Consider the following 82,716-nt stretch of genomic DNA (forward strand, 5'->3'; position numbering starts at 1 on the left):
GCTCGCGACGAGCGACGACCTCCCGGAGAGCGACAGGGCGAACCTGCGCCGCGGGGGGGGGGGGGGGGGCCCCCCCCCCCCCCCCCCCCCCCCCGCGGGGGGCGGGGGGGGGGGGACGCAGGTGCGAGAGAGCCAGAACGGGCACTCATCGCGGATCAGCGCATTCCGCGCTGCATGTCGTGCATGAGCAGCGCATGCGACTCGGCTGCGCTCCGGTGGCGCTGCTCCCCGACGAGGAACAGGTCACCAGGATCGAAGATCAGGCTGCGACGGGGCTTGCGCGGTCGCTGCGCCCGCTGGAACAGCCAGAGGCCGATCCGGAGGGAGAGGCGATCCGCGAGGGCCAGTCGACGCAGTTCGTCGTCGCGGGGGATCTGGAGGACCTCGCGGTCCTCGGTATCGGGCGGATGGGTGGTGCTGCGAGACAGCGTGGAGTTCACGATGATTCCTTCGAATGGTGTGTGAGGGGTGGTGCGGACGCACCGCACACGAGCCGGAGGACCGGTCGGGGACGGTGCGGACGGCGGCGATGCACCGGAGATGCGAGGCATCGGATCCGATACAGGCGGGAATCCGTGATCCGAAGAGGGATCAGAGGGTGGAGCGCGGAGGTGGTGACGGGGAGGGGGCCCACGGGGGGCCCGACATCCCTGGCTGCGTACCTAGCAGGCGCTGTAGTGGACGCCGGCGGCTACCGAGAACGCGTGGCGCGGCGCGGAGTGCGCGGGCGCGACGAGGCCATTGGCCTTCGCGGTGTGCTGAGTGATCATCATCGGTAACCTCCTTTCGTGTGGCGATCCGGAGGCCAACCGTAGCGAAACTCTCAGCCGATCGTCAAGCAATTCGTGATACGCCCGGCGTGTCGCGGTCGGCTGCGGCTCGCCGGCGACCCGCGCGGGATGCCCGCGATTCCGCAGGATTCCGGTAGCGTAGCGGCGTGATTCTCCCCCGACGAGCGGTGCCCGCATGCATCTGAAGAGCCTGACGCTCAAGGGGTTCAAATCCTTCGCGCAGCCCACGAGCTTCGTGTTCGAGCCCGGCGTCACGTGCATCGTCGGTCCCAACGGGTCCGGCAAGTCGAACGTGGTGGACGCGCTCGCCTGGGTCATGGGGGAGCAGGGCGCCAAGACGCTCCGCGGCGGGAAGATGGAGGACGTCATCTTCGCCGGCACCTCCACCCGCGGCCCGCTCGGGCGCGCCGAGGTGCAGCTGACGATCGACAACGCCGACGGTGCGCTGCCGATCGAGTACGCCGAGGTGACGATCAGTCGGACCCTGTTCCGCAACGGTTCCAGCGAGTACGCCATCAACGGCGAGGGATGCCGGCTGCTCGACGTGCAGGAGCTGCTGAGCGACTCCGGGCTCGGCCGCGAGATGCACGTCATCGTCGGGCAGGGGCGGCTGGACACGGTGCTGCAGGCGTCGCCGGAGGACCGTCGCGGGTTCATCGAGGAGGCGGCGGGGATCCTCAAGCACCGTCGCCGCAAGGAGAAGACCCTCCGCAAGCTCGACGCCATGGAGGCGAACCTGACGCGACTGAGCGACCTCGCGGGCGAGATCAGGCGGCAGCTGAAGCCGTTGGGTCGCCAGGCCGAGATCGCGAGGGAGGCGCAGACCATCGCCGCCGTGGTGCGCGATGCCAAGGCTCGTCTGTTCGCCGACGACGTGGTGGCGCTGCGCACCGCACTGGCGGATCACACGCGCACGGAGCAGGAGCGGCACACCGAGCGACTCGTGCTGTCGGACCAGGCCGAGGCGGTCAGAGCGAGCATCGCCCGACTGGAGAAGGACCAGAACTCGGTCGCGGTCGACGCAGCACGGGGTGTGGCCTTCGGGCTGGAGCAGGTGCAGGAGCGGATGCGCGGCCTGTACACCCTGGCGAACCAGCGGCTCGCGCTGCTCGGGTCGGAGGAGGACGACGCCGCGGTGACGGCGGTGACCGTGACGCAGGCGACGATCGACGAGGCCAGGGAGGAGATCGAGACGATCTCGTCCGGGCTCGGCGACGCGCAGGACGCCGCGGTGGCGGCGAGCCGCGAGGTGGTCCACGCCCGCGCGGAACTCGACACCCTCGACGTCGACATCGCGGAGCAGAGCGCCCTGGTGTCCGAATACGACATGCGCCTGACGGCCCTGCGGGGGACGGCCGATGCGGCCGCCTCCGCGCTGGCCGCCGTACGGGGCGCCGTGCTGCGCCAGGAGAATGCGCTGGAAGCCGCCCACACGCGCCGGCGTGAGGCCGAGGAGGCACTGGAGTCCATCGAGGTCGCCGAGGCGCCGGAGGGCACCGCCGTCGAGTTCGCCGCCGCGTATGAGAGCGCGCAGCGGGCAGCGACGGCCGCAGAGGCGGAGCGGGAGACGCTGCGCGAACGCCTGCACGCCGCGGAGCGCGAGGTCGACGCCCTCACGGCGAAGGCCGCAGCGCTGAGCAGTGCGCTGTCGATCTCGGGTGGCGCCGCGGAGATCGTCCGCGCGGGTGGCCGGGGGATCCGCGGGCTCGTGGGCGACGCCGTCCAGGTGAAGGCCGGGTACGAGGCGGCCATCGCGGCCGTGCTCGGTCCGCTTGCCGAAGGTGTCCTGGTGGAGACCACCGACGACGCCTTCGCCCTCGCCGCTGACGCCGCCGCGCAGCGCCGAGGCGTCGTGGACTTCGTGGTCGCCGAGGCGACGCAACCGGAGACGGGGCACCCGGCCGTCGCGGGCGTGACCCCCGCGGTGGAGATCGTGACCGCGCCGGACGGCGTGCTGAGTGTGTTGGCGCACGTGCTCGTCGCTGAGCATCTCGATGCCGCGCGGGTGGCCAGGGCGGCGCTCGATGCGACCGGGGACACGGCGACGACGATTGTCACGACCGAGGGCGATGTCGTGACGGCACAGACGCTCCGCACGGGGTCCGGCGGCGAGCGATCGCGCCTGGAGCTGGCGGCCGAGCGCGATGCGGCGACCGAGCGGCTGACCGAGATCCAGATCGTCGTCGACTCGCTGCGTGAGGCGCGCATCGAGGCGGATGAGACTGTCGAGAGCACCCGACGTCAGGCGAAGGATGCCTTGCGCGCGCTGCGAGAGCACGATGCCGCGCTCGCGACGCACGCGGAGCAGGTCAACCGGGTCACGGTGCGACACGAGTCCGCCGTCGCCGAGTGCGAGCGCCTCGAGGCGGGTCTCGCGCAGGCTCAGGCGGCGGTCGCGGATGCCGAGGCGAAGGCCGCGGCGGCGAAGACCGAGCTCGACGACGCGGTCGCCGCCCCTCGGCCCGTGCTCGACGCCTCGGCGCGCGACGGTCTGCTGGAGGCGCTGGAGCTCGCGAGGGAGGGCGAGGTGCGGGCGCGCCTGGAGGTCGAGACGCTGCGCGAGCGCGTGCGAGCGGCGCAGTCGCGGGTGACAGCGCTCGAACGCCAGCGCGAGCAGGAACGCGATGCGGCGGCCGAAGCTGCACGGCGGGCGGTGATCCGGCGCGCGCAACGAGAGGCGGCAGCGGGGGTCGCCGACGAGCTGCCCCGGATCCTGGACTCTCTCGACCGGTCCGTCACGGAGGCCAGGGTCGCGCTGGCGGAGGCGGAATCGGCACGCGCAGCGCAGAACCAGGAGCTGGTGGAGCTGCGGGCTCAGGAGACCTCGCTGCGCGAGCGGCTGGCCGGCCTCACGGAGAGCGTGCACGGACTGGAACTGCAGATCCACGAGAAGAAGCTGCACCTGCACAGTCTGCTCGAGCGCGTGTCGTCCGAGCTGTCCCTCGACGAAGATATTCTCATCGCGGAATATGGTCCCGATCAGCTGGTTCCCCGCGATCCGGGCGCTGAGCCCGCTGCGGACGAGCTTCTCGACGACACCGCCATCCCGTTCGATCGGCGCATCCAGCAGCGGCGTCTGGCGGAGGCCGAGCGCAAGCTCGCGCAGCTGGGGCGGGTGAACCCGCTGGCGCTGGAGGAGTTCGCGGCGCTGGAGCAGCGGCACGCGTTCCTCACCGAGCAGCTCGCCGACCTCACGCAGACGCGTCAGGATCTCCTGACGATCATCGCCGACCTGGACGAGCGCATGCAGACGATCTTCGCGAGCGCGTTCGAGGATACGAAGGAGGCGTTCGGGCAGGTCTTCCCGCTGCTGTTCCCCGGCGGCACGGGCAGCATCTCCCTCACCGATCCCGACAACATGCTCACCACGGGCATCGAGGTCTCGGTCCGGCCCGTCGGGAAGAAGATCGAGCGGCTGTCGCTGCTCTCGGGCGGGGAGCGGTCGCTGGCCGCTGTCGCCCTGCTGGTCGCGATCTTCAAGGCGCGGCCGAGCCCGTTCTACATCCTCGACGAGGTGGAGGCGGCGCTGGACGACGCGAATCTCGGCCGCCTGCTGACGGTGTTCGAGCAGCTGCGGGAGAGCTCGCAGCTGCTGGTCATCACGCACCAGAAGCGCACGATGGAGATCGCCGACGCCCTGTATGGCGTCTCCATGCGCCAGGACGGCGTCTCTGCCGTCGTGGGCCAGCGGGTGGGCGACCGCGCCGCTGCCGCCGCGAGCTGAGGCGTCTGCCCGGCCGCACCCCGTAGGCTGGGGGGATGGCAGAGAAGTCCTGGTCTCTCGGTCGCGCGCTGCGCGGCATGTTCGTCAAGCCCACGATCGACGAGACGACGTGGGACGACCTGGAGACCGCGCTGATCACCGCCGACTTCGGTCCGGACATCAGCGAGCGCATCGTCGACGAGCTGCGCGAGAAGGTCGACCGGTACCGCACGACGGACCCGAAGGATCTGCAGCGGATGCTCCGCGAGACGCTGGAGGAGCACTTCGCCAAGTTCGACACCACGCTGAAGCTGACCGAGCGTCCCGCCGTGGTCCTCGTCGTGGGTGTGAACGGGGTGGGCAAGACCACCACGATCGGGAAGTTCACGAAGTTCCTGCGCGGCTACCAGCGCAGCGTCGTCGTCGGCGCTGCCGACACGTTCCGCGCAGCGGCGGTCGACCAGCTCGCGACGTGGGCGCAGCGCGGCGGTGCCGCCATCGTCCGTCCGCAGCAGGAGGGGCAGGACCCGGCGTCCGTCGCCTTCCAGACGGTCGAGTATGCCAAGCGCGAGGGCATGGAGATCGCGATCATCGACACCGCCGGGCGTCTGCACACCAAGGGCGGGCTGATGGACGAGCTCGGCAAGATCCGCCGAGTCGTGGAGAAGCAGGCTCCGATCAGCGAGGTGCTGCTCGTGCTCGACGCCACGACGGGCCAGAACGGGGTGATGCAGGCGGAGACCTTCCTGCAGCACGCCGGGGTCACCGGGCTCGTGCTCACGAAGCTCGACGGCTCCGCCAAGGGGGGCTTCGTGCTGGCGGTCCAGGAGCGCACCGGCATCCCCGTGAAGCTGCTCGGTCAGGGTGAGGGCATCGACGACCTGACCGGTTTCACGCCGCACGTGTTCGTGCAGGCGCTGGTCGGCTGACACAGGACTACCGCACCGGGCAGCAGGCTGGTTTCATAGCGTTATGGCGATCGAACACGACTACTTCGGACTCCTGTCGTCGGGCCCCGACGGCTCGATCTTCTGGTCCGAGACCGTCGAGCTCGGCGACCAGAGCGTCACCGTCGATCTCACGGCTCCGGACCAGGACGACGTCTCCGCGGACGCCCTCGACATCGCTGCCGCGCTCATCGCCGGCCTGGAGAACGTGGATGCCACGGCGCGCCGCGGCATGCTCTCGGAGGTCGACGATCGCACCAGCGAGGTCACCGAGTACATCCTCCAGCAGCAGGAGGCGTTCGGTGACGACCTCCCCGACGTGCTTGTCGACGTCTCCGGTGATGCCGCCGTCGACATCATCCGTTCCCTGCGCCTCATGAGCATGACGATCCTCGCGGACGAGCACGGCGGCACCGAGCCGTTCGCGGTGCTGGAGTACGCGCTCGACGACAGCGCGACCGACGATGTGCTGCTGGTGAACCTGGGCTCCGACGGCAGCGTGCAGTCGGTCATGAGCACCGACTGACGCCACCCGTCGGGCAGCTCAGACGGCCTGCGCGAATCCGAGGTCGGCGCTGTCCGCGATGTGGGCGAGGTGCGCGGGGATCTCACGGCCCTTCGACACCATGGACTGCGCCCACAGGCGGCCCGCGCGGTACGAGGAGCGCACGAGGGGACCGGCGAGCACGCCGAGGAAGCCGATGCGCTCCGCCTCCTCCTTGAACTCGACGAACTCCTCGGGCTTGACCCAGCGGGCGACGGGGAGATGCCGAGGGGAGGGTCGCAGGTACTGGGTGATCGTGATGATGTCGCACCCGGCGTCGTGCAGGTCCTGGAGCGCCTGGACGACCTCCTCCGGCTCCTCGCCCATGCCGAGGATGAGGTTGGACTTCGTGATGAGCCCGGCGTCGCGGGCCTGCGTCAGCACGTTCAGCGAGCGCTCATAGCGGAACGCGGGGCGGATGCGCTTGAAGATCCGGGGCACGGTCTCCACGTTGTGGGCGAACACCTCAGGGCGGGCGTCGAAGATCTGCCCGAGGAAGGCCGGGTCGGCGTTGTGCTCGTTCGCGAGCAGCTCGACGCCGGTGTTCGGGTTGAGCTCGTGGATCTTCCGCACCGTCTCCGCGTTGAGCCAGGCCCCGGTGTCGGGGAGGTCGTCCCTGGCCACGCTCGTCACGGTGGCATAGCGCAGGTTCATCCGCGCGACGCTCTCGGCGACGCGGCGCGGCTCGTCCGTGTCGTAGTCCGCCGGCTTGCCGGTGTCGATCTGACAGAAGTCGCACCGTCGCGTGCACTGGGAGCCACCGATGAGGAACGTGGCCTCGCGGTCCTCCCAGCACTCGAAGATGTTGGGGCACCCGGCCTCCTGGCACACGGTGTGCAGGTCTTCGCTCTTCACCAGGGAGTGCAGGGCGGTGTACTCGGGACCCATCTTGGCCTTGGTCTTGATCCACTCCGGCTTGCGCTCGATCGGGGTCTCGGCGTTGCGGATCTCGAGGCGGAGGAGCTTGCGGCCCTCGGGTGCGGCGGTCATGCCGGGACTCCTGTCCGTGCGGTGTCGGTGGTGGGGGTGTCGGTGATGGTGCGGGTGCCGAGGGAGGCGGGGTCGGAGTGGGCGCTGAGGAAGGCGTCCCGGACGGCGTCGACGAGGTCGAGCGGGCCGACGATGCGACCGGAGGCCTCGCTCACGGTGGTCACGCCGGCGTCGGTGATGCCGCAGGGGATGATGTCGCGGAACGGGGCGAGCGAGTTGTCGCAGTTGATGGCGAAGCCGTGCATCGTGACGCCCTGCTGCACGCGCACGCCGATCGCGGCGACCTTGTCCTCGGAGAGGGGGCGACGGACCCAGACGCCGCTGCGCCCGTCGACCTGGTACCCGTCCACGCCGAAGGGGCGGAGCACGTCGATGAGTAGTCGCTCCAGGCGGCGGACGTGTGCCACGACATCCATGGGCTCAGGGAGCCGCACGATGGGGTAGCCGACGAGCTGACCGGGACCGTGCCAGGTGATCTTGCCCCCGCGGTCGACGTCGACCACGGGGGTGCCGTCCTGCGGGCGCTCGTGGTCCTCCGTGCGCTTGCCCGCGGTGTACACGGGCGCATGCTCGAGCAGGACGAGGGTGTCGGGCCTGGCGCCGGCGACGACGTCGGCGTGCACGCGCCGTTGCAGCTCCCAGCCGTCGAGGTAGGGCACCGGGGTCGGTGCGAATCCGGGGGTGAGGATGTCGAGCATGGATCACTCGCCTTCCGAGTAGTTGGATTGCGTCTAACAATACGCCTTCGCGTCAACGACGGCCGCTCCCGGTACCGTGAGGGGATGAACTCGTCCGGTCGTGCGGGGCGCCCGAAGGCGTCGTCGCGGGAGACGCTCGCGGAAGCGGCGTGCGAACTCTTCCTCGAGCGCGGGTACGACGCGACCTCCGTGGCCGACATCACGCAGCGCGCCGGGGTGAGCCGGTCCAGCTTCTTCAACTACTTCGCCTCGAAGAGCGACGTGCTGTGGTCGGGAGTCGACGAGCGCATCGGCGAGGCCGTCGAAGCCCTCGGCCGGCTCGGCCGATCCGCCACGGGCGGCGAGGTGCGCGGCGTCCTCCTGCACATCGTCCGCGACTTCGCGCCCGATCCGCTGGCACTCGCGCTCCGCAACGCGGACGCGATGGGGCTGCAGGACGAGCTCGTGCGGGACACCGGCCTGCGCATGGTCCGTCTGGCATCCGCCGTGGCCGGGGCCGCCCGTGTCGCCGGCATCGACGAGATCCGCGCCGACGTGGTCGGCGCGGCCTTCGCTGCGGCCGTGCTGTCCTCGCTCCGCGTCTGGGCAGAGGCCGGGGCGGGGCGCGGCACCCCGGAGGCCGTGCTGCATGACGCGCTCGGTGTGGTCGGCGACCTGCCCTGGACAGCCTGAGGTCCACGTCGGCTCTGCCGCGCTCGGGGACATGCGCCGCCCGCGCCGAGCGGCGGGCCTCCGCTCGCGTAGAATCGGGAGCACCATGGCTACCTTTGGAACCCTCTCCGACCGGCTCACCGAGACCTTCCGCAACCTGCGCACGAAGGGAAAGCTGACAGCCGCCGACGTCGACGGCACCGTTCGCGAGATCCGGCGCGCCCTGCTCGACGCCGACGTCGCCCTCGCGGTCGTCAAGGACTTCACCGCGAAGGTCCGTGAGCGCGCGCTCGGCGACGAGGTCAACAAGGCGCTGAACCCCGCGCAGCAGGTCGTGCAGATCGTCAACGAGGAGCTCGTGCAGATCCTCGGCGGCGAGCAGCGGCGCCTGCAGTTCGCCAAGACCGCGCCCACCGTCATCATGCTCGCGGGCCTCCAGGGCTCCGGAAAGACCACGTTCGCCGGCAAGCTCGCCAAGCAGCTCGAGGGGGAGGGGCACACGCCGCTCCTCGTCGCGGCCGACCTCCAGCGCCCGAACGCCGTGAACCAGCTGCAGGTGGTCGCCGAGCAGGCCGGGGCCACGGTGTACGCGCCGGAGCCGGGCAACGGTGTCGGCGACCCCGTCAAGGTCTCCCGCGACGGGGTCGAGCATGCCCGCCGCCAGCAGCACGACGTCGTCATCATCGACACCGCCGGCCGACTCGGCGTGGACGCGGAGCTCATGAAGCAGGCGGCGGACATCCGCAAGGCCGTGGACCCGGACGAGGTCCTGTTCGTGATCGACGCCATGATCGGTCAGGACGCGGTCAACACGGCGAAGGCGTTCCAGGAGGGCGTGGACTTCACCGGCGTCGTGCTGTCCAAGCTCGACGGCGACGCTCGCGGTGGTGCGGCCCTGTCGGTCGCATCGGTGACGGGCCGCCCGATCATCTTCGCCTCGACAGGCGAGCGGCTGGAGGACCTCGAGCCCTTCCACCCGGACCGCATGGCGAGCCGGATCCTCGACCTCGGTGACATCCTCACCCTCATCGAACAGGCGCAGCAGGCGTTCGACGAGGAAGAGGCGCGCAAGGTCGCCGAGAAGCTGGCGAACGAGGCCTTCACGCTGGAGGACTTCCTCGAGCAGCTCCAGCAGATGAAGAAGATGGGCTCGATGAAGAAGATGCTCGGCATGCTGCCGGGCATGGGCCAGATGAAGCAGCAGCTGGAGGACTTCGACGAACGCGAGATCGATCGCACGGAGGCCATCATCCGCTCCATGACGCCGGGGGAGCGTCGCAACCCCAAGGTGCTGAACGGCTCGCGTCGCCTGCGCATCGCACGCGGTTCCGGCATGACCGTCACCGACGTCAACCAGCTCGTGCAGCGCTTCGAGCAGGCGGCGAAGATGATGAAGACCGTCGCACGCGGCGGCACCCCGAACATCCCCGGCATGGGTCCCGTGCCCGGAATGGGCAAGCCGGGCGCCTCCTCGAAGCGGGGCAAGAAGGGAAAGGGCTCCGGCGGCGGCGGGCGTTCGCGCTCGGGCAATCCCGCCAAGCGCGCCGCGGAGAACGCGGGCCTCGCGGCCTCGACCGCACCGTCCGGATCGGGCTTCGGCCTGAGCGGCGGGACGGCAGCGCCGACCGAGGCGGACCTGGCGGAGATCCAGAAGCTCTTCGGCAAGAGCTGAGCCCGTTCACCGCCGTGCGGTGGGCATCGGCGGCGCTTCGGCGATGACGGGGGAGGGCGCTGCCGCGCGCGGACGGGCGGTGAGCTGCCCGAGCACCAGGGCGCCGAGGGCGAGCGCGAGACCGAGAGCCTGGATCGGCGTGAAGCTCTCTCCGAGCACGAGCACGCCCAGGACCGTGGCGACGAGGGGCGACAGCAGGGCGAGCAGTCCCGGCGCGATCACGGGCAGCTGCTGGATCCCGCGGAACCAGAGCGTGTAGGCGATGATCCCGCCGACCGTGCCCAGCCAGAGGTAGCCGAGCGCAGCGCCACCGTCGATCGTGGCGGGCACGCCCTCCACGGCGAGTGTCACCGGCAGCAGCAGGAGCCCGCCGGCGCTGAGCTGCCATCCCGCGTACACGACGGGTCCCACGCCCTGGGGTCGGCCCCAGCGCTTGGTGAGGATCATCCCGAGCCCGGTGGCGCTCACACCGCCGAGGGCTGCCAGGACGCCCCAGAGGTCGAGCTGCGCCGCGGGGCCGAGCACGACGAGCGCCACCCCGCCCGCGCCGACCACCGCGGCGGCGGCGCTCACCGCTCTGATCCGCTCATGGAGGACCAGGGCGCCGAGGGCGAGCACGATCAGCGGCTGAGCGCCGGCGACGGCGGCTGCGACGCCCCCGGGCAGACGCTCGGCGGCGAGGAAGAGCAGCGGGAAGAACGCGCCGATGTTGAGCGCGCCCAGGACGAACATCTTCGGCCACCACGTGCCGTGCGGAAGACGCCGCGTGAGGAGGACGGCCAGCAGCCCCGCGGGCAGAGAGCGAAGCAGTCCGGCGAACAGCGGGTGCCCCGGGGGCAGCAGCTCCGTGGTGACGAGATAGGTCGTCCCCCAGGACAGGGGAGCGAGGGCTGTCACGAGCACGATCGTCAGTCTGTTCATGGTTCCAGGGTGCGCCCGGCGAGACCATGAGTCCAACGCACGGTTGTCATGCCACCGATGAGCAACGATCATGGAGAGGTGGAACTCCAGCAGCTGAGGTATGTCGTCGAGGTCGCTGAGACGGCGAGCTTCACTCGCGCGGCCGAGCGCTGCTTCGTGACCCAGTCCGCGCTCAGCCATCAGATCGCGGCGCTCGAGCGCGAGATCGGTCAGCGGTTGTTCGCGCGGACGAGCCGTCGTGTCCGTCTGACCGAGGCCGGCGAGGCGTTCCTCACCCACGCGAGAGTCGCGGTGCGTGCCGCAGAACTCGCGAAGGAGGAGGCCGCGGCCACGGTCGGCGAGGTCACGGGCACCCTGCGCCTCGGGGTCATCCCCACCGTCACGGCCGTCGCCGTGCCCGCGCTGCTGCAGTCCTTCCGGCGCGCCCACCCGTCCACGCGCGTCGAGCTCCGGGGCGGCAACAGCGACGAGCTCATGGCGGCTCTCCGCGGCGACGAGCTCGACGTGGCGCTGCTCGGACTGCGCGACGGGGTCGAGCCGGGCGGCGTCTCCTCCCGGGTGCTACTGCATCAGCGCCTGGTGGCGGTCCTGCCGCGGGACCATGAGCTCGCCGGGCGGCGGCGGCTCAGGCTGAGAGATCTCGCCGATCGGACATTCGCCGACTTCCCCGCGGGGACCTCGGGGCGTGCGCAGAGCGATGCGGCCTTCGCGGCCGCCGGCGTGGACAGGGATGTGGCGTTCGAGGCCGATTCCGCGGCGCTGCTGCTCGAGCTCGTGGCCGCGGGGCTCGCGGTGACGCTGCTGGCGCCTGGCGTGGTCCGCGGCTGGCGCGGGGACGGGCTGGTGACGATCGCGGTGGCCGACGGACCGGCGCGGACCGAGTACGTCGCGTGGGATCCGGTGGCACCGCGGAGCGTGGCGCGCGCGTTCCTGGCCGTGCTCGACGCCGGCTCTCGCGCAGACGACGAAGCGGGCCCGGAGGAGACCTCCGGACCCGCTCGCCGATGATTCGGACTACTTCACATCCTCGTCGACCCAGTCCATCGACTTGGTGACGGCCTTGCGCCACAGGCGCAGCTGACGCTCGCGCTCCGCATCGTCCATCGACGGCTCCCAGCGACGGTCCTCCTGCCAGTTGGCGGACAGATCGTCGAGACCGCTCCAGAAGCCGACGGCGAGGCCGGCGGCATACGCGGCACCGAGAGCGGTGGTCTCCGCGACGACCGGCCGCACGACAGGAACACCGAGCACATCGGCCTGGAACTGCATGAGCGCATCGTTCGCGACCATGCCGCCGTCCACCTTGAGCTCGCTCAGGTCGACACCGGCATCGGCGTTCACCGCGTCGAGCACGTCACGCGTCTGGAAGGCCACGGCCTCCAGGGCAGCGCGCGCGATGTGGTTCTTGTTCGCGTAGCGGGTGAGGCCGACGATCGCACCGCGGGCGTCCGGACGCCAGTACGGGGCGAACAGACCGGAGAACGCGGGGACGATGTACACGCCGCCGTTGTCCTCGACCTGCTCGGCGAGCTTCTCCACCTCGGGGGCCGAGGAGATGATGCCGAGCTGGTCGCGCAGCCACTGGATGAGCGAACCGGTCACGGCGATCGAGCCCTCGAGCGCGTAGTGGGTCGGCTGGTCGCCCAGCTTGTAGCCCACCGTGGTCAGCAGCCCGTTCTTCGAGTGGACGACCTCTTCGCCCGTGTTGAAGATCAGGAAGCAGCCCGTGCCGTAGGTGTTCTTGCTCTCGCCCTTCTGGAAGGCCGCCTGCCCGAAGGTCGCCGCCTGCTGGTCGCCGAGGATGCCGGCGATCGGCGTCTCCCGCAGCAGCGAGGAGCTCTCGGCCGTGCCGTACACCTCGGAGGAGGAGCGGATCTCGGGCATCATCGAGCGCGGCACGCCGAACACCTCGAGGATGTCGTCGCGCCACTCGAGCGTCTCCAGATCCATGAAGAGCGTCCGCGACGCATTGGTGACGTCGGTGGCGTGCACACCGCCGTCGACACCGCCGGTCAGGTTCCACAGCACCCAGCAGTCGGTGGTGCCGAAGAGCAGGTCTCCGGCCTCCGCCTTCTCCTTCGCGCCCTCGACGTTCTCCAGGATCCACGCGATCTTGGTGCCGGAGAAGTAGGTCGCGAGCGGGAGGCCGACGATCGGCTTGAACCGCTCGACGCCGCCGTCGGCCGCGAGGCGGTCGACGATCTCCTGCGTGCGCGTGTCCTGCCAGACGATCGCGTTGTAGACCGGCTTGCCGGTGGTCTTGTCCCAGACGACGGCGGTCTCGCGCTGGTTGGTGATGCCGACGGCCGCGATGTCGTGACGCGTCAGGTCGGCGCGGCCGAGGGCCAGACCGATGACCTCCTGCACGTTGCGCCAGATCTCTGCCGCGTCGTGCTCGACCCAGCCGGCCTTCGGAAGGATCTGCTCGTGCTCCTTCTGACCGGTGGCGACGATGCTGCCCTTCTTGTCGAAGATGATCGCGCGGCTCGACGTCGTTCCCTGGTCGATCGCGATGATGTAGTCAGCCATGTGTTCTCCTTTGAATTGCCCTGCGGATGAGAGGTCAGCCGGCGAGACCCAGCAGGGCCGGGGCGGCGAGGGCGGCGATCACACCACCGATGAGCGGGCCGACGACGGGGACCCACGAGTAGGACCAGTCGCTGGAACCCTTGCCCTTGATGGGCAGGATGGCGTGGGCGATGCGCGGGCCGAGGTCACGCGCCGGGTTGATCGCGTAGCCGGTCGGACCACCGAGCGACGCACCGATCGCGACCACGAGCAGTGCCACGGGCAGCGCGGTGAGCGGGCCGAGGCCGCCGGGCGTGCCGATCTCGATGTCACCGTAGTCCGCGAACGCGAAGATCACGAACACGAGGACGAAGGTGCCGATGACCTCGGTGACCAGGTTCCAGCCGTACGAGCGGATCGCGGGACCGGTCGAGAAGACGCCGAGCTTGTTGGCGGCCTCCGGCTCCTCGTCGAAGTGCTGCTTGTACGCGAGCCATACGACGATCGCACCGAGGATGGCGCCGACGAGCTCGGCGGCGGTGGCGGTGAGGAACATCGCGATCGAGATCTTGCCGGCGACGAAGAGGCCGATGCCGACGGCGGGGTTCAGGATGGCGCCCGAGTAGGCGGAGACGAGGACACCGGCGAACACCGCGAGACCCCATCCCCAGTTGACCATCAGGAAGCCGCCGCCGAAGCCCTTGTTCTTCGCCAGGGCGACGTTCGCGACGACACCGCAGCCGAGCAGCACCAGCATGGCCGTGCCGACGAGCTCGGACAGGAAGTAAAGACCGAGATTGACGTCAGTCATGTCTTCATTGACCTTTCTTGCGGGTCGGAGCCCCTCTGCCCCGACCCCTTATGGGGGTTGCACCGCGAGGAGGGCGGTGGTCGGAGTCCCGTCAGCCGCGGGCGCGGGACGGGAGGTGGAGTCCGTGTCGTTCGTTGAGGAGGAGGCGCGTCTGCTCGACCTCGGCATCGTGCCGCTCGCGGTCCCAGCCCAGCATCGGGGCCAGCGCGTCTGCGATCTCGTCGAGGACGGCGGCGTCAGCGCCACCGGTGAACGCGATGCTGGTGCGTCGCAGGATCACGTCCTCCAGGCGCGCGACCATCTCGTTCTGCACCATCCACTCCAGCTCGCGCGTAGAGAGGTCGCCGCCGGCGAGCGGCTCGTCCGTGCCCTGCTCGACGTGCGCCCAGACCTCGGCCGCTCGCGTGCCGTAGCGCGCCAGGAGCTGCTCGGAGCGTCCTCCGGCGCCCGGGAGGTTCTCCTGGATCCAGATGCGCTTGGCCTTCTCGGTGCGCGGGAAGCCGCGGCCGCCGCCGATCGCGCGACCCGCCGTGGAGACGGTGCGGGTGCGACCGAGGAGGCCCAGCACGGTGTCGGAGAGGGACTCGCCGAGCGCGCGGAACGTGGTCCACTTGCCGCCGACCAGGCTCACCAGCGGTACGGCACCCTGACGGTCGACCTCGACGCGGTAGTCGCGCGACACGAAGCCGGGGGCCGTGTCCTCGTGACGGGGGAGCGGGCGGATGCCGGAGAAGTTGTACACGATCTGCTCGCGCGTGACGGCGATGGTCGGGAACACGTGGTGGATGAGATCGAAGAAGTAGTCGATCTCCTCCTCGGTGCACACGGGGATCTCCCGCGGGTCGGCGTCGATGTCGGTCGTGCCGACCAGGACGCGGCCCTTGAGCGGGTAGATGAGCACGATGCGCCCGTCGGAGTGCTCGAAGAAGATCTCGCGGCCGCGCGTGGCCTCGAGCAGCTCCGGGTGGTCGAGCACGATGTGCGAGCCCTTGGTGCCGCCCATGAAGCGGCTGTCGAGGCCCAGCGAGTCGTTGGTGAGGTCGGTCCACGGACCGGACGCGTTGACGACCACATCGGCGGTGACGGCGAATTCGGTGCCGCTCTCGCGGTCACGCAGCAGCACCTTCTCGCCGTCGCGGCCGACCGCTTCGACGTAGTTCAGCGCCACCGCGCCGGGGTGGGCGGCACGGCCGTCCTGCAGCACGTCGAGCGCGAGCCGCTCGGGATCGTGCATCGAGGCGTCGTAGTAGGTCGCGGTGTACTTGATGTCGGGGTCGAGCGAGGGAAGCTCGGCGAGCGACTTCTTGCGGCCCAGGAAGCGGTGACGCGGCACCGAGCCGCCGTCTCGGGAGAACGTGTCGTAGATCGTCAGGCCGACCTTGATGAGGAACGCGCCGCGCTCCTTCGGCTTGCCGCTCTTGTGCGTGAGGAAGCGCAGGGGAGCGGAGAGGATGCCCGAGAACGTGGAGTAGATCGGGATCGTCGTCTGCAGGGGCTTGACGTAGTGGGGCGCGATCTTGAGCAAGCCGTTGCGCTCCTCGACGGACTCGCGGACGAGTCGGAACTCGCCGTTCTCCAAGTAGCGGATGCCGCCGTGGATCATGTGGCTCGAGGCGGCGGAGGCGCCAGAGGCGAAGTCCCCGCGCTCCACGAGGACGACGTCGACGCCCTGCAGCGCGAGGTCGCGGAACGTCGAGATGCCGTTGATCCCGCCGCCGATCACGAGGACGCTGGTGCGTCCGGATTCCCGGACTGCACGGACCTCGGCGCGCTCCGGTGACGTGTGTGTGGAATCGATCATCGTCGACCCTGCCTTCCTTGCTTGCCCCCAGCATCGACCCCGCTGACGCCCGCGCGCAAGTCCACTGCACATATGTGCAAGGATCGATGGCGAGGAGGAAGAGATGGCAGGTCCCAGCGCGCAATCCCGCGACAGCAAGCTGATCGCGGCGCTCACCGCCGCACAGCTCTACTACATGCAGGACAAGACCATGGAGGTCATCGCGAAGGAGCTCGGCACCTCGCGTTCCTCGGTCTCCCGCCTGCTCAGCTTCGCCAGGGAGAGCGGACTCGTCGACATCCGGATCAACTCGCCGCTGGAGCGCCTGGGGATGCTCGAGCAGCGCATCCGCGACCAGTACCGGGTCGTCGCCCACGTCGTGCCCATGGCGGAGATCGTCAGCGAGGTCGAGCGGCTCGAGCGCGTGGCTCTCACGGCCGGGCGGCTCCTGTCGCAGTTCGTCGACTCGAACATGATCGTCGGGGTCGCGTGGGGGTCGACGATCAGCGCGGTGAGCCGGGGACTCACGCAGAAGGAGACGCACAACACGACCTTCGTGCAGCTCAACGGCGCCGGCAACACCCAGACCAGCGGTGTGGAGTACTCCAGTGACATCCTGCAGCGGTTCGGCAGCGCCTTCGGTGCACAGGTGCAGCAGTTCCCTGTCCCGGCCTTCTTCGACGACCCCGCCACGCGGGAGGCGATGTGGCGCGAGCGCAGCACCCGGCGCGTGCTGGACCTGCAGGCCAAGATGGACATCGCCGTGTTCAGCCTCGGCTCACCTGCCGCGGAGGTGCCGAGTCGCGTCTACGTCGGCGGGTATCTGGGCAGAGAGGACTACCGCAGCCTTCGCGAGGACCACGCGATCGGCGACGTGGCGACCGTGTTCTTCCGGGCGGACGGCTCCTGGCGTGACATCCGGGTCAACGCGCGGGCCACCGGCCCCGGGCTCGACCGCCTGCGCCGGGTCCCGCGACGGGTGTGCGTCGTCTCGGGCGTGCCCAAGCTCGCGAGCCTGCGCGCAGCGATCGCGGCTGAGCTCATCACCGACGTCGTCCTGGATGAGGGACTCGCCAGGCGGCTCGTCGAGGAGTAGGAGCGGCCGGCGCGCTCACTCGCCTTCGATGGAGGACTCGGGCCCGGTGCGGAACTCTCGGATCAGGTGCTGCACGACCGCCCGGAGATCCCCGTCGGTCGCGTCCGCCACCGCGAGCTGTCGCGCGTAGCTGGCGCCGCCGTCCAGGATCGACCCGATGCTGGCGAACTCGCGGCCGCAACCGAGCTCGACCGCCACCGGCGCCAGCTCCTCCAGCTTCTCGGTCAGATGCTCGCGCACGGGACGCTGCGTGCCGATCGTGTCGACGATCACGCGCGCGTCCAGGCCGTAGCGGGCGGCGCGCCACTTGTTCTCGCGGTGGTACCACGCGGGGAGATCCGGCAGCGCCGCTCCCTCGTCCAACAGCCGCGAGAAGTGCTCCACCAGTACCTGCACGAGGGCGGCGACCGCGGCCATCTCCGACAGCGTGGAGAGGCCGTCGCACGCGCGCACCTCGATCGTGCCCCATCGCGGCGCCGGGCGGATGTCCCACCGCACCTCGGTCGCGTCCGCCATGACCCCCGTGCGCACCATGTCGTCGAGGTACCGCTCGAACTCGGACCAGTCGCGCAGCGGCCAGGGGAGGCCGGCGGTCGGAAGCTGCTGGAACACCAGGGCGCGGTTGGACGCGTACCCCGTGCGCTCTCCCGCCCAGAACGGGCTCGACGCCGACAGGGCCTGCAGGTGCGGGAGGTACGCCGACAGCGCGTTGATGATGGGGAACACCTTGCGCTGCTCGTCCACGCCCACGTGCACGTGGATGCCCCAGATCATCATGTTGCGGCCCCACCACTGCGTGCGCTCGATGAGCGTGTGGTAGCGCGTCTTGTCCGTCACGCTCTGGTCGTACCACTGCGCGAAGGGGTGGCTCCCCGCGGACAGCAGCTCGATGCCTGCGGGATCGGTCGCGGTGCGGACGGCGGCGATCGCATTGGCGATGTCATCGACGGCATGGGCGACCGAGTCGCCGATGCCGCTCGTCACCTCGATCGTGTTGGTGAGCAGCTCGCCGGTGACCGTGTGCCGCTCGTCCTCGCTCTCCGCCTCCAGGGCCGCCAGCAGCTCGGGGGCGCGGCCGACGAGATCACCGGTGTCGGGATCGGCGAGCATGATCTCCCATTCGAGACCGACGGTGGAGCGGGCCGAAGCGGCGAAGTCGAGCTGCACGTCGACAGTCTGACACGGTGCCGGGGTCCGACCGCAACGCCGTGTCGCCGGGTTTCGCGCCGAGCGCGCGATCTGGCAGAATGGAGGGTCGGACGACGTGCTCGACCCTCTATCCAGCACCCGTCCTCCTCATTTGAGCTTCCGCCGGGTGTGCACCCCACGCTCCAGGCGACCGGTTCGTTTCCTTCCACACCATTCAGGAGAATCGTGGCTGTCAAGATTCGTCTCAAGCGCCTGGGCAAGATCCGCGCGCCTTACTACCGCATCGTCGTCGCCGACTCGCGCACCAAGCGCGACGGTCGCGTGATCGAGGAGATCGGCAAGTACCACCCGACCGAGGAGCCCTCGTTCATCGAGGTCGACTCCGAGCGCGCCCAGTACTGGCTGTCCGTCGGCGCCCAGCCGACCGAGCAGGTCACCGCCATCCTCAAGATCACGGGCGACTGGGGCATCTTCAAGGGCGACAAGGACGCGAAGTCCACCCTCAAGGTCGCCGGCGAGAAGACCGCCTTCGAGGCGGACTCCTCGAAGAAGTCGGTCATCAAGCCCAAGGCGGAGAAGAAGGAGGAGGCTCCCGCAGAGGAGGCTCCCGCCGCCGAGGCCGACGCGGAGGCCTCTGAGGCTCCCGCCGCCGACGCCGAGTAATCCGTCGTGCTCGCCGCCGCGCTCGAACACATCGTCAAGGGGATCGTCGATCACCCGGAGGATGTGCGCATCCACGAAACCACGTCGCCGCGAGGCGACCTGCTCGAGGTGCGCGTGCACCCCGACGACCGTGGACGCGTGATCGGGCGCGGCGGCCGCACCGCGAAGGCCCTTCGCACTCTCGTCAGCGCTCTCGCTGACGGGCGTCGGGTCCGCGTCGACGTCGCGGACGACTGACGTGGTGCCGAACGACCGCATCCAGGGCAAGAACCAGCTGCGCGTGGGGCGCCTCGTGAAGGCGCACGGCCTGAAGGGCGCGCTGAAGCTGGAGCTCTACACAGACAACCCCGAGGGCCGATTCACCCCCGGTGCCGTGTTCACGTTGCAGGTGCCCGAGGCATCTCCGTGGCACGGCAAGGAGATCACCGTTCGCGAGTACCGCGTCATGAACGGCAACTCCGTGGTGTTCTTCGAAGACGTGGACGACCGCACCGCTGCCGAGAGCCTGGTCCGGGCGATCCTCTGGATGGATCAGGACGAGGACGAGGTCGAGGAGAACGCCTGGTTCGACCACCAGCTGGTCGGGCTCGACGTGGTGCGCGACGACGCGGTCGTCGGTCGCGTCGTCCGTGTCGATCACTTCCCGGCGCAGGACCTGCTCATCGTCAAGGCGGGGGAGCAGGAGGTCATGGTCCCCTTCGTGGAGGCGATCGTGCCGACGGTCGACGTTCCCGGCGGGCGCGTGATCGTGACGCCGCCGCCCGGGCTGTTCGAGGAACTGCCGGACGGGACGGATGACACCGAAGGCTCCGCTGACACCGAGGGCTCCGCTGACACCGACGACACCGACGCACGCTGAGGCGGCACCGGTGCGCATTGACGTCGTCTCGATCTTCCCGTCGTACTTCGACGGTCTGACGCTGTCCCTTCTCGGCAAGGCACAGAGCGCCGGCATCCTCGACCTCCGTGTGCACGATCTGCGTGAATGGACGCACGACCGTCACCGCACCGTCGACGACACCCCGTACGGCGGTGGCGCCGGCATGGTCATGAAACCGGAACCCTGGGCGCTCGCGCTCGACGAGCTCGTGGGAACAACCACGAGCGAGGAATCCGCGCGACCGACCATCATCTTCCCTTCGCCGGCCGGTGAGGTCTTCAGCCAGGCCACGGCGCGCGAACTGTCCACGCGCGAGCACCTGGTGTTCGGATGCGGGCGCTACGAGGGCATCGACGAGCGCGTCTTCGAGTACGCGAGCACGCTCGGCGAGGTCCGGCTCATCAGCCTCGGAGACTACGTGCTGAACGGGGGAGAGGTCGCCACGATGGCGATGGTCGAGGCGATCGGCCGGCTGATCCCCGGTGTGGTCGGGAATCCGGACAGCCTCGTCGAGGAATCGCACGAGGACGGCCTGCTCGAATACCCCTCGTACACGAAGCCCGCCGTCTGGCGCGAGCGCCCGGTGCCGGACGTCCTTCTCAGCGGCAACCACGGCGCGATCGCCGCCTGGCGCCGGGAGCAGCAGTGGGAGCGCACGAGGCGACGCCGGCCCGACCTCCTGCCGGACGGCTCCGAGGAGCTCTAGCGGCTCAGAGCATCCGCTCCGCGCCGCCGACGATCTCCAGGACCGTCCCGTGCGGATGACGCAGTGCGAGGGCGTGCTCCGCGTTCAGGCCGCGCAACTCCGCGCGCAGCATCCGGCCGATCATCTCGTGGGTCACCAGCACGGGCACGCCGTTCGACTGCCAACCGCACGCGCTGAGCGCCGTGCGCGCACGGCTGCGAGCCTGGGCGTAGCTCTCCCCGCCGGGGAAGGCCCAGCCGTAGCGGTTCTCGGCCCGCTCACGTCGCGCGGACGGGTAACGCTCGTCCACCTCGTCCCAGGTGAGTCCGGCCAGCACCCCGTGGTGCACGTCCGCGAGCTCCGGGATCTCCACGACGGTCGCTCCGAGCCGGTCGGCGATGATTTCCGCGGTCGTCCGGGCGCGACCGCGCGGGCTCGTGCACACCGTCTCGATCGGCTCGGCGGCGAGCCGTCGCGCCACGCTCTCGGCCTGTGCCCGGCCGTCCGCGGTCAGGGGCGAGTCGAGCTGCCCCTGCAGACGGTGCTCCGTGTTCCACAGGGTCTGCCCGTGCCTGACCAGGAAGACGCGCTCCGGCACATGACGGTCCTGCGGGATCATGCCCCCAGGATCGCACAGCACGACGACGCCGTCTCGGGCTGTTAGCGTCGAGGCATGGTCGAGGAAGCACTGGCTCGTTCGTTCGACGGCATCGGGGAGGAGTACGACCGCTTCCGCCCTGGCTTCCCCCGCCAGGCGGCGGACGCCGTCCTTCCCGAATCGGTCGGAGCCGTGCTCGACCTCGGCGCCGGTACGGGGAAGTTCACCGAGCTTCTGATCGACCGCGCGGCGCGCGTGATCGCCGTGGAGCCCTCCGCGATGATGCGCGAGGTCCTTCGACGCAAGCTTCCTGAAGTCGACGGTGCACCCGGGACCGCGGAGGACATTCCGCTGGAGTCGTCATCCGTCGACGCCGTCTGCGTCGCGCAGGCCTTCCACTGGTTCGACCGCGATGCGGCGTCTGCGGAGATCGCTCGCGTGCTGGTCTCCGGCGGCACGCTCGGTCTGATCTGGAACCGTGCTGACCCGGCGTGTGCATGGGATCTCGCGTGCCACCGCATCGCCCATCCCGCCGTGGCGGATGTCGACGACACGGCGGCATCCGCCGACGAGCTCCCCGGTTTCGAGCTCGTGGCACACACGGAGGTGCGCTGGACGGAGCAGATCACGCGGGCGGACTATCTGCGCCGGTGGGGCACGGTCAGCAGCTTCCTCGTCGCGCCTGCGGAGGAGCGCGCTGCCCTGTTCGCAGCCCTGGAAGCTGTGCTGGATGGGGCCGAGGAGACCCGTGATCGCGAGGTGCTCGACCTTCCGCACCTCACCGACGTGTACCGGTACCGCCGCGCATGAGGATCTGGTCCCTGCACCCGCGTCTGCTCGATCGCCAGGGGCTCGTGGCGTGCTGGCGCGAGGCTCTGCTGGCACAGGCCGTGCTCGCCGGGGCCACGAAGGGGTACCTGCGACACCCTCAGTTGGAGCGGTTCCGCGCGGTGCCGGAGCCGGAGGCGACGATCGGCGCCTATCTCGAAGCCGTGGCTCAGGAGGCCGACGACAGGGGGTACCGCTTCGATCGCACGCGGATCCGCCAGCAGGGTCGAACGGTGCCGGGGATGGAGGTGACCACCGGCCAGCTCTCCTACGAGTGGGATCACCTGCGCGCGAAGCTCGCGGTGCGGAGCCCGGAGTTCCTGACCCGAGTCGTGGGCATCCGGATCCCGCCGCCGCATCCCCTCTTCGCCGTCGTCGAGGGCGGCGTGGCGTCGTGGGAGCGCGCGAGCGAGCTCCGCGAGGTCAGCTGACGCCCAGGAACGACCGGTCGGTCAGGATCAGGGGCCCGTCCTCGGTGATGGCGATGGTGTGCTCCGAGTGCGCGCCGCGGGAGCCGTCGACGCTGCGCAGCGTCCAGCCGTCCGGATCGGTCACGAGCTCGTCGGTCGTGGCGAGGAACCACGGCTCGAGCGCGAGGACGAGTCCCGCGCGCAGAGGGAAGCCGCGCCCCGCGCGTCCGTCGTTCGCGACGTGCGGGTCGCCGTGCATGGTGCGGCCGACGCCGTGGCCGCCGAAGTCGGTGTTGATGGAGTAGCCCTCACCGTGAGCGACAGCCGCGATCGCCGCGGAGATGTCGCCGATGCGGTTGCCGACCACCGCAGTTTCGATCGCCGCGGTGAGCGCGCGCTCGGTGGTGTCGATCAGGCGGAGGTCCTCGTCCCGCGGGGTGCCGACCACGAAGGAGACGGCGGAGTCGGCGACCCATCCGTCGACCGACACCGCGAAGTCGAGCGTCACGAGGTCGCCGTCGCGAAGGGTGTAGTCGTGCGGGAGGCCGTGCAGCACCGCGTCGTTGACCGACGTGCAGATGACCTTCCCGAAGGGGCTCGCGCCGAAGGACGGGTGGTAGTCGATGTAGCACGACTCGGCGCCGGCCTTGCGGATCATGTCGTGGGCCCGCCGATCGATCGTCAGCAGGTTGGTGCCCACCTTGGTCTCGTCGCGCAGCGTCGCCAGGGTCTCGGCGACGAACCGTCCTGCCGCGCGCATCTCGTCGATCTCGGCAGGGGTGCGCAGTTCGATCATGGGTGTCCTCTCGTCCCTTCCATTCTCCCTGATGCGCGCGGGGTCGGGAGCCGCGCGCTGTGAGCGAACACCGACCAGCGCGTGGTCGGTGAGACGTACGATTTCAGCATGTGGTTGCGACAGGCCTTCTTCCGCTGGCTTCTGCCGGCCGCGTTCGTCCTGCCGCTGTGGCTGCTCGTCGGCTGGGGTGTGTTCCAGGGCGGGTGGGCAATCCTCTGGGTGCTGCTCATCGCGATGCCGTCCGTCTTCCTCGGCCAGCTGCTTCTCACCCTGCTCACCCGATCGCGACCCTCCGTCCGCGCCGAGCGCGCCGTGTCGTGGTGGGACGTCGCCGGCTTCGGGCTCTGGCACGGCCTCACCATCGCCGTCGGCTTCTTCATCGACGGGGCGTTCGGCTGGCTGCTGGCGGCGGCGATCGTCGTCGGGATCGCACTGGTGTGGCTGCAGCTCTGGCAGCTCTGGAACGAGGCGCGAGGCAGCGGAGCCCGCATCCGCGAGACGATCGCCTGGTCGACCATCCCGGCACCGGGGGAGCAGCCGCCTCGTGCCGAGGTCCATGAGGTCATCGTCGTGAGGGAGACCGACGGCAGGGACTGATCGCTCGTTTTGGCGGCGACCCCCATCCGTGGCAGAATGAATCCTTGTGCCGTGACCGGCTCTGCCTCAGGGGAGCCCGCGGACGCATCAGCGCCGTTCGGCACACACCCGTTCTTGTTCCTTCCGAAATCATGCATCCGACCTGTGGCGAGTGCAGAGAGAGACGATCATGCAGATCCTCGACGCCGTCGACGCGGCTTCGCTCCGTTCCGACATCCCCGAGTTCTTCCCCGGTGACACCGTCAAGGTGCACGTGAACATCACCGAGGGCAACCGCTCCCGTATCCAGGTTTTCCAGGGTGTCGTCATCGGCCGCCAGGGCGACAGCGTGCGCGAGACCTTCACGGTCCGCAAGATCAGCTTCCAGGTGGGCGTCGAGCGCACCTTCCCCGTGCACTCCCCGGTGATCGACCACATCGAGGTCGTCACCCGAGGTGACGTGCGCCGCGCGAAGCTCTACTACCTGCGCGAGCTCCGCGGCAAGAAGGCGAAGATCAAGGAGAAGCGCGACAAGTAAGTCGCAGTCGCTCCACAGCACCCCGGGACACGATGTCCCGGGGTGCTTTCGTTCCCCCCGCGGTGTGCGACCCTTGTAACGGCCGTGCGAACGCGGTGCACCACTCGAGAAGGAACCAGATGACTGACTCCCCGTCCGCACGCCCGACGAGACGGCGCCGCGGGTTCCTGGTCTTCCTTCGAGACGTGCTGGTCATTGTTCTGATCGCCGCACTCGTGTCCTTCGTCATCAAGACGTTCGTGGTGAGGTCGTTCTACATCCCGTCCGCGTCGATGGAGCGGACTCTGCTCATCAATGACCGCATCCTCGTGGACGAGCTGACTCCGCGGTGGACGGGATACGAGCGCGGCGACGTGGTGGTGTTCAAGGATCCGGGCGGTTGGCTCGAAGCCGTGCCGCAGACGCCCGCGCAGCCGCCGCTCATCCAGGCGGTCGACTGGGTGCTGAACTTCGTCGGCATCTCGGCGACCGACTCCCAGGACCACCTGGTGAAGCGCGTGATCGGTGTCGCCGGCGACCATGTGGTGTGCTGCAACGCACTCGGACAGATCACGATCAACGGCTCGCCGGTCGACGAGTCGAGCTACCTGAACCTCCCGGAGGGCGACACCGCGGCGTCGAATGAGCCGTTCGACGTCGTCGTGCCCGAGGACTCGGTGTGGCTCCTCGGCGACAACCGCGATCGCTCGCGGGATTCCCGTGCGCATCAGGAGCTCCCCAGCGGCGGCTTCGTCCCGCTCGGCAACATCGTCGGCAAGGCCTTCCTCACGACCTGGCCGCTGGATCGCCTGGGCACGATCGATGGCCACCACGAGATCTTCAACGGCGTCCCGGACCCCGAATGACCGTCATCACGCCCCGCCTCACCCTGGAGCGCCGCCTCCTGGGGGAGTGCGACCTGATCATCGCGCTGGACGAGGTGGGGAGGGGCGCCCTCGCCGGCCCGGTCGCCGTCGGCGCCGCGGTCATGGATGCCAAGGGCGCCAGACGCCGTGTGCCGGAGGGGCTTCGCGACTCGAAGCTCGTGTCCGAGAAGAGGCGTCCGGAGGTGGCGGCGCGCGCCGCCGCGTGGGTACAGGCCTCCGCCGTGGGCTGGGCCACGTCTCAGGAGATCGACGAGGTGGGCATCATGCGGGCGCTCGGCCTCGCCGCGTCGCGGGCCGTGCAGGCCGTGGTGGACCAGGGCGCCGTCGTGGAGCAGGCTCTCGTGCTGCTCGATGGCAATCACGACTACGTCTCCCGCGTGCACCCGGTGCCGTTGCGCGTCCAGCCGGTCATCAAGGCGGACCGCGACTGCGCCTCGGTCTCCGCGGCGTCGGTGATCGCGAAGGTCGCTCGTGACACGTTGATGACCGACCTCCATGAGCAGCACCGCGACTACCAGTGGGACAGGAACAAGGGCTACGCGAGCCCCGAGCATCGAGAAGCCATCCGTGCACTCGGCCTGTCGCCGTTCCACCGTTCGTCGTGGGCCATCGCCGACGCGCCGACCCTGTTCTGACCCAGGCGGCGGATGCCGCGACCTGGCGCCGCCGACCCTAGGATGGACTCATCATGGATGAGGAAGCCTTCGACGACTACGACCGCGAACTCGAGCTCGCGCTGTTCCGCGAGTACCGCGACGTGGTCTCGCAGTTCCAGTACGTGGTCGAGACCGAGCGTCGGTTCTACCTCGCCAACGAGGTCAACGTCGTCCGTCGGGACACCGAGCACGACTTCTACTTCGAGATCTCGATGAGCGATGTGTGGGTGTGGGACATCTACCGCGCTGACCGCTTCGTGAAGGCGGTGCGCGTGCTCACCTTCAAGGACGTCAACGTCGAGGAGCTCCAGCGCCGCGAGTTCGAGCTGCCGCAGGAGCTGTCGCTCGACGGCGAGTGACCGCGTCCCCGCCGGCGACCGCGGCGCGGATTTCTGCCCGTTCGCTCGTCCTGCACAGGGCGTGGATGCGCTGACCTCCTCCGAAGAGCCGTACATCCGCCGTCTGGACAGCTGGAAACGTCCGGAGGCTGGGCGATCCTCGGCAGATGGCAGCCAAGGATCAGCTCGGGAGAGCAGGAGAGCAGCGTGCGGCGGACTACCTCACGCAGCGCGGGTACATCGTCGTGGACCGGAACTGGAGATGTCCGCAGGGCGAGATCGACATCGTCGCGATTCGACAGGACCGCCTCTCGATCGTCGAGGTGAAGACGCGGCGGTCGGCGGCGTTCGGCCACCCGTTCGAGGCGATCGACGAGAGGAAGCGACGCCGGCTGTGGCAGCTCGCGTACGCCTGGCGAGCCGCGCATCCTGAGGTCGCGAACGGGCGAGCGATACGCCTGGAGGCCGTCGGCGTCGTGGGCGCCGAGGCGCGCACAGCCAGCGTGGAGCACCTCGAGGACATCGCGTGAGCACGGCGCGGACCTGGGCGGTCGCCCTCACCGGTCCCCAGGGGCATCTCGTGGAGGTCGAGGCGGACCTCTCGAATCAGACACCTGAGTTCCGGATCATCGGGCTGCCGGACAAGTCGCTCGGCGAGGCGGTGCAGCGCGTGCACAACGCGTGCCAGAACTCCGGCTTAGAGCTGCCGCGGCGGCGGCTGACCGTGAACCTCTCGCCCGCCAGCCTGCCCAAGCACGGTTCGGCTTTCGACCTCGCGATCGCGGTTGCGAGTCTCGCCGCAGGAGGGACGGTGCCTTCCCGAGCCGTTCGGGGGACGGTTCATCTCGGAGAGCTCGGGTTGGACGGTCGGATCCGCCCGGTGTCCGGTATCCTCCCCGCGGTGTTCGCCGCGGCCCGCGCCGGCTTCGAGCGCGTGATCGTGCCGCGAGCCAACGAGGCGGAGGCGCGACTGGTGCCGGGCGTCGATGTGCGTGGCGCCGGCTCGCTCGCCGAGGTCGCCGTCTGGCACGGCGCCGATGCCGAGGTGCCCGACGTGGAAGCCGTGCGTGAGCCCGAGGCGTTGGCGGCACCATCGGCCGCGCACGACCTGCGCGACGTCGTCGGCCAGGAGGAGGCGGTCGAGGCGCTGATCGTCGCGGCAGCGGGCGGGCATCACATGCTGCTGTGCGGCCCTCCTGGAGCGGGGAAATCGATGCTCGCCGCGCGGCTGCCTGGCATCCTGCCGCCCCTCGACGAACACGAGGCGATCGAGGTGGCTTCGATCCGGTCGCTCAGCGGTGAGGCGGTTCTCGGTCTGGACACCCGACCGCCTCTCGTCTCGCCGCATCACAGCGCCTCGGTCGCCGCGCTGGTCGGCGGTGGCTCGCGGACCGCGCGCCCGGGCGCGATCGCGCGAGCGCATCGCGGCGTGCTCTTCCTCGACGAGGCGGCGGAGTTCTCCCGCGTCGCCCTCGACGCGCTGCGACAGCCGCTGGAAGCCGGCTTCATCGACGTGCATCGGTCCGGGTTCACGGCTCGATTCCCGGCCCGGTTCCAGCTTCTTCTGGCGATGAACCCCTGTCCGTGCGGCAACCACGGCAGTCCGGCAGGGGGCTGCGTATGTCCTCCCAGTGCGGTCCGCCGTTATGCCTCACGGCTGTCCGGCCCGCTCCGCGACCGCGTCGACATCGACCTCCAGGTCGCCCGGGTGTCGGCCCGGCAGGCGATGCGAGACGGCGCTTCGACGACGACGACCGCCGAGGCCCGCGCCCGCGTGTGCGCTGCACGGGAGAGAGCCGTGTCGCGGTGGCGAGGGACTCCTTGGCGGCGCAACGCGGACGTGCCGGGAACGGTGCTGCGGCAGGGCGCGCTGCAGGTGCCCCGCACGGAGCGAGCTGCGTTGGACCGGGCGCTCGAGAGGGGAGTGCTCACGCTGCGGGGTTACGACAGGGCGCTGCGGGTGGCGTGGACCATGGCTGACCTCTCATCGCGTGATCGGCCCGACGAGAGCGACATCGGCTGTGCGCTCCTGCTGCGAAAGGGGTTCTCGTCGTGATCCGCGCGCTGCTCCGCAACACCGACCTCGTCGAGATCACACGGCGGATGCGCGGTGGCCAGGAGGAGAACCTCAGCGATGTCGTGGCACGGGTGGCGTGGACGGTCATCGCGGAGCCGGGAGACGCCGTGGCCGGGGTGCTCCTGCAGGAGTTCGGTGCCGTGGACGCTCTGCGATACGCGCTGGAGGGCGCCGGCGGGGCACCGTCGCCGGAGGTGCGCAGCGCCGGTGCCGTCCGCGCGCTCGCGGAAGCGCGGCGTCGGTGGAAGCCCCGTGCAGACCCCGCGGCCGTTCTGCGTGCGCTCATCGATGCGGAGCGGGTCGGTGCGCAGCTCCTCGTCCCCGGCGACGCCTTCTGGCCGGACAGCCTGGCCGACCTGGGCGCGGGCGCGCCTTCGGCGCTGTGGGTGCGCGGACGGGCGGAACTGCTGGCGGCGCCCGCTCGCGTCTCGGTCGTCGGTGCGCGAGCGGCCAGCGGCTACGGCGAACGCGTCGCCTCGGACCTTGCGGGCGACCTCGCCGCCGCGGGCATCGTGGTCGTCTCAGGGGGCGCGTACGGCATCGACGGCGTTGCGCACCGTGCGGCACTCGGCGTGGGGGGCGACACCGTCGCGTTCCTCGCCGGCGGGGTCGATCGGGCGTACCCGGCGGGGCATCAGGAGCTGTTGCGGCGTATCGCGGTGGAGGGCGCCGTGGTGAGTGAACCGCCGTGCGGTGCCGCGCCGACCCGGTGGCGATTCCTCGCACGCAACAGGCTCATCGCCGCGCTCGGTGCAGCGACGGTCGTCGTGGAGGCGGGGTGGCGGAGCGGTTCGCTGAACACCGCCGGTCACGCCGCCACTCTGGGGCGACCACTCGGTGCGGTGCCCGGACCGGTCACGTCCGCATCCTCGGCGGGCTGCCATCGGCTGCTGCGGGAGTACGGCGCGGTGTGCGTCACGAGCGTCGCCGACGTGAAGGAGCTGCTGGGCTTCGCCGACGCGTCCGAGCATTCGGCCGCGGGTGCGGGCGCGGACGGCGAGCGGGTGCTGGCCGCGATGAGCGGGCGGGTGTCGCGGTCGCCGCGGGAGATCGCGAAGCGCGCCGGGTTGCCCCCGGACCGGGTGCGTTCCCTGCTCGGGCTGCTGGCGCTCGAGGGCTGGGTGATGCAGGACGGCCCGGACTGGCGCCGTGTCCGCGCGCGGGCGCACGAACGGTGACGGCGGCATCGCCGGGGTGACGTTCACCGAGAACGAGGGCGTGTCGTCTGGTGGCGCTGCCGCTCCGGTTCTTGCGACTCGCGGCAGGAGGGCAGTGAGGCTGACAGAGAGTGCAGGGGGTGACGTCGCATCTCGTTCTGATGCGACGGCTGCGGCACCAGGGCGGCGAGGCGGGCAGTCGAGTGCGTGCAGGACGGACGTCGGTGTCGTCCCGCTCCGACGCGGAGGGTTGGCGGCCGTGCGCTGTCGCCGATGAGCGGCGTCCGGCGGGGCGAGGGGCGGGGACGACGCGATCGGGGCAAGCTGTTCTCGTGGACTATGCGATCGCGGTCGAGGCTTTCGCCGACCACCTCGAGAAGGTGCGTCGGCTGTCTCCGGCGACGGTGAGGGCGTATCGCTCGGACCTCCGGGACCTCGGTGAGGCCGTGGGCGGGGGCGCGCTGACAGAGATCGATCTGGAGAGCCTGCGCGATTGGCTCTGGCACGCCACGCAGCGCGGCGACGCGAGATCGACCCTGGCGCGGCGTGCGGCGGCCGCTCGTTCCTTCTTCGGGTGGGCGAGCGAGCACGAGCTGATCGCCGTCGACCCGAGTATCCGGCTGGTCGCGCCGAAACGCGCGCGCACCCTGCCGACGGTGGCGTCCCGGGATGCGATGTTCCAGCTGCTCGACGCTCAGCGCGACGCGGCGGAGAGTGGGGACCCGATCGCACTCCGTGACCACGCCGTGCTCGAGCTCCTCTACGCGGCCGGCATTCGCGTGTCCGAGCTGTGCGGTCTCGACGTCGACGATCTGGATCTCACACGCGGCACGGTGCGGGTGCTCGGCAAGGGATCGAAGGAGCGTGTCGTCCCCTTCGGGGCGCCGGCTCGCGATGCACTCGGCGCCTATCTGACGCGTGCACGACCCGTCCTGGTCGCGCGCGCCGCGACGCCTGGCCCCGCGTTGTTCCTCGGCGTGAGGGGAGGTCGACTCGGGCCGCGAACGGTCTACGCTCTGGTGGCACGCGTGCTCGCACCGGTCGTCGGCGCCGAGACCATCGGACCGCACGCTCTCAGACACACCGCGGCCACGCATCTACTCGACGGCGGAGCGGATCTCCGCGCCGTGCAGGAGATCCTCGGTCACGCCAGCCTCGGCACCACCCAGATCTACACGCACGTCTCCGCCGAGCGGCTGACCGCCACGTATCGTCTCGCGCATCCGCGCGCCTGACGCCGGCGGTCACCCGTCGCAGCAGGGGAGCAGCACCGCGCGAGGTGCACCGCCGTAGAGCAGCAGCGGATTGATATAGGCCCCGTTGAGACGGACCCCCAGATGCAGCGCTCCGGGAGGGGTGTGCCCGCCGGAGGCGAGTGCGCCGACGGGCTGCCCGCGGTGCACCGCGTCGCCGGGGAGAAGCGCGGACATGACGGGCTCGAGCGTGCTGACGAGGCCGTCGTCGTGGCGGATCGTCACCAGCGGACGATCGACCACCGTGCCGCTGAAGGCGACGATGCCGTCCGCCGGGGCGTGCACCTCGCCTCCCGGTGAGGCGGCCACGTCGATCCCACGGTGCCCGGCGCCGTATGCGTGCGCCGGCGCCCGGTATGCCGCGAGCACGCTCCGTCCGCCGTCGACCGGCCACTGCCAGAGCGGCAGACCGGGCTCGCCCGGCTGGTCGATCGCCAGAGTCCCCGACGCCCACGGTCGTGCGAACGGCGATGCCGGGGCGGCCGACGCTCTCGGGCGCCCGAACCGTGACTCCGGTGCCGTCGATGCCCACGGGGCTTCGGAGGACGACGCTCTGGCCGTCGATGCCCGAGCCTGGCCGAGAGGCGACTCCGGGGTCGCCGACGACGGGTGCTCGAGTGATCGTGCGGCGTCCGCGGCGCTGGGCGGCGCCACCACCGTGAGCAGCAGTGCGAAGACCGACAGGAGCGTGGCGCGGCGACGGCGGCGAGCAGGAGGCATCCTCGCAGTGTTGTCGCGAAGGTGGCGGTTCATGTCCCCGGGTGCGAGACCCTCGCGGTGGTAGGGGAGAGCCCGCCGGTGCGCCCTGCTGTGGAGGGGGAGACCGGGCCTCCGATCCTGTATGCTGGGGGAGCACCTCGATCTCGGGGTGACTACGCGTGCCCACGGCGATTCACTCGTGGCATCACTCCCTCAGGTCCTGCTTCCGAGCAGGTGGGCGTGAGCCGGGCACCAGGAAGTCCGGTCATCCGACCGGCTTGACAACCTCAACGGCGCCGCAGAGCGCCAGAATCAGGAGACGACCATGGCTGTGGTCACCATCCGCCAGCTGCTCGACAGCGGCGTGCACTTCGGACACCAGACCCGCCGGTGGAACCCGAAGGTGAAGCGCTTCATCCTCACGGAGCGCAGCGGCATCCACATCATCGACCTGCAGCAGTCGCTGGGCTACATCGACAAGGCCTACGACTTCGTCAAGGAGACCGTCGCCCACGGTGGCACGATCCTCTTCGTCGGCACCAAGAAGCAGGCGCAGGAGATCCTGGCGGAGCAGGCCACGCGCGTCGGCCAGCCGTACGTCAACCAGCGCTGGCTCGGTGGCCTCCTCACCAACTTCTCCACCATCGCGAAGCGTCTCGCCCGCATGAAGGAGCTCGAGGAGCTCGACTACGAGAACCCTGCGGCCTCCGGCTTCACGAAGAAGGAGCTGCTGCTCAAGAAGCGCGAGCTCGACAAGCTGCACAAGTCGCTCGGCGGCATCCGCAACCTCACCAAGACCCCCTCGGCCCTCTGGGTCGTGGACGCGAAGCGCGAGCACCTCGCGATCGACGAGGCCAAGAAGCTCGGCATCCCCGTGATCGGCATCCTCGACACGAACGCCGACCCGGACGACTTCCAGTACCCGATCCCCGGCAACGACGACGCGATCCGTTCGGTCTCGCTGCTGACGCGCATCATCGCCGACGCCGCGGCCGAGGGCCTGCAGCAGAAGCACAACCCGGAGTCGGGCGACGCGGAGCCGCTGGCCGAGTGGGAGAAGGAGCTTCTCGAGGCTCCGGCCCAGGAGTCCGCCGACGCCGCCGAGGTCACGACCGCCGCTGACGAGGCCGCTGTCGTCGAGACGCCTGCCGCCGACGCGACCGCCGCCGACGAGGCCGGCGCCGAGGCACACGACGAGGCGATCGCCGCCGCTTCCGGCGAGGAGGCCTCCGAGGTCGCCGCCGCCGAGGCCGCAGACGCCAAGTAACCCTCGTTCATCACACACATCACGAAGCAAGGAGCCACCACACATGGCCAACTTCACCATCGCGGACCTCAAGGCGCTGCGTGAGCAGCTCGGCACCGGAATGGTCGACACCAAGAAGGCGCTCGAGGAGGCTGACGGCGACGTCGAGAAGGCCACCGAGATCCTGCGGCTGAAGGGTGCGAAGGGCAACGCCAAGCGCGCCGACCGTTCCACCAGCGAGGGCCTGGTCGTCGCTCGCGAGCAGGACGGCGCTGTGACGCTCGTCGAGCTCGCCTGCGAGACGGACTTCGTCGCGAAGAACGACCGCTTCATCGCCCTGGCCGACAAGGTGGCCGACGCCGTCGCCGCCGTCAAGGCCGACTCCGTCGAGGCCGCCCTCGCGGCGCAGGCGGGCGACAAGTCCGTCGAGCAGCTCATCTCCGAGGAGGCGGCGATCATCGGCGAGAAGGTCGAGCTCCGTCGCGTGCGCACGGTCTCCGGCGACAGCGTCGAGGTCTACCTGCACCGCACGAGCAAGGACCTGCCCCCGCAGATCGGTGTCGTCGTCGCCTACACGGGTGACGACGCGGCGACCGCGCGGAGCATCGCCCAGCACATCTCGTTCGCCAACCCGTCGTACCTCTCTCGCGAGGACGTCCCGGCAGAGGCAGTCGAGAAGGAGCGGGAGATCGTCACCGAGATCTCGCGCAACGAGGGCAAGCCGGAAGCGGCTCTGCCGAAGATCGTCGAGGGTCGTGTCGCCGCGTTCATCAAGCAGGTCGCCCTGCTCGAGCAGGACTACGCGAAGGACAACAAGCTCTCCGTCGCCCAGGTGGCGAAGGACGCCGGTATCACCGTGACGGACTTCGCGCGCTTCAAGGTCGGCGCGTAGCACTGTCGAAGGGGTTCGGATCGCATGATCCGAACCCCTTCTTCATGCCCACAAGGCACTATCTTGAATCGGGACGAGAGGACACCCACCATGACTGAACGCACCGGACGCCGTCGCGTCCTCCTGAAGCTCTCCGGAGAGGCGTTCGGCGCCGGGCAGCTGGGGGTCAACCCCGATGTCGTCAGCCAGATGGCCCGCGAGATCGCTGCGGCGGTGGATCGCGTCGAGGTCGCCGTCGTCGTCGGCGGCGGGAACTTCTTCCGGGGTGCCGAGCTCAGCCAGCGCGGCATGGACCGCGGGCGCGCGGATTACATGGGCATGCTGGGCACGGTCATGAACGCGCTCGCTCTGCAGGACTTCCTCGAGCAGGCGGGTGCCGCGACGCGCGTGCAGTCCGCCATCTCGATGACTCAGGTGGCCGAGCCGTACATCCCGCGTCGCGCGGAGCGGCACATGGAGAAGGGGCGCGTCGTGATCTTCGGCGCCGGCGCAGGCCTGCCCTACTTCTCCACGGACACGGTGGCTGCCCAGCGGGCGCTCGAGATCGGGGCACAGGAGGTCCTGGTCGCGAAGAACGGCGTCGATGCGATCTACACCGCCGACCCCAACAAGCACGCCGATGCCGAGCGCATCGAACGCGTGACCTATCGCGACGCCCTGCAGCAGGGCCTCAAGGTCGTCGACTCGACCGCGTTCAGCCTCTGCATGGACAACAACATGGACATGCGCGTGTTCGGCATGGAGCCGGCGGGCAACGTCACGCGCGCTCTACTGGGCGAGACCATCGGAACACTGGTCACCGCCTGAGCGCCTGCACGGGCGAGCGGAGCCAGCCCGATAGAATTTCCAGAACACCCCGACGATAGGAGTCACCGTGATCGCGGACGTCCTCGCTGAAACCACCACCCGTATGTCTCGGGCTGTCGAGGCTGCCAAGGAGGACTTCTCCACGGTGCGCACGGGCCGCGCGAACCCGCAGCTCTTCCAGAAGGTGCTTGTCGACTACTACGGCACGCCGACGCCTCTCGCTCAGCTCGCCTCGCTGGCCAACCAGGAGGCGCGCACGCTCATCATCACGCCGTACGACAAGTCCGCGCTGAAGGCGATCGAGCAGGCCATCCGCGAGATGCCGAACCTCGGTGCGAACCCGACGAACGACGGCAACCTGGTGCGCGTCACCATGCCGGAGCTGACGGCCGAGCGTCGCAAGGAGTACGTCAAGCTCGTGAAGTCGAAGGGCGAGGACGCCAAGGTGCACGTGCGTGGCATCCGGCGCAAGGCCAAGGACGAGCTCGACGCCCTCAAGAGCGAGCTCGGCGAGGACGAGATCGCCCGTGGCGAGAAGGAGCTGGACGCTCTGACGCGCCAGCACGTCGACCTGATCGACGACGCGCTCAAGCGCAAAGAGGCAGAACTCCTCGAGGTGTAGTCCGCATGTCCGACGAAACGCGAGACGCAGAGGGGGGCGAGCCGCTCACGCGCCGGGAGGCGCGGGACGCGGAGTCGCCTGCCGTCGGCGTTCCGCTCGGCGACGCGGCCTTCCCCGCATTCGACACCGGGAGTGTGCCGCCGCGGCCACCGCTGCCGTCGTCCGAGGAGTCGTCGCCCGGATGGGGACAGCGGCTCGACACCGCGGACCACAACGCGATCCGCGAGCAGTGGCGGGCGGCGCGGGATGAGTTCGGCACGCACGTGTCGCACGCGCGGGACCAGTTCGATCAGGCGAACGAGCGCATCAAGCAGCGCACCGGCCGGGACCTCGTGCTGGCGATCCTGATCGGCCTCGCCTTCGGCGGCGCGCTCCTCGCGTCACTGCTGTTCATCAAGGCGCTGTTCGTGCCGTTCGCCCTGGCCGCCGCGCTCATGGGCGTGTACGAGCTGTCTCGGGCGCTGCGGGCGGCCGGCCGCCGGGTCGACGTCGTCCCGCAGCTCATCGCCGCGGCTTTCCTCGTGCTCTCCGCATACTTCGCCGAGCCCTGGCTGGCCTGGGTGATGCTCTTCGTCGCGGTCGCCTTCGTGATCGTGTGGCGGCTCGTCGCCCAGATGCTGGCCCAGGACGGCCGCACGTACGGGGATGTGCTCACGGACGCCGTGATCGGCGGATTCGTGCAGGTGTACGTCCCCTTCCTCGCCGGCGTCGCCCTGATCCTGCTCGAACAGGAAGGCGGTCAGTGGTGGGTGCTCAGCTTCATCGCGATCGCCGTCGCGGCCGACACGGGTGCTTACGCCGCGGGACTCGCGTTCGGCCGGCACCCGATGGCGCCGCGCATCAGCCCGAAGAAGACGTGGGAGGGCTTCGGGGGCGCCGTCGTCGCGTCCCTGGTCGCCGGCGTGCTCCTGGCGATGTTCCTGCTCGATCTGCCGTGGTGGGGCGGCGTGATCTTCGGGGCGGCGATCCTGCTGTCCGCCACGCTCGGCGACCTCGGGGAGTCCATGCTCAAGCGCGATCTCGGCATCAAGGACATGAGCTCGTGGCTCCCGGGCCATGGTGGCCTGCTCGATCGCCTGGACAGCATCCTGCCGTCGACGATCCCTGCGCTGTGCCTGTACTTCCTCCTCTCTCCCTGGGTGGTGCTGTGATGACCGACAACCGGATCGACGAGCAGAGGCAGGCCGCGACCCGGCCGGCGTTCGCGGTGACCTCGGGACGAGAGCGCGGATACCACCGCTCGGCGGTGGACACGTTCCTCGCCTCGGCGCGGCGGGCGTTCGAGGCCGGGGGCGATGAGCTGACGGCGGAGGACGTGCGCACGGCGTCGTTCCCGCTCGTCAAGGAGGGCTACGTGGTCGCGGATGTGGACGCGGCGCTCGCGCGTGTGGAGGACGCCTTCGCTGCGAGAGAGCGCGAGCGCTCGGTCCGCGCGCTCGGCGCCGGCGCCTGGGTCGAGCGTGCGCGGGAAGACGCGCAGGTCATCCTCGATCACCTCGCCCGGCCTCGCCGCCACCGCTTCGCCCGCACCGGACTGCTGACGTTCGGCTACCGCATCGACGAGGTCGATCACGTCATGTCGCGCATCGTGCGCTACCTGCGGGACGGCGAGGCGCTGACCGCCGAGCAGCTGCGCTCCGCCGCCTTCCGCATGCAGCGCGGCGGCTACCGCGAGGAACAGGTGGACGCGCTGCTGGATGCCACGATCGACGTGATCCTGGCGGTGCGCTGACGCGATCGATGGCCTGTTCAGGCTCGTGTGCGTAAACTGTCATCCATCGTGTACTCCCGAAACGACATGAATCTCGAACGAAGCGACGCCTCGCCGGCGCCCGCAGCGACCCCGGCGTCGACGCGCGGCGGCACGCGCCGCTGGTCGCGTCGTCGTGGTGTGGTCGGTGTGTTCAGCGCCCTCGCGGTGGTGGGGTTCGCTGGAGCGATGGTGGCTCCCACCGGTGTGGCCCTCGCGGAGCCGCCGGTCCAGGACGCGCCCGATTCCGTCTACGCGGCGGCTCTCGCCGACACGCAGAACCTGACCGTCACGGTCGAGGGTGCGGAGATCGCGCCCATCGTCCGCGGGACCTTCGAGGTCTACGTGAAGCCCAAGCCGCCGCCTCCTCCGCCGCCCGTGCCGACCGCGGCGTCCGGTTCCCGAGGCGGTTCCTCCGGTGGCGGGTCCCTGCCGCCGTACACCGGCGGCGGCGCCCCTGCGGAGTGGATGGCGGCCGCCGGGATTGCGCAGAGCGACTGGCAGTACGTCGACTACATCGTCTCGCGGGAGAGCGGCTGGAACCCGAACGCGACCAACAAGTCGTCCGGTGCGTGCGGTCTCGTCCAGGCGCTGCCGTGCAGCAAGGTGCCGGGCAACGGCTACAACCCGGTGGACAACCTCCGCTGGGCGAACGGCTACGCCACGGGTCGCTACGGCAGCTGGGCCGGCGCGTACAACTTCTGGACCACGAACCACTGGTGGTGAGCAGGCACCATGCCACGCTCACGCCGCCGCCCTTCCGCGCGCCCTGACGCCGAGGACTCCTTCGAGCGCCTGCTCGCGGGGTGGAAGCGCTCTGAGGTCCGACGGGGCGTGGAATGGACCGTGCAGCCGGTGTCCGCCGTGCAGGCGCAGAAGGAGTACGCCTGCCCGGGGTGCGGGCGGAGCATCGAGCCGGGGACTGCGCATCTCGTCGCCTGGCGCGCGGACGGGGTGCTCGGCGACGCGGCCGCCCTTGCCGATCGACGGCACTGGCACAACCACTGTTGGAGGATCGCATGACCATCGAGATCCGCGGGCCGCTGGAGCTTCCGGCGCAACGCGAGGACGTCGAGCTGACCACCGCCGACGGTCTGACGCTGGTGGGTGAGCTCGCACTCCCGGAGACCGCAGAGCCGGTGGCGACCCTCGTGACGCTGCACCCGCTCCCGACCGCCGGGGGCTTCATGGATTCGCACATCCTGCGGAAGGCCGCCGCACGGCTTCCCGCCTTGGCGGACCTCGCCGTGCTCCGATTCAACACCCGCGGCACGACGTCGCCCCGCGGCACGAGCCAGGGCGCGTTCGACGGCGGGCACTCCGAGCAGTTCGACGTCGCCGCGGCCATGGACCTCGTCCGAGACCGTGCCCTTCCGCGCCCGTGGCTCGTGGGCTGGTCGTTCGGCACCGAGCTCGCGCTCAAGTACGGCAGGGATCACGATGTCGAGGGCGTCATCCTGCTGTCGCCGCCGCTGCACCGTGCCACGGACGACGAGGTCGCCGCCTGGGCCGACTCCGACGCCGAGATCGTGATCCTGGTGCCCGAGTTCGACGACTACCTGCGACCCGAGGAGGCGCGGAAGCGCTTCGCCTCGGTCCCGCAGGCACGGCTGATCGCCGTCGACGGCGGAAAGCACCTATGGGTGGGGGAGACGCAGACCCGCCGCGTGCTGACGGAGATCGTCGCCGCGGTGAATCCGTCCGCGCTGCCGCTTCCCACGCACTGGCCCGCAGTCGACTGACCGCGGGAGCGCGGATCACAGCTCGTTCATCCGGGGGATCAGCACCTGGCGGTAGATGATCAGGATGCTCGCTGCCACCGGGATGGCGATGAGCGCCCCGAGCAGACCGAGCAGGCTGCCGCCCGCGAGCGCGGCCACCACCACGACGGCGCCGGGGACGGAGACCGCACGGCTCATGATGCGCGGCGAGATCACATACGCCTCGATCTGCATGTAGATCAGGTAGTAGATGCCTGCGGCGACGGCGGTGGCCGGTGAACCCAGGCCGGGGATCAGGCAGACCAGGACGATGATGGTCGAGCCGGTGAGTGTCCCGACCAGGGGGATCAGCGAGAAGAAGAACGCGATCACCGCGAGGACGGCCGGGAACGGCGCCTCGATGATGGACAGGTAGACCGCGCTGAGAACGCCGTTGATGACGCCCTGCGTGACCTGACCCATCACGTAGTAGCCCACCGAGTCCGTGATCTGCTCGGCCAGGTCGATGAAGCGGTCGCGCTTCGAGGCGGGGACGAGTTGGTAGACGGCCCGCTTGAGCGAGGGGGTCGACGCGGTGAGGTAGATGGTGAGGATCAGGACGATGAAGGCGCCGAAGACGCCGCTGAGCACCGCGCCGCTGGCGATCAGGACGCCCTGACCGATCGAGCCCCCGATCTCCGCGAGGTTGGTCGTCAGCCACTCCTCGACGTAGCTGAACACGTCGTCGACCAGCAGGTTCGGGAACGCCTCCTGGATCCAGTCCTTGAGCTCGTCGATCGCGGAGCCGCGCTGGACGATCGCGGTGATCTGGACGATCAGCTGTGAGATCTGGTCGACGAGGACCGGAAGCACGATCAGGACGATGCCGACGAACACGGCGAGCACGGCGAGGATCGTGACCAGCACGGCGAGCCAGCGGGGCAGGCGCCGCCGTTCGAGGAACGACACCAGCGGATCGAGGCCGAGGCTGAGGAACAGGGCGGTGCCGATGTAGAGGAGGACCGTCGACAGCGTCTGCACGCTGCTAATGAGGAGGATTCCGAGCCCCACGCCGAGCGTCGCCACGAGGGCGGTGCGGAAGGGGCTGTGGATCTTCATGTGGGCTCCTCGACGACGACTGGAGCAAGGTTATCGAGCCCGCGGCGCCCCGCCGTGACGACGTGCCGTCGTCGGTCCGCGGAAACCCCTCGTGGGCAACACACAGGTGACTTCGCTAGTCTGAAATGTCGAGTGTGGCGCCGCGGGCGGGAATCGCGGCGCGTGAGGAGACTATTCGTGCGTTTCGTATGGGCCGTGGTGGCCTTCGTGCTGGCCGCGGTGCTGATCGGTGCGGGTATCGCTCAGCGAACCGTCTTCGTCGGCCCCTCCGCCCAGAAGGAACAGGTCGAGATCGAGGAGCCCGCGCCGTTCGTCCTGATGGACGGCGACGTCCTCCGCACCAATCCGGGTTCGCAGACCCTCCGCATCGAGGGCGACGGCGAGATCTTCGCCAGCTACGGGCGCACCGCCGACATGCAGGCCTGGCTGGCGGACTCGGACTACAACCACGTCTCGGTGGGCGATGACGGCGAGTTCGTCGTGCAGCACAGGTCCGCCCCCGAGGAGGACGAAGCGGGTGAGCCGTCCGAAGGCGCTGCCACGCCGACGCCGGACCCGACGGCATCCGCGGAGGAGCCGGCGGAAGACACTCCAGGCCGCAACCCCGTCGGCTCGGACCTGTGGCTGGACTCGTTCAGCGCCGAGAACCTCCTGATCTCGGACAACATGCAGCTACCCGAAGGCACGAGCGTCCTGATCGCCTACGACGGCACCAAGGACGCTCCCGATGACATCGTCGTCTCCTGGCCTCTCGACAACAGCACGCCGTTGGCCGGCCCGCTCATGGTGGCCGGTGGCCTGGTGCTGGCGGTCGGACTCATCCTGTACGTGCTCGCGATCCGCCACCAGCGTCGCGGTCGCGGACCCCGCCGCAAGGGCCCAGGGCCGCTCCCGACGACCCAGCCGATCGACGTGGCCGCGCTCCCGCCCGCAGAGCGCGCAGCCATCGAGTCGCCGTCGGACGCCCGGACGCCGTCAACCGACGCCGGCGTGGAAGACGCCGAGGTCGTCGATGAGGGAACCGAGAAGGAGCACAGGGGAGAGGAAGGGAAGTCCTCGATGCGAGCACGCCGTGCGAGCCGCCGTCGGATGCTGGCCCTCCCCGCGCTCGGGCTCACGGCGCTGCTCGCTGCGGGATGCACCGCGGACTCCTGGCCGCAGCTCGGGGACGCGTCCGCTTCGCCCTCCCCGTCGCCGACGGTGATCGCGCCCGAGAACCAGAAGCCGCCGGCTGTCACCGAGTCGCAGGCCTCGCGCATCCTGAAGAGCGTGTCCGACACGCTCGTGGAGGCGGACACCGCGCTCGACATTGACCTCGCGTCCACGCGTCTCGCCGGTGCCGCGCTGGAGACCCGCACCACCGACTACGCCCTGCGCGCGACCCTGACCGACCGGCCGCTTCCCGCCGTGATCCCGACGGACGACGTACAGGTGCTGTTGCCGGAGGCGACCGATCGGTGGCCGCGAACCGTGCTCATGCTGACCCAGAACGAGGGGGACGAGACGGTTCCCCCTGTCCTGCTCACGATGACGCAGGCCGACCCGTGGTCCAATTACAAGGTCACGAACATCGCGGAGATGGCCGCCGACGCCGTGTTCCCCGAGGTGGCTGCCAGCTGGCTCGGCACGGCGATGGTCCCGTCCGATTCCGCCTTCCTGTCGCTGCCGCCGGATCAGGTCGCGGCGGCCTTCGCCGACGTCGTCGATGCGGGCGAGAAGAGCCAGTACTACGGGCAGTTCGACGAGCTCGCGCTCGCGGTCGCGAAGTCCCTCACCGACCAGCGCCAGGGGGTCGTGCAGAACATCGCCGACGCCGGGGCCGCCGAGACGGCGCTCACCGCGTTCGATGCGGTGCCCACGGCCGCACCGCCGGTTTCGATGACCACGCTCGACAGCGGTGCGATCGTCGCCGTGTCGGTGCTGGACGTCGGCACCGTCACCGCAGCGAACAGCGACGTCGTGATCCGGTTCGGTGACAATGCCGAGGCCAAGGCTCTCACCGGTGTCACGGAGTCCCCGAAGGGTGTGGAGACGACGTACGAGCTGCAGCTGTTCTTCGCGGTCCCCTCGCAGGGCTCGACCGAACCGATCCGGCTCCTGGCCTCCCACCAGGACCTCCTCTCCGTGAAGGTGCTCAAGTGAACGACATCTCTCCCGCCGCCCTGCGCGGCGCCGTGGACCTCTCCAGCCTGCGCAACCGGCCTGCCGCCCCGGCAGGCGGCGCTCCTGCCGCCGCACCGCAGGCGATCGCCGACGTCGTGGTCGACGCCACCGACGAGACGTTCGGTCAGATCCTCGAGATCTCGCGCACGGTCCCTGTCGTCGTCGACCTGTGGGCCGAGTGGTGCGGGCCGTGCAAGCAGCTCAGCCCCATCATCGAGAAGGTCACGCGCGAACTTGGCGGCCGCGTGCTGCTCGCCAAGGTCGACGTCGACGCCAACCCGCAGCTGGCACAGAGCTTCCGCGCCCAGTCCATCCCGATGGTCGTCGCGCTCATCGCCGGGCAGCCCGTGCCGATGTTCACCGGCGCCGTGCCGGAACAGCAGGTGCGCGAGGTCTTCGCTCAGCTGCTCCAGGTGGCCGCGCAGAACGGCGTCGCCGGCACTCTCGCCGTGGATGGCGCCGCGTCGGGGGAGGCCGCGGACGAGCCGTCCGAGCCCGAGCTGCCGCCGTTGCACGCCGAGGCGTTCGCCGCGATCGAGCAGGGCGACTACGCGGCCGCGATCCGCGCGTACGAGAAGGCCCTCGCCGAGAACCCGCGCGACGAGGACGCGATCGCCGGACTCGGCCAGGTCCGTCTGCTCGACCGCGTCCAGGGACTCGATCTGCAGTCGGCACGGGCCGCCGCTGCGGAGAACCCGCTGGACGTCGCCGCGCAGTTCGACGTGGCCGACCTCGACCTCGCCGGTGGACACGTGGAGGACGCGTTCGCGCGGCTGCTCGACCTCTTCGCTCAGCTGCCGTCCGCGGAGCGCGCACCCGTGCGGGAGCGACTGGTCGAGCTGTTCGGCCTGATCGGCGCCGCGGACCCACGCGTCATCTCGGCGCGGAACCGACTCTCCTCGCTGCTGTTCTGATCCGGACCCGCACCGTCAGCCGTTGGTGACGGTCGGGATGTGCGGCTCCGGCTGGTGGCGCAGCCACAGGGTGGACAGCGCAGGCAGCGTCACCGAGGCCGTCGGGGCTCCGCCGTCGCCCGCGACCGCGACCACCATTCCGAGGTTCCCGGAGCCGCGACCGCCGTACTCCGTGGCGTCCGAGTTCAGCACCTCCTGCCACACTCCTTCGCGCGGCAGCGTGAGGCGATGGCCGGTGAGCTCGACGCCGGCGAAGTTGCTGATCACCACGAGGCGCCCGCCGTGGGCATCGCGCCGTTCGAACGCGATCACGGCCGGGTCCCAGAGCGGGGCGCCGAGTCGGGTGAACGACGAGCCGTCGTTGTCGCGCTCCCACAGCGGGGCCTGCACGCGATAGACGCGGTTCATCGCTCCGACGAAGCCTTCGAGCTGAGCGTGGGACGGCTGGTCGCGCAGCCACCAGTCGAGTTCCCGCCCCTCGGACCACTCGGCCAGCTGCCCGAACTCCTGGCCCATGAACAGCAGCTTCTTGCCGGGGTGGCCCCACATGTATGCCAGGTACGCGCGGACGTTGGCGAGCTTGTGCCAGTGGTCACCCGGCATCTTCGCGAGCAGGCTGCCCTTGCCGTGCACGACCTCGTCGTGGCTGATCGGCAGCACGTAGTTCTCGCCGAAGGCGTACACGAAGGAGAACGTCATCTCGCCCTCGTGGTGCGAGCGGTACATCGGGTCGCGCGCGATGTACTGCAGGGAGTCGTTCATCCACCCCATGTTCCACTTGAAGCCGAATCCGAGGCCGGCGTGGTCGGTGGGCGCGGTGACGCCGGGGAAGCTGGTGGACTCCTCCGCGATCATGAGGATGCCCGGGTGGAGCCGGTAGGCGGTGGCGTTGACCTCCTGCAGGAACCGGATCGCCTCCAGGTTCTCGCGGCCTCCGTGGATGTTCGGCTCCCATTCGCCGTCGCGGCGGGAGTAGTCGAGGTACAGCATGGAGGCCACGGCGTCCACGCGGAGCCCGTCGATGTGGAATTCCTCCAGCCAGTACAGCGCGTTCGCCACGAGGAACCCGCGCACCTCGGGCCGACCGTAGTCGAAGATGAGGGTGCCCCAGTCCTGGTGCTCCCCGCGGCGCGGGTCCGGGTGCTCGTAGAGCGGCTGGCCGTCGAACCGTGCCAGCGCGAAGTCGTCCTTGGGGAAGTGGCCGGGGACCCAGTCGAGGATCACACCGATACCCGCCTGGTGCAGCCGGTCGATGAGGTGGCGCAGATCGTCAGGGGAGCCGTACCGGCTCGTCGGCGCGTAGTAGCCGCTCACCTGGTAGCCCCACGAGCCGCCGAACGGGTGCTCGGCGAGGGGCAGGAACTCGACGTGCGTGAAGCCGGCCTCCTGGACGTGCGCGATCAGCGGCTCGGCGATCTCGCGGTAGCCCAGCCCGCCGCGCCAGGACCCCAGATGCACCTCGTACACCGAGAGCGGCTGCGCCACGGCGTGCGTCGCGGCGCGGCGGGTCATCCACGCGCCGTCCTGCCAGGTGTACGACGAGGCGGTGACCACGGATGCCGTCTCCGGGGGCAGCTGCGCGGCGTTCGCCATCGGATCCGCCTTCAGGATCCACGAGCCTGCCCTGGTGCGGATCTGATACTTGTATCGGGTGCCGAGGGGAAGGTCGGGCACGAACAGCTCCCATACGCCGCTCACGCCCATCGAGCGCATGGCGTGACCCTCGCCGTCCCAGCCGTTGTGGTCGCCGACGACGCGGATGGCCGTCGCGTTCGGCGCCCAGACCGCGAAGGCCACCCCGGACTCGCCGTCGTGCGTGCGCGGGTGTGCTCCCAGCACCTCCCACAGCCGCTCGTGCCGACCTTCGGCGATCAGGTGCAGGTCCAGGTCGCCCAGCACTGGGGTGTGCCGGTACGGATCGCCGACCACGGCCTCGGGGTCGTCGCCGTAGCGGGTGGCCAGGCGGTAGGGGACGGGCGGTCCGGGGTGACGTGCCTCCCAGATGCCATGTGCGACGTGGGTCAGCTCGAGCCGGCTGCCGTCGGCGAAGACCGCAGCGACGGAGGCGGCGAGCGGACGGCGCGCACGGATCACCGTGCTCGTGCGGTCGGCGGCATCCGTGCCGGGGTGCGAGCCGAGCAGGGCGTGCGGGTCGTGGTGAGCGCCGTCGGCGACGGCCCTCCACTCGGCGGATGCTTCGACGTCCTCGGTGTAGCTCATGCTCGCTCCCTCACCTTCAGGATGTGCACCGGCTCGGCGAAGGCGTCGAGCCGGACGTAGTTGTGATCGCTCCAGGTCCACACGGCTCCGGTGAGGAGGTCCTCGACCTCGTACGACGCGCCCGACGGAACGCCCCAGCGCGTGGTGTCGAGGTGCACGGTGGTCTCGCGCACGGAGTGCGGGTCGACGTTGGCGACCACGATGATCGTGTCGTCGTGCCCGGTCCCGGTGAAGGCGCCGTCGAGGTGCTTGCTGTAGACGAGGATCGCGTCGTCGTCGCTCCAGTGCAGGTCCAGATTGCGCAGCTGCCGGAGCGCCGGGTGCTCGGCACGGATCTCGTTCAATCGGCGCAGCAGCGGCGCCAGCGACTCGCCGCGCTCCTCGGCGCCGCTCCAGTCCCGGAACTTGTACTCGTACTTCTCGTTGTCGATGTTCTCCTCGGATCCGGGCCGCGCCACGTTCTCGAAGAGCTCGTAGCCGGCGTACACCCCGTACACGGGAGCTGCGGTCGCCGCCAGGCACGCGCGGATGCGGTAGGCGGCCCGTCCGCCGAACTGGAGGTACTCGGTGAGGATGTCGTGCGTGTTCACGAAGAGGTTCGGCCGCATGTAGTCGGCGGTCTCGTGGGCGATGCTCGTGAAGAACTCCTCCAGCTCGGCCTTGGTGTTCCGCCAGGTGAAGTAGCTGTAGCTCTGCTGGAAGCCCACGGCGGCGAGCGCACGCATCACCGCGGGACGCGTGAAGGCCTCGGCGAGGAACACGACCCCGGGGTCGCTCTCGTTCACCGTGCGGATGAGCCACTCCCAGAAGCGGAGCGGCTTGGTGTGCGGGTTGTCGACGCGGAAGATGCGCACGCCCTCGCCGACCCAGTGCTGCACCACGCGGAGCATCTCGGCCGCGATGCCCTCCGGGTCGTTGTCGAAGTTGAGGGGGTAGATGTCCTGATACTTCTTGGGAGGGTTCTCCGCGTAGGCGATCGTCCCGTCGGGCAGCGTCGTGAACCACTCGGGGTGTTCGCGCACCCACGGGTGGTCCGGTGAGGCCTGCAGGGCCAGATCCAGCGCGACCTCCAGGCCGTTCCGCTGCGCGGCACGGACGAAGGCGCGGAAGTCCTGGGCGGTGCCGAGCTCGGGGTGGATCGCGTCGTGGCCGCCCTCCGCGGCGCCGATGGCGTAGGGAGAGCCGGGGTCGCCGGGCTCCGCGACGAGCGTGTTGTTGCGCCCCTTGCGGTTGGTGGTGCCGATCGGATGGATCGGCACGAGGTAGATCACGTCGAACCCCATGGCGGACACCTCGGGCAGACGCTTGGCGGCCGTGCGGAAGGTGCCGCTGCGGACGGTGCCGTCCTTGAGTCGCCTCGCGCCCTCGGACCGCGGGAAGAACTCGTACCAGGCACCGACACCGGCGCGCGTGCGGTCGACGTGAAGGACCTGCTCTGCGGACGCCGACCGGAGCGTCATGAGCGGCCGCTCGGCGAAGAGGGCGGCGAGGTCAGGATCCACCGAAAGCGCCGCCGCGGTGGTGGCGTCGCCCGCGCGCAGTGCGTTCGCATCGGCTCTGAGGCGTGTCCGCTGCGAAGCAGGGCGGTCCTTCTCGGCAGCGGCGCGGGCGAGAAGTTCGGCGCCGAGCGCCGCCATGACCGGCACATCGACTCCGGCGGCGACCTTGACGTGGGCGGCGTGCGCCCAGGTCGCGAAGTCGTCGGAGAACGCTTCGAAGCGGTAGCGCCAGAGCCCTTCGGCGTCGAGGGCGATGTCGGCGGCCCACGTGTCCGTGCCGTCCGCCCGCGGGATCATCCGGTGCAGGCTCTCCTCGCCGCTCGGAGAGGTGAGCCGGACGTGGACGCCGATGAGATCATGCCCCTCGCGGAAGGCCACGACGCTGAACGGGACCACCTCGCCCGCGAATGCCTTGGCGGGGAAGCCGCCGGGCACCGACGGCGAGCCGTCGAGGAGGGGGATGCGCGTGGTGCGCAGATCGCCGGGAAGGTCCGCGCCGTCGAAGGCGCGCACCGGGATCTGAACGGGGCTCCGCAGAGCCGGGGACCGGGTACCAGCACGTGCAATCACATGCCGAATCTACCGTTCCGGTGTGCGCGAACCTACCGCTCGACCCGAAGGGCGAAGCGTGATATCACTCCACCCGGAACAGTCGCATCGAGGTCCCGGGGATCGGCAGCACGTCCCCCGGAGAGAACGCCTCTTCGGCGTCCGCCGGGCGATCCTCCGCACTGGACCAGAGCGAGACGAAGCGGGTGGCTCCGTCGATGCCCTCGGGGAGGCGGACGTCGATCGGCGCCTCCGTGCCGTGCACGATCAGCAGGATCCGGTTGAATGCCTCGGTGTCCGGCGTCGAGGACGCGACGTACTGCAGTGTGCGGTTGCCCGGGTCGTTCCACTGCGCCGCCTCCATCGTCTCGCCGTCTTGGTCGTACCAGTCCATGACCGAGGCGTTGGGGATGTGCTCGCCCAGCCGGGCATAGCGGCTCGGGCGCAGCGCGGGATTCTCCTGGCGGAGCCGGATCAGCCGGGTGACGTGCTCCCTCAGATCCTCCTGCCACGCCTCGAACTCCCACCCCAGCCACGACAGGGGCGAGTCCTGTGCGTAGGCGTTGTTGTTTCCGCGCTGAGTGCGCCCGACCTCGTCGCCAGCGGTCAGCATGGGGATGCCTGCGGAGAGGAGGAGGGTGCCGAGCAGGTTGCGCATCGCCTTGCGTCGGGCCGCGAGGATCGCCGGATCATCGGTCGGGCCCTCGACGCCGTGGTTGAACGCGCGGTTCATGTCCGCGCCGTCGCGGTTGCCCTCGCCGTTGGCCTCGTTGTGCTTGACGTCGTACGAGACGAGGTCGTGGAGAGTGAATCCGTCGTGGGCGGTCACGAAGTTGACGCTCGCCAGCGGGCCGCGCTCCTCGCTGAAGGTGTTGGACGAACCGGCCAGACGCGTCGCGAAGCCGCCGATGCCCACCGGCGCGGACGCGCGCCTGGCGTAGTCGATGTCGCTGAGCCAGAAGTTGCGCACGCGGTCGCGGTACCGGTCATTCCACTCGTGCCATCCGGCAGGGAAGTTGCCCGTCTGCCATCCGCCGAGCCCCACATCCCACGGCTCGGCGATCAGCTTGCTCGCGGACAGCACGGGATCCGCGGCGATCGCACGGAGCAGAGGGTGGTCGGGGGTGTACGCATGCCTCTCGTCGCGGGCGATCGCAGTGGCGAGGTCGAAACGGAAGCCGTCGATCTGCATCTCCTCCGCCCAGTAGCGCAGCGAGTCGAGCACCAGACGGGCGGCGGCGTCCGTCGCAGTGTTCAGTGTGTTGCCGCAGCCGGTCGTATCGACGTAGACGCCGTCCGCGTCCTGACGGTAGTAGGCCGCGTTGTCGATACCGCGCAGGCTGGAGCGGGGGCCGCCGATGCCCTCTTCGGCCGTGTGGTTGTACACGACGTCGAGGATGACCTCGATCCCGGCCTCGTGCAGCAGACGGACCATTCCCTTGAACTCGGCGATCACGGCTTCCGGTCCGCGCTTGCGGGCGTCCTCCGTGGCGTATGCCGTGTGCGGTGTGAAGAAGTTCAGCGTGTTGTAGCCCCAGTAGTTCGTGAGGCCGCGCTCCAGGAGCCGGGGCTCCGGCACGAAGGCATGCACGGGGAGCAGTTCGACGGACGTGATGCCGAGCCGGTGGAAGTGGGCGATCATCGCGGGGTGCGCGAGTCCCGCGTAGGTGCCGTGCAGGGCGGGAGGGACATCCGGGTGCCGCTTGGTGAGACCCTTCAGATGGCCTTCGTAGATGACCGTGCGGTCGAGCGGCACTCTCGGCTTCGCGGAGTCGCCCCAGTCGAAGCCGTCGACGATCACGACCGAGCGCCACTCCTGGTACCCGTGTCCTTGGGCCAGCCCGCGGGCGTAGGGGTCGAGCAGCAGGGTCTGCGGGTTGAAGGTGTTGCCGGGACCGTGCGGACCGCCCACCCGGATGGCATAGCGCACGCCCGGTTGCAGCAGGGGTGTCGTGACCTCCCAGACTCCGCCGGGCCGCCGCTCGAGGGGCGCCTGGTCGGTCACCCAGTCGAGGTCGGTGGCGTCGAACACGACGAGCTCCATGGACGACGCCCGCTGGGACCACACCCGCAGTGTTCCGACGCCGTCGTGCAGACGGACGCCGAGGTTGTCGAGGGCGGATCCCCCCGGCACGGCGGAGACACGGGACGCAGGCATGAGTACACCCTAGGCGTCTTGCATTTCCGTCTCATGTCAGCGAGGACCGGGTACCACAGGCGGTGCGCCGCCGCTGCCGGGATCGGGGAGAATCGAAGGATGCGGCACTACCTCGACCATGCGGCGACCTCGCCCCTGCGCGCCGAGGCGCGGGACGCCTGGCTCGCGGCGGCGACGGTCGCGGGCAACGCCTCCTCGACGCACGGCGCGGGGCAGGAGGCGCGACGACTGCTGGAGGAGTCCCGCGAGCGCGTGGCCGCGGTGCTGCAGGCCGACCCGATCGAGATCGTCTTCACCTCCGGAGGCACGGAGTCGGTCAACCTGGCACTGCAGGGTCTGTGGCGGGCGCGCCCGGCGGGGACCTCGGCCATCGTCCTCCCCGACGGGGAGCATCACGCGACGATGGACACCGCGGCGGCTCTCGCCGCCGAGGGGGCGGAGATACGGCCTGTGCCGCTCTCGGCACGGGCGCGCATCGACCCCGGACTGTTCGCCGACGCGCTGCCCGGGGCGGCTCTCGCCACGGCCCTGGTCGCGAACAACGAGGCGGGAACGGTGAACGACGCCAGTGCGCTGACAGCTGCGGCGGCCGCGCGCGCGGTGCCGTTGCACCTGGACGCGGTCGCGGCACTCGGCCACGTGCCGCTGTCGTTCCGCGCGCTGCGGGGAGACGCCGCGGACGGTGTCGGCCTCGTCGCCCTCAGCGTCACCGGCCACAAGATCGGCGCTCCCGTCGGGATCGGCGTCCTCGTGGTGGCGCGGTCGGCGACTCTGAGTCCGCTTCTGCGCGGCGGCGGGCAGCAGCGCGGGCTCCGCCCCGGGACGCAGGACGTCGCGGGCGCCGCGGCGTTCGCGACCGCACTGGAGCTGGCCGAGCGCGAGCGCGAGACCGAGAGCGCACGGCTCCGCGAGCTGCGGGAGCGCCTCGTCGACGGCATCGCGGCGGCGGTGCCCACGGCCGAGCTCCTGGGTGACCCGGTCGACCGTCTTCCCGGCAACGCGCACGTGCTGTTCCCCGGTGCCGTGGGGGAGAGCCTGCTGTTCCTCCTCGACGTCGCGGGCATCTCGGTCTCCACCGGTTCGGCGTGTCAGGCCGGTGTCGCCGAGCCGTCGCACGTCGTCATGGCCATGGGGCGACCGGAGCGAGACGCGCGGAGCGTGCTGCGCTTCTCGCTCGGTCGCACCTCGACCATCGAGGACGTCGATGCCGCGGTCGCCGCGATCGGCGAGGCTTTCGCCCGCGCATCCGGCGCCGGCTCAGGCGGGCGCTCGTAGACTGGAGGGATGCGGATCCTTGCGGCCATGAGCGGTGGCGTCGACTCCGCCGTCGCGGCTGCCAGGGCCGTGGAGGCGGGTCACGACGTCGTCGGCGTGCATCTCGCCCTCTCCAGGGCCGGCGGCACGCTCCGCACCGGAAGCCGCGGCTGCTGCACGATCGAGGACGCGCTGGACGCGCGTCGCGCCGCGGACCTGCTCGGGATCCCCTTCTACGTCTGGGACTTCTCTGAGCGGTTCCGCGACGACGTGATCGACGACTTCATCGCCGAGTACCGTGCGGGCCGCACGCCGAACCCCTGCATGCGCTGCAACGAGAAGATCAAGTTCGCCGCGCTGCTGGAGCGGGCGATCGAGCTGGGCTTCGACGCGGTGTGCACCGGCCACTACGCGACGCTCGTCGACGGACCCGAGGGCCTCGAGCTGCACAGGGCCTCGGATTCCGCGAAGGATCAGTCCTACGTGCTCGGGGTGCTCACGGCCGAGCAGCTCGCCCACACCTACTTCCCGCTCGGCACGACGCCGTCGAAGTCCGTGGTCAGGGCGGAGGCGGAGGCGCGAGGCCTCAGCGTGGCCCAGAAGCCCGACAGCCACGACATCTGCTTCATCCCGGACGGCGACACGCGCGGGTGGCTCGCCGAGAAGGTCGGCACGGCGACGGGCGAGATCGTCGACCGCAGCGGCGCCGTGGTGGGCGCCCACGAGGGCGCCCACGCGTTCACGGTCGGCCAGCGGCGCGGCCTGAAGCTCGGCGTGCCGGCGGACGACGGCAAGCCCCGGTTCGTGCTGGAGGTGCGTCCGGTGACGAACACCGTGGTCGTCGGACCGAAGGAGGCGCTGGCGATCGCGGAGATCGCAGGTGCGCGGCACAGCTGGGCAGGCGCGGCGCCCGCGGAGCCCGCCTTCCGCTGTCACGTGCAGATCCGCGCGCACTCCGATCCGGTGCCCGCCCTGGCGACGGTGGCCGACGACGGCGTGCGCGTCGTCCCCGACGCGCCACTCGACGGTGTGGCGCCGGGGCAGACGGCGGTGCTGTACGTCGGCACGCGCGTGCTCGGACAGTTCACGATCGACGCCACCGTCTCGGCCGTGCCCGTCGACGCCTGAGCTCCGTCGCATGTCGGTGGGCGCTCGTAGACTGGCGTGGTGCCGGACAACATCTCGCTGGAAGACGCCCGCATCGAGGCGGAGGAGCTGACGAGCCGCATCCTGGAGGCCAAGGACGCCTACTACGGGCGCGACACCTCGTTGGTCGACGACGCCACGTACGACGGCTGGATGCGCCGGCTGGAGGAGCTGGAGCGGCTGCACCCCGAGCTGCAGGGGCAGGACTCGCCCACGCAGATGGTGGGAGCGGCGGAGGCGACGGGGCTCGCCACGATCGAGCATGCCGAGCGCATGCTCAGCCTCGACAACGTGTTCTCGGTCGAGGAGCTGCGCGACTGGACCGTGAAGACGCGCGCGGCCGCGGGCCGCGATGTCGACTGGCTCACGGAGCTCAAGATCGACGGGCTGGCGATCAACCTGCGCTATGAGAACGGCGTGCTGACCTCTGCGGCCACGCGCGGAGATGGGCGGGTCGGCGAGATCGTCACGGAGAACGCCCTCCGGCTGCCCGAGATCCCGCAGCGCCTCAGCGGCGAGGGGCACCCCGCGATCGTGGAGGTCCGTGGCGAGGTGTTCATCCCCGCCGCGGCGTTCGAGCGTCTGAACGCCGCCCAAGCCGCCTTCCGCGACCGCGCGTATGCCGATGCCCTGGCCCGCTGGGAGGCGCGTGGCGGGGCGAAGAGGCCGTTCGACGAGGAGAAGGCGCGCACCGCTGCAGCGCGCAGGTTCCCGGCGTTCGCGAACCCGCGGAACGCCGCGAGCGGGGGACTGCGCCAGCAGATCGACAAGAAGGAAGGCCTGGAGCTCGAAGCCGGACTCCTGCGCATCGAGTCGCTCGCCCTCTACGTGCACGGCATCGGCGCCTGGACGAACCCGCCGGTCGCGGTGCAGAGCCAGGTGTACGAGCTGCTCGCCGAGTGGGGGCTGCCGACGAGTCCGCACACCCGCGTCTGCCACACGATCGACGAGGTCACCGCCTTCGTCGAGTACTACGGCGAGCACCGCCACGACATCGAGCACGAGCTCGACGGGATCGTGGTCAAGGTCGACGAGCTCGACCTGCACGACGAGCTCGGGGCGACGAGCCGCGCACCGCGCTGGGCGATCGCCTACAAGTACCCACCGGAGGAGGTGCAGACGAAGCTCCTCGACATCGTCGTCTCCGTGGGTCGCACGGGCCGCGCCACGCCATTCGCCGTGATGGCTCCTGCGCACGTCGCGGGCTCGGTCGTGCGACAGGCGACGCTGCACAACAAGGACGTGGTGAAGGCCAAGGGCGTGCTGATCGGAGACACGGTCGTGCTGCGCAAGGCCGGGGACGTCATCCCCGAGGTCCTCGGCCCCGTGGTCGAGAAGCGCGACGGCACGGAGCGCGAATTCGTCATGCCGGCCAACTGCCCGGAATGCGGCACCCCGCTCCGCCCCATGAAGGAGGGCGACATCGATCTGCGCTGCCCCAACGCACGGTCCTGTCCCGCGCAGGTGCGCGGGCGTGTGGAGCACATCGGCTCTCGCGGTGCGCTCGACGTCGAGGCGCTGGGCGAAGTGACGGCCGCCGCGCTCACGCAGCCGACCTCCCCGGCGGTGCCTCCGCTCGAGACGGAGGCCGGGCTGTTCGCGCTCACGCTGGATCAGCTGGTGCCGATCGAGGTGGTCGTCCGCGATGCCGAGACCGGACTGCCCAGAGAGGACGAGGACGGCCTCGTCAAGACCAGGGCTCCGTTCCGTCGCAACCCCACCGCGGCGGAGAAGAGGGCCGGTCGCGAAGGCCCGCAGCCGTCGTCGCAGGCGCTCACACTGCTCGCCGAGCTCGAGAAGGCCAAGACGAAGGACCTGTGGCGCCTGCTGGTGGCCCTGAACATCCGGCACGTGGGACCCGTCGCCGCCCGGGCGCTCGCGCAGTGGTTCGGGTCGCTCGACGCGATCCGCTCGGCATCGCGGGAGGAGCTCGCGGCGGTCGAGGGCGTCGGCGGCATCATCGCCGATTCACTGCTGGCGTGGTTCGAGGTCGACTGGCACCAGGAGATCGTGCGGCAGTGGGCCGACGCCGGGGTGCAGTGGGCCACCCCGGGGCACCCGGGTCCCGGAGCAGCGGTGACCCAGGGGGGAGTGCTCGACGGTCTCACCGTGGTGGCGACAGGCTCGCTCGACGGGTATACGCGCGAGGGAGCGCAGGAGGCGATCATCAAGGCCGGGGGCAAGGCCGCGTCGAGCGTCTCCAAGAAGACGGACTTCGTCGCGGCCGGGCCCGGGGCGGGCTCGAAGCTCGCCAAGGCCGAGGAACTGGGCATCCGGATCCTCGACGCCGCGCAGTTCCACGTCCTGGTGACCGAGGGGCCGGACGCGCTGGGCTGACCCGGTCAGGGCCGCTCGACCTCCGGGCTCTCGCTCGGGGGAAGGAACTGCCGCAGTCGCGGCGAGTCCGCGAATCCCAGGTCGCGGTAGAGAGACACAGCCTCGTCGCTCGAGTGCACCGTAACCCGGGCGGCACCGAGCGACACGGCGTGCGCGCAGGCCGCGGCGACGAGCGCCCTGCCCGTGCCGCGGCCTCGGTGCTCCGGGAGCACGAACACGCTCTGCACATCCGCGGAGACGCGGTCCGTCGCGCCCGGCCTCGGTACGCGGGGGAGAAGCGCGACCCACGCCGCACCGACCAGCTCGCCATCGTCGGCACGCGCCACGAACGCGCTGTGCGTCTGGGCATGCTCCTGCCACCACAGGCCGAGCTCTGCCGCGAACTCGTCGAGCGATCGACCCGCGGTCAGCTCGGCAGGCACGTCCTGCCACTTCAGCCGAGCGAGGCCGAGGACGTCCGCTGTCCCGGCGCGGTCGATGCGCACGTCAGCCCTTGTGACGCGGCTTCCGGAAGGGCTTGTCCTCGCGCGCCGGGCGTTCGTCACGGTCGTGGCGCGCGGTGCGGTCATCCCGGTCACGGCGGGCCGGGCGGTCATCCCGGTCCCTGCGGTCGGAGCGGTAGCCGCCGTCTCGCCCGCCCGAGGAACGCCGGGCCCCGGGACCGCGGTCCGGCGCGATCTCGATGAGTCGCCCCGAGATGCGCGTGTCGCGGAGCTTGTCGAGCACGGCCGGATCGAGGTTCGCCGGCAGCTCGACGATGGAGAAGTCCGGACGGATGTTGATGGCGCCGAAGTCGTCGCGGCCGAGGCCGCCCTCGTTCGCGAGCGCACCGACGATCTGCCGCGGCTCCACGCGGTGCCGGCGACCGACCTCGATGCGGTACGCCGTGTAGTCGCCGCGGCCACGACGCTCCCTGGGCTGTCGATCCTCACGGGTCTGGCGCTCGCGCGGAGGGCGGTTGTCCGAGGCCACGGCCTTCGCGAGTGCGTCGTCGGTCGGGTCGAGCAGCAGCGGGGTCTCGCCCTGTGCGACCACGGCCAGGGCGGCAGCGACATCGCCCTCCGGCACGTCGTGATGCCGGACGTAGTGGGCGATGATGTCGCGGAACGCGTCGACGCGTGCGGTCTCGGACAGTGCGGCGGTGATCGCATCGTCGAAACGGGCGAGACGCGTGGTGTTCACGTCCTCCGTGCTGGGCAGCTGCATCTGCGCCGGCGTCTGCCTCGTCGCCTTCTCGATGTGCTTGAGCAGGTATCGCTCGCGCGGCGTGATGAAGCTGATGGCGTCACCGGTGCGGCCCGCGCGACCGGTCCGGCCGATGCGGTGCACGTACGACTCCGTGTCCGTGGGGATGTCGAAGTTGACCACGTGGCTGATGCGCTCCACGTCGAGGCCACGGGCGGCGACGTCGGTGGCCACCAGGATGTCGAGCTTGCCGTCCTTGAGCTGGTTCACGCTGCGCTCGCGTTGTACCTGCGGCACGTCGCCGTTGATCGCCGCGGCGGAGTATCCGCGGGCGCGGAGCTTCTCGGCGAGCGTCTCGGTCTCGTTCTTGGTGCGGACGAAGACGATCATGCCGTCGAAGTTCTCGACCTCGAGGATGCGGGTCAGGGCGTCCACCTTCTGCGCATACGAGACCACCAGGTACCGCTGCGTGATGTTGGTGTTGGTCGCGGTCTTCGACTTGACCGTGATCTCCTCCGGGTCGCGGAGGTACTGCTGCGCGAGGCGGCGGATCTGTGCCGGCATCGTGGCGGAGAACAGGGCGACCTGCTTCTCCTCGGGCGTCTGGGCCAGGATCTGCTCCACGTCCTCCGCGAAGCCCATCTTCAGCATCTCGTCGGCCTCGTCGAGCACCAGATACTGGAGCTCCGAGAGGTCGAGCGTGCCCTTGGCGAGGTGGTCCATGATGCGTCCGGGCGTGCCGACGACGACGTGCACGCCGCGACGGAGTGCCGAGAGCTGCACGCCGTAGCCCTGGCCGCCGTAGACGGGCAGCACGTGCACGCCCTTCATCCGGGAGGCGTAGGACTCGAACGCCTCGCAGACCTGCAGCGCGAGCTCGCGGGTCGGGGCGAGGACGAGGGCCTGCGGCGTCTTCTGGGACACGTCGAGACGCTCCAGCACCGGGAGCGCGAAGGCCGCGGTCTTGCCGGTGCCGGTCTGCGCCATGCCCACGACATCGCGCCCGGAGAGCAGGGTCGGGATGGTGGCTGCCTGGATCGGGGAGGGCGTCTCGTAGCCGAGATCCTTGATGGCCTTGAGGACGGGCCCGGTGATGCCGAGCTCCTCGAATCCGGGGGTGGTGGGGGACTCGTCGGGGGCGTCGGTGGGCACTGCGTCTTCAGGGGTCACTTCCCAAGGGTAGCGCGCGACCGCGCCCCGCGCCTGTGAGGCGGGCCTCACGCCCCGGTCGTGAGCGCGAGCAGCTTCTCCTTGACCTGTCGCCGCAGCACCTTGCCGATGAGTGAGGTCGGCAGCTCGTCCACCACGAACAGCCGCCGCGGCACCTTGTACGGGGTGAGGATGCTGCGGGCGTACTCGCGGATCGCCTCGACGTCCACATCGGCGCCGCCGTCCACGACGATGGCCGCCACGACCTCCTCGCCGGAGTGCTCGCTCGGCAGGCCGACCACGGCGGCGTCAGCCACGGCGGGGTGCTGCCTCAGCGCGTTCTCGACCTCGGTGGGCGCGACGTTGAACCCGCCCGTGATGATGAGCTCCTTGATCCGGTCGACGATGCGGACGAAGCCGGCCTCGTCGATGGTGACGATGTCACCCGTGCGATACCAGCCGTCCACGAACACGGCCTCGGTCTCCTCCGGTTTGCCGTAGTAGCCGGAGAACACCTGGGATCCGCGCACGACCAGCTCGCCCGGCGATCCGTCAGGCACGTCCTGCGTGGGATCCTCCGGGTCGACGACACGACACTCCGTGCCGGGGAGGGGAAGCCCCACGGTTCCCGGCACCCGGTTGTCGGCCACCGGATTCGCCATGAGCACGGGCGAGCACTCGCTGAGGCCGTATCCCTCCACGAGGTATCCGCCCGTCGCGGCCTCGAACGGCACGACCAGTTCATGCGGCAGGGCCATCGCGCCGGAGATGGCGACTTCGATGCCCTCGAGCGAGACGCCCTTCCTGGTCGCGGCGGCCAGGAGCCGATCGGCGATCGGCGGCACGAGAGGCAGGAAGGTGGCGGGGTGCTTCTTGACCACATCGAGCACGAGGTCGGGGTCGAACTTCGGGAACAGCACGAGCCGGGCGCCCATGGACATCGCGAATGTCAGACACAGCGTGAGTCCGTAGGCGTGGAACATCGGCAGCACCGCGTACACGACGCAGCCCTTGCCGCGCTGGATCGACGGGACCCACGCCTGAGCCTGGGCCGCGTTGGCGAGGAGGTTGCGATGCGTGAGCGCCGCGCCCTTGGGAGTGCCTGTCGTGCCGGACGTGTACTGGATGATCGCGAGGTCGTCGGTGGCGGGTCGGGGATGCGTCGCGGGAATCGCGGCGGTGGAGAGCAGCGACTCCCAGACGACCGTGCCGCGGACCCGCTCGGTGAGCGCGGCCCGTGACTCGCGCGCCTTGGCGACGGGGAGGCGCAGAGCGAAGCGGGTGAGGGCCGGCATGGCCCTGGTCACGTCGACCGAGATCAGGGCGCTCACGGCGAGGTCGGCGGGGAACTCCTGCACGGTCGCCACGACCTTGTTCCACACGATGGCGTGCTTCGCCCCGTGATCCTCGAACTGCTTGCGCAGCTCCCGCGGCGTGTAGAGCGGGTTGTGCTCGACCACGACCGCGCCGAGACGCAGCACCGCGTAGAAGGCGATGATGTGCTGCGGGCAGTTGGGCAGCACGATCGCCACGGGGTCGCCGGCCCGTACTCCCAGGTCGCGGAGCCCGGCGGCGGCGCGGTCGATCGCCTCCTGCAGCTGGGCGTAGGTGGTCTCGCGGCCGAAGAACTGCAGCGCGGGGGCGTCGGGGTAGTCGCGTGCGGAAGCGGCGACGATGTCGACGAGGGAGCCGGTGACGGGGGCGAGGTCTTCCGGAACGCCGTCGGCGTAGCTGGCGACCCACGGGCGAGGGGGCTGATACGTGCTCACGCGCCCAGCTTAGGCGGGCGATGTCGCGCCGGTTCGGCCGCGGCGCGCCAACTAGACTGGGGTGGTGTCTGAAATCACCCCTGATCTTGTGCGCCATCTCGGCGTGCTCGCGCGCATCCAGCTGAACGACGACGAGGTGACGCGGCTCACGGGCCAGCTCGACGCCATCGTCGACAACATCGCGAAGGTGTCGGAGGTCGCGACCGCCGATGTCGCCGCGACCAGCCACCCGATCCCGCTGAGCAATGTGTTCCGACCCGATGAGGTCGGCGTGACGCTCACCCACGAGCAGGTGCTGCAGAACGCGCCGGATGCCGCGGACGGCCGCTTCCGTGTGACCGCGATCCTGGGAGAAGAGCAGTGAGCGACATCATCCGGCTGACCGCGGCGGAGCTCGCCGACAGCCTCGCCTCCGGTGAGGTCTCCAGCGTCGAGGCCACTCAGGCGCACCTCGACCGCATCGCGCAGGTGGACGGCGACGTGCACGCGTTCCTCCACATCAACGAGCACGCGCTGGAGGCGGCGGCCGCGGTCGACGCCCGGCGCGCAGCGGGGGAGCAGCTGGGGCCGATCGCCGGCGTGCCGCTCGCCATCAAGGACGTGCTGGTGACGACCGACCAGCCGACCACGAGCGGATCGCGGATCCTCGAGGGCTACCGCTCGCCCTATGACGCGACCGTCGTCGCCCGGTCCCGCGCGGCAGGTCTCATCCCGCTCGGCAAGACCAACATGGACGAGTTCGCGATGGGCTCATCGACGGAGCACTCGGCGTACGGACCCACCAGGAACCCGTGGGACCTCGACCGTATCCCCGGCGGCTCCGGGGGCGGCTCCGCGGCGGCGGTGGCGGCGTTCGAGGCACCTCTCGCCCTCGGCTCCGACACCGGCGGCTCGATCCGCCAGCCCGCGCACGTGACGGGCACGGTGGGCGTGAAGCCGACGTACGGCGGCGTCAGCCGCTACGGCGCGATCGCGCTCGCCTCAAGCCTCGACCAGGTCGGTCCGGTCACGCGGACCGTGCTCGATGCCGGTCTGCTGCACGACGCCATCGGCGGTCACGACCCGAAGGACTCGACGTCGCTGACCGACGTCTGGCCGTCCTTCGCCGATGCCGCCCGCGAGGGCGCCAGGGGCGACGTGCTGAAGGGCCTGCGCGTCGGCGTGATCCGCGAGCTGCCGGACAGCGGCTTCCAGCCGGGTGTCGCCGCGTCGTTCCGCAGCGCGCTCGCGCTGATGGAGGCGCAGGGAGCCGAGATCGTCGAGGTCGACGCCCCGCACTTCGAGTACGGCGTCGCCGCGTACTACCTGATCCTCCCGGCGGAGGCCTCCAGCAACCTCGCGAAGTTCGACTCGGTGCGCTTCGGTCTCCGGGTCACACCGGAGGGCAACCCCACGGTCGAGGACGTGATGTCCGCCACGCGCGACGCCGGTTTCGGCGACGAGGTGAAGCGTCGCATCATCCTCGGCACGTATGCGCTCTCCGCCGGCTACTACGACGCGTACTACGGCAGCGCGCAGAAGGTGCGGACGCTCATCCAGCAGGACTTCGCGCGAGCGTTCGCCGGTGTCGACGTCATCGCCACCCCGTCGGCGCCGACGACGGCCTTCAAGCTCGGGGAGAAGATCGACGATCCGCTCCAGATGTACCTGAACGACGTCACCACGATCCCCGCGAACCTCGCCGGTGTGCCCGGCATCTCCATCCCGAGCGGTCTGGCGGAGGAGGACGGTCTGCCCGTCGGCATCCAGTTCCTCGCCCCCGCGCGGGAGGACGCACGTCTGTACCGGGTGGGTGCGGCGCTGGAGGCGCTGCTCGTTGACTCGTGGGGAGCCCCGCTGCTCACCCGCGCACCCCAGCTCGCAGGAGGGAACCGCTGATGGCTGCCGCAGCCAAGCTGATGGACTTCGACAAGGCGCTCGAGCTCTTCGAGCCGGTCCTCGGGTTCGAGGTGCACGTCGAGCTCAACACGAACACGAAGATGTTCTCGGATGCGCCCAACCCGGCCAACGAGGCGTATCACGCGGCGGAGCCGAACACGCTGATCGCCCCTGTGGACCTGGGACTGCCGGGGTCGCTCCCGGTCGTGAACGAGACGGCCGTCCGCTCGTCGATCAGCCTGGGCCTCGCGCTCGGCTGCTCGATCGCGGAGTCCAGCCGGTTCGCGCGGAAGAACTACTTCTACCCCGACCTGGGCAAGAACTACCAGATCTCGCAGTACGACGAGCCGATCGCGTTCGAGGGCTCGGTGGAGGTGGAGCTCGAGGACGGCACCATCGTGACGATCCCGATCGAGCGCGCGCACATGGAGGAGGACGCGGGCAAGCTGACCCACATGGGGGGAGCGACCGGACGCATCCAGGGTGCGGAGTACTCGCTCGTGGACTACAACCGCGCGGGTGTGCCCCTGGTCGAGATCGTCACGAAGACGATCTTCGGCACCGAGCACCGCGCGCCCGAGGTCGCGAAGGCCTATGTCGCGGCGATCCGCGACATCGTCCGCGGACTGGGCATCTCCGAAGCGCGGCTGGAGCGCGGCAACCTGCGCTGCGATGCGAACGTGTCGCTGCGTCCGCGCGGCGTGGAGAAGCTCGGCACGCGCACCGAGACGAAGAACGTGAACTCGATGCGCTCCGTCGAGCGCGCGGTCCGCTACGAGATCCAGCGTCAGGCGCAGATCCTCGCGGACGGCGGGACGATCATCCAGGAGACCCGTCACTGGCACGAGGACACCGGAACGACGTCGCCCGGTCGCCCGAAGTCGGACGCCGACGACTACCGCTACTTCCCGGAGCCCGACCTGCTGCCGGTGCAGCCGGCCCCCGAGCTCGTCGAAGAGCTGCGTGCGGCTCTGCCCGAGCAGCCCGTGGCGCGCCGTCGTCGCCTGATGACCGAGTGGGGCTTCACGCCTCTGGAGTTCCAGGACGTGCGCAACGGCGGTCTGCTCGACGTGGTCGAGTCCACGATCGCGGCAGGAGCCACTCCGGCGACCGCACGGAAGTGGTGGACGGGCGAGGTCACGCGTCTCGCGAACGCCCAGGAGAAAGACGCGACCGAGCTGATCAGCCCCGAGAACGTCGCGGCGTTGCAGCAGCTCGTCGACGCCGGAACGCTCACCGACAAGCTGGCGCGTCAGGTGCTGGAGGGCGTCATCGCGGGCGAGGGCACGCCGCAGGAGGTCGTCGACGCCCGGGGGCTCGCCGTGGTGTCCGACGACGGCGCACTGATCGCGGCCATCGACGAGGCCCTTGCCGCGCAGCCCGACATCCTCGCGAAGATCAAGGACGGGAAGGTGCAGGCTGCCGGCGCGGTCATCGGCGCGGTCATGAAGGCCATGAAGGGCCAGGCGGACGCTGCCCGCGTGCGCGAACTGGTCCTCGAGCGCGCCGCACAGTGAGTCTCGCTCTCTCCCGGGTCTCGTGTCGGGGGCCCGGGAGAGAATGGACCCATGGGACACGGTGACGGCAGAGGGCGCATGGTGTCCTCGGCCGATGCCGACGACTCCGGCACGCGCATCCTCCACGTCGACATGGACGCGTTCTACGCCGCGGTCGAGGTGCTCGACGATCCGAGCCTGCGAGGGCTGCCGCTGATCATCGGGTCGCCCGACGGCCGCTCCGTGGTGTCGAGTGCGTCATACGAGGCACGACGCTACGGCGTCCGCTCGGCGATGCCGGTCTCGCAGGCACTGCGACTGTGCCCTGGTGCCCGCGTAGTCCCCCCGCACTTCTCCCGGTACCAGGAGGTGTCCCGCCAGGTCATGGCGATCTTCGAGTCGTTCACGCCTCTGGTGGAACCGCTGTCGGTCGACGAGGCCTTCCTCGACGTCCAGGGCGTGCGGCGGCTCTGGGGGAGCCCGGCCCGTATCGCCGGCCTCATCCGCGAGCGGGTCCAGGCGGAGGTCGGCATCACCTGCAGCGTGGGCGTCGCGTCCACGAAGCACGTCGCGAAGATGGCGTCCACGATCGCGAAGCCGGACGGCATGCTCGTGATCGCGGCCGCCGACACCCTGGACTTCCTCGCCCCGCGCTCGGTGCGTGCGCTCTGGGGCGTCGGGCCGAAGGCCGCGGAATCGCTCGAGGCCCGCGGGATCCGCACGATCCGCGACATCCGCGAGACGCCGCAGGAGACGCTGGACCGGGCGGTGGGGCCGGCTCTCAGCGCGCGGCTCGTGCAGCTCGCCCGCGGGGAGGACGCGCGAGCCGTGGACACCGAGCGCGTGGAGAAGAGCATCGGCCATGAGGAGACGTTCGATCAGGACATCGCCGATCGGGAGTTCCTGCGGGCCGAGCTGCTGCGGCTGTCCGACCGCGTCGGCGCGCGGCTGCGGCGAGCCGGCTGGGAGACCTCGACCGTCTCGATCAAGATCCGGTTCGCCGACTTCCGCACGGTGAACCGTTCGCAGACGCTGACCGAGCCCACGGCGGTGAGCCAGCGCATCGGCGAGGCCGCTCAGGGCCTGTTCGAACTCATCGATCGCCGCGATCCGATCCGGCTCGTGGGGGTGCGCGCCGAGAAGCTGCGCCCGGCGGGAGGCGGTGCCCTCGCGCTCTGGGACGAGGACGAGGACTGGCGCAAGGTGGAAGGTGCCGTGGACGAGGCGATCGCGCGCTTCGGCACGGCGACCATCAGCCGCGCGCGGCACATCGGACGCGGCGAGGGCCGTGGTGCGGCGCGGCATCCGAAGGATCACGGCGTGGATTGAGGGGCGCGCACGGCGTCTCGGTCGGCTACCGTGGGAGCATGCCGAACATTGCACTGGAACTCGGGAAGCAGGTCGCGTCCTTCGGCGTGAAGAGCGCGTATGGAGAGCCGCAGGACGTCGACGGCGTGAGCGTCACCCCGGTGGCCTTCACCTACTCGGGCTTCGGCGGCGGAAGCGGAGACGGTGCCGAGGGCGGTGGCGGCGGCGGTGTGTCCATCCCGGTCGGCGTGTATGTGCGGCGCGAAGAGGGTCTGCGCTTCGAGCCGAACATCGTGACGCTGCTCGTGGTGGCGGTGCCGTTCGTCTGGGTGACCGGGCGAGCACTCACGCGCATCATCCGTGCGCTCAAGAAGTGACGACGCCGTCGCAGCGGCTCTGGAGCACGCCGCGACCCTGATCACGCGCGACGTCCTGGCGGTGTCCGCCGCGAATCCGGTGATCATCATCGACGGCGGCAGCGGGGCCGGAAAGACCTCACTCGCGGAGCGGCTGGCCGAGCTGTGGCCTCTGGCCGGACGAGTGCAGGTGATCGCGCTGGACTCCCTGTACCCGGGCTGGGACGGGCTCGATGCGGGCGCGGAGCGGGCCCTCGACGGCATTCTGCGTCCGCACGGCCGGGGGCTGCTCGGCACGTGGAACCGATGGGACTGGGTCCGCGGCGAGGATGCGGAAAGCCACGCCGTCGACCCCGCGCTCGGTGTGATCGTCGAGGGCAGCGGCATCCTGCGCCCGTCCACGGCGGACCTGGCGGACGTGCGCGTCTGGATCGAATCCGCGGAGTCGTCTCGCAAGCCCAGGGCGCTCGCGCGCGACGGGGACGCCTATCGGCCGCACTGGGACAGATGGGCGGCGCAGGAGCGGAGGCACGTGGAGCGCGACGACCCGCGCTCGCTGGCGACGCGGATCATCACCGTTCCCTGACCGGGGCTCAGCTGCCAGAGTCGGTGAGCAGTTCGTCCGCCGCCTCGATCAGCAGCTCCAGGCGGTATCCGAGCCAGTCGTACAGGTCCGTACCGTCGGTGCGGCCGCCGCCGACATCCTCCGTGGTGATGCCCAAGCGCTCTGCGAGGACGAGGCGGATCGCCGTCAGGGTGCGCAACCAGGCATCGATGTCAGCCTGACGGACCGCGACCTGCCGCATCGCGTGTGCTTCCGCCACCGTGAGCTCTGCTGCCCCGTCGAATGCCGTGAGGGCCGAGCGCATCGTGCGCGCATCGAGGAGGCGCCGATCCAGCAGGTCGTCCCGCGTGGCGATGCCGAACTCTGCGGACGCCGCGGCATCCTCAGGGTACGCATCCGGCGTGAGCCGAGCGATCGCATGGTCAGCGGCGTCCTTCGTCCCGACCAACTCGATGAAGTCGTCCACGATGCGGGCGAGGTGACGCCCCTCGATCTCGGCGAGCGAGAACACGAGCGGCGCGCTCATTCGGCAGCCTTCCTGACCGTCGCCCAGAGGCCGTAGTCGTGCATCGCCTGGGCATGCACCTCCATGGTCTCCCGCGGACCGGTCGCGACGATCGCGTGCCCGTCGTGATGGACCGCGAGCATGAGCGCGGTCGCGTGATCGAGGGAGTAGCCGAAGTACGTGCGGAACACACGCACGACGTAGCTCATCAGGTTGACCGGGTCGTTCCAGACCACGACCTGCCAGGGTTCGAGAGGGGCAGCGGTCAGCTCGGTCCTCTCGTCGAGATCGGGGAGCGCGGTACTCATGGTCACGCCCATCCGAGTTCGTGCAGCTGCGCGTCGTCGATGCCGTGGAAGTGGGCGATCTCGTGCACCAGTGTGGTGTGGATCTCATCCCGGAGCTCGTCGATGGTCTCGCACTGCGCCAGATGCGGTTCCCGGTACAGGATGATGCGGTCGGGCAGCTCGCCCATGCCGTACTGCGTGCGCTCGGTCAACGCCAGGCCGTCGTAGAGACCGAGCAGATCGAGGCTCCCGTCCTCCGGGCGATCCTCGACGACGAAGACGACGTTCTCCAGCTGCTCGACCATGTCGTCTGGCAACTGGTCGAGCTCCTCGATCACGAGCGCCTCGAAGGCGGCGGCATCCATGTCCATCGTCACCAGCCTAGAGGCGGTGAGAGCCGCTCCGCTCAGTGCAGGAGGACGAGCAGCAGGGCGACGCCGATGAACAGGGAGCCGAACACGCTGTTGAGGATGCGTTGCCCGCGCGCGGTGGCGGTGAGCCGCCGGAACGGACGTGCGGCGGCGGCGAAGAAGCCCCACATGACCAGCACATCCACCACCACGACCGTCGTGACCAGCGCGAGATACTGCGGGAGCGGCGGCTCATCCGGGCGGATGAACTGCGGGATGAACGCCAGGAAGAAGACGATCGCCTTCGGGTTGAGCAGGTTGACCCAGAATCCGCGGCGCATCATCGACCAGTGGCTCTCATGCGGGTCTGTCGGAGCGGGGGAGTCGTCGGTCCCGATCGTCGGTCGGCTGAAGATGAGGCGGAGCCCGAGGAACACGAGGTAGGCGGCACCGGCGTACCTGATCGCGTTGAACAGGAGCTCGGAGCGGGACACGAGCAGGCCGACGCCCGCCGCGACGATCACGACATGAACGATGAGAGCGATCTGCTGCCCGATGATGCCCCAGATCGAGCGTCGCCATCCCTGCGTGAGCGCGTTCGACATCGTGTTGATCGCGCCGGCGCCCGGCGTGAAGCTGATCACCACGGAGGCGGTGAGCAACGAGAACCAGACCGCCAGTGACACCCCATCAGTGTAGGGCCCTGTCGGGTCGGGTCTCGGCGCCATGACACGAGAGAAGCCCGGGCCGCGGGGGCCGGGTCTCTCTTCCTGGGGTGAGTAACGGGGCTTGAACCCGCGACCTCCTGGACCACAACCAGGCGCTCTACCAACTGAGCTATACCCACCATGCGCCCGCCGAAACAGGCAACCCTACGATTCTATTACATGTTCGAGGTGAACTCGGACACGGTGCGCGCGGCGATGTTCTTCGCGTCATCGCTGGAGGGTCCGGGCTCGTCGACGAACACCGCCTCGCGGTAGTAACGGAGCTCCCGGATCGACTCGAGGATGTCAGCGAGGGCGCGATGCCCGCCGTCCTTCACGGGGGCCTGGAAGAACACCCGCGGGTACCAGCGGCGGGACAGCTCCTTGATGCTCGAGACGTCGACGTTCCGGTAGTGCAGCCACTGGTCGACCTGCGGCATGTACTTCGCGAGGAACATGCGGTCGGTGCCGATGGTGTTGCCGGCGAGCGGCGCCTTCCGCTCCAGTGGCACGAAGCGCTTGATGTAGGCGAGGGTCTGCGCCTCGGCCTCGTCGAGAGTGACCCCGAGCGGGATCTCCTCGATGAGCCCGGAGGTCTCGTGCATCTTCGTGACGAAGTCGTTCATGTGGGACAGTGCATCGTCGCTCGGCTTGATGACGACCTGGAAGCCGGGGTCGAGCGGACGCAACTCGAAGTCGGTGATGACAACGGCGATCTCCACGAGCTCATCCACGGCGAGATCGAGGCCCGTCATCTCGCAGTCGATCCAGACGAGCCGGTCGTTCTCGGAGGCAGATACCATATCGCCATCCTATCGACGGCTCCGACATCGCCCCGCGGAGCGCGGTACGGTAGAAGAGTCCGCCTCCGTAGCTCAGGGGATAGAGCAGGAGCCTTCTAATCTCTTGGTCGCAGGTTCGAATCCTGCCGGGGGCGCTTCACCGCCCGGGCGTCTTCGCTCAGCAGTACCGCAGTGCCGCAACGGCATCGTCGGCGCGCCAGAACTCGCCGATCACGCGGAACGTGCCGGTCGCCAGGTGCAGGCGCTCCGCGCGGTAGCGCAGCCCCAGGGGATCGGCGACGAGGCGCAGATGGCCGAGCACGTGCTCACGTGCATCCTGGACCCGCCAGAGGTGGTCCGCCGCGCGGACCAGGTGCTCCCTCTCCGAGGCGAGGTGAGGTGCCACCAGCGGGATCTCGGTCGCCGGGGCGGTCATGCTGTCAGTCATCGAAACTCCTTTCCTGTCTCGAACATATGACCGACCACCGACATTCGGTTCGACGAGCGACACGCGTGCGGCCTGGTCTTTTCTGCACGAACGTCGTTCGGCGCTGATCGTCCACAGTGCCCGGCTTCTGGGTGATCGGGCGCCGGGCCGGCGGCGCAGTCTGGAGGCAGCCGGCGACCGCCGGGATCGAGAGGAGAGCACATCATGGTGGAGACGATCACAGTCGTCGGGCGGGTTGCGACCGATCCGACGCAGGGCCAGACCGGGAGCGGTGTCCCCGTGACGAACTTCCGGCTCGCGAGCACCCATCGACGCTTCGACACCGCCACCCAGACCTGGATCGACACCGACACCAACTGGTTCTCGGTGGCTGCCTTCCGGCAGCTCGGGGAGAACGCCCGAGCTTCCCTGCGCGTCGGGGACGGCGTGATCGTGAGCGGACGGCTCCGGGTACGGGCGTGGGAGAGCAACGGGAAGCACGGAACGAGCGTCGACATCGAGGCGGACGCGATCGGGCATGACCTGCGCTGGGGTACCACCGCCTTCCGTCCCGGTCCGCGCAGGACCGGCCGCGGTGACGCCTGGGACGCCTCCGACCGCTCGGACGAGACGGAGGCTCCGGCGGTCGAGTCCGAGCTGAGCCCCGAGGATTCGGACTGGGACGCCCCTATGATCGAGCACGGGTTCGCGGATCGGGACCTCGCGGACGCGCGAGAGGCCTGACGCGGCAGGACGCGGGGCGGGGAGCCGGGCCTCGCGCCGGGCGGGGAGCCGGGCGTCGCACCGGGCACCGTGTCGGGCGGGGCGTCGAGCGGGGGAGTCTCAGCCGGCGGATGGGAGGTCTGAGCCCGCCGACGTAGACTCTGCACGTGCTTCGAACGCTCCCGTCTCCGCGTGCCCTCGGCATGCTCGCAGCCGCCAGCGCAGCGCTGATCATCCTGGCAGGCTGCGCGCCCGCGCAGGAGCAGCAGTCCCGGCCGACGGCAAGCCCGTCCGCCTCTGGGGCGGTCACACCGGCGCCTGCGCCCACGCTGCTCCCGGAGGGAACGGCCGAGGACAACCTCCCGCTGTTCCGTGCTGTCGCTGAGGGCGTGTGGTCGACCGAACAGCGCGCGGAGGGGCGTGCGTACGTCGACGGTCTCGTCGCGGCGGGCTTCGATCGCGCGGCGATGCAGGTGACGCCCGATCAGACGACCGTGGGCAACCCGGTCGAGAGTCTGCAGTTCTCCGTGCGATGGGGGGAGGAGTCCTGTCTCGTCGGGCAGGTCGGTCCATCGACGGGCGAGGTCGTCACCAAGGTCATGCCGCAGCTCGCCGGCGGGCGCTGTCTCGTCGGCCAGACGCGGCCGATCGACTGGTGACACGGGGCACACGAACCCACCCCGTAGCGGCCGGTAGGCTGGAGTGTCGATCCTCGACGCCAACAGAAGGAGCGGTTTTCGGTGGCTGAGTACATCTACTCGATGGTGCGTGCGCGCAAGGCTGTGGGCGAGAAGCTCATCCTCGACGACGTGACGATGGCGTTCCTGCCAGGGGCGAAGATCGGCATGGTCGGTCCGAACGGCGCCGGAAAGTCGACGATCCTCAAGATCATGGCGGGGCTCGACACGCCGTCCAACGGCGAGGCCAAGCTCTCGCCCGGATACTCCGTGGGCATCCTCATGCAGGAACCGGAGCTCGATGAGTCGAAGACCGTGCTGGAGAACATCCAGGACGGCATCGCGATCAAGGCGAAGCTCGACCGCTTCAACGAGATCTCCGCGCTCATGGCCGACCCTGACGCCGACTTCGATGCGCTGCTCGCCGAGATGGGCACGCTGCAGGAGGAGATCGACGCCGCCGACGGCTGGGACCTCGACTCCCAGCTCGAGCAGGCGATGGACGCGCTCCGCACGCCTCCGGGCGATGCCGCGATCGCGCCGCTCTCCGGTGGTGAGAAGCGTCGCGTCGCGCTCGCGAAGCTCCTGCTGCAGAAGCCGGATCTGCTGCTGCTCGACGAGCCCACCAACCACCTCGACGCGGAGAGCGTGCTGTGGCTCGAGCAGCATCTGCAGTCGTACAAGGGCGCGGTCATCGCGATCACCCACGATCGGTACTTCCTCGACCACGTCGCCGAGTGGATCGCCGAGGTCGACCGGGGCCGCCTGATCGGCTACGAGGGCAACTACTCGACCTACCTCGAGAAGAAGGCGGAGCGCCTCGACATCCAGGGCAAGAAGGACGCGAAGCTCGCCAAGCGCCTGAAGGACGAGCTCGAGTGGGTGCGGTCCAGTGCCAAGGGCCGCCAGACCAAGTCCAAGGCCCGCCTCGCCCGCTACGAGGAGATGGCGGCGGAGGCGGAGCGGACGCGGAAGCTCGACTTCGAGGAGATCCAGATTCCCGCCGGTCCCCGTCTGGGCAGCGTCGTGATCGAGGCGAAGAACCTCAAGAAGGGCTTCGACGGCCGCTCGCTCATCGACGGCCTCAGCTTCAGCCTGCCGCCGAACGGCATCGTGGGCGTCATCGGCCCGAACGGCGTCGGAAAGACCACCCTGTTCAAGACGATCGTCGGTCTGGAGCCGCTCGACGGCGGTGACCTCAAGGTCGGCGAGACCGTGAAGATCAGCTACGTCGACCAGTCCCGGTCGTCGATCGATCCGAACAAGACCCTCTGGGAGGTCGTCTCGGACGGGCTCGACTTCATCACGGTCGGCAAGACCGAGATCCCGTCGCGTGCGTACGTGTCGAAGTTCGGGTTCAAGGGGCCGGACCAGCAGAAGAAGGCCGGCGTGCTCTCCGGCGGTGAGCGGAACCGTCTCAACCTCGCGCTCACCCTGAAGGAGGGCGGCAACCTGCTGCTCCTCGACGAGCCGACCAACGACCTCGACGTCGAGACCCTGAGCTCGCTCGAGAACGCTCTGCTGGAGTTCCCCGGCTGCGCCGTGGTCATCACCCACGACCGGTGGTTCCTCGACCGCATCGCGACCCACATCCTCGCCTACGAGGGAACCGACGAGAAGCCCGACCAGTGGTACTGGTTCGAGGGCAACTTCGAGGCGTACGAGCAGAACAAGATCGAGCGCCTGGGACCGGACGCGGCCAAGCCCCACCGTTCCACGCACCGCAAGCTCACTCGCGACTGACGACGATGACCGAGTCCTCGCCGGATACCCGTCTGCACATCCCGATCCACCTTCGCTGGGGCGATCTGGATGCGTTCAACCACGTCAACAACACCTCGATGCTCAAGCTGCTCGAGGAGGCGCGGGTGCGCGCCTTCTGGCGTGCGGGTCCCGGCGAGGAGGCGCCCTCGACGGCGGTCCTCGACTCAGGCATCGAAGAGGGGATCCTCACGCTGATCGCCCGGCAGGAGATCGAGTACCTCGCACCCGTGCCGTACCAGCGCCGACCACTCGAGGTGCAGATGTGGTTCGGCAAGCTCGGCGGCTCGAGCGTCGAGGTCTGCTACGAGGTGCACAACGACCCCGCGGCGGAGCCCCGCGAGCTGTACGCGCGGTCCACGGCGATCATCGTGCTCGTCGACGCCGGGACCGGACGTCCGACCCGGCTCACTCCGGAGATGCGCGAGGCGTGGGAGCCGTACGTGGGTTCGTCGATCGAGTACGCGCACCGCTGAGCGCCCCGCGGACGGGTCGCTGGGCACCCTCGGATAAGTCGCTGAGGAACCCCGGACGGGTCGCCGAGCGCAACGTTCGGGGCGCTGAGCACCCCCGGACGGCTCGTTGAACGCGACGCACGGGTCAGGCGTGGTCGACCGGCACCCGGATCATGATCTCCTGCGCCACACTCGCCACCAGGCTGCCGTCCCGCGTGAAGATCCGCCCCGTCGCGAGTCCTCGTCCGCCGCGGGCGTTCGGCGACTCCTGCTCGTAGAGCAGCCACTCGTCGACCCTGGCGGGTCGATGCCACCACATCGCGTGGTCCAGGCTGGCGACCTTGAGACCCGGCAGCGCCCAGGAGACGCCGTGCGCACGCAGGATGGACTCCTGGATGGTCATGTCGCTCAGGTAGGCGAGTGCAGCGCGGTGCAGGCGCTGGTTGTCGGGGAGCGGTGCACGCAGTCGCATCCACACGCCCTGGCGGGGGACGCGCTCGTCGTCGTTCGGGAGGTACAGCGGCGAATCGATGTGGCGGATGTCGGCGGCACGCTCGCTCAGCATCCGCAGGGCTCCGCCGGTCAGGCCGGGGACCCGCTCCTCGTCCGGCGCGAGGCTCTCCGGCTCCGGAACGCCCTCCGGCATCGGCTCCGCGTGCTCGACGCCCGGATCGGCGTCCTGGAACGAGGCGATCATCGAGAAGATCGGCACCCCGTTCTGATAGGCCTGCGTGCGCCGGGTGGAGAAGGAGCGTCCGTCATGGATGCGGTCGACGGCGATCGTGATCCCCTGCGCGGCGTCGCCAGGGCGCAGGAAGTAGCCGTGCATCGAGTGGACGGCCCTGTCCTCGGGCAGGGTGCGCTCCGCGGCGAGCAGCGTCTGCGCGAGCACCTGGCCGCCGTAGATGCGCCCGCTCGGCATCGGGTGCGAGGAGCCGGTGAAGATGTCCTCGGTGGTGCGAGCCTGGGTCGCATCCAGGTCGAGCACCTCCAGAAGGGTCTCGACGGTCCGGATGGCGTGCACGTCCGCGCTCATGGCTTCCTCTCCGCGTCCGCTGACGCCGGTCCTTGGTAGTTTAGAACGCGTGTCCCACCGCCTCGTTCTCGCCGACCCGGATACGGCGAAGGACGTTCTGACGTTCGTCGGCCGCGCTGCCAGGATCACCGATGAGGGGGTGCGGCTGCAGGGCAGTCGCGGGGTGCTCGCGCTCACCACGGCCGTGCTCGCGCCCCAGGCGCTGTTCGATCAGACGCCCACCATCCTCGCGATGCGCATCGTGCACGCCGACCCCGAACTCGAATGCGACGTGGTGGTGGACTCCCTCTCGGCGACCGACGCCGACGCGAGCCTCGCCCTCCCCGAGACCGGGATGTCGCCGGCGTGGGCGGGCGTCGCCCCGCCGCGCCAGGGGTGGGCGGTGGAATCCGCGCTTCCGGCGTCCGTGATCGCTCAGCGGGCGCAGTGGGGCATCTCCGCGGTGGCACGCGGGGCAGGGCCGGGTTCGGGCGAGGAGGCCGTACGCGCCCTGCGGGCTGCCATCTGGGGCGAACCCGACGAGGATCTCGGCGGACTGCCGCGGGGCGTCGCGTTCGCCGCAGACGCGATGGGATTCATCTCGGGGGAGGAGCAGGTGCCGGTGTCCCGCGCCGGGCGGTGGACGCGGCTGGCGTTCCGTCGCGGCCATGTCCTCGCGCGCGGCCCCGTCGCGTCCGGTCTCACCCGCGTTCGCGACACGGGCTCCCCGGCCTGACCGGCAGCGGCCGCACGGAGACGTGGTCGGACAGCACCGGCTCAGACGGCGGAGGCGGCCGCGCGCCCGGCCTGTCGCCCGGAGAAGAGGCACCCGCCCAGGAACGTGCCCTCCAGCGCGCGGTAGCCATGCACGCCTCCGCCGCCGAAGCCGCTCGCCTCACCGGCCGCGTACAGCCCGAGCACCGGCTCACCGCTGGCGTTCAGCACCCTGCCGTCCAGGTCGGTGTTGATGCCGCCCAGCGACTTCCGCGTGAGGACATGCAGCTTCACGGCGATGAGCGGTCCGGCGGCAGGGTCCTGCAGACGGTGCGGCGCTGCGGTGCGGATGAGCTTGTCCCCCCGGTAGCCGCGCATGGAGCGCAGCATCCCGATCTGGGCGTCCTTCGTGAAGTCGTTGTCGATCTCGCGGTCGCGCGCCACGATCTCGCGCCGCACGGTGTCGATGTCCAGCGCGTCGCCGCCATCATGGCGCTTCATCTCCTCGAGAAGCGTCTCCATGTCGTTCTCCACGATGAAGTCCCGTCCCTCGTCGAGGAAGGACTGCACGGGCCCCGTCGGCCCCTTCGCGAGCCGTGAGCGCAGCAGCAGGGCCACGTCCTTGCCCGTCAGGTCGGGGTTCTGCTCGCTGCCGGAGAGGGCGAACTCCTTCTCAACGATCTGTCGCGAGGTGACGAACCAGGAGTGGTCGTGGCCGGTGGTGCGCAGATGCGCGAGCGTGCCCAGCGTGTCGAAGCCGGGGAAGAGCGGAACGGGAAGCCGCTTGCCGGTGGCGTCGAGCCACAGCGACGACGGACCGGGGAGGATGCGGATGCCGTGGGCCGGCCAGACCGGGTCCCAGTTCGTGATGCCCTCGACATAGTGCCACATGCGGTCCCCGTTGATGAGTCGCGCACCCGCGGCGGCGCTCACGGCCTGCATGGAGCCGTCCACGTACGCGGGGACGCCGGAGAGCATGTGCGTGGGCGGAGTGCCGAGGCGCGCGGGCCAGGCCGCGCGGACGAGTTCGTGGTTGCCGCCGATGCCGCCGGAGGACACGATGGTCGCGCTCGCGCTGATCTCGAACTCGCCGATGACCTCGCGCGAGGACGGGGCGCCCCGGTCGGCACCGCTCGAGGCGAGAACTGTGCCCCTGGCGCCCGTGACCCGGCCGTCGGTCAGCATCAGGCTCTCTACCCGGTGCCGCGCGAGCACGGTGAGCCGTCCCTCGCGCTCGCCCTGTTCCACCGCGGCGGCGAAGGGCGCGACGACACCGGGGCCGGTGCCCCACGTGATGTGGAACCGCGGCACGGAGTTGCCGGGGCCGATCGCGCCGTAGCCGCCGCGCTCCGCCCATCCCACCACGGGGAAGAAGCGGACTCCGAGCCCGTGCAGCCAGGAGCGCTTCTCGCCGGCCGCGAAGTTCAGGTACGCCTCCGCCCAGCGCCGCGGCCACTCGTCCTCAGGGCGGTCGAACGCGGCGTTGCCGAACCAGTCCTGCGTCGCCAGCTCCAGCGAGTCCCTGATGCCGAACCGGCGCTGTTCGGGGGAGTCGACGAAGAAGAGTCCGCCGAACGACCACCACGCCTGCCCGCCGAGGTTGGTCCGCGGCTCCTGGTCGACGATGATGACGCGGCGTCCGGCATCGAGTGCCTCGGTTGCGGCGACGAGCCCTGCCAACCCCCAACCGATCACCAGGACGTCTGCGGTCGGGGGCGTCGTCGTCATGCGTTCTCCGTTGATTCCTGACGTGAGCGGGTCTCCAGTGTGGGGCGCCCGTGCGGAGCCGGACCGATGCCCGACGGCTCGAATGTGTTCACCATGGCATAGGCGGCGCGCTCCAGGTAGTCCCACAACGTGGATTCGTGCAGCGGAGACAACTGCACCTCGTCGAGAGCGGTGCGCATGTGACGAAGCCAACGATCGCGCGCGTCGGGGTCGATGTGGAACGGGACGTGTCGCATGCGCAGTCGCGGGTGACCACGCGTCTCGCCGTAGGTGCCGGGGCCGCCCCAGTACTGCTCCAGGAACATGCGCAGCCGGTCCTCGGCGGGCCCGAGGTCCTCCTCGGGGTACATCGGCTTCAGGACCGGGTCCGATGCCACCTCACGGTAGAACACCGAGACGATCCGGCGGAACGTCTCGTGCCCGCCGACCTCGTCGTAGAACGTCATCTCTGCTCACTCCCATCGCCCGCCTGCTTCTTACGTCGCCAGATCCCGCGATCCGGCACGACCGGAACGCCGGTGACGGCGTTGGGACGCGTCTGGGGAGGGTTCGCTCCGCGCACACGTCGTGCGCCCTCCAGCCCCGTCGGCACGACATCCGTCATGCGCGGCACGGCGATGTCCTTCTCGAGCAGGGCCGCCCGGAGGCGCCGGCGGAGCTCCTGCGCGACGTCGTCCTTCGCATTCGCCCTCGTCTTGATGACCACACGGACGACAAGGGCGTCCCCGTCGATGGACTCCAGGCCCCAGAGCTCCGGCTTCTCCACGATGCGGGTGCGCCACTTCGGGTCCTTGGCCAGGGTCTGTGCGGTCTCCAGCATGATGTGCTCCACCTGCTCCAGGTCGGCGTCCGCGGCGACGCCCGTGTCGACGATCGCCCTGGCCCATCCCTGGGACATGTTGCCGATGCGCGTCACCTCGCCGTTGCGGACGTACCAGAGGGTGCCGTTGACGTCGCGCACCTGGGTGACGCGCACACTCACGTACTCCACGACGCCGCTGGCCAGACCGAGATCCACGACGTCGCCGATGCCGATCTGATCCTCCGCGACGAGGAAGATGCCGTTCAGGACGTCCTTGACGATGTTCTGCGCCCCGAAACCGAGGCCGGCGCCGACGGCGGCCGTCAGCAGCGTCAGCGAGCCGAGCAGGCTGTTGTCGATCGCGTTCACGATCAGCACGATCGCGATGACGACGAGCATCACATTGACGATGTTCTGCAGGATCGTGCCGAGGGTCCTGGTGCGCTGGACGAGCCGCATGTCGGCGAGCGGCGACCGTTCGAGGGCCTGCGTGTCGTCGACCGACGCCTTGTTCTTCGCGCTGTCCACGATGCGGTGCACGACGCGCTTGATCACGCCGCGGAGCACGAGCGCGATCAGCACGCACGAGGCGATGATGATGGCGACGACGAGCACCTTGCCGCCGATGTCCGCGAGGACGGCGAGCATCTTCTGCGACCACTCGGGAAGCGGGGTGGGCGTGGGGGCGGGGGTCGTCTCGGAGGGAATCAGCATCGCCTCGATTTTACCGAGCGGGCCTCTGCACCGGCTGGAAGCGCGGCGGCAGAGGCCCGGATCGGTGGCAGTGCGGTGGTCAGTCCTCGGCGTCGCGCGACTGGGCGGCGAGCGCCCGCTCGACGTCGGCGAGGTTCTCCAGGACCAGGCGACGCAGCGCCGGCGGCGCGTCCTGGTTCGCCGAGAGCCAGGTGCGGGTGGCATCGCGCAGAGCGACGTCGGCGAGTGCGGTGGGGAACAGACCGACGATCAGGTACTGCGCGATCTGGTAGGTGCGGGACTCCCACACGGGCAGGAGCATGTCGAAGTACCGCGGCACGAACTCGCCCAGCACGGCGGTGCCGGCCGGGTGCACGAAGCCGAGCGCGGCGGCGCGGACGATCGTGTTCGGCGCGTCGTCGCGCTCGATGAGCGATTCCCAGGCAGCGCGCTTCGACGCGGAGTCGGGAAGCGCGGCCCTGGCCTGCGCGGCGAACTCGGCTCCCTTGGCGGTGTTGTCTGCCGCGAGCGCTGCATCGATGGTTGCCGCGTCCGTGGCGCCGATCGTGGCGAGGCCCACGAGCAGCTGCCAGTTCAGGTCGGCGTCGATCTCCAGCCCTGGCAGCGTCTCCTCGCCGGAACGGAGGCGGCCGACGATGCCGGCGTGCTCCGGGGTCACCAGCGCGTTCGCGAACGCCGTGACGAACTGCAGCTGGCTGTCGCTGCCGGCCTCGGCCGACTCCGCGAGCGCCCACAGGCCGTCGGCGACCTTGAGTCGTGCCGCCTCGCGGTCGGCGGGAGCGACGTACAGCGTGGCGGCCGTGCGCAGCTGAGCGAGCGTGGTGCGCACCGTGGTCGATTCGGTCTCGCGTCCGATGTTGCCGAGCACGAGGTCGATGTAGTCCGAGGCCGCGGTCTCCGCATCGCGGGTCTGGTCCCACGCCGCCCCCCACACCAGCGAACGCGCGAGCGGGTCGTGAATGTCCGAGAGGTGGGCGATCGCCGTCGCGAGGGACTTCTCGTCCAGGCGGATCTTGGCGTAGGCGAGGTCGTCGTCGTTGAGGAGGATCAGATCGGGGCGTGCGAGGCCCTGCAGCTCCGGGACCTCGGTACGGTCGCCGTCCACGTCGACCTCGATGTGGTGCGTGCGGGTGAGGCTGCCGCCCTCCATCGAGTAGAAGCCGATGCCGAGGCGGTGCGGGCGGATCGTGGGATAGTCCGCGGGGGCCGTCTGGGTGATCGCGAAGCGCGAGATCTTCCCGTCGTCACCTTCCGCCACCACGGGCTCGAGGGTGTTGACCCCGGCCGTCTCGAGCCACTTCTTCGACCAGGTGCCGAGGTCGCGTCCGCTGGTGGCCTCGAGCTCGGAGAGCAGGTCGCTCAGCTCGGTGTTGCCCCAGGAGTGCTTCTGGAAGTACTGCGAGACGCCGGCGAAGAACGCCTCGATGCCGACCCAGGCCGCGAGCTGCTTGAGCACCGAGCCGCCCTTGGCGTACGTGATGCCGTCGAAGTTGACCTGCACGTCCTCCAGGTCGTTGATCTCCGCGACGATCGGGTGGGTGGACGGCAGCTGGTCCTGGCGGTACGCCCAGGTCTTCTCCATGGCGTTGAAGGTGGTCCACGCCTCGGTCCATTCGGTGGCCTCGGCCGTGGCGATGGTCGACGCCCACTCGGCGAACGACTCGTTCAGCCACAGGTCGTTCCACCACTTCATCGTGACGAGGTCGCCGAACCACATGTGCGCGAGCTCGTGCAGGATCGTGACGACCCGCCGCTCCTTGACCGCGTCGGTGACCTTGCTGCGGAAGACGTACGTCTCGGTGAACGTGACCGCTCCCGCGTTCTCCATGGCGCCCGCGTTGAACTCGGGCACGAAAAGCTGGTCGTACTTCGCGAACGGGTACGGGACGCCGAACTTCGACTCGAAGTAGGCGAAGCCCTCGCGGGTCTTGTCGAAGATGTAGTCGGCGTCCAGGTGCTGCCACAGGCTCTTGCGGCCGTAGACGCCGAGCGGGATGACGCGACCGGAGGCACTGGTCAGCTCGGAGAACGTGGCCTCGTACGGGCCCGCGACCAGCGCCGTGATGTACGAGGAGATCCGCGGCGTGGGCTCGAAGCCCCACGTGGCCGTGACGTCGTCGTCGTGCACGATCGGCTCGGGCGTGGGGGAGTTGGAGACGACCTTCCACGCGGCGGGCGCCGTCACCGTGAACTGGAACGTCGCCTTGAGGTCGGGCTGCTCGAACACCGCGAACACCCGGCGGGAATCCGGGACCTCGAACTGCGAGTAGAGGTAGACCTCGCCGTCGACCGGATCGACGAAGCGGTGCAGGCCCTCGCCCGTGTTGGTGTAGAGGCAGTCCGCATCGACGACCAGGACGTTCTCGGCCTGCAGGTTCGACAGCGCGATGCGCGAGTCCGCGAAGACGTCCTCGGGGTCGAGCTGCTCTCCGTTGAGCGAGATCTCCCTGACGTCGCGGGCGATGAGGTCGATGAAGGTGAAGCTGTCGGGCGTCGCGGAGAAGCGCACGACGCTGCGGGAGCCGAAGACCTCGGCGCCCTTGGTCAGATCGAGGGCGACCTCATAGGAGTGCGTGTCGATGACATCGCGGCGCTCCTGCGCTTCGATACGGGTGAGGTTCTCTCCAGGCAAAGCTGTACTCCCAGGGGTGAGGGGACGTAACCGGGGTCGGCGCAGTTGGCGTCGACGGCAACCCTGACAGCCTACGCCAGTGCGGCCGGTCCGCCTCACGACCGGGAGCTGCGGGCGCGAAAGTCACGGCCGGCGGCGGACGCCGGCGCTCCGTCGAGATGGGAGGATGGAGGGGTGACCGCGATCGAGCCGAATGTCGTTCCCTTTGCCTCGCCCGCCGCTGCCGGCGGCGCTCCCTATGTGACCACACCCGTCGCCTATGACGCCATCCTGCTGGCGAGCTTCGGCGGACCGGAGGGTCAGGAGGACGTGATCCCGTTTCTCCGCAACGTCACCCGGGGCCGCGGCATCCCCGACGAGCGGCTGGAGGAGGTGGCGCACCACTACCGCCACTTCGGCGGCGTCAGCCCGATCAACGGACAGAACCGTGTGCTGAAGGAGGCGCTCGAGGCGGCCCTGGCTGCGCGCGGCATCGACCTTCCCGTCTACTGGGGCAACCGCAACTGGGGTCCGTACCTCGAAGACGTCGTGCCGGAGGCCGAGCGGAACGGACACTCCACTCTGCTCGCCTTCGCCACCAGCGCGTACAGCTCCTTCTCCAGCTGCCGTCAGTACCGCGAGGACTTCGCCAGGGTGCTCGAGGAGACCGGGCTGGGTGACCGCGTCACGATCGACAAGATCCGGCCGTTCTACGATCACCCCGGCTTCGTCGAGGCCTTCGAGGCCGGAGTCCGGGAGGCGGTGCAGGGTTATCTCGACCAGGGCATCGCCCCCGCCGACATCCAGATCCTGTTCTCCACGCACAGCATTCCGACCGCGGACGCCGAGCGCTCGGGCGCCAGGGACATCGACTGGGGCGAGGGCGGCGCCTACGCGGCGCAGCACCTCGCTGTCGCCGCCTGGACCATGGACCAGGTCTGTGCCGCGCTTCCCGCCGCGGCCGACGTGCCCTGGGAGCTCGTGTATCAGTCCCGCTCCGGCCCCGCGTCACAGCCGTGGCTGGAGCCGGACGTGTGCGATGTCATCGGCGAGCTGCCGGGTCGCGGGCGCAAGGCCGTCGTGGTGGTGCCGGTCGGCTTCATGAGCGATCACATGGAGGTGCTCTGGGACCTCGACACCGAGGCGGCGGAGGCGGCCGAGGAGGCCGGTCTCGCGTTCACGCGGACGCCGACCCCCGGCGTGCGGCCTGCCTTCGTGGAGGGCATCGTCGACCTGATCCAGGAGCGCTTGGAGGGCCGGCCGAACGAGGAGCGCCCGCATGTGACGGCGCTTCCCGGCGCGTTCGACGTGTGCCGTCCCGGATGCTGCGAGAACGTGCGGGCGGGCTTCAAGCCCGCGGCAGCCGGCATCGCGCCCTGAGGCGGCCTCGCGGCCTCGCGGATTCTAGGATGGGACGCATGCGCATCCACATCGCCACCGACCACGCCGGCCTCGACTTCTCCACGCAGCTGCAGGCGCATCTGCGTGAGGCGGGGCACGAGGTGGTGGATCACGGTCCGGTCGAGTACGACGCACTCGACGACTACCCCGCGTTCTGCATCCGCGCCGCGCAGGCGGTCGTCGCGGACCAGCGGGAGGGCGTCGAGGCGCTTGGGATCGTTTTCGGCGGCTCCGGCAACGGCGAGCAGATCGCCGCGAACAAGGTGCAGGGCATTCGTGCCGCTCTGGTGTGGAACCTGTCCACCGCCGAGCTCGCGCGCGAGCACAACGATGCCAACGTCATCTCGATCGGCGCACGGCAGCACACGTACGACGAGGTGACGGCTCTCATCGACCGCTTCATTGCGACGCCGTTCTCCGGCGAGGAGCGCCACGTCCGCCGGATCGCGCAGATCGCCGACTTCGAGCGCGATGGGTCGCTGCTCCCGGACCCGCGAGCCTGAAATGCCCGAGGGTCATTCCGTCCACCGCATCGCCCGCCAGTTCGATCGCAACTTCATCGGCAAGGTGCTGCATGCCTCGAGCCCGCAGGGCCGTTTCGCCGAGGGGGCGGCGGTCCTCGACGGCCGCACGGCGGTGAGCGTGCAGGCCGTGGGCAAGCAGATGTTCCTGGAAGCCGAGGGCGACCTCTGGCTGCGCGTGCACCTCGGTCTGTACGGCGCCTGGGACTTCGCGGGGGAGATCCTCGTCGACCCGACGATCGCCTCGGCGAACGGTCGCATGGGTCAGACGAATCAGCGCGGTACCGTGCTGGACGACGAGCCGATCCTCGATGAGGCGGGGGAGAACTCCCTGGCGTCGATCGGAGCTCCCCGGCGCACCCGTGTGCACGTGCGCATGTCGGAGCAGACCAAGGGCCTCGCCGACGAGAGCGAGGAATGGCCGCCGCCCGTCGTCGGGCAGGTGCGACTGCGGCTGATGACTGACATCACGGTCGCCGACCTCCGCGGGCCGACGGCGTGCGTGCTGCAGTCGCCCGACGAGGTGCTCGCCACGATCGCGAAGCTCGGGCCGGACCCGCTTGTCGGAGACCCGGCGGAGAACGAGGAGCGGTTCGTGCGCGCCGTGCGCAAGAAGCCCACCGCGATCGCGCTGCTGCTGATGGATCAGTCCGTGGTGAGTGGTATCGGAAACGTGTACCGCGCCGAGATGCTGTTCCGGCAGCAGCTGAATCCGCACACGCCCGGACGCGACGTCCCGGAGGAGACGGTGCGCGCGATGTGGCAGGACTGGGTGCGTCTGCTCGCGATCGGCGTGGAGACCGGCCAGATGATGACCATGGACGGGCTGTCGGCCGACGAGTACCGCGCGGCGATGGCGAGCAGGGACGACCGCCACTGGGTGTACCACCGGGCTGGGCTGCCGTGCCGGGTGTGCGGAACGGAGATCGCGCTCGAGGAGATCGGGGCGCGCAAGCTGTACTGGTGCCCGCGCTGCCAGGCCTGAGGGTCGGATCGCCCTCCCTGCTGCGGCCCTAGGCTGAAGGGATGCGACAGAATCCGAGCTTCACGCTCGCCGATGTGGGCGAGATCCGCCGCGTGATCGATGCGAATCCGTGGGCGACGGTGGTGAGCGCAGGCGACGACGGGCTCGTCGCCTCCCACTACGCCGTGCTGCTCGACGAGGACCGCGAGGATCTCACGGTGGTCGGCCACGTCGGTCGTCCGGATGACCTGATCCACGGCCTGGGCTCACGCGAGGTGATGCTGGTGTTCCAGGGTCCGCACGGCTACATCTCGCCCGGCTGGTACGGCGACGTCGCCGCCGTCCCCACCTGGAACTACACCGCGGTGCATCTCGCCGGCGTGCCCGAGATCCTCACGACCGAGGAGAACCTGCGGGTGCTCGACCGCCTGGTCGACCGATTCGAGTCGCGCATGCCGGAGCCACGAGGGATGTGGGAGCGGCCGAACGATGCCGCGTTCGTCACCAGGCTCGAGGCCGGAACGGTGGGCTTCCGTCTGACGCCGACGAGGGTCGTCGCCAAGCGGAAGCTGAGCCAGAACAAGCCCGTGGAGACCATCGAGGCCGTCATCGCGGCGCTGGGCGCGGACGGACCCTATGCCAACGCGGCCCTGGCGGCGGAGATGCGACGCGCGCAGGATGCACGGACCGGAGGCTCCGCGTGACCGTGCGGGGTGCGGCGATCGAGACGGTGCGCGCCGTGCGCGTCGTCGGCCCGGGCAGCGAGTTTCTGCTCGGCGATGAGCCCGTCGATCTGCACCTCGCCGACGGTCGCATCGTCGACATCGCCCCGACGGGCGCGCTGCCGGCCCGGGGCGAGGTGCTGGACGCCGGCGGGCTGTGGGCCGTCCCCGGGCTGTGGGACAACCACGTGCACACCGTCCAGTGGGCTCTCGCCGCCGAGCGCGTCCCCCTCGGCGCGGCGGACTCGCCCGCGGCTGCGGCGGCACTGATGCGCGATGCGCCCGTTCTCGCGGACGGGCGCCGCGTGGGCAGCGGCTTCCGCGACGCACTGTGGGCCGACCGGCCGACGCTGGCGCTGCTGGACGCGTCGACGGGGTCGATCCCCACCTATCTGATCAACGCGGACGTGCACAGCGTGTGGCTCAACTCCGCGGCGCTTGCGCGCGAGGGCTTTCGCGGAGATGACGGCGTGCTCCGTGAGGAGGACGCGTTCGAGATCTCGCGCCGCCTGAACGCGGTGGACCCCGGCCACAGCGACCTCGCAGTGATCAGAGCCGGGGACGCAGCCGCAGCGCGGGGAGTCACCGGCCTCGTCGACTTCGACATGGCCTGGAACGCGGACGCGTGGCCTCGGCGGATCCGCGCCGGTTTCGCCGCCCACCGCGTCGAGTTCGCGTTCTACCCCGCGGATCTCGACCGCGCGATCGCCGCGGGACTGCGCAGCGGCGAGCTCCATGAGGAGGCGGACGTCCCCGAGCACGCGAAGGGTCTGATCCGCGTCGGCTCCCTCAAGATCATCACCGACGGCTCCCTCGGTACGCGGACCGCGGCATGCTCGCATCCCTATCCCGGTGATCCGGAGAACTTCGGCGTCCTCACGGTCCCGGAGGACCAGCTGGTGAGTCTGCTGACGACGGCGACGGCGGCCGGACTCTCGGTCGCTGCGCACGCGATCGGCGATCGCGCCGTGACCTCGGTGCTCGACGCCTTCACCGCGACCGGCGCCACCGGGTCGATGGAGCACGCACAGCTCGTGCGCCATGCGGATCTGGCGCGCTTCGCGCGTCTCGGGGTCATCGCGAGCGTGCAGCCGCAGCACGCGGTGGACGACAGGGATCTGGTCGAGCACCACTGGTCGGAGCAGACGGCCGTCGGCTACCCGCTGGCGACGCTGCGCGGCGCGGGCGCGGAACTGCGCTTCGGGTCGGATGCACCGGTGGCTCCGCTCGACCCGTGGCAGGCGATGGCCTCGGCGGTCTGGCGCACGGACGACGCACGGCCCGCGTGGCATCCCGAGGAGCGTCTCACGGTCGACCAGGCTCTCGCGGCCAGCGTGCGGTCCGCTCTGCGCCCGGGCGAGCCCGCGGATGTCGTGCTCACCGCCGTCGACCCGCGGACGGCTGACGCCTCCGCCCTCCGCGCCATGCCCGTCGCGGCCACGCTGCTCGCCGGCCGCGTGACATACGTGTCCTGATCCGCGTGCACG

The 82,716-nt window shown here is 70.0% G+C and carries 81 protein-coding genes and 2 tRNA genes; 53 read left to right on the plus strand and 30 right to left on the minus strand.

The window, feature by feature from the left end; translation table 11 throughout:
- Positions 1-155: 155 nt before the first annotated feature.
- On the minus strand, positions 156-440 hold the full coding sequence (locus M3C17_RS03155) for a hypothetical protein (RefSeq protein ID WP_259976187.1): 285 nt from the start codon (positions 438-440) through the stop codon (positions 156-158).
- A 526-nt stretch (positions 441-966) separates the two neighbouring features.
- Between M3C17_RS03155 and smc the strand changes: the two genes are divergently transcribed.
- Genes smc through M3C17_RS03170 form a run of 3 tightly spaced genes read left to right on the plus strand, consistent with a single transcriptional unit; the run spans position 967 to position 5,967 of the window.
- A complete protein-coding gene (gene smc, locus M3C17_RS03160) occupies positions 967-4,515 on the plus strand; it encodes a chromosome segregation protein SMC (RefSeq protein WP_259976188.1) in 3,549 nt (1,182 codons plus the stop codon).
- A 35-nt stretch (positions 4,516-4,550) separates the two neighbouring features.
- Positions 4,551-5,423 carry a signal recognition particle-docking protein FtsY gene (ftsY, locus tag M3C17_RS03165; RefSeq protein WP_259976189.1) on the plus strand — a complete coding sequence of 291 codons (873 nt, stop codon included), beginning with the start codon at positions 4,551-4,553 and terminating at the stop codon, positions 5,421-5,423.
- A gap of 43 nt (positions 5,424-5,466) precedes the next feature.
- A complete protein-coding gene (locus tag M3C17_RS03170) occupies positions 5,467-5,967 on the plus strand; it encodes a DUF2004 domain-containing protein (RefSeq protein ID WP_259976190.1) in 501 nt (166 codons plus the stop codon).
- An 18-nt stretch (positions 5,968-5,985) separates the two neighbouring features.
- Here the strand turns inward: M3C17_RS03170 and lipA are convergent, their stop codons facing one another.
- Together lipA and lipB are read right to left on the minus strand one after the other, a co-directional pair.
- Positions 5,986-6,975: a lipoyl synthase gene (gene lipA / locus M3C17_RS03175; protein ID WP_259976191.1), complete on the minus strand. Its 990-nt coding sequence runs from the start codon at positions 6,973-6,975 to the stop codon at positions 5,986-5,988.
- Positions 6,972-7,673 (minus strand): lipoyl(octanoyl) transferase LipB, encoded by a 702-nt coding sequence (gene lipB / locus M3C17_RS03180; RefSeq protein WP_259976192.1) that lies wholly within the window; start codon positions 7,671-7,673, stop codon positions 6,972-6,974. Before lipB ends, lipA begins: the two co-directional genes overlap by 4 nt.
- Positions 7,674-7,757: 84 nt before the next feature.
- Here lipB and M3C17_RS03185 point away from each other — a divergent pair, with 84 nt between their 5' ends.
- Both M3C17_RS03185 and ffh read left to right on the plus strand, forming a co-directional pair.
- Positions 7,758-8,345 carry a TetR/AcrR family transcriptional regulator gene (locus M3C17_RS03185; protein WP_259976193.1) on the plus strand — a complete coding sequence of 196 codons (588 nt, stop codon included), beginning with the start codon at positions 7,758-7,760 and terminating at the stop codon, positions 8,343-8,345.
- An 85-nt stretch (positions 8,346-8,430) separates the two neighbouring features.
- Complete coding sequence (ffh, locus tag M3C17_RS03190) at positions 8,431-9,996, plus strand: signal recognition particle protein (RefSeq protein ID WP_259976194.1); 1,566 nt, start codon at positions 8,431-8,433, stop codon at positions 9,994-9,996.
- Between the two features lie 6 nt (positions 9,997-10,002).
- Here ffh and M3C17_RS03195 read toward each other — a convergent pair whose 3' ends face one another.
- Positions 10,003-10,917, minus strand: a complete 915-nt coding sequence (locus M3C17_RS03195) for an EamA family transporter (RefSeq protein WP_259976195.1) — start codon at positions 10,915-10,917, stop codon at positions 10,003-10,005.
- 57 nt (positions 10,918-10,974) lie between these two features.
- Here M3C17_RS03195 and M3C17_RS03200 point away from each other — a divergent pair, with 57 nt between their 5' ends.
- A complete protein-coding gene (locus M3C17_RS03200; RefSeq protein WP_259976196.1) occupies positions 10,975-11,925 on the plus strand; it encodes a LysR family transcriptional regulator in 951 nt (316 codons plus the stop codon).
- 6 nt (positions 11,926-11,931) lie between these two features.
- Here the strand turns inward: M3C17_RS03200 and glpK are convergent, their stop codons facing one another.
- From glpK to M3C17_RS03215, 3 genes are all read right to left on the minus strand, one after another.
- Positions 11,932-13,446, minus strand: a complete 1,515-nt coding sequence (gene glpK / locus M3C17_RS03205) for a glycerol kinase GlpK (protein ID WP_259976197.1) — start codon at positions 13,444-13,446, stop codon at positions 11,932-11,934.
- Between the two features lie 34 nt (positions 13,447-13,480).
- Positions 13,481-14,236 (minus strand): MIP/aquaporin family protein, encoded by a 756-nt coding sequence (locus M3C17_RS03210; RefSeq protein WP_259976198.1) that lies wholly within the window; start codon positions 14,234-14,236, stop codon positions 13,481-13,483.
- A gap of 91 nt (positions 14,237-14,327) precedes the next feature.
- Positions 14,328-16,037: a glycerol-3-phosphate dehydrogenase/oxidase gene (locus tag M3C17_RS03215; RefSeq protein WP_259976199.1), complete on the minus strand. Its 1,710-nt coding sequence runs from the start codon at positions 16,035-16,037 to the stop codon at positions 14,328-14,330.
- 103 nt (positions 16,038-16,140) lie between these two features.
- Between M3C17_RS03215 and M3C17_RS03220 the strand changes: the two genes are divergently transcribed.
- The gene (locus tag M3C17_RS03220; protein ID WP_259976200.1) at positions 16,141-17,112 is read left to right on the plus strand and encodes a sugar-binding transcriptional regulator; all 972 of its coding nucleotides are present in this window, start codon (positions 16,141-16,143) and stop codon (positions 17,110-17,112) included.
- Between the two features lie 15 nt (positions 17,113-17,127).
- On the opposite strand, the gene M3C17_RS03225 is transcribed toward M3C17_RS03220, so the two are convergent.
- The gene (locus M3C17_RS03225; RefSeq protein ID WP_259976201.1) at positions 17,128-18,279 is read right to left on the minus strand and encodes a glutamate--cysteine ligase; all 1,152 of its coding nucleotides are present in this window, start codon (positions 18,277-18,279) and stop codon (positions 17,128-17,130) included.
- Between the two features lie 207 nt (positions 18,280-18,486).
- On the opposite strand from M3C17_RS03225, the gene rpsP reads away from it, so the two are divergent.
- Genes rpsP through trmD form a run of 4 tightly spaced genes read left to right on the plus strand, consistent with a single transcriptional unit; the run spans position 18,487 to position 20,510 of the window.
- Complete coding sequence (rpsP, locus tag M3C17_RS03230) at positions 18,487-18,924, plus strand: 30S ribosomal protein S16 (protein ID WP_259976202.1); 438 nt, start codon at positions 18,487-18,489, stop codon at positions 18,922-18,924.
- Between the two features lie 6 nt (positions 18,925-18,930).
- Entirely contained in the window at positions 18,931-19,161 is a 231-nt protein-coding gene (locus M3C17_RS03235) for an RNA-binding protein (RefSeq protein ID WP_259976203.1), read from the plus strand.
- Between the two features lies 1 nt (position 19,162).
- Positions 19,163-19,783, plus strand: coding sequence for a ribosome maturation factor RimM (rimM, locus tag M3C17_RS03240; protein ID WP_259976204.1), 621 nt, complete (start codon positions 19,163-19,165; stop codon positions 19,781-19,783).
- 10 nt (positions 19,784-19,793) lie between these two features.
- Positions 19,794-20,510: a tRNA (guanosine(37)-N1)-methyltransferase TrmD gene (gene trmD, locus M3C17_RS03245; RefSeq protein WP_259976205.1), complete on the plus strand. Its 717-nt coding sequence runs from the start codon at positions 19,794-19,796 to the stop codon at positions 20,508-20,510.
- 4 nt (positions 20,511-20,514) lie between these two features.
- On the opposite strand, the gene M3C17_RS03250 is transcribed toward trmD, so the two are convergent.
- Positions 20,515-21,108, minus strand: a complete 594-nt coding sequence (locus tag M3C17_RS03250; protein ID WP_259976206.1) for a histidine phosphatase family protein — start codon at positions 21,106-21,108, stop codon at positions 20,515-20,517.
- Between the two features lie 54 nt (positions 21,109-21,162).
- Between M3C17_RS03250 and M3C17_RS03255 the strand changes: the two genes are divergently transcribed.
- Positions 21,163-21,897 carry a class I SAM-dependent methyltransferase gene (locus tag M3C17_RS03255; protein ID WP_259976207.1) on the plus strand — a complete coding sequence of 245 codons (735 nt, stop codon included), beginning with the start codon at positions 21,163-21,165 and terminating at the stop codon, positions 21,895-21,897.
- Entirely contained in the window at positions 21,894-22,346 is a 453-nt protein-coding gene (locus M3C17_RS03260; protein WP_259976208.1) for a pyrimidine dimer DNA glycosylase/endonuclease V, read from the plus strand. Before M3C17_RS03255 ends, M3C17_RS03260 begins: the two co-directional genes overlap by 4 nt.
- Here M3C17_RS03260 and map read toward each other — a convergent pair.
- A complete protein-coding gene (gene map, locus M3C17_RS03265) occupies positions 22,339-23,121 on the minus strand; it encodes a type I methionyl aminopeptidase (RefSeq protein WP_259976209.1) in 783 nt (260 codons plus the stop codon). The two genes, M3C17_RS03260 and map, sit on opposite strands and share 8 nt — an antisense overlap.
- A gap of 108 nt (positions 23,122-23,229) precedes the next feature.
- Here map and M3C17_RS03270 point away from each other — a divergent pair, with 108 nt between their 5' ends.
- The 9 genes from M3C17_RS03270 (at position 23,230) to M3C17_RS03310 (ending at position 30,564) form a co-directional block, all read left to right on the plus strand.
- Positions 23,230-23,718: an MFS transporter permease gene (locus M3C17_RS03270; protein WP_259976210.1), complete on the plus strand. Its 489-nt coding sequence runs from the start codon at positions 23,230-23,232 to the stop codon at positions 23,716-23,718.
- A gap of 169 nt (positions 23,719-23,887) precedes the next feature.
- The gene (gene rplS / locus M3C17_RS03275; RefSeq protein ID WP_259976211.1) at positions 23,888-24,235 is read left to right on the plus strand and encodes a 50S ribosomal protein L19; all 348 of its coding nucleotides are present in this window, start codon (positions 23,888-23,890) and stop codon (positions 24,233-24,235) included.
- Between the two features lie 119 nt (positions 24,236-24,354).
- Positions 24,355-25,080, plus strand: a complete 726-nt coding sequence (gene lepB, locus M3C17_RS03280; RefSeq protein ID WP_259976212.1) for a signal peptidase I — start codon at positions 24,355-24,357, stop codon at positions 25,078-25,080.
- The gene (locus tag M3C17_RS03285) at positions 25,077-25,736 is read left to right on the plus strand and encodes a ribonuclease HII (protein WP_259976213.1); all 660 of its coding nucleotides are present in this window, start codon (positions 25,077-25,079) and stop codon (positions 25,734-25,736) included. The genes lepB and M3C17_RS03285 overlap by 4 nt, the downstream gene beginning before the upstream one ends.
- A gap of 53 nt (positions 25,737-25,789) precedes the next feature.
- Positions 25,790-26,116 (plus strand): DUF2469 family protein, encoded by a 327-nt coding sequence (locus M3C17_RS03290; RefSeq protein WP_017204525.1) that lies wholly within the window; start codon positions 25,790-25,792, stop codon positions 26,114-26,116.
- A 146-nt stretch (positions 26,117-26,262) separates the two neighbouring features.
- A complete protein-coding gene (locus M3C17_RS03295; protein WP_259976214.1) occupies positions 26,263-26,625 on the plus strand; it encodes a YraN family protein in 363 nt (120 codons plus the stop codon).
- Complete coding sequence (locus tag M3C17_RS03300; protein ID WP_259976215.1) at positions 26,622-28,151, plus strand: YifB family Mg chelatase-like AAA ATPase; 1,530 nt, start codon at positions 26,622-26,624, stop codon at positions 28,149-28,151. Before M3C17_RS03295 ends, M3C17_RS03300 begins: the two co-directional genes overlap by 4 nt.
- Positions 28,148-29,350, plus strand: a complete 1,203-nt coding sequence (dprA, locus tag M3C17_RS03305; protein ID WP_259976216.1) for a DNA-processing protein DprA — start codon at positions 28,148-28,150, stop codon at positions 29,348-29,350. The genes M3C17_RS03300 and dprA overlap by 4 nt, the downstream gene beginning before the upstream one ends.
- A 311-nt stretch (positions 29,351-29,661) precedes the next feature.
- Positions 29,662-30,564: a tyrosine recombinase XerC gene (locus M3C17_RS03310; protein WP_259976217.1), complete on the plus strand. Its 903-nt coding sequence runs from the start codon at positions 29,662-29,664 to the stop codon at positions 30,562-30,564.
- A 9-nt stretch (positions 30,565-30,573) separates the two neighbouring features.
- On the opposite strand, the gene M3C17_RS03315 is transcribed toward M3C17_RS03310, so the two are convergent.
- Entirely contained in the window at positions 30,574-31,302 is a 729-nt protein-coding gene (locus M3C17_RS03315) for a murein hydrolase activator EnvC (RefSeq protein WP_259976218.1), read from the minus strand.
- Positions 31,303-31,606: 304 nt separating this feature from the next.
- On the opposite strand from M3C17_RS03315, the gene rpsB reads away from it, so the two are divergent.
- The 9 genes from rpsB to M3C17_RS03360 all read left to right on the plus strand — a co-directional run bounded on the left by rpsB (position 31,607) and on the right by M3C17_RS03360 (position 38,340).
- Positions 31,607-32,548, plus strand: a complete 942-nt coding sequence (rpsB, locus tag M3C17_RS03320; RefSeq protein ID WP_259976219.1) for a 30S ribosomal protein S2 — start codon at positions 31,607-31,609, stop codon at positions 32,546-32,548.
- A 43-nt stretch (positions 32,549-32,591) separates the two neighbouring features.
- The gene (gene tsf, locus M3C17_RS03325) at positions 32,592-33,419 is read left to right on the plus strand and encodes a translation elongation factor Ts (RefSeq protein ID WP_259976220.1); all 828 of its coding nucleotides are present in this window, start codon (positions 32,592-32,594) and stop codon (positions 33,417-33,419) included.
- A gap of 90 nt (positions 33,420-33,509) precedes the next feature.
- Positions 33,510-34,226, plus strand: coding sequence for a UMP kinase (gene pyrH / locus M3C17_RS03330; RefSeq protein WP_259976221.1), 717 nt, complete (start codon positions 33,510-33,512; stop codon positions 34,224-34,226).
- Between the two features lie 67 nt (positions 34,227-34,293).
- On the plus strand, positions 34,294-34,848 hold the full coding sequence (gene frr, locus M3C17_RS03335; protein ID WP_259976222.1) for a ribosome recycling factor: 555 nt from the start codon (positions 34,294-34,296) through the stop codon (positions 34,846-34,848).
- A 5-nt stretch (positions 34,849-34,853) separates the two neighbouring features.
- Positions 34,854-35,999 carry a phosphatidate cytidylyltransferase gene (locus tag M3C17_RS03340; protein WP_259976223.1) on the plus strand — a complete coding sequence of 382 codons (1,146 nt, stop codon included), beginning with the start codon at positions 34,854-34,856 and terminating at the stop codon, positions 35,997-35,999.
- On the plus strand, positions 35,999-36,580 hold the full coding sequence (locus tag M3C17_RS03345) for a DivIVA domain-containing protein (RefSeq protein ID WP_259976224.1): 582 nt from the start codon (positions 35,999-36,001) through the stop codon (positions 36,578-36,580). The genes M3C17_RS03340 and M3C17_RS03345 overlap by 1 nt, the downstream gene beginning before the upstream one ends.
- 66 nt (positions 36,581-36,646) lie before the next feature.
- Complete coding sequence (locus M3C17_RS03350) at positions 36,647-37,324, plus strand: lytic transglycosylase domain-containing protein (protein ID WP_259976225.1); 678 nt, start codon at positions 36,647-36,649, stop codon at positions 37,322-37,324.
- 9 nt (positions 37,325-37,333) lie between these two features.
- On the plus strand, positions 37,334-37,621 hold the full coding sequence (locus M3C17_RS03355) for a hypothetical protein (protein ID WP_259976226.1): 288 nt from the start codon (positions 37,334-37,336) through the stop codon (positions 37,619-37,621).
- The gene (locus tag M3C17_RS03360) at positions 37,618-38,340 is read left to right on the plus strand and encodes an alpha/beta hydrolase (RefSeq protein ID WP_259976227.1); all 723 of its coding nucleotides are present in this window, start codon (positions 37,618-37,620) and stop codon (positions 38,338-38,340) included. The genes M3C17_RS03355 and M3C17_RS03360 overlap by 4 nt, the downstream gene beginning before the upstream one ends.
- A 15-nt stretch (positions 38,341-38,355) precedes the next feature.
- On the opposite strand, the gene M3C17_RS03365 is transcribed toward M3C17_RS03360, so the two are convergent.
- On the minus strand, positions 38,356-39,417 hold the full coding sequence (locus M3C17_RS03365; protein WP_259976228.1) for an AI-2E family transporter: 1,062 nt from the start codon (positions 39,415-39,417) through the stop codon (positions 38,356-38,358).
- A gap of 177 nt (positions 39,418-39,594) precedes the next feature.
- On the opposite strand from M3C17_RS03365, the gene M3C17_RS03370 reads away from it, so the two are divergent.
- Positions 39,595-41,559, plus strand: coding sequence for a glycosyl transferase (locus M3C17_RS03370; protein ID WP_259976229.1), 1,965 nt, complete (start codon positions 39,595-39,597; stop codon positions 41,557-41,559).
- A complete protein-coding gene (locus tag M3C17_RS03375) occupies positions 41,556-42,494 on the plus strand; it encodes a tetratricopeptide repeat protein (protein WP_259976230.1) in 939 nt (312 codons plus the stop codon). The genes M3C17_RS03370 and M3C17_RS03375 overlap by 4 nt, the downstream gene beginning before the upstream one ends.
- Before the next feature lie 15 nt (positions 42,495-42,509).
- Here M3C17_RS03375 and glgB read toward each other — a convergent pair whose 3' ends face one another.
- The 3 genes from glgB to glgX form a co-directional block, all read right to left on the minus strand.
- Positions 42,510-44,714 carry a 1,4-alpha-glucan branching protein GlgB gene (gene glgB, locus M3C17_RS03380; protein ID WP_259976231.1) on the minus strand — a complete coding sequence of 735 codons (2,205 nt, stop codon included), beginning with the start codon at positions 44,712-44,714 and terminating at the stop codon, positions 42,510-42,512.
- Positions 44,711-46,783: an alpha-1,4-glucan--maltose-1-phosphate maltosyltransferase gene (locus M3C17_RS03385; RefSeq protein WP_259976232.1), complete on the minus strand. Its 2,073-nt coding sequence runs from the start codon at positions 46,781-46,783 to the stop codon at positions 44,711-44,713. The genes glgB and M3C17_RS03385 overlap by 4 nt, the downstream gene beginning before the upstream one ends.
- Positions 46,784-46,847: 64 nt before the next feature.
- Entirely contained in the window at positions 46,848-48,920 is a 2,073-nt protein-coding gene (gene glgX / locus M3C17_RS03390; protein WP_259976233.1) for a glycogen debranching protein GlgX, read from the minus strand.
- Between the two features lie 99 nt (positions 48,921-49,019).
- Between glgX and M3C17_RS03395 the strand changes: the two genes are divergently transcribed.
- Genes M3C17_RS03395 through ligA form a run of 3 tightly spaced genes read left to right on the plus strand, consistent with a single transcriptional unit; the run spans position 49,020 to position 53,657 of the window.
- Positions 49,020-50,195: a cysteine desulfurase family protein gene (locus M3C17_RS03395; RefSeq protein ID WP_259976234.1), complete on the plus strand. Its 1,176-nt coding sequence runs from the start codon at positions 49,020-49,022 to the stop codon at positions 50,193-50,195.
- Positions 50,196-50,204: 9 nt separating this feature from the next.
- A complete protein-coding gene (gene mnmA / locus M3C17_RS03400) occupies positions 50,205-51,302 on the plus strand; it encodes a tRNA 2-thiouridine(34) synthase MnmA (protein ID WP_259976235.1) in 1,098 nt (365 codons plus the stop codon).
- 39 nt (positions 51,303-51,341) lie between these two features.
- Entirely contained in the window at positions 51,342-53,657 is a 2,316-nt protein-coding gene (gene ligA / locus M3C17_RS03405; protein ID WP_259976236.1) for an NAD-dependent DNA ligase LigA, read from the plus strand.
- A gap of 5 nt (positions 53,658-53,662) precedes the next feature.
- Here ligA and M3C17_RS03410 read toward each other — a convergent pair whose 3' ends face one another.
- The 3 genes from M3C17_RS03410 to M3C17_RS03420 all read right to left on the minus strand — a co-directional run bounded on the left by M3C17_RS03410 (position 53,663) and on the right by M3C17_RS03420 (position 57,760).
- The gene (locus M3C17_RS03410) at positions 53,663-54,142 is read right to left on the minus strand and encodes a GNAT family N-acetyltransferase (RefSeq protein WP_259976237.1); all 480 of its coding nucleotides are present in this window, start codon (positions 54,140-54,142) and stop codon (positions 53,663-53,665) included.
- A gap of 1 nt (position 54,143) precedes the next feature.
- On the minus strand, positions 54,144-55,994 hold the full coding sequence (locus M3C17_RS03415) for a DEAD/DEAH box helicase (protein WP_259976266.1): 1,851 nt from the start codon (positions 55,992-55,994) through the stop codon (positions 54,144-54,146).
- A gap of 65 nt (positions 55,995-56,059) precedes the next feature.
- Entirely contained in the window at positions 56,060-57,760 is a 1,701-nt protein-coding gene (locus tag M3C17_RS03420) for a long-chain-fatty-acid--CoA ligase (protein ID WP_259976238.1), read from the minus strand.
- A gap of 64 nt (positions 57,761-57,824) precedes the next feature.
- On the opposite strand from M3C17_RS03420, the gene gatC reads away from it, so the two are divergent.
- The 6 genes from gatC to M3C17_RS03450 are packed head-to-tail and all read left to right on the plus strand — an operon-like array spanning position 57,825 to position 63,384.
- On the plus strand, positions 57,825-58,124 hold the full coding sequence (gene gatC, locus M3C17_RS03425; protein ID WP_259976239.1) for an Asp-tRNA(Asn)/Glu-tRNA(Gln) amidotransferase subunit GatC: 300 nt from the start codon (positions 57,825-57,827) through the stop codon (positions 58,122-58,124).
- Positions 58,121-59,638 carry an Asp-tRNA(Asn)/Glu-tRNA(Gln) amidotransferase subunit GatA gene (gene gatA, locus M3C17_RS03430; RefSeq protein ID WP_259976240.1) on the plus strand — a complete coding sequence of 506 codons (1,518 nt, stop codon included), beginning with the start codon at positions 58,121-58,123 and terminating at the stop codon, positions 59,636-59,638. Before gatC ends, gatA begins: the two co-directional genes overlap by 4 nt.
- Positions 59,638-61,155 carry an Asp-tRNA(Asn)/Glu-tRNA(Gln) amidotransferase subunit GatB gene (gene gatB / locus M3C17_RS03435; RefSeq protein WP_259976241.1) on the plus strand — a complete coding sequence of 506 codons (1,518 nt, stop codon included), beginning with the start codon at positions 59,638-59,640 and terminating at the stop codon, positions 61,153-61,155. The genes gatA and gatB overlap by 1 nt, the downstream gene beginning before the upstream one ends.
- 51 nt (positions 61,156-61,206) lie before the next feature.
- Entirely contained in the window at positions 61,207-62,463 is a 1,257-nt protein-coding gene (locus tag M3C17_RS03440) for a DNA polymerase IV (protein WP_259976242.1), read from the plus strand.
- A gap of 38 nt (positions 62,464-62,501) precedes the next feature.
- The gene (locus M3C17_RS03445) at positions 62,502-62,819 is read left to right on the plus strand and encodes a hypothetical protein (protein ID WP_136031854.1); all 318 of its coding nucleotides are present in this window, start codon (positions 62,502-62,504) and stop codon (positions 62,817-62,819) included.
- Positions 62,803-63,384 carry a hypothetical protein gene (locus M3C17_RS03450; protein ID WP_259976243.1) on the plus strand — a complete coding sequence of 194 codons (582 nt, stop codon included), beginning with the start codon at positions 62,803-62,805 and terminating at the stop codon, positions 63,382-63,384. Before M3C17_RS03445 ends, M3C17_RS03450 begins: the two co-directional genes overlap by 17 nt.
- Positions 63,385-63,391: 7 nt before the next feature.
- On the opposite strand, the gene M3C17_RS03455 is transcribed toward M3C17_RS03450, so the two are convergent.
- The 6 genes from M3C17_RS03455 to orn all read right to left on the minus strand — a co-directional run bounded on the left by M3C17_RS03455 (position 63,392) and on the right by orn (position 66,015).
- Positions 63,392-63,889, minus strand: a complete 498-nt coding sequence (locus M3C17_RS03455) for a DUF2017 domain-containing protein (protein ID WP_259976245.1) — start codon at positions 63,887-63,889, stop codon at positions 63,392-63,394.
- Positions 63,886-64,176 (minus strand): ATP-dependent Clp protease adapter ClpS, encoded by a 291-nt coding sequence (gene clpS, locus M3C17_RS03460; RefSeq protein ID WP_259976246.1) that lies wholly within the window; start codon positions 64,174-64,176, stop codon positions 63,886-63,888. Before clpS ends, M3C17_RS03455 begins: the two co-directional genes overlap by 4 nt.
- A gap of 2 nt (positions 64,177-64,178) precedes the next feature.
- Positions 64,179-64,526 (minus strand): metallopeptidase family protein, encoded by a 348-nt coding sequence (locus tag M3C17_RS03465; RefSeq protein WP_259976247.1) that lies wholly within the window; start codon positions 64,524-64,526, stop codon positions 64,179-64,181.
- A 35-nt stretch (positions 64,527-64,561) separates the two neighbouring features.
- Positions 64,562-65,191, minus strand: coding sequence for a LysE family translocator (locus M3C17_RS03470; RefSeq protein ID WP_259976248.1), 630 nt, complete (start codon positions 65,189-65,191; stop codon positions 64,562-64,564).
- 85 nt (positions 65,192-65,276) lie between these two features.
- Positions 65,277-65,352: transfer RNA gene (locus M3C17_RS03475), tRNA-His, on the minus strand.
- A 36-nt stretch (positions 65,353-65,388) separates the two neighbouring features.
- Complete coding sequence (orn, locus tag M3C17_RS03480; RefSeq protein WP_259976249.1) at positions 65,389-66,015, minus strand: oligoribonuclease; 627 nt, start codon at positions 66,013-66,015, stop codon at positions 65,389-65,391.
- Between the two features lie 61 nt (positions 66,016-66,076).
- Here orn and M3C17_RS03485 point away from each other — a divergent pair.
- Positions 66,077-66,149 (plus strand) — tRNA-Arg (locus tag M3C17_RS03485).
- A 23-nt stretch (positions 66,150-66,172) separates the two neighbouring features.
- On the opposite strand, the gene M3C17_RS03490 is transcribed toward M3C17_RS03485, so the two are convergent.
- On the minus strand, positions 66,173-66,442 hold the full coding sequence (locus M3C17_RS03490; protein ID WP_259976250.1) for a hypothetical protein: 270 nt from the start codon (positions 66,440-66,442) through the stop codon (positions 66,173-66,175).
- A gap of 204 nt (positions 66,443-66,646) precedes the next feature.
- Between M3C17_RS03490 and M3C17_RS03495 the strand changes: the two genes are divergently transcribed.
- The 4 genes from M3C17_RS03495 to M3C17_RS03510 all read left to right on the plus strand — a co-directional run bounded on the left by M3C17_RS03495 (position 66,647) and on the right by M3C17_RS03510 (position 70,058).
- On the plus strand, positions 66,647-67,165 hold the full coding sequence (locus M3C17_RS03495) for a single-stranded DNA-binding protein (protein WP_259976251.1): 519 nt from the start codon (positions 66,647-66,649) through the stop codon (positions 67,163-67,165).
- Positions 67,166-67,311: 146 nt separating this feature from the next.
- Positions 67,312-67,803 (plus strand): DUF6993 domain-containing protein, encoded by a 492-nt coding sequence (locus tag M3C17_RS03500; protein ID WP_259976252.1) that lies wholly within the window; start codon positions 67,312-67,314, stop codon positions 67,801-67,803.
- An 81-nt stretch (positions 67,804-67,884) separates the two neighbouring features.
- Positions 67,885-69,564 carry an energy-dependent translational throttle protein EttA gene (ettA, locus tag M3C17_RS03505; RefSeq protein ID WP_259976253.1) on the plus strand — a complete coding sequence of 560 codons (1,680 nt, stop codon included), beginning with the start codon at positions 67,885-67,887 and terminating at the stop codon, positions 69,562-69,564.
- Positions 69,565-69,569: 5 nt separating this feature from the next.
- Entirely contained in the window at positions 69,570-70,058 is a 489-nt protein-coding gene (locus M3C17_RS03510; protein ID WP_259976254.1) for a thioesterase family protein, read from the plus strand.
- Positions 70,059-70,182: 124 nt separating this feature from the next.
- Here the strand turns inward: M3C17_RS03510 and M3C17_RS03515 are convergent, their stop codons facing one another.
- On the minus strand, positions 70,183-71,073 hold the full coding sequence (locus M3C17_RS03515) for an acyl-CoA thioesterase II (protein ID WP_259976255.1): 891 nt from the start codon (positions 71,071-71,073) through the stop codon (positions 70,183-70,185).
- A 49-nt stretch (positions 71,074-71,122) separates the two neighbouring features.
- Here M3C17_RS03515 and M3C17_RS03520 point away from each other — a divergent pair, with 49 nt between their 5' ends.
- Positions 71,123-71,788, plus strand: coding sequence for a hypothetical protein (locus M3C17_RS03520; RefSeq protein WP_259976256.1), 666 nt, complete (start codon positions 71,123-71,125; stop codon positions 71,786-71,788).
- A gap of 41 nt (positions 71,789-71,829) precedes the next feature.
- Here M3C17_RS03520 and M3C17_RS03525 read toward each other — a convergent pair whose 3' ends face one another.
- From M3C17_RS03525 to pepN, 4 genes are all read right to left on the minus strand, one after another.
- Positions 71,830-73,494: an FAD-binding dehydrogenase gene (locus M3C17_RS03525; protein ID WP_259976257.1), complete on the minus strand. Its 1,665-nt coding sequence runs from the start codon at positions 73,492-73,494 to the stop codon at positions 71,830-71,832.
- On the minus strand, positions 73,491-73,940 hold the full coding sequence (locus M3C17_RS03530) for a globin (RefSeq protein WP_259976258.1): 450 nt from the start codon (positions 73,938-73,940) through the stop codon (positions 73,491-73,493). The genes M3C17_RS03525 and M3C17_RS03530 overlap by 4 nt, the downstream gene beginning before the upstream one ends.
- Positions 73,937-75,010: a mechanosensitive ion channel family protein gene (locus M3C17_RS03535; RefSeq protein ID WP_259976259.1), complete on the minus strand. Its 1,074-nt coding sequence runs from the start codon at positions 75,008-75,010 to the stop codon at positions 73,937-73,939. Before M3C17_RS03535 ends, M3C17_RS03530 begins: the two co-directional genes overlap by 4 nt.
- A gap of 79 nt (positions 75,011-75,089) precedes the next feature.
- Complete coding sequence (pepN, locus tag M3C17_RS03540) at positions 75,090-77,642, minus strand: aminopeptidase N (protein ID WP_259976260.1); 2,553 nt, start codon at positions 77,640-77,642, stop codon at positions 75,090-75,092.
- A gap of 174 nt (positions 77,643-77,816) precedes the next feature.
- On the opposite strand from pepN, the gene M3C17_RS03545 reads away from it, so the two are divergent.
- From M3C17_RS03545 to M3C17_RS03565, 5 genes are read left to right on the plus strand one after another with little or no spacing between them, the layout of a single operon-like run.
- Entirely contained in the window at positions 77,817-79,001 is a 1,185-nt protein-coding gene (locus M3C17_RS03545; RefSeq protein ID WP_259976261.1) for a ferrochelatase, read from the plus strand.
- Between the two features lie 38 nt (positions 79,002-79,039).
- Complete coding sequence (locus tag M3C17_RS03550) at positions 79,040-79,525, plus strand: ribose-5-phosphate isomerase (protein ID WP_259976262.1); 486 nt, start codon at positions 79,040-79,042, stop codon at positions 79,523-79,525.
- A 1-nt stretch (position 79,526) separates the two neighbouring features.
- The gene (locus tag M3C17_RS03555; protein WP_259976263.1) at positions 79,527-80,528 is read left to right on the plus strand and encodes an Fpg/Nei family DNA glycosylase; all 1,002 of its coding nucleotides are present in this window, start codon (positions 79,527-79,529) and stop codon (positions 80,526-80,528) included.
- A 41-nt stretch (positions 80,529-80,569) separates the two neighbouring features.
- Entirely contained in the window at positions 80,570-81,211 is a 642-nt protein-coding gene (locus M3C17_RS03560) for an FMN-binding negative transcriptional regulator (RefSeq protein ID WP_259976264.1), read from the plus strand.
- Positions 81,208-82,704: an amidohydrolase gene (locus M3C17_RS03565; RefSeq protein ID WP_259976265.1), complete on the plus strand. Its 1,497-nt coding sequence runs from the start codon at positions 81,208-81,210 to the stop codon at positions 82,702-82,704. Before M3C17_RS03560 ends, M3C17_RS03565 begins: the two co-directional genes overlap by 4 nt.
- The last annotated feature ends 12 nt before the right edge of the window (positions 82,705-82,716 follow it).

The organism is Microbacterium sp. p3-SID336 (assembly GCF_025143365.1).
Taxonomy (GTDB): domain Bacteria; phylum Actinomycetota; class Actinomycetes; order Actinomycetales; family Microbacteriaceae; genus Microbacterium.

Coding starts and splice junctions, on each gene's coding strand:
- smc (WP_259976188.1), top strand. CDS start 967: ATGCATCTGAAGAGCCTGACGCTCAAGGGGTTCAAATCCTTCGCGCAG.
- ftsY (WP_259976189.1), top strand. CDS start 4,551: ATGGCAGAGAAGTCCTGGTCTCTCGGTCGCGCGCTGCGCGGCATGTTC.
- M3C17_RS03170 (WP_259976190.1), top strand. CDS start 5,467: ATGGCGATCGAACACGACTACTTCGGACTCCTGTCGTCGGGCCCCGAC.
- lipA (WP_259976191.1), bottom strand. CDS start 6,975: ATGACCGCCGCACCCGAGGGCCGCAAGCTCCTCCGCCTCGAGATCCGC.
- lipB (WP_259976192.1), bottom strand. CDS start 7,673: ATGCTCGACATCCTCACCCCCGGATTCGCACCGACCCCGGTGCCCTAC.
- M3C17_RS03185 (WP_259976193.1), top strand. CDS start 7,758: ATGAACTCGTCCGGTCGTGCGGGGCGCCCGAAGGCGTCGTCGCGGGAG.
- ffh (WP_259976194.1), top strand. CDS start 8,431: ATGGCTACCTTTGGAACCCTCTCCGACCGGCTCACCGAGACCTTCCGC.
- M3C17_RS03195 (WP_259976195.1), bottom strand. CDS start 10,917: ATGAACAGACTGACGATCGTGCTCGTGACAGCCCTCGCTCCCCTGTCC.
- M3C17_RS03200 (WP_259976196.1), top strand. CDS start 10,975: ATGAGCAACGATCATGGAGAGGTGGAACTCCAGCAGCTGAGGTATGTC.
- glpK (WP_259976197.1), bottom strand. CDS start 13,446: ATGGCTGACTACATCATCGCGATCGACCAGGGAACGACGTCGAGCCGC.
- M3C17_RS03210 (WP_259976198.1), bottom strand. CDS start 14,236: ATGACTGACGTCAATCTCGGTCTTTACTTCCTGTCCGAGCTCGTCGGC.
- M3C17_RS03215 (WP_259976199.1), bottom strand. CDS start 16,037: ATGATCGATTCCACACACACGTCACCGGAGCGCGCCGAGGTCCGTGCA.
- M3C17_RS03220 (WP_259976200.1), top strand. CDS start 16,141: ATGGCAGGTCCCAGCGCGCAATCCCGCGACAGCAAGCTGATCGCGGCG.
- M3C17_RS03250 (WP_259976206.1), bottom strand. CDS start 21,108: ATGATCCCGCAGGACCGTCATGTGCCGGAGCGCGTCTTCCTGGTCAGG.
- M3C17_RS03255 (WP_259976207.1), top strand. CDS start 21,163: ATGGTCGAGGAAGCACTGGCTCGTTCGTTCGACGGCATCGGGGAGGAG.
- M3C17_RS03260 (WP_259976208.1), top strand. CDS start 21,894: ATGAGGATCTGGTCCCTGCACCCGCGTCTGCTCGATCGCCAGGGGCTC.
- map (WP_259976209.1), bottom strand. CDS start 23,121: ATGATCGAACTGCGCACCCCTGCCGAGATCGACGAGATGCGCGCGGCA.
- M3C17_RS03270 (WP_259976210.1), top strand. CDS start 23,230: ATGTGGTTGCGACAGGCCTTCTTCCGCTGGCTTCTGCCGGCCGCGTTC.
- rplS (WP_259976211.1), top strand. CDS start 23,888: ATGCAGATCCTCGACGCCGTCGACGCGGCTTCGCTCCGTTCCGACATC.
- lepB (WP_259976212.1), top strand. CDS start 24,355: ATGACTGACTCCCCGTCCGCACGCCCGACGAGACGGCGCCGCGGGTTC.
- M3C17_RS03285 (WP_259976213.1), top strand. CDS start 25,077: ATGACCGTCATCACGCCCCGCCTCACCCTGGAGCGCCGCCTCCTGGGG.
- M3C17_RS03290 (WP_017204525.1), top strand. CDS start 25,790: ATGGATGAGGAAGCCTTCGACGACTACGACCGCGAACTCGAGCTCGCG.
- M3C17_RS03295 (WP_259976214.1), top strand. CDS start 26,263: ATGGCAGCCAAGGATCAGCTCGGGAGAGCAGGAGAGCAGCGTGCGGCG.
- M3C17_RS03315 (WP_259976218.1), bottom strand. CDS start 31,302: ATGCCTCCTGCTCGCCGCCGTCGCCGCGCCACGCTCCTGTCGGTCTTC.
- rpsB (WP_259976219.1), top strand. CDS start 31,607: ATGGCTGTGGTCACCATCCGCCAGCTGCTCGACAGCGGCGTGCACTTC.
- tsf (WP_259976220.1), top strand. CDS start 32,592: ATGGCCAACTTCACCATCGCGGACCTCAAGGCGCTGCGTGAGCAGCTC.
- pyrH (WP_259976221.1), top strand. CDS start 33,510: ATGACTGAACGCACCGGACGCCGTCGCGTCCTCCTGAAGCTCTCCGGA.
- M3C17_RS03340 (WP_259976223.1), top strand. CDS start 34,854: ATGTCCGACGAAACGCGAGACGCAGAGGGGGGCGAGCCGCTCACGCGC.
- M3C17_RS03345 (WP_259976224.1), top strand. CDS start 35,999: ATGACCGACAACCGGATCGACGAGCAGAGGCAGGCCGCGACCCGGCCG.
- M3C17_RS03350 (WP_259976225.1), top strand. CDS start 36,647: ATGAATCTCGAACGAAGCGACGCCTCGCCGGCGCCCGCAGCGACCCCG.
- M3C17_RS03355 (WP_259976226.1), top strand. CDS start 37,334: ATGCCACGCTCACGCCGCCGCCCTTCCGCGCGCCCTGACGCCGAGGAC.
- M3C17_RS03360 (WP_259976227.1), top strand. CDS start 37,618: ATGACCATCGAGATCCGCGGGCCGCTGGAGCTTCCGGCGCAACGCGAG.
- M3C17_RS03365 (WP_259976228.1), bottom strand. CDS start 39,417: ATGAAGATCCACAGCCCCTTCCGCACCGCCCTCGTGGCGACGCTCGGC.
- glgB (WP_259976231.1), bottom strand. CDS start 44,714: ATGAGCTACACCGAGGACGTCGAAGCATCCGCCGAGTGGAGGGCCGTC.
- glgX (WP_259976233.1), bottom strand. CDS start 48,920: ATGCCTGCGTCCCGTGTCTCCGCCGTGCCGGGGGGATCCGCCCTCGAC.
- M3C17_RS03395 (WP_259976234.1), top strand. CDS start 49,020: ATGCGGCACTACCTCGACCATGCGGCGACCTCGCCCCTGCGCGCCGAG.
- mnmA (WP_259976235.1), top strand. CDS start 50,205: ATGCGGATCCTTGCGGCCATGAGCGGTGGCGTCGACTCCGCCGTCGCG.
- gatB (WP_259976241.1), top strand. CDS start 59,638: ATGGCTGCCGCAGCCAAGCTGATGGACTTCGACAAGGCGCTCGAGCTC.
- M3C17_RS03440 (WP_259976242.1), top strand. CDS start 61,207: ATGGGACACGGTGACGGCAGAGGGCGCATGGTGTCCTCGGCCGATGCC.
- M3C17_RS03445 (WP_136031854.1), top strand. CDS start 62,502: ATGCCGAACATTGCACTGGAACTCGGGAAGCAGGTCGCGTCCTTCGGC.
- M3C17_RS03455 (WP_259976245.1), bottom strand. CDS start 63,889: ATGAGCGCGCCGCTCGTGTTCTCGCTCGCCGAGATCGAGGGGCGTCAC.
- clpS (WP_259976246.1), bottom strand. CDS start 64,176: ATGAGTACCGCGCTCCCCGATCTCGACGAGAGGACCGAGCTGACCGCT.
- M3C17_RS03465 (WP_259976247.1), bottom strand. CDS start 64,526: ATGGACATGGATGCCGCCGCCTTCGAGGCGCTCGTGATCGAGGAGCTC.
- orn (WP_259976249.1), bottom strand. CDS start 66,015: ATGGTATCTGCCTCCGAGAACGACCGGCTCGTCTGGATCGACTGCGAG.
- M3C17_RS03490 (WP_259976250.1), bottom strand. CDS start 66,442: ATGACTGACAGCATGACCGCCCCGGCGACCGAGATCCCGCTGGTGGCA.
- M3C17_RS03495 (WP_259976251.1), top strand. CDS start 66,647: ATGGTGGAGACGATCACAGTCGTCGGGCGGGTTGCGACCGATCCGACG.
- M3C17_RS03510 (WP_259976254.1), top strand. CDS start 69,570: ATGACCGAGTCCTCGCCGGATACCCGTCTGCACATCCCGATCCACCTT.
- M3C17_RS03515 (WP_259976255.1), bottom strand. CDS start 71,073: ATGAGCGCGGACGTGCACGCCATCCGGACCGTCGAGACCCTTCTGGAG.
- M3C17_RS03525 (WP_259976257.1), bottom strand. CDS start 73,494: ATGACGACGACGCCCCCGACCGCAGACGTCCTGGTGATCGGTTGGGGG.
- M3C17_RS03530 (WP_259976258.1), bottom strand. CDS start 73,940: ATGACGTTCTACGACGAGGTCGGCGGGCACGAGACGTTCCGCCGGATC.
- M3C17_RS03535 (WP_259976259.1), bottom strand. CDS start 75,010: ATGCTGATTCCCTCCGAGACGACCCCCGCCCCCACGCCCACCCCGCTT.
- M3C17_RS03550 (WP_259976262.1), top strand. CDS start 79,040: ATGCGCATCCACATCGCCACCGACCACGCCGGCCTCGACTTCTCCACG.
- M3C17_RS03555 (WP_259976263.1), top strand. CDS start 79,527: ATGCCCGAGGGTCATTCCGTCCACCGCATCGCCCGCCAGTTCGATCGC.
- M3C17_RS03560 (WP_259976264.1), top strand. CDS start 80,570: ATGCGACAGAATCCGAGCTTCACGCTCGCCGATGTGGGCGAGATCCGC.